General features: G+C 62.1%; 116 protein-coding genes, 6 pseudogenes and 1 riboswitch (1 of these 123 running past the window's edge). Of the genes and pseudogenes, 45 read left to right on the top strand and 77 right to left on the bottom strand.

Translation table 11 applies throughout. From position 1 onward, the window contains the following. The 18 genes from TC41_RS14310 to TC41_RS14395 form a co-directional block, all read right to left on the bottom strand. Positions 1-65: the beginning of a YwmB family TATA-box binding protein gene (locus TC41_RS14310; RefSeq protein ID WP_041695521.1), read on the bottom strand. The gene continues 790 nt to the left of window position 1, outside the view; the window shows 65 of its 855 coding nt (coding positions 1-65); the start codon lies at positions 63-65; the stop codon falls past the left edge of the window. Positions 66-204: 139 nt separating this feature from the next. Beyond that, the gene (locus TC41_RS14315; protein WP_041695522.1) at positions 205-456 is read right to left on the bottom strand and encodes a DUF1146 family protein; all 252 of its coding nucleotides are present in this window, start codon (positions 454-456) and stop codon (positions 205-207) included. Positions 457-565: 109 nt separating this feature from the next. Continuing rightward, positions 566-1,012 carry an ATP synthase F1 subunit epsilon gene (atpC, locus tag TC41_RS14320; protein WP_014465779.1) on the bottom strand — a complete coding sequence of 149 codons (447 nt, stop codon included), beginning with the start codon at positions 1,010-1,012 and terminating at the stop codon, positions 566-568. 27 nt (positions 1,013-1,039) lie between these two features. Continuing rightward, entirely contained in the window at positions 1,040-2,443 is a 1,404-nt protein-coding gene (atpD, locus tag TC41_RS14325; RefSeq protein ID WP_014465780.1) for a F0F1 ATP synthase subunit beta, read from the bottom strand. 30 nt (positions 2,444-2,473) lie between these two features. Further along, on the bottom strand, positions 2,474-3,337 hold the full coding sequence (atpG, locus tag TC41_RS14330; RefSeq protein ID WP_014465781.1) for an ATP synthase F1 subunit gamma: 864 nt from the start codon (positions 3,335-3,337) through the stop codon (positions 2,474-2,476). Between the two features lie 80 nt (positions 3,338-3,417). Next, the gene (gene atpA / locus TC41_RS14335; RefSeq protein ID WP_008339891.1) at positions 3,418-4,926 is read right to left on the bottom strand and encodes a F0F1 ATP synthase subunit alpha; all 1,509 of its coding nucleotides are present in this window, start codon (positions 4,924-4,926) and stop codon (positions 3,418-3,420) included. Beyond that, positions 4,923-5,486 carry an ATP synthase F1 subunit delta gene (atpH, locus tag TC41_RS14340; protein ID WP_014465782.1) on the bottom strand — a complete coding sequence of 188 codons (564 nt, stop codon included), beginning with the start codon at positions 5,484-5,486 and terminating at the stop codon, positions 4,923-4,925. Before atpH ends, atpA begins: the two co-directional genes overlap by 4 nt. Then, positions 5,480-5,983, bottom strand: a complete 504-nt coding sequence (gene atpF / locus TC41_RS14345; RefSeq protein WP_014465783.1) for a F0F1 ATP synthase subunit B — start codon at positions 5,981-5,983, stop codon at positions 5,480-5,482. The genes atpH and atpF overlap by 7 nt, the downstream gene beginning before the upstream one ends. Before the next feature lie 67 nt (positions 5,984-6,050). Continuing rightward, a complete protein-coding gene (gene atpE, locus TC41_RS14350; protein ID WP_008339894.1) occupies positions 6,051-6,299 on the bottom strand; it encodes an ATP synthase F0 subunit C in 249 nt (82 codons plus the stop codon). Between the two features lie 67 nt (positions 6,300-6,366). Continuing rightward, positions 6,367-7,131 carry a F0F1 ATP synthase subunit A gene (gene atpB, locus TC41_RS14355; protein WP_014465784.1) on the bottom strand — a complete coding sequence of 255 codons (765 nt, stop codon included), beginning with the start codon at positions 7,129-7,131 and terminating at the stop codon, positions 6,367-6,369. Between the two features lie 18 nt (positions 7,132-7,149). After that, complete coding sequence (locus TC41_RS14360) at positions 7,150-7,545, bottom strand: hypothetical protein (RefSeq protein WP_041695523.1); 396 nt, start codon at positions 7,543-7,545, stop codon at positions 7,150-7,152. Continuing rightward, positions 7,542-7,802 carry a hypothetical protein gene (locus TC41_RS14365; RefSeq protein ID WP_237699966.1) on the bottom strand — a complete coding sequence of 87 codons (261 nt, stop codon included), beginning with the start codon at positions 7,800-7,802 and terminating at the stop codon, positions 7,542-7,544. The genes TC41_RS14360 and TC41_RS14365 overlap by 4 nt, the downstream gene beginning before the upstream one ends. 385 nt (positions 7,803-8,187) lie before the next feature. After that, positions 8,188-9,303, bottom strand: a complete 1,116-nt coding sequence (wecB, locus tag TC41_RS14370; RefSeq protein WP_049784440.1) for a non-hydrolyzing UDP-N-acetylglucosamine 2-epimerase — start codon at positions 9,301-9,303, stop codon at positions 8,188-8,190. A 108-nt stretch (positions 9,304-9,411) separates the two neighbouring features. Further along, the gene (gene upp / locus TC41_RS14375; protein WP_008339900.1) at positions 9,412-10,041 is read right to left on the bottom strand and encodes a uracil phosphoribosyltransferase; all 630 of its coding nucleotides are present in this window, start codon (positions 10,039-10,041) and stop codon (positions 9,412-9,414) included. Positions 10,042-10,101: 60 nt separating this feature from the next. Then, positions 10,102-11,358 (bottom strand): serine hydroxymethyltransferase, encoded by a 1,257-nt coding sequence (gene glyA / locus TC41_RS14380; RefSeq protein WP_014465789.1) that lies wholly within the window; start codon positions 11,356-11,358, stop codon positions 10,102-10,104. 137 nt (positions 11,359-11,495) lie between these two features. Next, a complete protein-coding gene (locus TC41_RS14385) occupies positions 11,496-12,122 on the bottom strand; it encodes a TIGR01440 family protein (protein WP_014465790.1) in 627 nt (208 codons plus the stop codon). Continuing rightward, positions 12,097-12,630 (bottom strand): low molecular weight protein arginine phosphatase, encoded by a 534-nt coding sequence (locus tag TC41_RS14390; protein ID WP_308727031.1) that lies wholly within the window; start codon positions 12,628-12,630, stop codon positions 12,097-12,099. Before TC41_RS14390 ends, TC41_RS14385 begins: the two co-directional genes overlap by 26 nt. 92 nt (positions 12,631-12,722) lie before the next feature. Next, positions 12,723-13,277, bottom strand: coding sequence for a manganese efflux pump MntP (locus TC41_RS14395; RefSeq protein WP_014465792.1), 555 nt, complete (start codon positions 13,275-13,277; stop codon positions 12,723-12,725). 155 nt (positions 13,278-13,432) lie between these two features. Here TC41_RS14395 and TC41_RS14400 point away from each other — a divergent pair, with 155 nt between their 5' ends. Next, positions 13,433-14,203, top strand: a complete 771-nt coding sequence (locus tag TC41_RS14400; RefSeq protein ID WP_237699967.1) for a C40 family peptidase — start codon at positions 13,433-13,435, stop codon at positions 14,201-14,203. 8 nt (positions 14,204-14,211) lie between these two features. Here the strand turns inward: TC41_RS14400 and TC41_RS14405 are convergent, their stop codons facing one another. Further along, on the bottom strand, positions 14,212-14,979 hold the full coding sequence (locus tag TC41_RS14405) for a YoaK family protein (protein WP_041695526.1): 768 nt from the start codon (positions 14,977-14,979) through the stop codon (positions 14,212-14,214). 157 nt (positions 14,980-15,136) lie between these two features. Between TC41_RS14405 and TC41_RS16055 the strand changes: the two genes are divergently transcribed. Next, a complete protein-coding gene (locus tag TC41_RS16055; protein WP_148260224.1) occupies positions 15,137-15,991 on the top strand; it encodes a hypothetical protein in 855 nt (284 codons plus the stop codon). A gap of 163 nt (positions 15,992-16,154) precedes the next feature. Here TC41_RS16055 and TC41_RS14415 read toward each other — a convergent pair whose 3' ends face one another. From TC41_RS14415 to rpmE, 6 genes are all read right to left on the bottom strand, one after another. Further along, entirely contained in the window at positions 16,155-16,331 is a 177-nt protein-coding gene (locus tag TC41_RS14415) for a hypothetical protein (protein ID WP_237699968.1), read from the bottom strand. Positions 16,332-16,487: 156 nt separating this feature from the next. Next, positions 16,488-17,570, bottom strand: a complete 1,083-nt coding sequence (locus TC41_RS14420) for an L-threonylcarbamoyladenylate synthase (protein WP_014465799.1) — start codon at positions 17,568-17,570, stop codon at positions 16,488-16,490. Between the two features lie 22 nt (positions 17,571-17,592). After that, entirely contained in the window at positions 17,593-18,288 is a 696-nt protein-coding gene (spoIIR, locus tag TC41_RS14425; RefSeq protein ID WP_014465800.1) for a stage II sporulation protein R, read from the bottom strand. A 76-nt stretch (positions 18,289-18,364) separates the two neighbouring features. Further along, a complete protein-coding gene (prmC, locus tag TC41_RS14430) occupies positions 18,365-19,279 on the bottom strand; it encodes a peptide chain release factor N(5)-glutamine methyltransferase (protein WP_237699969.1) in 915 nt (304 codons plus the stop codon). A 29-nt stretch (positions 19,280-19,308) separates the two neighbouring features. Beyond that, positions 19,309-20,379, bottom strand: coding sequence for a peptide chain release factor 1 (prfA, locus tag TC41_RS14435; protein ID WP_014465802.1), 1,071 nt, complete (start codon positions 20,377-20,379; stop codon positions 19,309-19,311). A 146-nt stretch (positions 20,380-20,525) separates the two neighbouring features. Next, positions 20,526-20,741, bottom strand: coding sequence for a 50S ribosomal protein L31 (gene rpmE / locus TC41_RS14440; RefSeq protein ID WP_008338223.1), 216 nt, complete (start codon positions 20,739-20,741; stop codon positions 20,526-20,528). 247 nt (positions 20,742-20,988) lie between these two features. On the opposite strand from rpmE, the gene TC41_RS14445 reads away from it, so the two are divergent. After that, positions 20,989-21,204, top strand: coding sequence for a hypothetical protein (locus tag TC41_RS14445; RefSeq protein ID WP_014465804.1), 216 nt, complete (start codon positions 20,989-20,991; stop codon positions 21,202-21,204). Positions 21,205-21,316: 112 nt separating this feature from the next. On the opposite strand, the gene rho is transcribed toward TC41_RS14445, so the two are convergent. The 9 genes from rho to pxpB form a co-directional block, all read right to left on the bottom strand. Beyond that, positions 21,317-22,621 carry a transcription termination factor Rho gene (gene rho / locus TC41_RS14450; RefSeq protein WP_014465805.1) on the bottom strand — a complete coding sequence of 435 codons (1,305 nt, stop codon included), beginning with the start codon at positions 22,619-22,621 and terminating at the stop codon, positions 21,317-21,319. 383 nt (positions 22,622-23,004) lie between these two features. Next, positions 23,005-23,652, bottom strand: coding sequence for a fructose-6-phosphate aldolase (gene fsa, locus TC41_RS14455; protein ID WP_012811990.1), 648 nt, complete (start codon positions 23,650-23,652; stop codon positions 23,005-23,007). A 161-nt stretch (positions 23,653-23,813) separates the two neighbouring features. After that, the gene (locus TC41_RS14460; RefSeq protein ID WP_014465807.1) at positions 23,814-24,191 is read right to left on the bottom strand and encodes a response regulator; all 378 of its coding nucleotides are present in this window, start codon (positions 24,189-24,191) and stop codon (positions 23,814-23,816) included. Between the two features lie 83 nt (positions 24,192-24,274). Then, complete coding sequence (locus TC41_RS14465; protein ID WP_014465808.1) at positions 24,275-25,891, bottom strand: CTP synthase; 1,617 nt, start codon at positions 25,889-25,891, stop codon at positions 24,275-24,277. A gap of 90 nt (positions 25,892-25,981) precedes the next feature. Beyond that, the gene (rpoE, locus tag TC41_RS14470) at positions 25,982-26,482 is read right to left on the bottom strand and encodes a DNA-directed RNA polymerase subunit delta (protein ID WP_237699970.1); all 501 of its coding nucleotides are present in this window, start codon (positions 26,480-26,482) and stop codon (positions 25,982-25,984) included. A gap of 300 nt (positions 26,483-26,782) precedes the next feature. Continuing rightward, on the bottom strand, positions 26,783-27,568 hold the full coding sequence (locus tag TC41_RS14475) for an enoyl-CoA hydratase/isomerase family protein (RefSeq protein ID WP_014465810.1): 786 nt from the start codon (positions 27,566-27,568) through the stop codon (positions 26,783-26,785). 37 nt (positions 27,569-27,605) lie between these two features. Beyond that, entirely contained in the window at positions 27,606-28,361 is a 756-nt protein-coding gene (locus TC41_RS14480; protein ID WP_041695529.1) for a LamB/YcsF family protein, read from the bottom strand. A gap of 2 nt (positions 28,362-28,363) precedes the next feature. Then, entirely contained in the window at positions 28,364-29,401 is a 1,038-nt protein-coding gene (locus tag TC41_RS14485) for a 5-oxoprolinase subunit C family protein (protein WP_014465812.1), read from the bottom strand. Continuing rightward, positions 29,376-30,095, bottom strand: a complete 720-nt coding sequence (gene pxpB, locus TC41_RS14490) for a 5-oxoprolinase subunit PxpB (RefSeq protein WP_041695960.1) — start codon at positions 30,093-30,095, stop codon at positions 29,376-29,378. Before pxpB ends, TC41_RS14485 begins: the two co-directional genes overlap by 26 nt. Before the next feature lie 82 nt (positions 30,096-30,177). Between pxpB and TC41_RS14495 the strand changes: the two genes are divergently transcribed. Further along, positions 30,178-31,011, top strand: a complete 834-nt coding sequence (locus TC41_RS14495; RefSeq protein ID WP_014465814.1) for a glycosyltransferase family 2 protein — start codon at positions 30,178-30,180, stop codon at positions 31,009-31,011. Here TC41_RS14495 and TC41_RS14500 read toward each other — a convergent pair. The 5 genes from TC41_RS14500 to TC41_RS14520 all read right to left on the bottom strand — a co-directional run bounded on the left by TC41_RS14500 (position 30,990) and on the right by TC41_RS14520 (position 36,152). Beyond that, on the bottom strand, positions 30,990-31,427 hold the full coding sequence (locus TC41_RS14500) for a DUF1934 domain-containing protein (protein WP_237699971.1): 438 nt from the start codon (positions 31,425-31,427) through the stop codon (positions 30,990-30,992). The genes TC41_RS14495 and TC41_RS14500 overlap by 22 nt on opposite strands. A gap of 17 nt (positions 31,428-31,444) precedes the next feature. Continuing rightward, the gene (speB, locus tag TC41_RS14505; RefSeq protein ID WP_014465816.1) at positions 31,445-32,332 is read right to left on the bottom strand and encodes an agmatinase; all 888 of its coding nucleotides are present in this window, start codon (positions 32,330-32,332) and stop codon (positions 31,445-31,447) included. After that, positions 32,329-33,168: a polyamine aminopropyltransferase gene (speE, locus tag TC41_RS14510; protein WP_014465817.1), complete on the bottom strand. Its 840-nt coding sequence runs from the start codon at positions 33,166-33,168 to the stop codon at positions 32,329-32,331. The genes speB and speE overlap by 4 nt, the downstream gene beginning before the upstream one ends. Before the next feature lie 198 nt (positions 33,169-33,366). Then, positions 33,367-35,124 carry an acyl-CoA dehydrogenase family protein gene (locus tag TC41_RS14515; RefSeq protein WP_014465818.1) on the bottom strand — a complete coding sequence of 586 codons (1,758 nt, stop codon included), beginning with the start codon at positions 35,122-35,124 and terminating at the stop codon, positions 33,367-33,369. Positions 35,125-35,168: 44 nt separating this feature from the next. After that, a complete protein-coding gene (locus TC41_RS14520; RefSeq protein ID WP_014465819.1) occupies positions 35,169-36,152 on the bottom strand; it encodes an NADPH:quinone oxidoreductase family protein in 984 nt (327 codons plus the stop codon). Positions 36,153-36,355: 203 nt separating this feature from the next. On the opposite strand from TC41_RS14520, the gene TC41_RS14525 reads away from it, so the two are divergent. Next, entirely contained in the window at positions 36,356-38,389 is a 2,034-nt protein-coding gene (locus tag TC41_RS14525) for a transglycosylase domain-containing protein (RefSeq protein ID WP_041695531.1), read from the top strand. Between the two features lie 132 nt (positions 38,390-38,521). Further along, positions 38,522-39,712, top strand: a complete 1,191-nt coding sequence (locus tag TC41_RS14530; RefSeq protein WP_041695532.1) for a pyridoxal phosphate-dependent aminotransferase — start codon at positions 38,522-38,524, stop codon at positions 39,710-39,712. A 54-nt stretch (positions 39,713-39,766) separates the two neighbouring features. Here the strand turns inward: TC41_RS14530 and TC41_RS14535 are convergent, their stop codons facing one another. Beyond that, positions 39,767-40,009: a hypothetical protein gene (locus tag TC41_RS14535; RefSeq protein ID WP_014465822.1), complete on the bottom strand. Its 243-nt coding sequence runs from the start codon at positions 40,007-40,009 to the stop codon at positions 39,767-39,769. 143 nt (positions 40,010-40,152) lie between these two features. Here TC41_RS14535 and TC41_RS14540 point away from each other — a divergent pair, with 143 nt between their 5' ends. Both TC41_RS14540 and TC41_RS14545 read left to right on the top strand, forming a co-directional pair. Continuing rightward, on the top strand, positions 40,153-40,902 hold the full coding sequence (locus TC41_RS14540; protein ID WP_014465823.1) for a hypothetical protein: 750 nt from the start codon (positions 40,153-40,155) through the stop codon (positions 40,900-40,902). Between the two features lie 140 nt (positions 40,903-41,042). Then, positions 41,043-41,288 carry a hypothetical protein gene (locus TC41_RS14545; protein WP_014465824.1) on the top strand — a complete coding sequence of 82 codons (246 nt, stop codon included), beginning with the start codon at positions 41,043-41,045 and terminating at the stop codon, positions 41,286-41,288. Between the two features lie 99 nt (positions 41,289-41,387). Here TC41_RS14545 and TC41_RS14550 read toward each other — a convergent pair whose 3' ends face one another. The 3 genes from TC41_RS14550 to moaA form a co-directional block, all read right to left on the bottom strand. Then, positions 41,388-41,828 carry a hypothetical protein gene (locus TC41_RS14550; protein ID WP_012812009.1) on the bottom strand — a complete coding sequence of 147 codons (441 nt, stop codon included), beginning with the start codon at positions 41,826-41,828 and terminating at the stop codon, positions 41,388-41,390. A 110-nt stretch (positions 41,829-41,938) separates the two neighbouring features. After that, positions 41,939-42,145, bottom strand: coding sequence for a hypothetical protein (locus TC41_RS14555; protein WP_014465825.1), 207 nt, complete (start codon positions 42,143-42,145; stop codon positions 41,939-41,941). A gap of 63 nt (positions 42,146-42,208) precedes the next feature. Then, positions 42,209-43,234 carry a GTP 3',8-cyclase MoaA gene (gene moaA, locus TC41_RS14560; RefSeq protein WP_014465826.1) on the bottom strand — a complete coding sequence of 342 codons (1,026 nt, stop codon included), beginning with the start codon at positions 43,232-43,234 and terminating at the stop codon, positions 42,209-42,211. Between the two features lie 121 nt (positions 43,235-43,355). On the opposite strand from moaA, the gene TC41_RS14565 reads away from it, so the two are divergent. From TC41_RS14565 to TC41_RS14575, 3 genes and pseudogenes are all read left to right on the top strand, one after another. Continuing rightward, a complete protein-coding gene (locus tag TC41_RS14565) occupies positions 43,356-43,757 on the top strand; it encodes a methylglyoxal synthase (RefSeq protein ID WP_014465827.1) in 402 nt (133 codons plus the stop codon). Between the two features lie 61 nt (positions 43,758-43,818). Then, positions 43,819-45,068, top strand: a pseudogene (locus TC41_RS14570) (aminopeptidase P family protein). Between the two features lie 200 nt (positions 45,069-45,268). After that, positions 45,269-46,207 (top strand): alpha/beta hydrolase, encoded by a 939-nt coding sequence (locus TC41_RS14575; protein WP_041695533.1) that lies wholly within the window; start codon positions 45,269-45,271, stop codon positions 46,205-46,207. Positions 46,208-46,267: 60 nt separating this feature from the next. Here TC41_RS14575 and TC41_RS14580 read toward each other — a convergent pair whose 3' ends face one another. From TC41_RS14580 to TC41_RS17100, 4 genes are all read right to left on the bottom strand, one after another. Then, positions 46,268-46,666 carry a GNAT family N-acetyltransferase gene (locus TC41_RS14580; RefSeq protein WP_014465831.1) on the bottom strand — a complete coding sequence of 133 codons (399 nt, stop codon included), beginning with the start codon at positions 46,664-46,666 and terminating at the stop codon, positions 46,268-46,270. A 76-nt stretch (positions 46,667-46,742) separates the two neighbouring features. Next, entirely contained in the window at positions 46,743-47,162 is a 420-nt protein-coding gene (locus TC41_RS14585) for a GNAT family N-acetyltransferase (protein ID WP_041695534.1), read from the bottom strand. Positions 47,163-47,203: 41 nt separating this feature from the next. Next, a complete protein-coding gene (locus TC41_RS14590; RefSeq protein WP_014465833.1) occupies positions 47,204-47,530 on the bottom strand; it encodes an MTH1187 family thiamine-binding protein in 327 nt (108 codons plus the stop codon). A gap of 161 nt (positions 47,531-47,691) precedes the next feature. After that, the gene (locus tag TC41_RS17100) at positions 47,692-47,850 is read right to left on the bottom strand and encodes a putative holin-like toxin (protein WP_014465834.1); all 159 of its coding nucleotides are present in this window, start codon (positions 47,848-47,850) and stop codon (positions 47,692-47,694) included. 335 nt (positions 47,851-48,185) lie between these two features. Here TC41_RS17100 and TC41_RS14595 point away from each other — a divergent pair, with 335 nt between their 5' ends. Together TC41_RS14595 and TC41_RS14600 are read left to right on the top strand one after the other, a co-directional pair. Then, entirely contained in the window at positions 48,186-49,445 is a 1,260-nt protein-coding gene (locus TC41_RS14595) for an MFS transporter (protein ID WP_014465835.1), read from the top strand. Positions 49,446-49,450: 5 nt separating this feature from the next. After that, a complete protein-coding gene (locus TC41_RS14600) occupies positions 49,451-50,902 on the top strand; it encodes a gluconokinase (RefSeq protein ID WP_014465836.1) in 1,452 nt (483 codons plus the stop codon). A 136-nt stretch (positions 50,903-51,038) separates the two neighbouring features. Here the strand turns inward: TC41_RS14600 and TC41_RS14605 are convergent, their stop codons facing one another. Then, positions 51,039-51,575: a metallophosphoesterase family protein gene (locus TC41_RS14605; RefSeq protein WP_237699972.1), complete on the bottom strand. Its 537-nt coding sequence runs from the start codon at positions 51,573-51,575 to the stop codon at positions 51,039-51,041. Between TC41_RS14605 and TC41_RS16970 the strand changes: the two genes are divergently transcribed. Continuing rightward, on the top strand, positions 51,556-51,738 hold the full coding sequence (locus TC41_RS16970) for a hypothetical protein (protein WP_237699973.1): 183 nt from the start codon (positions 51,556-51,558) through the stop codon (positions 51,736-51,738). The two genes, TC41_RS14605 and TC41_RS16970, sit on opposite strands and share 20 nt — an antisense overlap. A gap of 109 nt (positions 51,739-51,847) precedes the next feature. After that, positions 51,848-52,540: pseudogene (locus tag TC41_RS14610) on the top strand (O-acetylhomoserine aminocarboxypropyltransferase/cysteine synthase family protein); the annotation flags it as partial. Positions 52,541-52,760: 220 nt separating this feature from the next. Here the strand turns inward: TC41_RS14610 and TC41_RS14615 are convergent. Continuing rightward, the gene (locus TC41_RS14615; RefSeq protein ID WP_014463112.1) at positions 52,761-54,113 is read right to left on the bottom strand and encodes an IS1380 family transposase; all 1,353 of its coding nucleotides are present in this window, start codon (positions 54,111-54,113) and stop codon (positions 52,761-52,763) included. 93 nt (positions 54,114-54,206) lie between these two features. Between TC41_RS14615 and TC41_RS14620 the strand changes: the two are divergent. The 13 genes and pseudogenes from TC41_RS14620 to TC41_RS14675 form a co-directional block, all read left to right on the top strand. Continuing rightward, positions 54,207-54,828: pseudogene (locus TC41_RS14620) on the top strand (PLP-dependent transferase); the annotation flags it as partial. A gap of 552 nt (positions 54,829-55,380) precedes the next feature. Beyond that, positions 55,381-56,019, top strand: a pseudogene (locus TC41_RS17335) (YeiH family protein); the annotation flags it as partial. A gap of 70 nt (positions 56,020-56,089) precedes the next feature. After that, on the top strand, positions 56,090-56,470 hold the full coding sequence (locus TC41_RS17340; protein WP_374952856.1) for a putative sulfate exporter family transporter: 381 nt from the start codon (positions 56,090-56,092) through the stop codon (positions 56,468-56,470). Positions 56,471-56,805: 335 nt separating this feature from the next. Beyond that, positions 56,806-57,315 carry an FAD-dependent oxidoreductase gene (locus tag TC41_RS14630; protein ID WP_041695535.1) on the top strand — a complete coding sequence of 170 codons (510 nt, stop codon included), beginning with the start codon at positions 56,806-56,808 and terminating at the stop codon, positions 57,313-57,315. Between the two features lie 75 nt (positions 57,316-57,390). Further along, positions 57,391-58,374 carry an FAD-dependent oxidoreductase gene (locus tag TC41_RS14635; protein ID WP_237700131.1) on the top strand — a complete coding sequence of 328 codons (984 nt, stop codon included), beginning with the start codon at positions 57,391-57,393 and terminating at the stop codon, positions 58,372-58,374. A 66-nt stretch (positions 58,375-58,440) separates the two neighbouring features. Continuing rightward, on the top strand, positions 58,441-59,061 hold the full coding sequence (folE, locus tag TC41_RS14640) for a GTP cyclohydrolase I FolE (RefSeq protein ID WP_014465842.1): 621 nt from the start codon (positions 58,441-58,443) through the stop codon (positions 59,059-59,061). 30 nt (positions 59,062-59,091) lie between these two features. Next, positions 59,092-60,105: a polyprenyl synthetase family protein gene (locus tag TC41_RS14645; protein ID WP_014465843.1), complete on the top strand. Its 1,014-nt coding sequence runs from the start codon at positions 59,092-59,094 to the stop codon at positions 60,103-60,105. Between the two features lie 6 nt (positions 60,106-60,111). Then, on the top strand, positions 60,112-61,119 hold the full coding sequence (locus tag TC41_RS14650; RefSeq protein WP_014465844.1) for a phytoene/squalene synthase family protein: 1,008 nt from the start codon (positions 60,112-60,114) through the stop codon (positions 61,117-61,119). Beyond that, the gene (gene crtI / locus TC41_RS14655) at positions 61,116-62,612 is read left to right on the top strand and encodes a phytoene desaturase family protein (RefSeq protein ID WP_014465845.1); all 1,497 of its coding nucleotides are present in this window, start codon (positions 61,116-61,118) and stop codon (positions 62,610-62,612) included. Before TC41_RS14650 ends, crtI begins: the two co-directional genes overlap by 4 nt. 70 nt (positions 62,613-62,682) lie before the next feature. Beyond that, the gene (locus TC41_RS14660; protein WP_014465846.1) at positions 62,683-63,885 is read left to right on the top strand and encodes a cytochrome P450; all 1,203 of its coding nucleotides are present in this window, start codon (positions 62,683-62,685) and stop codon (positions 63,883-63,885) included. After that, positions 63,882-64,685, top strand: a complete 804-nt coding sequence (locus TC41_RS14665) for a lycopene cyclase domain-containing protein (RefSeq protein WP_081462298.1) — start codon at positions 63,882-63,884, stop codon at positions 64,683-64,685. The genes TC41_RS14660 and TC41_RS14665 overlap by 4 nt, the downstream gene beginning before the upstream one ends. Positions 64,686-64,689: 4 nt before the next feature. Further along, the gene (locus TC41_RS14670; RefSeq protein WP_014465848.1) at positions 64,690-65,301 is read left to right on the top strand and encodes a glycerol-3-phosphate acyltransferase; all 612 of its coding nucleotides are present in this window, start codon (positions 64,690-64,692) and stop codon (positions 65,299-65,301) included. A gap of 4 nt (positions 65,302-65,305) precedes the next feature. Beyond that, positions 65,306-66,436, top strand: coding sequence for a glycosyltransferase (locus TC41_RS14675; protein ID WP_081462299.1), 1,131 nt, complete (start codon positions 65,306-65,308; stop codon positions 66,434-66,436). Positions 66,437-66,768: 332 nt separating this feature from the next. Here the strand turns inward: TC41_RS14675 and TC41_RS14680 are convergent, their stop codons facing one another. Next, entirely contained in the window at positions 66,769-67,959 is a 1,191-nt protein-coding gene (locus TC41_RS14680; protein ID WP_041695538.1) for a DUF4129 domain-containing protein, read from the bottom strand. Then, positions 67,934-68,356: a hypothetical protein gene (locus TC41_RS14685; protein ID WP_014465852.1), complete on the bottom strand. Its 423-nt coding sequence runs from the start codon at positions 68,354-68,356 to the stop codon at positions 67,934-67,936. Before TC41_RS14685 ends, TC41_RS14680 begins: the two co-directional genes overlap by 26 nt. A gap of 168 nt (positions 68,357-68,524) precedes the next feature. Here TC41_RS14685 and TC41_RS14690 point away from each other — a divergent pair, with 168 nt between their 5' ends. Continuing rightward, on the top strand, positions 68,525-69,034 hold the full coding sequence (locus TC41_RS14690) for a DinB family protein (protein ID WP_014465853.1): 510 nt from the start codon (positions 68,525-68,527) through the stop codon (positions 69,032-69,034). A gap of 97 nt (positions 69,035-69,131) precedes the next feature. On the opposite strand, the gene TC41_RS14695 is transcribed toward TC41_RS14690, so the two are convergent. From TC41_RS14695 to deoD, 6 genes and pseudogenes are all read right to left on the bottom strand, one after another. Continuing rightward, positions 69,132-70,061, bottom strand: a complete 930-nt coding sequence (locus TC41_RS14695) for a phosphotransferase (protein ID WP_374952876.1) — start codon at positions 70,059-70,061, stop codon at positions 69,132-69,134. 468 nt (positions 70,062-70,529) lie between these two features. After that, positions 70,530-70,923: pseudogene (locus TC41_RS14700) on the bottom strand (DinB family protein). A 44-nt stretch (positions 70,924-70,967) separates the two neighbouring features. Then, entirely contained in the window at positions 70,968-71,732 is a 765-nt protein-coding gene (locus TC41_RS14705) for an MFS transporter (protein ID WP_014465857.1), read from the bottom strand. A 380-nt stretch (positions 71,733-72,112) separates the two neighbouring features. Then, positions 72,113-73,057 (bottom strand): LacI family DNA-binding transcriptional regulator, encoded by a 945-nt coding sequence (locus TC41_RS14710; protein WP_014465859.1) that lies wholly within the window; start codon positions 73,055-73,057, stop codon positions 72,113-72,115. A 62-nt stretch (positions 73,058-73,119) separates the two neighbouring features. Continuing rightward, positions 73,120-74,016, bottom strand: coding sequence for a phosphogluconate dehydrogenase (NAD(+)-dependent, decarboxylating) (gnd, locus tag TC41_RS14715; protein WP_041695966.1), 897 nt, complete (start codon positions 74,014-74,016; stop codon positions 73,120-73,122). Between the two features lie 126 nt (positions 74,017-74,142). Next, the gene (deoD, locus tag TC41_RS14720) at positions 74,143-74,850 is read right to left on the bottom strand and encodes a purine-nucleoside phosphorylase (protein WP_014465861.1); all 708 of its coding nucleotides are present in this window, start codon (positions 74,848-74,850) and stop codon (positions 74,143-74,145) included. A gap of 97 nt (positions 74,851-74,947) precedes the next feature. Between deoD and dapD the strand changes: the two genes are divergently transcribed. Continuing rightward, positions 74,948-75,658 (top strand): 2,3,4,5-tetrahydropyridine-2,6-dicarboxylate N-acetyltransferase, encoded by a 711-nt coding sequence (dapD, locus tag TC41_RS14725; protein WP_014465862.1) that lies wholly within the window; start codon positions 74,948-74,950, stop codon positions 75,656-75,658. Next, the gene (locus TC41_RS14730; protein ID WP_014465863.1) at positions 75,658-76,785 is read left to right on the top strand and encodes an N-acetyldiaminopimelate deacetylase; all 1,128 of its coding nucleotides are present in this window, start codon (positions 75,658-75,660) and stop codon (positions 76,783-76,785) included. Before dapD ends, TC41_RS14730 begins: the two co-directional genes overlap by 1 nt. 263 nt (positions 76,786-77,048) lie before the next feature. Here the strand turns inward: TC41_RS14730 and TC41_RS14735 are convergent, their stop codons facing one another. Then, complete coding sequence (locus TC41_RS14735) at positions 77,049-78,212, bottom strand: aminotransferase class I/II-fold pyridoxal phosphate-dependent enzyme (RefSeq protein WP_041695540.1); 1,164 nt, start codon at positions 78,210-78,212, stop codon at positions 77,049-77,051. Between the two features lie 138 nt (positions 78,213-78,350). Here TC41_RS14735 and TC41_RS14740 point away from each other — a divergent pair, with 138 nt between their 5' ends. Beyond that, positions 78,351-78,881 carry a hypothetical protein gene (locus TC41_RS14740; RefSeq protein WP_041695541.1) on the top strand — a complete coding sequence of 177 codons (531 nt, stop codon included), beginning with the start codon at positions 78,351-78,353 and terminating at the stop codon, positions 78,879-78,881. Positions 78,882-79,001: 120 nt separating this feature from the next. Next, entirely contained in the window at positions 79,002-79,814 is an 813-nt protein-coding gene (locus TC41_RS14745; RefSeq protein WP_148260283.1) for a G1 family glutamic endopeptidase, read from the top strand. A 126-nt stretch (positions 79,815-79,940) separates the two neighbouring features. Here TC41_RS14745 and TC41_RS14750 read toward each other — a convergent pair whose 3' ends face one another. After that, the gene (locus tag TC41_RS14750) at positions 79,941-80,819 is read right to left on the bottom strand and encodes a hypothetical protein (RefSeq protein WP_374952877.1); all 879 of its coding nucleotides are present in this window, start codon (positions 80,817-80,819) and stop codon (positions 79,941-79,943) included. Positions 80,820-80,922: 103 nt separating this feature from the next. Next, positions 80,923-81,003: riboswitch (ZMP/ZTP riboswitch) on the top strand. A gap of 90 nt (positions 81,004-81,093) precedes the next feature. Here TC41_RS14750 and TC41_RS14755 point away from each other — a divergent pair. After that, entirely contained in the window at positions 81,094-81,951 is an 858-nt protein-coding gene (locus TC41_RS14755; protein WP_014465869.1) for a bifunctional 5,10-methylenetetrahydrofolate dehydrogenase/5,10-methenyltetrahydrofolate cyclohydrolase, read from the top strand. An 81-nt stretch (positions 81,952-82,032) separates the two neighbouring features. Here TC41_RS14755 and TC41_RS14760 read toward each other — a convergent pair whose 3' ends face one another. From TC41_RS14760 to TC41_RS14765, 3 genes are read right to left on the bottom strand one after another with little or no spacing between them, the layout of a single operon-like run. Beyond that, positions 82,033-82,704, bottom strand: coding sequence for an ABC transporter ATP-binding protein (locus TC41_RS14760; protein WP_237699974.1), 672 nt, complete (start codon positions 82,702-82,704; stop codon positions 82,033-82,035). 17 nt (positions 82,705-82,721) lie between these two features. Beyond that, positions 82,722-83,063 (bottom strand): ATP-binding cassette domain-containing protein, encoded by a 342-nt coding sequence (locus tag TC41_RS16975; protein WP_014465871.1) that lies wholly within the window; start codon positions 83,061-83,063, stop codon positions 82,722-82,724. Further along, the gene (locus tag TC41_RS14765) at positions 83,053-83,862 is read right to left on the bottom strand and encodes an ABC transporter permease subunit (RefSeq protein ID WP_041695542.1); all 810 of its coding nucleotides are present in this window, start codon (positions 83,860-83,862) and stop codon (positions 83,053-83,055) included. The genes TC41_RS16975 and TC41_RS14765 overlap by 11 nt, the downstream gene beginning before the upstream one ends. A gap of 101 nt (positions 83,863-83,963) precedes the next feature. Here TC41_RS14765 and TC41_RS14770 point away from each other — a divergent pair, with 101 nt between their 5' ends. From TC41_RS14770 to TC41_RS14780, 3 genes are read left to right on the top strand one after another with little or no spacing between them, the layout of a single operon-like run. Beyond that, positions 83,964-84,374, top strand: a complete 411-nt coding sequence (locus tag TC41_RS14770; RefSeq protein ID WP_041695543.1) for a MerR family transcriptional regulator — start codon at positions 83,964-83,966, stop codon at positions 84,372-84,374. After that, complete coding sequence (locus TC41_RS14775) at positions 84,374-85,966, top strand: acyl-CoA dehydrogenase family protein (protein WP_014465874.1); 1,593 nt, start codon at positions 84,374-84,376, stop codon at positions 85,964-85,966. The genes TC41_RS14770 and TC41_RS14775 overlap by 1 nt, the downstream gene beginning before the upstream one ends. 1 nt (position 85,967) lies before the next feature. After that, complete coding sequence (locus TC41_RS14780; RefSeq protein ID WP_014465875.1) at positions 85,968-87,548, top strand: AMP-binding protein; 1,581 nt, start codon at positions 85,968-85,970, stop codon at positions 87,546-87,548. 76 nt (positions 87,549-87,624) lie between these two features. Here TC41_RS14780 and bioB read toward each other — a convergent pair whose 3' ends face one another. The 4 genes from bioB to TC41_RS14800 form a co-directional block, all read right to left on the bottom strand. Then, entirely contained in the window at positions 87,625-88,653 is a 1,029-nt protein-coding gene (gene bioB / locus TC41_RS14785) for a biotin synthase BioB (RefSeq protein WP_374952857.1), read from the bottom strand. 115 nt (positions 88,654-88,768) lie between these two features. Then, positions 88,769-89,902: an FAD-dependent monooxygenase gene (locus TC41_RS14790; protein WP_014465877.1), complete on the bottom strand. Its 1,134-nt coding sequence runs from the start codon at positions 89,900-89,902 to the stop codon at positions 88,769-88,771. After that, positions 89,899-90,657: an ABC transporter permease gene (locus TC41_RS14795; protein ID WP_014465878.1), complete on the bottom strand. Its 759-nt coding sequence runs from the start codon at positions 90,655-90,657 to the stop codon at positions 89,899-89,901. Before TC41_RS14795 ends, TC41_RS14790 begins: the two co-directional genes overlap by 4 nt. Then, positions 90,654-91,382, bottom strand: coding sequence for an ABC transporter ATP-binding protein (locus TC41_RS14800; protein ID WP_014465879.1), 729 nt, complete (start codon positions 91,380-91,382; stop codon positions 90,654-90,656). Before TC41_RS14800 ends, TC41_RS14795 begins: the two co-directional genes overlap by 4 nt. Before the next feature lie 98 nt (positions 91,383-91,480). Here TC41_RS14800 and TC41_RS14805 point away from each other — a divergent pair, with 98 nt between their 5' ends. Continuing rightward, positions 91,481-92,485, top strand: a complete 1,005-nt coding sequence (locus TC41_RS14805) for an NADP-dependent oxidoreductase (protein WP_014465880.1) — start codon at positions 91,481-91,483, stop codon at positions 92,483-92,485. A 41-nt stretch (positions 92,486-92,526) separates the two neighbouring features. On the opposite strand, the gene TC41_RS14810 is transcribed toward TC41_RS14805, so the two are convergent. Next, positions 92,527-92,724 carry a hypothetical protein gene (locus tag TC41_RS14810; protein ID WP_237699975.1) on the bottom strand — a complete coding sequence of 66 codons (198 nt, stop codon included), beginning with the start codon at positions 92,722-92,724 and terminating at the stop codon, positions 92,527-92,529. A gap of 389 nt (positions 92,725-93,113) precedes the next feature. Between TC41_RS14810 and TC41_RS14815 the strand changes: the two genes are divergently transcribed. Both TC41_RS14815 and TC41_RS14820 read left to right on the top strand, forming a co-directional pair. After that, on the top strand, positions 93,114-94,133 hold the full coding sequence (locus TC41_RS14815) for a L,D-transpeptidase family protein (RefSeq protein WP_041695968.1): 1,020 nt from the start codon (positions 93,114-93,116) through the stop codon (positions 94,131-94,133). A 106-nt stretch (positions 94,134-94,239) separates the two neighbouring features. Next, complete coding sequence (locus TC41_RS14820; RefSeq protein ID WP_014465883.1) at positions 94,240-94,524, top strand: hypothetical protein; 285 nt, start codon at positions 94,240-94,242, stop codon at positions 94,522-94,524. A 58-nt stretch (positions 94,525-94,582) separates the two neighbouring features. On the opposite strand, the gene TC41_RS14825 is transcribed toward TC41_RS14820, so the two are convergent. Beyond that, a complete protein-coding gene (locus TC41_RS14825; protein ID WP_014465884.1) occupies positions 94,583-95,518 on the bottom strand; it encodes a ketopantoate reductase family protein in 936 nt (311 codons plus the stop codon). A gap of 139 nt (positions 95,519-95,657) precedes the next feature. Here TC41_RS14825 and TC41_RS14830 point away from each other — a divergent pair, with 139 nt between their 5' ends. Both TC41_RS14830 and TC41_RS14835 read left to right on the top strand, forming a co-directional pair. Beyond that, positions 95,658-96,656, top strand: a complete 999-nt coding sequence (locus TC41_RS14830; RefSeq protein ID WP_014465886.1) for an asparaginase — start codon at positions 95,658-95,660, stop codon at positions 96,654-96,656. Between the two features lie 74 nt (positions 96,657-96,730). Further along, complete coding sequence (locus TC41_RS14835; protein ID WP_148260284.1) at positions 96,731-97,861, top strand: GGDEF domain-containing protein; 1,131 nt, start codon at positions 96,731-96,733, stop codon at positions 97,859-97,861. 58 nt (positions 97,862-97,919) lie between these two features. On the opposite strand, the gene TC41_RS14840 is transcribed toward TC41_RS14835, so the two are convergent. From TC41_RS14840 to TC41_RS14870, 8 genes and pseudogenes are all read right to left on the bottom strand, one after another. Then, entirely contained in the window at positions 97,920-100,259 is a 2,340-nt protein-coding gene (locus TC41_RS14840) for a glycoside hydrolase family 31 protein (protein WP_014465888.1), read from the bottom strand. Next, positions 100,225-101,583, bottom strand: coding sequence for a glycoside hydrolase family 13 protein (locus tag TC41_RS14845; RefSeq protein WP_237699976.1), 1,359 nt, complete (start codon positions 101,581-101,583; stop codon positions 100,225-100,227). The genes TC41_RS14840 and TC41_RS14845 overlap by 35 nt, the downstream gene beginning before the upstream one ends. Before the next feature lie 97 nt (positions 101,584-101,680). Then, positions 101,681-101,962, bottom strand: a pseudogene (locus tag TC41_RS16980) (alpha amylase N-terminal ig-like domain-containing protein); the annotation flags it as partial. A gap of 25 nt (positions 101,963-101,987) precedes the next feature. Then, positions 101,988-103,016, bottom strand: a complete 1,029-nt coding sequence (locus TC41_RS14850) for a LacI family DNA-binding transcriptional regulator (protein WP_014465891.1) — start codon at positions 103,014-103,016, stop codon at positions 101,988-101,990. Positions 103,017-103,041: 25 nt separating this feature from the next. After that, on the bottom strand, positions 103,042-103,947 hold the full coding sequence (locus TC41_RS14855; protein ID WP_041695545.1) for a sugar ABC transporter permease: 906 nt from the start codon (positions 103,945-103,947) through the stop codon (positions 103,042-103,044). After that, complete coding sequence (locus TC41_RS14860) at positions 103,947-104,912, bottom strand: carbohydrate ABC transporter permease (RefSeq protein WP_014465893.1); 966 nt, start codon at positions 104,910-104,912, stop codon at positions 103,947-103,949. The genes TC41_RS14855 and TC41_RS14860 overlap by 1 nt, the downstream gene beginning before the upstream one ends. 66 nt (positions 104,913-104,978) lie before the next feature. Further along, positions 104,979-106,226, bottom strand: coding sequence for an extracellular solute-binding protein (locus TC41_RS14865; protein ID WP_237699977.1), 1,248 nt, complete (start codon positions 106,224-106,226; stop codon positions 104,979-104,981). 143 nt (positions 106,227-106,369) lie between these two features. Continuing rightward, positions 106,370-110,269: a glycoside hydrolase family 13 protein gene (locus TC41_RS14870; protein WP_014465895.1), complete on the bottom strand. Its 3,900-nt coding sequence runs from the start codon at positions 110,267-110,269 to the stop codon at positions 106,370-106,372. Between the two features lie 205 nt (positions 110,270-110,474). Between TC41_RS14870 and TC41_RS14875 the strand changes: the two genes are divergently transcribed. Both TC41_RS14875 and TC41_RS14880 read left to right on the top strand, forming a co-directional pair. After that, complete coding sequence (locus tag TC41_RS14875) at positions 110,475-111,407, top strand: alpha/beta hydrolase (protein ID WP_014465896.1); 933 nt, start codon at positions 110,475-110,477, stop codon at positions 111,405-111,407. Between the two features lie 42 nt (positions 111,408-111,449). Then, complete coding sequence (locus TC41_RS14880) at positions 111,450-112,193, top strand: pirin family protein (RefSeq protein WP_237700132.1); 744 nt, start codon at positions 111,450-111,452, stop codon at positions 112,191-112,193. A gap of 2 nt (positions 112,194-112,195) precedes the next feature. Here the strand turns inward: TC41_RS14880 and TC41_RS14885 are convergent, their stop codons facing one another. Then, positions 112,196-112,750, bottom strand: a complete 555-nt coding sequence (locus tag TC41_RS14885) for an NUDIX hydrolase (protein WP_237699978.1) — start codon at positions 112,748-112,750, stop codon at positions 112,196-112,198. Between the two features lie 150 nt (positions 112,751-112,900). Between TC41_RS14885 and TC41_RS14890 the strand changes: the two genes are divergently transcribed. Further along, on the top strand, positions 112,901-114,091 hold the full coding sequence (locus TC41_RS14890; protein WP_237700133.1) for an MFS transporter: 1,191 nt from the start codon (positions 112,901-112,903) through the stop codon (positions 114,089-114,091). Positions 114,092-114,099 lie beyond the last annotated feature (8 nt).

The following is a 114,099-nucleotide window of genomic DNA, read 5'->3' on the forward strand; positions in this document are numbered from 1 at the left end:
TTCAGGCTTTGTTTCCCGCGGCGGCGCACGAGACGAGCCCGCCGAATGACTCTAGGGTGTGCCATGGCGGATACCTCCATCCGATCCTGGAAATCAAGGCTCTCTAGGATTTCACCTGATTCCAGTCTCGACGGATCCCGCCCGGGCTATACCCTGTGCACGGAGGTCTCATAGATTTCGTAGAGCAAGACCCTCACCGCGACCTCAAAACGCACCATTGAGTAACTGCATCGCCCCCAGAAGAATAAGACCAACGACGACAGATAGCACGCCTCCGGCGAGGGCGAGGAAGAACCGCAAGAGCTGGGCCTGGCCCGCGAATGGGTGGTGCGTGAACTTGTCCCATTTGAGCGCGCCGAGCGCCCACCAACTCGCCACGACACCGAGGAAGAAAACCAAGAGCAGAACGATCCCGTCCGCCCCCAGGGTGGCACTGACGCGATAGACCAACTGCACCCAGTCACCTCCACTCGCCATCGCCGTCCCGGCGCTGAAACGACACTGGCCGCCTCCCAACCTGTTCGTGAAGAGACGGCCAGTTGACCAAAACCATCATACCACGGAATTAAGCGCTCGGAACACTTGCGTGGAGAAATCCGTTTAGGCGCTTATGCTCTTCCACCGCCTGGAGCCGCAGTTCCGCGCGCATGAGCGCCTGACGCGCGCGTTCCGCTTCCTCGTCATCCACGGCCGCTTGCAGCCGCTTCTCCGCGCGCTCCTTAGCGCGAAGGGCGCGATCGACGTCGATTTCCTCAGGCAACTCCGCGGTGTCCGCCAGAATGGTGATCTTCTCCGGCAGAACCTCGACAAACCCGCCCGAGACCGGTACGACGTCCTGGCGATCGTCCGCCAGTCGAATCCGCACCAGGCACGGCTTGACCGCTGTCGCGAGCGGCATATGGCGGGGCAAGATGCCGATTTCGCCATCGCCGCCCCGCAGGATCACCATGCGCACGTCCATCGACAGCACGATCCGCTCCGGCGTGACAATTTCGAGCGGCACGGTCAACATCTGCGCTCACCTCACTTCCGGATGGGATCAGGCGTAGCCGTCCTTGCGCGCTTTCTCGATCACGTCTTCAATCGCGCCGCAATAGCGGAAGTACGTCTCCGGGATGTCGTCGTGCTTGCCCTCTAGGATCTCCTTGAACGAGCGCACGGTATCCTTCACCGGCACGTACTTGCCCGGCGTCCCGGTGAACACCTCGGCCACGAAGAACGGCTGCGACAGGAAGTTCTGGATCTTGCGCGCGCGCGACACAATGAGGCGATCCTCGTCGGTCAGCTCATCCATGCCGAGGATGGCGATGATGTCCTGCAGCTCGCGATACCGCTGCAGCACGGCCTGGACACCGCGCGCCACCTGATAATGCTCTTCGCCCACGATGTCCGGCTGGAGCGCCCGCGACGTCGAAGCGAGCGGATCCACGGCCGGATACAGGCCCATGTCGGCGATCCGGCGCTCCAACACGGTCGTCGCATCGAGGTGGGTGAACGTGTTGGCCGGCGCTGGGTCGGTGTAGTCGTCCGCTGGCACGTACACCGCCTGGATGGACGTGATGGATCCGCGCACCGTCGAGGCAATGCGCTCCTGAAGCTGGCCCATTTCCGTCGCCAGAGTGGGCTGGTAACCCACGGCTGACGGCATGCGGCCGAGAAGCGCAGAAACCTCGGAACCTGCCTGAGTGAAGCGGAAGATGTTGTCGATGAAGAACAGGACGTCGCGCTGTTCGACGTCGCGGAAGTACTCAGCGAGCGTCAAGCCGGAAAGCGCCACGCGGAGGCGCGCACCGGGTGGCTCGTTCATCTGGCCGAACACCATGCACGTCTTGTCGAGGACGCCCGACTCCTTCATTTCATGGTAGAGGTCGTTACCCTCGCGCGTCCGCTCGCCGACGCCGGCAAACACCGAATAACCGCCGTGCTCCTTCGCGATGTTGTGAATGAGCTCCTGAATGAGCACCGTTTTGCCGACGCCCGCGCCGCCGAACAGACCGACCTTCCCGCCCTTGACGTATGGAGCGAGCAGATCCACAACCTTGATGCCGGTTTCGAAGATCTCCGTCTTCGTCGTCAGATCCCCGAACGCGGGCGCGGGACGGTGGATGGGCCAGCGCTCCGCAGCATCGACGGGTCCCTTCTCGTCGATGGTTTCGCCGAGCACATTGAAGATGCGCCCCAAGGTGCCCGGCCCTACCGGCATCGAGATGGGCTGTCCTGTATCGACGACTTCCACGCCACGGACGAGCCCGTCGGTCGACGACATGGCGATGGTGCGAACCACATTGTCTCCGAGGTGCAGTGCCACCTCGAGCGTCAGATGCACGGGCAGATCGCCCTCGTAGTCAATTCGGAGGGCATTGTTGATTGCCGGCAGTTGTCCCTCTGGAAAGCGGACATCGACCACCGGGCCCATGACCTGCACTACATACCCTTTGTTCACGAATGTCCCTCCTTGCGGCCGTTTCCTTTGTTATTTCAACGCTTCCGCGCCACCGACAATTTCTGCAATCTGGGTCGTGATCGCCGCCTGGCGCGCCCGGTTCAACGACAGGGTCAGTTTCTCGATCAGCTCAAGCGCGTTGTCGGTCGCGTTGCCCATGGCGTTCATGCGCGCAGCATGTTCGGAAGCCTTCGCGTCCAACACCGCCTGATAGACCAGCGTCTCGGCATACCGCGGAAGGAGAGCCGCGAGCACCGACTCCTCGTCAGGCTCAAACAGATAATTCCGCCGTGGCCCCTGTGCGTTCTCTGCAAGCGAGGCCAGAGGCAGCACTTTGCGCACCACCGGGCGCTGAACCGCTGCGTTGATGAACTCGTTGTAGATGAAATACAGCTCGTCGAACTCCTCGCGCTCGTACGCCGCGACGATGTTTTCCGCCAGATGGCGCACGGAGTGATACGTGGGCGTATCCGGGAGATCGACGACCTCGGCCGCGATGGGCAGCCCACGGCGCTGGAAGAAGTTCCGCCCTCGCTTGCCGACCGTGTAAATCGCGTACGAGGCCTTGTCTCGCTTGCCGAACTCCTGCATCGCGGCGCGCACGACTTGCGCGTTGTACGGCCCAGCCAGGCCGCGATCGGCCGTGATGACGAGGTAACCGATGCGCCGCACGGGCCTCACCGCGAGCAGCGGATGCTTGACGTGCCGCGCCGAGAGCGACAGGTTCGCGAGCATCTCCTGCATCTTCGAGAGATACGGTTTTGACTGTTGCACCGCATCCTGCACGCGGCGCAACTTGGCGGCCGCGACCATCTCCATCGCCTTCGTGATCTGCGCGGTATTGCGGACGCTTTTGATGCGCCGCCGGATATCGCGCATGCTATTTTGCGCCATCGCCCGTTCTCACCACCGGTTGGGGCCAAAGCCCCGATTCATGCGGCACGGCCCACGAAGGGCCGTGCATCACCCGTCCATCAGGGCACAAACGTCGGCTTGAACTTCGCCATCGCTTCTTTCATGAGCTCGATGGTATCGTCCTCAAGCGACTTGCGCTCCTGCATCTGTTGGAACACCTGCGGATACTCGCGATCCAGGAAGGCGAGCCACTCGCGCTCGAACTTTTGCACGGCCTCCACCGGGATGTCGTCCAGATAGCCGTTCACACCCGTCCAGAGCGACGCGACCTGCCGATCGAACGTCAGCGGATGATACTGCGGCTGCTTCAACAACTCTGTCATCCGCTCGCCGCGGCGCAAGGTGTCCTGCGTCGCCTTGTCCAGATCGCTGCCGAACTGGGTGAAGGCCTGGAGCTCGCGGTACTGGGCGAGATCCAGCTTCAGCGTTCCGGCGACCTTCTTCATGGCCTTCGTCTGCGCCGCCGATCCCACGCGGGACACCGACGATCCGACGTTAATCGCCGGCCGCACGCCCGCAAAGAACAGGTCCGACTCGAGGAAGATCTGGCCGTCCGTGATCGAGATGACGTTGGTCGGAATGTATGCAGAGATGTCGCCCGCCTGGGTCTCGATGAACGGCAGGGCCGTGAGTGAGCCGCCGCCGTGCTCGTCGTTAAGCTTTGCGGCGCGCTCGAGGAGGCGCGAGTGCAGATAAAACACGTCACCCGGATACGCCTCGCGACCTGGCGGACGCCGCAGCAAGAGCGACATCTCGCGATATGCGGCGGCCTGTTTCGACAGATCGTCGTACACCACGAGCGCGTGCTGCCCGTTGTACAGGTAGTACTCCGCCATCGCACACCCCGCGTAGGGAGCGAGGAACAAGAGCGGAGCAGGCTCCGACGCGCTCGCCACGACCACCGTGGTGTACTCCATGGCGCCGTAGCGGCGGAGCGTCTCCACAACTTGCGCCACCGTCGACTGCTTCTGCCCGATGGCGACGTAGATGCACTTCACGTCCTTGCCCTTTTGGTTAATGATGGTATCCAGCGCAATGGCCGTTTTTCCCGTCTGGCGGTCGCCAATGATGAGCTCGCGCTGACCACGTCCGATGGGCACCATCGAATCGATGGCCTTGATACCCGTTTCGAGCGGCTCATGCACGGAGCGGCGCACGATGACGCCCGGCGCTGGCGACTCGACGGGACGGTATTCCGTGGCCTCAATGGGGCCCTTGTTGTCAATGGGTTGACCCAGCGCGTTCACGACGCGCCCCAAGAGCTGCGGACCCACTGGCACCGTGACCAGGCGGCCCGTGCGGCGCACCTGTTCGCCTTCGCGGATGCCCTGCACGGAACCGAGCACCACGACGCCGACGTTGTCCTCCTCCAGGTTCAGCGCCATGCCGTACACGCCGCTTTCAAACTCGACCAGCTCGCCCGCCATGACGTTGTCTAAGCCGTAGAGGCGCGCAATCCCGTCGCCCACCGACAGCACCGTGCCCGTGTCGCGCACCTCGGCCTTGACCTCGAACTGCTCGATCTGTTGCTTGATGAGCGCGCTGATTTCATCCGGACGAATGCTCAACGTATTCCCTCCTTACGCACTGCGCGGGCTAGAAGGCTGTCGCGGAACTGGCGCAAGGCGTTTGCCGTCGTCGCGTCCAGCACGCGATGGCCCATGTGAATGCGGACGCCCGCGATGAGCGCCGGATTTTCAATGACCTTCGCCACTACCGTCTTGCCGCACGCCTCCGTGAGCCGGCGGACCAACTCGTCGAGATCCGCCTCCGTCAGCGGTTGCGCCGTCTCGATCTCGACGCGAACGCGGCCGTTCAAGGCGTCCGCGAGCTCCTGGTAGCGATCCGCCACGAGCGCTACGTACGACCCACGCCCTCGGTCCAGCAGGATCGCCAGAAACCGCGCGACGTCAGCGCGCAGCGGCTCCCCAAGCACGCCTTCGAGCGCCTTGATCTTAGATTCCGTGGCAACGACTGGACTCGCGAGAAATTGCGACAACTCCTTGGACGCCCCGAGGAACGCGCGGATCTTGCCGAGCTGTGCGCCGATGTCCTCCACTGCGCCATGCTCTTGTGCGTACGACACGAGCGCGCGCGCGTACCGATTCGCCACCGCGCCGGTCAGCATACGAGCTCACCCAACTTGCTCTCGGCCTCTTCCACGAGTTCCTTGTGCAACTCGGCCGTGACGTGATCGCGCAGCAACCTGGCGGTCAACTCGACAGACAACTCCGCCACGCGCTTCGTGACGGCGGCCAGGGCCTCGTCGCGCTCGCGGACAATGGCTTGGCGGCTCTCCTCGAGAATCCGAGCTGCCTCCTCTTCGGCCTTCTGCACAATCTCGCGCGCCTGCTCGTCCGCGCGGATGCGAGCTTGATCCAGCAGGTTCCGCGCTTCCTTGCGCGCCTCTTCCAACAAGCGCTGTTGTTCGGCCAACAGCCGCTCTGCTTCTTCGCGGCTCTTCTCGGCCTCGCTGATTTGGGTCTCGATATGAATTCTCCGCTGTTCCAACATTCGCGCCAGCGGCTTGAACGCAAACCGCTGAATGATGAAGAACACGATGAGGAACGAGATCACGGAGAAGATGAACGTTCCAACTTGAAAGATGCCGCCCACCTGGAACACTCCCTCCTCCTTGGATTGGCATCCGGCTTACACGAGCGCCCGGCGCGAGGAGCCGGGCGCCCAGGCATCAGAACGCGCCTTTCGTGAAGAGAATGATGATACCGAATGCCAGCGCGATGACCGGGAACGCCTCGACCAACGCGACACCAAGGAGCGCGCTGCCGAAGATGGAGCCGCGCGCTTCAGGCTGGCGAGCGACGCCTTCGACGTACTTGCTCATGACCATGCCGTCGCCGACGCCAGAGCCGACGGCCGCCAGGCCGAGCAGGAGCGCCACTGCAATGTCGTAAATCGCTTTGACCATGTCGAGTTGCATCAGTCTGTTCCTCCTTTTGTTGATGGACGTAAACTTCGTTCGCGCAAGCCCTTCCGGACGCCGAGCGTCAGTGCTGGCTGTCCGCTTCAAACGACTTCATGCCGATGTACAGGCACATCAGGATGCTGAAGACGTAAGCTTGAATCGTCGCCACAAAGCCACTGTACAGCAGCCAGGCGATGATGAACGGAAGCTGCCAAGGGATGAAGTGGAACGCAAACGGCGCGCGCAGCAGGAGCCCCAGCAGGATCTCGCCGGCGAAGATGTTGCCGAAAAGTCGCATGCCGTGCGTCAGAGGATTTGTGATTTCCTCCAACAGTCCGAACGGGGGATGGCGGAGCAAGTGGCGAAACCACTTGATTGGATGCCGCAGTCCCCTCGCGTGGCTGATGAGCCACACCAGAATGGCGAGCCCGAGCGCCATGCTCATGTTGGACGTCGGAGAATCAAAGAGTTCCACGTCCCCCTTCGCCGACTGAAGGTCGGACGGGCTCAAGCCCCAGACGTGAGCATGCGGATCGAAGTGCACTGTGATGGTCATGATGAGCCCGAGCCAGTTGGCGACGAACAGAAAGAGCAACATGATGAACGCGAGAGGTCGCACGAACCGCCGCGATTCCTCGCTCGGCATCACATCTTTCGCCATGCTCTCGGAGAAGTCGAAGGCCCATTCCACGAGGTTCTGCAATCCGCGAGGGTGACGCATGTCCATGCGCACCACGGCCAGACGCAGCAGAACGAAGACGATGAGCCCCGTGAGAAAGATGGTCGCAATCACGACGACGTTCGTCTGCCAGATGGTCCCCGGGAATAACGTCGGGAAGACCGGCACGTTTTCACCTTCTTTCCGTCATCCTTGTTGATCAGGCGGGTTCTTGGCATACCGATACATCCCAATGATGATGAACACAAAACTCAGGGCGTACCCGACCAAGGCTGCGTAGGGATTGAACAGCGCCCGGAACTTCAGCGCGATGACCATGATGACCACAATCAGCGCAAGCCGCGCGAACATGCCCACCATCCCAGAGGCGAACAGTACCTGCCCTTGAACGTTGTCGTTCAGATGCCCCTGGCGGATCATGCTGAAGATCACGAACAAGCCACCCATCTCACCCAACAGCAGACCACTGAAGACGGGCCGCGCCCCCCTAAAGACAGCGACACCAAGCGCGGTCAACAACATCAGGCCGAGCCACGACCATTGAATGGCTCGCAGTCGCTTCATGAGGGAATTGGCACTCATCGTCGGTCTCCTAGAACCTGTTTGACGAGGAACGTTAGGCCCGACACGCCGGCCATCACGCCGAGCACCACGCCCGCCACCGTCGGCCAGAGCCGATGGACATGCAAACTCACGACATGCCCCACAAACCCCAGGCCAACGATGCACCCAGCGAGTTGCAGCGTGGCTCCTGAGTAGACGGCAAACAACGTCCAGTCACTCGGCTGCTTGCGCGCAGAACGCGCCTCGTTGCGGTCTTCGTCTGCGAACGCACACACCACCTAGAACAGATTGAAGAGAGGGACAAGCTTGTGTGATGCAAGAGATTGAGTGGAGCTTTTGCAACATTCCACCACATACCTATAGGGTTTCCGCTTGCAAGCCAGGATAACCATAGCAAGGAAGGCGTTTCCAGAAATGGGCGCGCTAGCTCGCCCTTCTCGTAGGGCGAAACGCCTGTTTGTATGGTGAAATGCCAGAACCCTCGCCTATAGTACACTAGCCCAAAATTCGATGTCAACGCAGAAACCCTGCGGAATACCAGGGATTTTGCCCGGCTGTCCCGGTTTGTTCACAAAATCCTCGTCCCGGGTGCCTCGTTACCCGGATGCGCACTCTCCATCCACAAATGGAAGTGAAAGCGCAAGCACATACTGGAAATCCTCATCGATGTTGAAACGGCCCCTCGGACTCCAGATAGCGAAAAGGCTGGGGGCGCTCAGCCAGGCCAAAGTGATATAAGATGGCTTGCACGATGCGCTCCGAAGCGCGGCCGTCGCCATACGGATTCTTGCGCAACGCCATATCCCGGTATGCGGCTTCGTCCGTGAGCAGGCGTTTAGCCTCGGAGAAAATGGTTTCCTCGTCCGTCCCCACGAGCTTCAGCGTCCCCGCCTCAATGCCTTCCGGCCGCTCGGTGGTATCCCGCAGGACCAGCACAGGCACACCGAGCGACGGCGCCTCCTCCTGAATGCCGCCGGAATCCGTGAGGATCAGCGTTGCGCGCGCCATGAAGTTGTGGTTGTCGATCACGCCGAGCGGATCCAGCAGATGGATCCGCGGATGGCCGCCGAGGATGGAAAACACCGTGTCGCGGACGCGCGGATTCAGGTGGACGGGGTAGACCAAATGGAGATCTTCAGCAAGATCCACCACCCTGCGAGCCGCGCGGCAGATATTCTCGAGCTTCTCTCCCCAGTTCTCCCGACGGTGGCTGGTCATGTAAATGAGGCGAGCGCCATTGGGCATCCCGTCCAACACGGGATGCGTGTACGCTTTGCGGACGGTTGTGCGCATGGCATCGATAGCCGTGTTCCCCGTCACAAAGATGGCCTCCTCCGGCCGACCCTCCTGCCTGAGATGCGCTGCAGCGACGTCGGTCGGGGCGAAGAAGAGATCGCAGAGCACGTCGGTCAACTGGCGATTCATCTCTTCTGGAAACGGGCTGTATTTCTGGTACGTCCGAAGCCCCGCTTCCACATGGCCAATGGCAATTTGTTGATAAAACGCGGCCAGGCTCGCGGCGAAGGTCGTGGTCGTGTCGCCGTGCACCAGCACCAGGTCGGGCTTGCGCCGCTCGAGCACCCCCTCCAGTCCGGCGAGAGCCTTCACGGTGATGGTCGCCAGCGTCTGTTTCGGCTCCATGATGTCGAGATCGTCGTCCACGCGAATAGAGAAGACCTCCAACACCTGATCCAGCATCTCGCGGTGCTGCGCGGTGACGCACACGAGCGACTCAATCTGAGGATGCGCTTCGAGCGCCTTGACAAGCGGTGCCATCTTGATGGCCTCAGGCCGCGTTCCGAACACGGTGAGCACACGGACGGGCGTTGATTTCAACGATAGGACCCCCTCATTGTCTTTCGCCGGCTCGTCCGAGCGAAGCGTCTACTTCGTCCCGAAGAGGCGATCCCCCGCGTCGCCGAGGCCCGGGACGATGTAGCCGTGATCGTTCAGATGGTCATCCACAGCGGCGAGGTAGATGTCGACGTCCGGATGGTGTTCCTGAACGGCCCGAATACCTTCGGGAACGCCGACGAGGCACATGAGTTTCGGGCGCTGCGCCCCGCGCTCCTTCACCGCTCGGAGCGCTGCCACGGCGGATCCACCTGTGGCGAGCATCGGGTCGACCACGTACACGTCCCGCTCCTCCAGATGAGCCGGGAGTTTGCAGTAGTATTCGACGGGCATCAGCGTCTCGGGATCGCGATATAGCCCGATGTGACCGACCTTCGCCCCGGGGATTAAGTTCAAAATTCCTTCAACCATGCCGAGCCCCGCGCGCAGGACCGGCACGATGGCGAGCGTCTTGCCCGCGATGACCTTCGCCGAGGCGACGCCCACGGGCGTCTCCACCGTAACCTCTTGCAGAGGGAGATCGCGCGTGATCTCGTAGACCATGAGCATCGCAACTTCCTGGACGAGCGCGCGAAACTCCTTCGTCCCCGTGTTCTTGTCGCGAATGAGGGTCAACTTGTGCTGAATGAGGGGATGGTCAAGCACATGCACCTGTCCCAAGGAAAACGCTCCTTTGTCAAAATGGGGCCGCCCTCGTGGGCGGCGCTCAACCAAGGCATTTCATTCGACGTAGGACAAAGTCGGATAGAGCGGAAACCGTTCCGTCAAGCTGTCCACGCGAGCGCGCGCCTCGCGCTTCACCTCGTCGTTGAAGTCGCCGAGGAGGACGAGCTTGAAGATCTCAGCAATCTCCTGCATCGCGCCCTCGTCCATGCCGCGCGACGTCGCAGCTGGCGTGCCGACGCGGATGCCGCTCGTCACCATTGGACTTTCCGGATCGAACGGGATGGCGTTCTTGTTGACGGTGATGCCGATTTCGTCCAGCCTCCGCTCGGCTTCTTTGCCGGTCAGGCCCGCGCTGCGCACGTCGATGAGCATCAGGTGGTTGTCGGTGCCGCCGGACACAAGGCGGAACCCGTACCCTTTGAGCGCTTCGGCCAGCGCCTTCGCGTTCTTCACAATCTGCTCCTGGTACGCCTTGAACTCGGGTTTCAAGGCTTCGCCGAACGCGACGGCCTTCGCCGCAATCACGTGCATGAGGGGACCGCCCTGGACGCCGGGGAAGTTCGTCTTGTCGATAAGCTTGGCGACGTCCTTCTGACAGAGGATGAACCCGCCGCGCGGACCCCGGAGCGTCTTGTGCGTCGTGGACGTCACGAAGTGCGCGTGCGGCACGGGGGACGGGTGAAGCCCCGCGGCAATGAGGCCCGCAATGTGCGCCATGTCCACCATCAGATACGCGCCGACCTCGTCCGCAATCTCCCGCATGCGTTTGAAGTCGATTACGCGCGGGTACGCGCTCGCGCCGGCGACAATCATCTTCGGCCGATGTTCCTTCGCGACCTTGAGCACCTCGTCGTAGTCGATGAGATGGGTCTCCGGGTCGACGCCGTACGAGACGAACTTGTAAAGCTGCCCAGAAAAGTTCACGGGGCTGCCATGCGTCAAGTGGCCGCCGTGCGCGAGATTCATGCCGAGCACCGTGTCGCCCGGCTTGAGGACACTGAAGTAGACCGTCATGTTCGCCTGCGAGCCGCTGTGCGGCTGGACGTTCGCGTACTCGGCGCCGAACAGTTCCTTGACGCGATCGATGGCGATGCGCTCGACCACGTCGACGTACTCGCACCCGCCGTAATAACGCCGGCCTGGATAGCCTTCGGCGTATTTGTTCGTCAGGACGGATCCGAGGGCCTCGAGCACGGCCTCGCTGACGAAGTTTTCTGAAGCAATGAGTTCGATGTTCCGCTGCTGCCGACGGAGTTCGGCCTGCATCGCAGACGCGACATCCGGATCAACCTGCTGTAGAAGGGTGGTCAAACTGCGCAACTCCTTTCATCCAGCGCCGCATGCGAGAGGACGCCGCGATTCACATTCATCTTACGGTTCGAACACGCGGCGCACAAGCCCGGAACCGCGCACGGGCGCGGGATGACGGGGCAAGACACGCGCTTGGCTCACGCGTCTCTTCGAGGCGGCGTGTCGGCGGACATCCGCCGGCGCGCCTCTTCGGGGTCGTACACCGCGCGGGCGCCGCCGACGAGGGGCGGGCGCGATCGCGCCATGACCACGTGCGCGCGCCCGACTTCGCGCAGGGGGCCTCGAACGGGCACCGCGACGGGCCGCAGATGCATCCCGATGAGCGTGTCGCCGATGTCGATCCCCGCATCCGCGGCCACGGAGCTCACCAGGCAAGCATCCTCCATCGCCCAATACGCCGCGGCGGCCGCGGCGCCACCCGCGCCAGGCACGGGGATAGCCGTGACTTCCTGGAAGCCGCGCGATCTCGCCACGGCCCTCTCCACGACGAGCGCGCGATTCAGGTGCTCACAGCACTGGAAGGCCACGTTGCACCCCGCTTCCCGGGCAAATGCAAGCACGACGTCCGCGATGGCCTGTCCGATGGCGACGGACGTGGCGCTTCCGATGCGCTCCCCTGCCACCTCGCTGGTCGATGCGCCCACCACCAGGAGCTTGCCCGGACCCAGGTTCGCCTCGCGCGCGAGGTGCGCCAGGAGCACCGGCAAGTCACGCCGGACCGACGCAATCGATTCGGCCTCAATCTCCCTGCTCGGAGGCGCCATCGCCACCCTCCCCCTTCTCCACCGCGCCGCCCGCTGCATCCCGCACCAGGCGAGCAAACGCGCGTTGGACGAGATCGGCGAGATGTTCAGCGCACGCTTCGTATTCTTGCTCGCCACCGCCAAACGGGTCCACCACATCCTGCGACGCGTCCTCCGGCACCTCATGCGCGAACGCGTACAGCGTATGCACCTTCTCAGCGAGCTCGGGAAACACGTCCACCAACGCCTGCCTGTGCGATCGCGACATGGTGAGGACGAGATCGGCCTCGCGCAGCATCTCCCGAGTCAGGCGCTTGGCGGCGTGACCCTCTGCAGGGACCTGCCGGCGCGCGAGGGCCTGCGCTGCATGCTCCGTCATGGGGGCACCTTCCATGGCCATCAGGCCTGCCGAATCGACGTTCCAGTCGAGCGCGTGCTCCTCGACGAGCTTACGCAAGAAGGCCGCAGCCATCGGACTGCGGCAAGTGTTTCCAGTACAGACGAAGAGAATCTGCATTGTTTCCTCCATGCTTTTGGCTTTGGTTTGCTTCTACGTTTGCCTTCAGTATAGGAGGTTCCTAGGGCGCTCGCAAATCGAACGACGCCGTCGGATGCTCCTGATTACACGAGCCACATCAGCCCGCACAGGATGAGAATGGCGCTTCCCGCCATTTCGCCCACCCGGCCGATTGCCCGCCCGAACTGCCGGCCAATCAGGAGTCCCATCCCGCACATCAAGGTGCTTGCCACGCCGAACGCCAGGGCGGAGGTCACCCCGTACGCTACCGTCTTCAACCCAAGACCAAACCCGACCGAAAGGGCGTCCATGGAGACGCTGGCCGCGAAGGTCATGCGGGCCAATGCGTTTCCGAGCGGCCGCGGAGGGGGCTCCTCGGATGATCTCCACGTGTGATACGCCATGTGCAGTCCAAGCCCCAGCACCACCAACGCAGCGAACCAGCGCGCCACATGGCCCAGATAGTGGCCGACGAGATCGCCAAAGACGAGGCCGACGAGCGTGAGCATGACATGCCACACGCCGATGGTCAACGCGAGTTCGATCCCCTGCCTCCGCGTGATGGCACCGAGTCCCACGCCGATGCTCAGGGACAGCGCATCCATCCCGAGCGCCACAGCCATCATGGCGATCTCAATCGCCGCCTGCAGATTGGACAACGACGCCCCCTCCTTTACACCTCTCCATCTATATGCGCAGCCTGTCCGCGCCATGATGGAGGGGATAGGGAATTCCCCAAGGAGGAAATATATCCATAAACAACCACAAGGGTGGGATTGGGGTGCATCGCAGAGGGTGGGCCCTGGGGGCTGTGATGTTGGAAATTACGGCAACGGTGAGTTTCGCACCCCCAGCTCAGGCGAATCCGGCGCTTTGGAGAATTGAGGAAACCATAGAGGACAGGCGCATGCATGAGGTCACCATCGTGGTCCGGCCCGATCCGAAGGCGGTCGGCGACAGCGCGATAGTCCTCACCCCGACTGCGGTGGAGAACTACATCCGAGCTCACCCGGCGCTGGAGGATTTTCAGCGCGCCGTGTGCAGAACCGAGGACGGCCGACAACTGCTCGCGACCGTATGGAGCCGCAATCGGCATATCGAGCCCGCGGTCGACGGCGAACGCGCCGAGATGGCCGTCGGCCCCTCGCTCTCCGAGACGCCTCCCGGCGTGGCGCTCGATCCGTCCGCGTCGGCGAGGCGCTCGGCCCCAGAGCCGCTCAAGGTGGCGGCCGTCCTGCAGGCCGCCGAGGAGCTCGTGGGCATGCCGCTCGCGTGGGGCGCGGATCCTACAACGGGCTTTTGCGATCCGGCCACGTTCATCGCAGCCGTGTACCGCCGCGCTCTCGGGTACCGCCTCCCCACCACGCTCGACGGCCTGTGGGAGGCGACAGGTGTGAGCGTCCCGGTGTGGGACGTGCGGCCGGGCGATCTCGTCCTCCTCGACCGCGGCGAGCTCGTCGGCATTTACTTGGGCGCGGACGAGATTGCCGCGTGCGACCCGTCCGCCGGCGAGGTCGTGCGCCTCTCCGTCGGCCCAGGGAGCGGCCTGACAGCCCGCATCGCAGACGTCCGCCGGCTGTTCTGAGCTTATCGTCAGCGATCCACAGCCGGTCGGCTCGCCTGCGAGCTCTCGGCCTTCGGGCGCGTCTGATACAGCCCCCACGCGATGGTCATGACCACGAGCCCGACGGGAATGGCCATTTCGTTGTAGCCGGCGTGCGCAATGACGAGGCTCGCGAGGCCGGCCCCCACGCCGTAAATCACCACAGCCAACACCCACATCCACACGAGCCACGGCTTGGTCGAATCGAAAGGCTCCGAACGGTCGCGCCGCGACGGCGCAAGTCCCATCAGTTTCCAGACCAGTGTCTCCATGAGCCCCGTCGTGGTGCTCGTGATGACCGTCGTCGTGATGCCATTGACGCCAACGCGGCGCGCCATCGAGCCCTGGGCCCCCATGCCGAACGCGAGGACAAACAAGAGCAGAGCGGTGTGGCGCGCCACGCCTGCGGGCCCCAGCGCGTCCGCGGCGATCCAGAACGCGACAAGCGCCGCGAGCTCAAGCCACAGCGCGTGCGTCACGATGCGGCTCCATGCGGACCGCTTCCGCTCACTTGCCGCCACAAAGCTGGATGCAGCGGCACCGCACGCAAATCCGACGAGGGCGACGAGGTAGTGCACAGCATGTCGAAAATCTCCCGCGGCGACTGCGATCCCGCCGAGCACCGTGTTGCCCGTCATGGCCGCGGTGAATACCTGACCGAGCCGCATGAAGCTCATGGCGTCCACACAGCCCGAAACGGCCGTCAATACCAAAAGAAACACGCGAGCGGAGACGGCCGACATCTCTCGTCGCTCCAACCCCTATCTCCTCCCCAGGTTTCTTCGGAATGCATGCTTCTGGCGTATCTTCCTTCATCAATCATACCACGACTCGCCGCACACAAATCTCTCGCAAAATTCGACCAGGTGCGCGATAATGTTGTCGACTCTGGATGACCAATGGAGCGGATAGGCCGTGAACAAGAGCCGATGGCCCAGACGGCGGGTGGCGAAGTGGATAGCGGGTGGTGCGGGATGCGCGGTTCTCGCAAGCTACGCTTGGTTCATGATCTTCGGGATGAACACGCGCTGGCAGGCGTACGCCCTGGCCGCCGCCCATCCTGCAGTTGGATTGAACGGGACAAGCCACGTAGGGCCGACGTCGCGAGGTTCAGGTCAAGGTACCTCCGCGTCGTCGGCGGGATCGAACGAGATTGTGCCGACCAACGAGCCTGTGTGGTCGCCGAATGAACAGGTGGCAACGGTCGAGAATCCGCTGACGATGCCTCCCAAAACGCAGGGTGTGAGCACTTCGTCGGGCGCGAGCGGAGGCAGCGGATGGAGGTCAGGTGGCACATGGGTTACGCCCTCTCGCTCGACTTCAAGCAGCGAGACCCTGCCAGCGAGCCAAACCAACGCGAGTGGGGAAAGCGCATACGGTAACGGCGCAAGCGCGGGCCTTGGTGGCGAGCCCACAGGCGAACAGGGGAATACGAGTGTGACGTCCAATGGGACAAGCTTGAATTCGTCCATGGGAACAGGCGAGACGGGCGCGGGAATGGGCGGGAACCCAGTGGGCGGCAACGCGACTTCGCCCAGCGGGTCCAGCGGAAGCGCTCAGCCTCAGGCCGGCGGGCAATCCTCGCCCTCGAGCGGCAATGCTACCGGCGCGACGCCAGCGCCGCAGACGAACAGCACGTCAACGGGATCGAGCCTGGCGACCACGGAGTCGCCTCGCGCGAATCCGCCGAGTCCGGAAAACGCGACGCCAGGACCGTTTCCTTCCTCGGCGGTTGGCGGGCCCGGCGCCAACAACGCGACGGCGCACTGACGTGACGCGCACGGAGATGGCTTCTGCCGGTCTTTCGCGGCGGCGCAAACCATTCATCGCGCAGCAAAAAACGAGAGGGGCTGTCCCAAGCGTGCCACGCACGAGGGACTGCCCCTCTTGTCCGATGTATGGGAAGCGCTGGCCGAATGGCAAGATTACCCGCTCACGCCGAAGTGCGCTGCCGATTGCGAGCAGCCGCTGCGGCGAGGAGCGCCTCGGCCTCGCGCGAATCCTCATGAACCATCCGATCCACCACGCGGTTGCCGATCAGGAGCGCCGCACCCACAACCAAAATCAGCGCCATGGTGATGATGAACAAAGCCAGCTCCATATTGCTCATCTCCCGCTTTTCATCGTTCTTCCCTGTTGACACCGCCATTATATCCGGCGCTCGCTGCGGCATCCGCAGATGAAAGCGGCTTCAGGAGACTTGTCGCACTTTGTTCGAATTGGCGCCGAAGTTTCGCCATACATCAGGATCATTTTGGAAGACGAACTAGCCAACCCATCGCACGCGGCCAGCCGACGCCTTGTACAGTCGATTCATGACGGCTGCCCCCACGCCGTGCGTCGGGTCCACGCCGTGGACGAGCACGTCGGTCGCCCCAGCGCGGTCGAAGGCGCGCAGCAGGCGGTACAAGTGGCGCGCGAGCTCCTCCGCATACGTATCCGCGGGAAGGGCAGCCTGCCGCTCGTCCGCTAGCGCCCATCCAAAGCGCCGCACGAAGTCATCCGGCGCGATGAGCGCCGGCACCATCAGGTCGTCATCCTGCACGGCCTCGAGCAAAAAGGCGCGCATGGCCTCATCGATGGCCTCCGGCTCTCCCCACCACACGTGAACTCGGGCATCCGGCGCGTAGTGGCGGTACTTCATGCCGGGCGCCAGAGGCGCAGCCGCCACGTCAAACACGTCGGCCGCGTACAGCACCGGCCGATCGATCACGCTCGCAATCATCTCCTGCGTCACGCCGCCCGGCCGGAGAATGCGCGCGCAGTCCGGCTCGAGCAGCAGCACCGTCGACTCCACGCCGATAGGGCACGGCCCGCCGTCGACGAGCCAGTCCATCCGTTCGCCGAGATCGGCCGCCACATCGTCGGCCGTCGTGGGGCTCGGCCTGCCGGACCGGTTGGCGCTCGGCGCCGCCACCGGAACGCCCGCCTCGGCAATCAGCGCCCGAGCCACGGGATGATCCGGCATCCGCACGCCGACGAGCGGCTGACCCGGGTGAACGGATGGCGCGAGCCTTGTTCCGGCCGGCAAGAGCAGTGTGAGCGGCCCAGGCCAAAATGCGCGCATGAGGCGCACCGCATCCTCATGCAAGGGCTGGTTCTCGTCGATCACGTCCCGAAGCTGATGGTCCTCCGCGATGTGCACAATCAGCGGATTGTCGCGCGGCCGCTCCTTGGCGGCAAAAATGCGCCTCACCGCATCCTCCTGAAGTGCGTTGGCGCCGAGGCCGTACACCGTTTCGGTGGGAAACGCCACAAGCCCGCCGCGTCGAAGAGACTGGGCGGGCTCCTTCAACATCTCGCGCAGTTGCGCTTCCTGGCGTATCCCAGCCACCGTCAATCGTTGCATTCCATTCCTCTCCTCATGTTCCTCAGTGAAAGCGCGCCGCAATCGCGCGAATCCATTCTTCGGCGTGATCGAGCGTCCAAAGCCGCACCTGAACCTTCTGGGTCTGTCCGTCGCCCGTCGGGATGGACAGGGTCTCGAGCGGCGGCAGATCGGGAAATCCTCCGGTGTTGGGCACGGCATCGCCTTCCGTGATGTCAATGAAGCAAAGCGGCGGGTACAGGACGCACCACCAGTTGGCGCCCTGGCCTCGACCAAGCACGATGCGCAGCGCCTCGTACTCGCCCGCGGGATACACGAGGTTGCCGTACACCTTCGTCGGAAACGGCACCCGCGCTACTTCCACCTGGACCAGCTCGTCCACGTGCCACGCCGCCTCCACCGCCTGCGCCGTGGCGCGAATCTGCGGCACGTGCGCCTCCACGATGGCCCGCGCCTGCGCTTCGGAGTGGGCGCCCTGCAGCCAACGGCCTACCTGTTCGATCACGGCGTTGCGCACCGCGAGCTTCAACGCCTGATCCCGCGGGCTGTCGCTGTTCGCGATGATGCGAAGCCGCAGTGCATCCTCCGGAATCGCCGGCGCGTGAGGCGCCGCGATGCTCGCAAGCACGTCGCCGTCGCCCACACCGCGCACGTTGGCGTGCGCCATGGCCGCTCTCGACAGCGCCACGCCGACCAAGATGGCTGTGACGAATCCCGCAAACCGCTTCGCAAACCCCATCGTCCATCCCTCCTGCCGTTCTGGCAGTCAGTATGGACGGGAGTCGCGAATCTTAAACCACTAGCGGCGCGCTGCGCTAGATTGAGAGATTCTCCGGCTCCGGGGGAGATCCGGGTTCGCGCGTCACGGCAATGACGCGATCGACCCCCCGCAGGTCTTTCACCTTGCGCACGCGAAAACCGCGTTCCTTCCACGGCGCAAACAGGCGAGCCACCTCATCGGCCTGGTTGTGGCCCACCTCGAGGAATACGCCGGCACGGCCGCGGGCCAGCACGTACGGCGGCAATGCCGCCATCCGCCGGTAGAACTGCAGCCCGTCCTCACCGCCATCCAAGGCGAGCCGCGGTTCATAGTCGCGCACGGACGGTTCCAACTGGTCGATCTCGCCCGTGGGAATATATGGAGGATTGCTGACAATGGCGTGCCACGGCCGCCCGCGTTGGGCCCTTTCAATCAGCCACTCGATGCCGTCCGCCGCCGCCCAATCGACCACGGCGCCGAACCGCTCGGCGTTGCGGCGGGCCACCGCAAGCGCGTCCATGGAAAGATCCACGGCCGTGACCGACACGCCCGGACACGCGAGCGCGATGGAGACGGCTATGCACCCGGACCCCGTCCCGACGTCGATGACCCGCGTTCCGCTGGGCATGCGCTTCAGAAAACGAATGGCCTCCTCCACCAGCACCTCGGTGTCAGGGCGCGGAATCAGGCAATCCGGCCCGACTTCGAACGTCCGGCCGTAAAAATCCTGTTTCCCGAGAACGTACGCAAGCGGCTCCCCTTGGGCTCGCAGGGCAGCAAGCCGAGCGGCACGTTCCGCAACCTCGTCGGGCACCTCGTCGCCAAGCGACTGAAGGAGCTTCACGCGATCCCAGCCGAGCGCGTGCGCCACAATCTGCTCCGCCTCGCGTTCCGCGAGCCGCTTGCGCTCGTCGAGCGGCAACGCTCGGTACGCCGGTGACTGGGGAAGTTGTTCCGCGATTGCCTTCAACAATCTTGCAACAAAATATTTGGCCTCGCTCATGCTTCCCTGACCCTCAGCATCTCCGCCTGACTCTCGACGATGAGCGCCTGGATGATCTCATCCAGCTCACCGTCCAAGACGGCGTCAAGTTTGTGTAGCGTCAAGCCAATGCGATGATCCGTCACTCGGCTTTGCGGAAAGTTGTAGGTGCGTATCCGCTCGCTGCGGTCACCCGTGCCCACCTGGAGGCGCCGCTTGGCCGCAAGCTCCTCCTGTTGTTCGCGCTGAGCCTTCTCATACAGGCGCGCGCGCAGCACCCGCATCGCTTTTTCTTTATTCTTCAATTGCGACTTCTCGTCCTGACAAGACACCACAATTCCCGACGGAAGATGCGTGATCCGCACCGCCGACTGCGTGGTGTTTACGCTCTGCCCGCCAGGTCCCGTCGAGCAAAAGGTGTCGATGCGGAGGTCCTTTTCGTGGATCTCCACCTCGACCTCCTCGACTTCCGGGAGAACCGCGACGGTCGCCGTCGACGTGTGAATCCGGCCGCCCGACTCCGTGACCGGCACGCGCTGCACTCGGTGCGTTCCGCTCTCAAACTTCAGCTTGGCATACGCGCCCTTGCCGTGCACGGCCATCACGACTTCGCGGAATCCACCCATGTCCGTGTAGCTGGCGTCGATGATCTCGGTCTTCCAGCCGTGTTTCTCGGCGTAGCGCTGATACATGCGTAAAAGCTCGGCGGCAAAGAGCGCAGCCTCCTCGCCTCCGGCCGCAGCGCGAATTTCCACGAACACGTCCTTGTCGTCGTTCGGATCTTTGGGGAGGAGGAGAATCTTAAGCCGGTGCTCCAGACCCTCCCGCCGACGCTGCAGTTCCGCCAGTTCAGCCCGGACGAACTCGCGCATGTCGTCGTCGAGCTTATCCTGCAACATCGCCTTGGCCTCGTCGATGTTCTGAGAGACCTGCTTCCACTCGCGGTACACCTCGACCGTCTCCGCCAGCTCCGCCTGTTCCTTGGCGTATAACCGGAGCTTATCTGGATCCGATGACACATCCGGCCTGCAGAGCAGCTGGCTCAGGTGTTCGTACCGCTCTTCCATGCTTGCCAAACGATCGAACATCGACGCACCTCCCTCCAACCCCCAGCTGTTTCCCCTCTCTCAGAGGAGCCGGCCGGGAGAACGCCATGAACAGAAAAAGCCAAAGCAGGCCCACCCGCCTCCCATCGCGGCCGGTGAGCCAACCATGGCTTGAGTCCCCTTTGCGCTCAGCGCTCGCCCTGAGCCTGAAGCCCATACTTGCGGTTGAACCGGTCGACGCGGCCGCCCGAATCGACCAACTTCTGCTTACCGGTGAAGAACGGGTGGCACTTCGAGCAGATTTCGACGCGGATAGACTCCTTCGTCGATCCGGTTTCGAACGTCTCTCCGCAAGCGCACGTCACCGTGACTGTATGGTAGGGCGGATGAATGTCCGGCTTCATGGTTTCACCCCTATCTGCTTAAACACACTGCCGATGATTATAACAAATGGCTTCCCGATTGTCACGCACCATTCGCAGCCATACGACGCCTCGTCGGCGGAGCCTTCTTTACAAGATCATATCACATCCGTACGCGTGTGCATTGCGGCACACGGGCGGAAGCTTGTACGCTCAAAGTGCGCGCGAGATCCAAGAGCTCTTGGATGATCAAGAAAACGAGATGTTATGAAATGAACACCGGGAAAGGATGGTATTTGTGAGCACGTCGCGATGGATGGGTCTCATCTTGGCCGTGACCGCCGCAACCGCAGGTTCCGGCAGCTTGGTCTGGGCCAGCACCGCGTTTGCCAACACGGTTCCTCATCCGCATCACGCTTCGGCGCAGGCCACGGTCTCCGCGTCGCCCTCGTCCAACCAACCGAGCTTTGTCTTTCTTCCCCCTTGGCCGGACGAATGGGAGTAAGATCCTCGGACGGCGAGGCAGCGTCACGCTTGCATCATTGCGGCCGCACAACCTTGCACGGCGAAACCCACCCCCTCCCCGTCTCGGTCGGAGGGTTTTTGCGCTTACGCGCTCACGTCTCGCTCGCGACAGGTTGCGCCGCGGGCTTCTCTGAACTCGATGCGGGCTTTCGCTCGACCCGGTTGAGGCTCAGGCTGTCGAGAAACTCCCTGTTCGTCTTATAATGCCGGAACTTGCGCAGGAACATCTCGGTGAAGTCCTGGTTATCGCCCATGGATTTGCGAATCGCCCACACCTTTTCAAGCTCTTCCTTGGACATCAGTGCCTCCTCTCGGCGCGTCCCAGAACGGCGAATGTCAATGGAAGGAAACACGCGTTTCTCGGCAAGCCTGCGGTCGAGGTGCAGTTCCATGTTGCCCGTGCCCTTGAACTCCTCGTAGATCACGTCGTCCATGCGCGAGCCCGTATCGATGAGCGCCGTAGCGAGGATGGTCAGACTTCCGCCCTCCTCGACATTGCGCGCCGCTCCGAAGAAACGCTTCGGGCGGTGAAATGCGGCCGGATCGATGCCGCCGGAAAGCGTGCGGCCGGACGGGGGAACCACGAGGTTGTAAGCGCGCGTGAGCCGCGTCAGGCTGTCGAGAAGGATGACCACGTCCTGCTTGTGCTCGACAAGGCGCAGCGCCCGTTCCAAGACGAGTTCCGACACCTTGATGTGATTTTCAGGAACCTCGTCAAACGTGGACGCAATCACCTCTCCCTTGACCGAGCGCTGCATGTCGGTCACCTCTTCGGGGCGCTCGTCGATGAGCAGCACAAACAGATGCACATCGGGATAATTGGTGGCAATGCTGTGGGCAATCTCCTTCAAGAGTACCGTCTTGCCCGCCTTGGGTGGCGCCACAATCATACCGCGCTGCCCGAAGCCGATGGGCGCAAACAGGTCGATGAGGCGCGTGGCCAAGTTTTCAGGTGTGGTCTCAAGCACGATGCGTTTGGAAGGAAAGAGCGGAGTGAGCGCTGCGAAGTGAAGCCGTTCAGCAGCTACCTCGGGACTGTAACCGTTCACCGCCTCGACATGCAAGAGGCCGAAGTACCGCTCGTTCTCCTTGGGCGGTCGGACTTTTCCGCTGACGAGATCGCCCGTCCGGAGATCGAACCGCCGAATCTGGGATGCCGCGACGTAGATGTCCTCCTGACTCGGCAGATACCCCACGGGCCGGAGAAATCCGTACCCTTCCGGCATGATTTCGAGCACGCCTTCTGCGAACATCAGGCCGTCCCGCTCGGCCTGGGCTTTGAGAATGGCAAAAATCAGCTCTTTCTTTTTCATCGATCCGTAGTGCGGGATCTGAAATTCTCGAGCATATTTGTATAGCTCTGTTAATTTCTTTTCTTCTAGTTCTCGAATGTCCAAGCATCGTCCCTCACATTCGTGTCCCGGCGGCACACGCCGCGCCCGGGTAAATTCAGACGGCCTGAGGCGGGCTGCGTCATTCTATGCGCCTTGCGTCGTCGCGGCTTGTTCTCACACCACTCGGGGACCCAGATCACAGTCTAGAAAGAGGCGATTCAGCACAGTACGTGCCATCCAGGTGAAGGCCATTGGAGTCTTCAATGCGAGGAGAAGCGCTGCGCGCGAGGAGCGCGGAGAAGCGAATCCAACGGCTCAACCGGACGTTGTTGCGGCTATTCGTAGTATAAACACGCCCTTGAGATTCTACAAGGGCGAGTGTTGTCGAAATGAAGGCGGTTCGAATGAAAACGAGCCAGGGCCGGCAGTCCAGCCCTGGCCGCCGCTCACTTCTGGCTCATCTTATTCCAGTCGGCCAAAAACCGTTCGATGCCGCGGTCCGTCAGCGGATGCTTGATCATCTGGTCCAACACGCTAAACGGACACGTCGCGATGTGCGCGCCTGCCTTGGCCGCCGCGGTCACGTGCATCGGATGGCGAATGCTGGCCGCAATGATCTCCGTTTCGATGCCATGGATGTCGAAGATCTGCGCGATATCCGCAATCAGTTCGACGCCATCCATGCTGATATCGTCCAAGCGACCGATGAAGGGGCTGACGAACGACGCGCCGGCGCGCGCGGCGAGCAGCGCCTGGTTCGCGCTGAAAATCAGCGTCACGTTCGTCCGAATCCCTCGCTTCGCGAGCTGATGGACCGCCTTGAGGCCTTCCGCGGTCATCGGGATCTTGATGACGATGTTGGGGTGAATCTCCGAGAGAGGCAGCGCCTCCTTCACCATGCCCTCGGCGTCCAGGCTCACCACCTCGGCGCTGATGGGCCCATCGACGATCTCGACAATTTCCTTCAGCACCTGAACGAAGTCGCGACCCTCTTTGGCCACCAGGCTCGGGTTGGTCGTGACGCCGCTCAGAATCCCCATGTCCGCGGCCCGGCGAATTTCGTCGACATTGGCCGTATCGATGAACAGCTTCATGTTCCTCATCCTCTCCTGTCCCCAAAATCTCCGGTTCTCCGGTCGCCACCCTGTTTCTCTATGCTCGGCTCACCTGAGGGCTCGCGGGCGACCCGCGTACCACTTCTATGATACCATGCTTTCGGCGCGCAAACTCACGTTTCGCTCGGCTCGGGCATCCTTCACTCGGCCTGGGCGCGCGCTCCAAGGTGCTCACGCACCGCGCGCCGCAGCTCATCAATGTCAAACGGCTTGGTGAAGTGAGCCACCGCGCCCATCTCCATCGCCTCGTGAATCAGATCCAGTTCGCCGTACGCCGTCATCATGATGACCTTTGCGTCAACGCCCAGTTTGCGCAGATTCCGCAGGATTTCCAACCCATCCATTCCAGGTATCTTCATGTCCAAAAGGACGAGATCGGGCTGCTCACGTTCGACGATGCTAAGGGCGCTCGGCCCGTTCGAAGCCTGAAACACCTCGTATCCTTCCCGCTGCAGGACTTCGTGCAGCAATACGCGGATCCCGAATTGATCGTCGACCACGAGCACCTTGTATGCCATGCCCCCACCTCTTCGCTAGCTCAACTCGTCTCGAGGATCTTCGCCGGACAGGATCGAAATTCCTGTCTCTTGACCGGGTAGGGTCAGAAATGAGCGCGATGGCGCCTGTAGTCAAGGCTCGCCGCCACGAAGTCTCGGAAGAGCGCATGCGCGCGGTTCGGCCTCGACTTGAACTCAGGGTGAAACTGCACGCCGACAAACCACCGGTGCTCGGGAATCTCGACAATCTCGACGAGCCGGCCGTCCGGCGAAGTGCCCGTAATGGCCAAACCGTGCGCTTCCAATTGGTCCCGGAAGTCGTTGTTGAACTCGTAGCGGTGCCGATGGCGCTCGGAGATGAGATCCGAACCGTACGCCCGATGCGCGCGCGAACCCGGCTTCAGTCGGCACGGATACGCGCCGAGACGCATCGTGCCCCCCTTGTCCTCAATTTCCTTCTGCTCCGGCAGCAAATCGATCACGGGATAGGGCGTGCGCGGATCGATCTCGCTCGTGTGCGCGCCCGTGAGCCCGGCGACGTGCCGCGCGTACTCGATGACCGCAATCTGCATCCCGAGACAGATGCCGAAGTACGGGATGTTCCGCTCGCGAGCATAGCGACAGGCGACAATCTTGCCGTCGATGCCGCGATCGCCAAATCCACCCGGGACGAGAATACCGTCGACGCCGTCAAGTAGCTTGTCCACGTTCTTGTCAGTGACGTCCTCCGAATTGACCCAGCGGATGTGCACGCGGGCGTCGTTCTCGAAACCTCCATGCTGGAGCGCAGCCACGACGCTCGCGTACGCGTCCGGCAGGGCCACGTACTTGCCGACCACGGCGATCTCGACGTCTCGGTGCAGATTCTTGATCCGCTCCACCATGGCCTCCCACTCGCGCATGTCCGCGGGCGGGGCCGAGATGCCGAAGTGCCGGAGTACAATTTCGTCCAGCCCCTCGTCTCGCAGCCGGAGCGGCACCTCGTACAGCACCTCGGCGTCGCTCGCCTCAATCACGCTGTCCTCGTCCGTGTCACAGAAGAGTGCAATCTTGCGCTTCACTTCCTGCGAGAGAGGAACTTCGGTGCGGCACACGATAATGTTGGGACTGATGCCGATGCTGCGCAGCGTCGCGACGCTGTGCTGCGTCGGTTTCGTCTTCACCTCACTCGTCATCCGCAGGTACGGGATGAGCGTGACGTGGATGTACAGCACGTTGTTGCGCCCGACCTCGTTTTTCATCTCGCGGATGGCCTCAAGAAACGGCTGGCTCTCGATGTCGCCGACCGTGCCGCCGATTTCCGTGATGACAATGTCGGTGTCCGGCTTCGCGGCTTGCATCACGCGCTCCTTGATCTCGTTCGTCACGTGTGGAATGACCTGAACCGTCGCGCCGAGGTAGTCGCCGCGCCGCTCCTTTTGGATGACCGACCAATAAATCCGCCCGCTGGTGACGTTGTTGTCCTGGCTGAGATCGTTATCGATGAAGCGCTCGTAGTGGCCGAGATCGAGGTCCGTCTCCGCGCCATCTTCGGTGACGAACACTTCCCCATGCTGATAGGGGCTCATGGTCCCCGGATCGACGTTGATGTAGGGATCAAACTTCTGGATAGTGACGTTGAGCCCGCGGTTCTTCAAGAGGCGGCCCAAACTCGCGGCGGTGATGCCCTTACCAAGGCCAGACACCACGCCCCCCGTCACGAAGATGTACTTCGCCGTCATGACTCTGTCCTCCCTGCCAAACGCGCGACCTAAGCACACAAAAACCGCGTTCCGGAAGGTCCAGAACGCGTCTGAAAGGCGCGGAAGACTTTAGTCCTCCTCGTCTTCCTCGTCTTCCTCGACTTCCTCGTCTTCGTCGAACAGCGGCGCATCGTCGTATTCGTCTTCTGGGAGGATCTCGTCCTCGTCTTCCACGACCTCGACGTCGTCGAAGTCGGGCTCCTCGTCCATCGCCTCGACCTCGCCGTAGTCGAGCTCGTCGTCCTCGAGGACGTCCTCCTCCTCGTACTCTTCTTCGTCGTCCTCCTCATCGCCAAACGCGTCACCCGTCTTGCGGATGAACTTCTTCCCACCGGACAGGCGCTCGGCGTTGCGATCCGTCGGATACCAACGATTCAACCCCCACACATTGTGACCAATACAGACGAACCGGCCATCGACGTTGATCTCTGTGAATACCCGCGCAATGACCTCCGCCACCTGCTCGTCGGTCATGTGGCGAAGTTCCTGGATTTCCTTCATGATATCGCGGAAGTACATGGGCTCTTTTCGAGCTTTCAAGATCTCGTACACGAGCTCCACGAGAGGCATTTCCTGTATCTCGTGTTCCGTTCGTGCCAATGAGATGGCCATCTTGGAATCTTCCCTTCCAGCTCGGGATAGGCCGGTGGCCAACTTCGACCCATGAACACAGCTCGAATGACCGGCTTACATGTTATCTAAGTTTAGCACATGACGCAAAGAGTCCAAACGACATTTTTGCGGCATTGAAACCGCAAAAAGCGAAGGGCGCCAGTCGCGCATGTGCGCAACCAGCGCCGACCGACATGCTCAACCGAGTTGGCTCGTCGTGCTGGCGAGCCAGCTCACCATATCTCCGACACGCACGGCTCAGTCCTCGTGGAACCTGGCCTGGCGCTTCTCCTTGAACGCCGCCATCCCCTCGCGCGCGTCCCCCGAGGCAAAGCACAGGCCGAACTGCGCCGCCTCGTACGCCTGCGCGCGTGCCGAATCCTGCCCAAATCCGTGGTGAGCCGACCGCTTGATGGCCGCCATGGCGGCGCTCGACTGGCTCGCCAGTTTCCTCGCGAGATCCATGCCCCTCGCCTGGAGCTCGTCAGGCGCCACCACTTCGTTCACGAGCCCGTACTCCAACGCCTTCTCGACCGGGATCCGCTCCCCGAGAAGCATCATCGAGAGCGCGCGCGCAAACCCGATGGCGCGCGGCAACCGATACGTCCCGCCGAAACTCGGGTTGACCCCGAGCGTCACCTCGGGCAGCCCGACGACGGCCCCCGCGGCCGCAATCCGAAAGTCGCACGCGAGCGCGAGCTCAAGTCCCCCGCCAAACGCCCCGCCGTGAATCAGCGCCACGACGGGAATGGGCAGCTGTTCGATGGCCTGGAACACGCGCTGCCCCAGGCGCGCCATGCTCTCCGCCTCCACGGCGCTCATGTGCTGCATCTGGCCGATGTCCGCGCCCGCGCAGAACACTCGGCCCTCGCCGCGAATGACGAGAACGCGGACGTCCTGGAGATCCAACATCGCTAGATGTGCTCCGATTTCGGACAACACTTCTCGGGAAAGCGCGTTCAAAGCCTGCGGGCGATTGAGCGTCAAAACCGCCACATGATCCTCCACGCGATACGTGGTGAACGTCTCTGTCAAATCCCTCACTCCATTCGTTTAAGCTGCGACTCGCGCACGAGCGGCATCACGCCGGCCGGATTTGAACGCCCGCGCCGGTCAACCGCTCGTGTAGCGCCTTGGCGAGCTCTACGGCGTGCGGGCCATCGCCGTGAAGGCAGACGGTGTCCGCCGCCACCTCAACCCACTCACCTGTCCGCGACCGAACACGCCCTTCGCGCACCATCGTCAGCACCTGCTCGCAGGCCTCGTCGAGATCGCGGATCACCGCGTCCGGGTGCCGTCTCGGCGTCAACTGGCCGTCCGCCTCGTACCGCCTGTCCGCGAACACTTCGCAACAGGCACAAAGCCCCACGGCCTCCGCCTGCGCCGCGAGCTCGCTGCGGTAGGGGGCGTACACTTTGAGCGACGGATCGAACTCGGCGACGGCCCGGCAGACGGCCCGCGCGACGGCGCGATCCACCGCGGCGCGGTTGTAGAGGGCGCCGTGCGGCTTCACGTGGTGAAGGCGGACGCCCTGGGACCGGGCGAACGCGGCGAGCGCGCCCAGTTGATACAACACGAACGCGTAAATCTCGTCCTCGTCAAGCGCCATCTCCCGTCGACCGAACCCCTGCAGATCCGGGTAGCCCGGATGCGCGCCGACGGCCACGCCCCGCGCTTTGGCCAGGGCGACCGATCGCGCCATGACGACGGGATCGCCCGCATGCATGCCGCACGCGAGGTTCGCGGACGTCACATAGGCCAGAATTTCGCCGTCGTTCGCCAGGCGGTAAGCGCCGAAGTCCTCGCCGAGATCCGCGTTGAGATCCACACAAGCCACGCTCAGTCCCCTCCTTCGCTGCCCCACGCCTGCTGTGCCCGCTCCGCGACGCACCGGAGCCACACGCGGGCAAGTCGGTCATGCACGCGCCGCAGCCTGAAGGCTTCCTCGAAACTCACTTCCACAAAGCGCACCGAACTTCCTGGTCGAAGATGCGCCAATTTGTCGAGATCGGCCGAGATGACCGTCGCAAACTTGGGATAACCGCCCGTGGTCTGGCACTCCCGCATGAGCACAATGGGGAGGCCGTCCGGCGGCACCTGGACGCTGCCCGGCACGACGGGCTCGCTCGCGAGCTGACGGGTGGGCGCGCGAAGCGGCTCGCCGTGAAGCCTGAGCCCCATGCGATCCGACCGTGGCGCCACCCGCCACGTGCGGTCGAAGAAAGCCCGCCGCGCACCTTCGTCGAACCAATCCGCCTGCTCGCCGCGCACCACGCGCAGGATGACGATCTCGTCCTCGATCTGATCCAGCCACTCGCCGACCTGGAACGGCGCGACGGCCGCGCGGGGAGCAATGGCGCGGAAACCCGAGGGCGGCGTCGCAGCCCCAGACTGATAGGCCAACTCGTCTCCCGCAGCGAGGACCTTGCCAACACCGTAGCGGGGCAGCGCGCTCCTGCTGCCGAGCGCCTCTTCCGCGAGAAAGCCGCCGCGGATGGCCAAATAGCCGCGAAAACCGCGCCGCACCTGTCGAATCTCGAGTATCGCGCCGCCTCCGAGCCAGACCGGGCGCTGCACGGGCAGTGGCTCGCCATCCACATACGCCAGGAAGTCCGCTCCACAGAGCGCCACGGCGGCCGGCGCCTCAAAGAGCAGCTTCGGACCCGCGCCAGTCACCTCGATCACCGCGACGTCCTCGCCATTTCCCACTAGACGGTTGGCCGCGCGGAACGACAACACGTCGAGTGCACCCCCAAGCGGCACACCCAGGTGGCGGTGATGCGGGCGCCCGCCGTCCTGTATGGTCGTAAAGAGCCCCGGCGCCAACACGCGCACGCGCGCGATACCTGGCTCATGTGTACGCGCCAAAGCGGTCATGGTATTCCTCCTCCGTCACCGCTTGAAACCGCACCTCATCGCCTGGCGCAAGAAGGCTCGGCGAAGGACGGCGCACGTCGAACAGCGCGACCGGCGTGCGGCCGATGATCTGCCAACCCCCAGGCGTCGCGAACGAATACACTCCCGTCTGAAAGCCCGCAATCCCGACCGATCCCCGTTCCACCCGGCTTCGGGGCGTCTCGCGGCGCGGCACGTGGAGCGGTTCCGGCAAGCCGATGAGATAGGCGAACCCCGGCGCAAAGCCGATCATGGCCACGCGGTAGACCGCCTCCTGGTGCAGCCGGATCACGTCCTGCGGCGAAAGTCCGGCGCGTTCAGCCACCTCGTCGAGGTCCGGGCCGGAGGGACCGCCGTAGACCACGGGCAGCGTGACGACAGCGCCCGGCCTCGTCGAAGCCACGGGCGCGCCCCCTGACCCCTGAATCGCGCGGCGGGCGCGCGCCAGCAAGTCTTCGGGTGCCACGTCTTCGAAGCGCGCGTAAACTGCGACGGATCGGTAGCCGATGGTGATGTCTTCAATTCCATCTGCGCCTTCGAGCTCTCGCAAAAGCGCCGCTCGCAAAGACAGAAGCCTGTCGAGCGCCTCGCCCGTCTCGATAGGAACGTCCTCCGGCAAGCGCAGGAGAAGCGCCTGATCGCCCATGAACTCCAGTCGCACATTGTCTTCGATCACGGCCGATTCCCACGCCTTCCGCGATGATTTACACTCATTGTATCGAATCTTCGCGCCTTGTTCCGCGCAAAGGAGGTTGGCCATGCAGAGCGGGGGAGAGCCGCGCGTGACCGTGGTGCTCGCCGTGTACAACCGTGCGCGCGAACTGCCGCTGGCCATCGCCAGCGTGTTCGCCCAGACCATGCCGGCGTGGGAATTGCTCGTGGTCGACGATGGCTCGGCGGACGACTCGCTCGCAATTGCCCGGCGCTACCTTTCGGACCCTCGCGTGCGCGTGCTGGCGCTCGGCGAAAACGTGGGGCTGGGCAACGCGCTGCAGGCGGCCCTGCCGCACGTGCGTACGCCGTACTTCGTGACTCTAGACAGCGACGACTGGCTCGCGCCGACGGCCCTCGCCGACTTGATGGCCGCCATGGACGCAGGACCCGCAGATGCGGTGCTGGCGTCGGCCAACGCGCAGCACTGGCGAGAGGACCGCGGCCGCCTGGTGCGCGATCACGTCCTGCGCGGACGTCCATTTTCGGACAAGTTCGACTTCTTTCGCTACGGGCCGTATCTCGTTCCGCGCTTTTACCGCACGGAGGCCGTCCTGCGCGTCGGAGGTTTTGAGCGCGACCCGCACGGCCAAGGCCGCTTCTACGAGGACAAGCTCATCCTCCTCAAGCTCGCCGCCATCGGCCGATTCCTGCACGTGGATCGCCTGCTGTACCACGTCCGCCTGCACGCGGCGAATCTCACGCGGCCCGAGGAGCGGGCGCGACTCAACGCCATCAAGAAGGCGATGTACGAGCGGATCATGCGCGAATGGGGAGATCCGTACGAGATTGTGTGGGCAACGCATCCGGAGGGATGGCTGGACGTAGCCGATCTCGTCCCTCGCACGTCCGCCGGCGCTCAAGATCGGCGGACCCACTGAAAGACGAGATCGACCGACTGCTCCACGCGGTCTGCGTAGATCAGGTCGAACAACACGTGCGCTCGGCCGCCTGCCTCGCCCACCGACACCTCGACGGACCGCGTCTCGGCGCGGACCGGCAGCTCCTTCCCGTAGGCGTGAAGGACGAGGTCCTGCGATTTGCCGGCGGCGAAGACCTGCGTGAGCGAAACCTCGCCGCGGCGCACCATGAGGACGCGATCGCGCTCCATGCGCACGGCGTACGTCGCCTCGCCGTCCTGGAACGAGAGAAGGTGGCCACCCTTGGTCTGAAGCCAACGGGCGTCCTTTGCCTCGCCGCGGGTGGTTTGATACCGCGCCCGCCCGCCTTCATTCATGCGCGCGCGCCGGCGCCAGGTAACGTGGCAGCCCCAGGACACGCCTTCCTGCGGTTCCAACCAAGCCCTCACGGGCCTCACCGCACAAACGCGAGCAGGGCCTCGCGCACGATTTTCGCCGCGAGGATCTGCGTCTGCTCCGTCGGATCGATCTGAGGCGCCACCTCGACGAGATCGAAGCCGACGACGCGCAGAGCCTTCATGTACGTGATGGCGCGGAACGCCTCGGGCGCAAAGATGCCGCCGTGCTCCGCCGTGCCCGTGCCCGGAGCCGTGGCCGGATCGAACACGTCGATGTCCCAGGTGATGTACACCGGCTTCCCGTGCAACTCCGGCAGCACGGCGAGGAGCGGTTCGGCGAGCTCAAACGGCGCGAAGTGAGTGTGCTCGCGCGCCCAGCGGAACTCCTCGCGCGTGCCGCTGCGGATGCCGAACTGGTACACGCGATCCGGCCCGATGAGATCGCACACCTTCTTAATGACGGTGGCGTGAGAGAGCGGTTCGCCCTCGTAGTGATCGCGCAGATCGGTGTGTGCGTCGATGTGGATGACGCGCAGATCCGGGTAGCGCTCCGCCGCCGCGCGGATGGATCCCCACGAGACCAGGTGCTCACCGCCGAGGCCTATCGGCAGCTTGTCCGCGGCGTAGAGCGCCGACACGTACTGATAGATACGTTCCAGGCTCTCCTCCGGATTGCCGAACGGAAGCGGAATGTCCCCCGCGTCAAAATAGGCGATCTCGCTCAGGTCGCGATCGAGATACGGGCTGTACTCCTCGAGCCCGAGGCTCACTTCGCGGATGCGAGCGGGACCTAAGCGCGCCCCGGCCCGAAACGACACGGTCCAGTCCATGGGCATGCCGTAGATGACCGCCTTGGCGGCGGCGAAATCCTCCGTGGCGCCGATGAACACATTGCCGCTGTAGGCGAGCGGAAAAGGCTTCTCCACATCAAACGAGAACGTCATTCGCCGACGAGCTCCTTCACAAAGTTCGGCAGGACGAGCGACGCGTGGTGGATGTCGCGGTTGTAATACTTCGTGTCGTGCACCCGCACCTCGCGGACGTCTTGCGGGCGATACTTCTTGCTGCCGAGCGTGAAGCTCCACATGCCCGTCGGATACGTGGGCACGTACGCGAGGTACAGCTTCACGATGGGGAACGTCGCCCGCACGTCGCCGTACACCTGGCGGATGAGGTCCTGGTTGATGAACGGCGACTCGGTCTGCGCCGCCATGAGTCCGTCCTCCTTCAGCGCTCGGAACACGGACTCATAGAACGGGCGCTGGAAGAGCCCGACCGCTGGCCCCACCGGATCCGTGGAATCGATGAGGATGACGTCGAACTCGTTCGGATGCTCCTCCACGTAGCGGATGCCGTCCACAATCTGCACGTCGACGCGCGGATCCGAGAGGCCCGAGGCAATGTGCGGGAAGTATTTCTTGGATGCCTCCACCACGCGCCCGTCGATCTCGGCGAGCACCGCGCGCTCGACGGACGGGTGCTTGATGACCTCGCGGATGATGCCGCCGTCGCCTCCGCCCACGACAAGCACGCTCTTCGGATTCGGATGCGTGTTGAGCGGCACGTGCGCTAGCATCTCGTGGTACACAAACTCGTCCTTGTCCGTCGTCATGATGCAGCCGTCGAGCACGAGCAGATTGCCGTACTGGACCGTCTTGTACACGTCGAGCTGTTGGTACTCCGTCTTCTCGCTGTGAATGGTCTTCTCTATCCGCAAGCCAATCGTCAGGTTGTCGTTCTGAAGCTCGGTAAACCACAGATTGGTCTGTGCCACGCTCATCCATCCTTTCTCGGGCGGTATTATATCAAACTCGCCAAAAAGGCCCGAGGACAAGCGTACCCAATTCGACTCAGCGAATCCAGTTGGAGTGGCGGGTCACGGGCGCGCTGATCCATGAGAGCCCCTGTCTGCCCCCCAATGCGCGAACGAGGCAGCCCTGCCGCAGGGCTGCCTCGACCACCGGGACCTATCACCCATTCAATCGATGGGATACCCGCCTTGTTCCACCACTGTGCGCGCCAACTTGCGCCGTTTCGCGATCCCGTCCGGATCGCGCAGTCCCGTGAGATTGCGGATGGCGTCGAGCGCCCGCTCCCGCACACCCGCGTGATTGCCAATGGCGGCGAAGAGCGCGACCGCAGCCTGTACCGCCGCCTGGATCTCGTCGTCCACCGCGACGCTGGCCAGCGCGGCATGCACCTCGGCCTGTGCCCCAGACGCCGCCTTTTCCGCGCGCGCCAGCGCGCTCTCCGCGGCGTAGAGCGAAATGGCGAGATCGGCCAAATGCATCGCGACCTCTTGTTCTGCGTCGAGCCTGCCCGCGAACCGATCCGCCACCAGGGCGCAGCCGGCGAGGTACAGCGCGCGCATCTGCTCGATGGCCGCGCGCTCGTGGGCCGTCTGGCCACCGCCCACCTGCAGCGGCTTGCCCAGCGCGTCCACCGCCGCGGACAAGCGGGAGACCATCTCGGGTTGACGGCTCACGCGGCGCAGGAAGTGCGTCGGGATAAGCAGTCGGTTGATCTCGTTTGTTCCCTCGAAGATGCGCTGAATGCGCGCGTCGCGGAGCATCCGCTCGACGTGATATTCGCGAATGTAGCCGTATCCACCGTGGATCTGCACCGCCTCGTCGGCGGCCTTCCACAGCGTCTCGGAACCGTGCACCTTGCAGATGGCACACTCGATGGCGTGCTCGCGCAGCCGCGCTTCCTTCTCGCGCGTTGGCAGGTCGCCGTAGAGCGGCGCCAGCGCATCTTCGAGCATCGCCGCGGTTCGGTAGACGAGCGATTCGGCCGCGTAAATCCGCGCCGCCACGGACGCGAGCTTCGCCTGTGTCGAGGGAAACTCGGCGATGGCCCGGCCGAACTGGCGCCGTTCCGCCGCGTAGCGCGCCGCCACCGCCAGCGCCCGCTTCGCACCGCCCACGTTGCCCGCGCCCAGATTGAACCGGCCGAGATTCAACACGCCAAGCGCCACCGCGTGCCCTCGGCCCACTTCGCCAATCACGTTTTCCGCCGGCACCGGGCACTCGTCGAAGATCACCTGGCGCGTGGACGATCCGTGAATCCCCATCTTCTTTTCCTCGGGCCCCAGGGAAATGCCCGGGAACGATTTCTCCACGAGGAACGCGGTAAAATGTTCGCCATCGATCTTCGCGTACACGACGAACGTGTCCGCAAACCCCGCGTTCGTGATGAACTGTTTCGTTCCCGAAATGAGGTAGTGCGTGCCGTCTTCACGGAGCCGCGCCACCGTCTTCGCCGCGAGCGCGTCCGATCCGGCCGTGGGCTCGGTCAGGCAGTAGGCGCCGAGATATTCCCCGCTCGCCATCTTCGGCAGCACGCGCTGCTTAACGGCCTCACTGGCGAAGTACGTGATGGGCAGCGTCGCGATGCAGGTGTGGTTGGAGTGCGCCACACCGTACGCACCCGTCATGCCGACCACCTCGCCCACGATGCCCATGGAAATCTTGTCGAGCCCAAGGCCCCCGTACGCCTCCGGCACGCTGTGCGCGAGAAGGCCGAGATCGCCCGCCCGCTTCAAAAGCTGGACCACGAGGTCGAAATCCTCGGCCTCGATAGCATCCTGTTGAGGCCAGACCTCCCGCTCCACGAAGTCGCGCGCGGTTTTCCGAATCATGCGGTGCTCTTCGGTAAACTCCTCCGGCGTGTAGACGTCCGCCGGATCGGCCGAGTGCACCAAAAATTCCCCGCCTGGCACCTGAACCTGTTCCATCGTCGAATCTCCCTTCTCGATCGCGGCGCGAATTGCCCTGGATATCACGACACGGACACGATGACCTTGCCGACCGTCTGCCGCCCGCCGAGCGCGTCCATCGCGGAAATCACGTCCTCAAAGGGGTACACATGCCGCACCAGCGGACGAATGCGCCCCGCCTCATAAAGCTGGATGAGCTCCTCGTGCATCTCCCGGACCACGTCCGGATACAGGCGGTGAAACAGCCCCCAGTGCACACCCACGAGGCTGTAGTTCTTGACGAGCGCGTGGTTCATGGGTGCCTGCGGGATGCGCCCGCTCGCAAACCCAATGACGATCAGCCGCCCCTCGAACGCGATGCACCTGCGCGACTGGTCGAACACGTCTCCGCCCACCGGATCGAAGATCACGTCCGCGCCGCGGCCTGATGTGAACGCTTTCACCGCATCCACAAAATCTCCGCTGCGGTAGTCGACGGCCTCGTCCGCGCCAAGCTGGCGGCACGTCTCCACCTTTTCCGGCCCGCCCGCCGTCGCGATGACGCGCGCGCCTGCGGCTTTGCCGAGTTGAATCGCCGCCGATCCGACCCCGCCCGCACCCGCATGCACCAACAAGACCTCGCCGGCTTGGATCCGCGCCAGGCGATGGAGCGCGTAATACGCCGTGTGATAGGTGACAAACATCGCGGCGGCCTCCGCCGGAGTCGCTCCCTCAGGCACGCGGTGCACCTGCGCGAGCGGCACCACCACCTGCTCCGCCAGGCCGCCGTGCGGCAGCTGCGGCAGGGCAATGACGCGATCGCCCGCCTGAAACGCCGAGCCCGGTGCCACCTCCTCGATCACCCCGCACACCTCGACGCCGGGCGTGAAGGGCAGAGGCGGCTTCTCCTGATACTGCCCCTGGCAGACCAGCAGGTCCAGAAAGTTGAGCGCCGCCGCTTCGACGCGGATGCGCGCGCTCGCGGGCTGCATCGCGGGATTAGGAATCTCTTCAAGGCGCAGCACATCGCGGTGGTGCCCCAATTCTCGCACGACCCACGCTTTCACGGCTCCTCCTCCTTTCGAATGTGAAACGAAAGTTCAAAAAAGAAACAAACGAACGACCCCTCTCCTCTCTCTTCAAGTGTACGTGACCTCACTCTCTGTCGCAAGCATCCGCTTTCACGCATACGGGACTTGGCATATTTTTCTTGACCCTGTCCACACTACCGATATGCCCATCTTCATGACGTGTCCGGAGGTCGCGAGCCATGCCGAAACCGTTCCTTTCTGACGCCGATTCCCCGATTCCGCGCCGCGCACGGCGTTCCTTCGCCCGAGTCGCCGGCATGGCCTTTGGCGCCGCGTTTGGCGCCGGATTCATCGGCACTTCGCTCGTGCTCGTGAGCCTCAAACTGCTTCCTCTTCCGTCGACCGCAGACACCGCGCCGACCGAGCTGACGAGCGCGGACGGCCGCCCCATCGCGCTCTGGTCCCCAGCCGGACAAGCGCGCTCCATCCTGCCGCTCGGCGCCTTCCCTCGCTGGCTCGTCCAGGCCACGCTTGCCACGGAAGACGCCAATTTCTACCGCGATCACGCCATCAGCGTGCGCTCCACGCTCCGCGCCGTGGCGGTGAACGTGCGCCATGGCGAGATCGTCCAGGGCGGCTCCACCATCACGCAGCAACTCGCGAAAAACCTGTACCTCACCCAGGATCGCACGCTCGGCCGCAAGCTGCGCGAAGCCATGCTCGCCCTGCAGCTCGAGTTGCACGAGCCGAAGGACTGGATTCTGGACCGATACCTCAACGTCGTCTACTACGGGCACGGCGCGTACGGGGCCCCCGCGGCAAGCGAACTCTACTTTGGCAAACCCGTTCAATCGCTCGATCTCGCCGAGAGCGCCCTGCTCGCCGGCCTGCCCAAGGGCCCGACGCTGTACTCGCCGCTCGATCACCCCGAGCGCGCCAAGGCTCGCCAAAAGGTGGTGCTGGAGCGCATGGTGCAGACGGGTTACATCACCCAGGCCGAGGCCGACGCCGCGTACGCCGAGCCCTTGCACATCGCGCGCCACCAGCCGCCCACGCTTCAGGCGCCGTACTTCACCGACGTGGCGTTCCACGAGGCCAAGCGCATGGCCCGGCTCACGGACGGCGATCTCGACGCGGGCTACGTCCGCATTCACACGACGCTGGATCCGCTGCTGCAAAAGGCGGCGGAGCGCGCCATTCAGTCGACGCTGCCAAAGGGGAGCGAGCTCCAAGCCGCGCTCGTCGCCCTGGATCCGCAAACCGGCGCCATCCGCGCGCTGGTCGGCGGCCGAGACTACCGCGAGAGCCCGTACAACCGCGCGCTCGGCAAGCGGCAGCCGGGATCGACGTTCAAGGCGTTCGTCTACGGTGCTGCGCTCATGCGCGGTTGGACGCCCGCGCGCGAGGTGGACTCCAAGCTTACCACGTTCATCTACGGCCCGTCTCCCAAGGACGAGTACACGGTACACGACTACGGCGACATCTACGCCGGCCGCCCACTCACGCTGCGGGAAGCCATCGCCCGGTCAGACAACGTGTACGCCGTGCAGACGGAGCTCGCCATCGGAGCCCAAAACGTCGTGGATTTCGCCAAGAAGCTCGGGATTCAAGAGGAGATGAAGCCTTATCCCTCCCTTGCCCTCGGCGTGTTTCCCGTCACCCCGGTGGAATTGGCCGCAGCCTACGCGGCCTTCGCCAACGGCGGCTACAGGGTCACGCCACACACCGTCGAATCCGTCGACACGCCGTACGGCCGCACGGTCCATCCGCTCGAGAAGGCCCGCGTGATCTCGCCTGAGCTCGCGTTTCAGATGACCGATCTCATGCAAAGCGTGCTAGCACCCGGCGGAACGGGATATGGCGCTCGGCCGTACCTGCACGCCCCGGCCGCGGCGAAGACCGGGACAACGGATACAGACGCCTGGATGGTGGGTTACACGCCCCGGCTGGTGGTCGCGGTGTGGGTGGGTTACGACTCGGGCCGGCCGCTCACGGTGCAGGAGTCTCACCTCGCTGCGCCTATCTGGGGGAAGTTCATGGGGACGGCGCAGGCGCACCTGCCCGGGCCGTGGTACACGCCGCCGTCCGATCTCGAGGCCGTCCGGATCGACCCGCTGTCCGGCGCACTCGCTACGCCGCAGTGCGGCGCCGCGGAGACAGACTACTTCCTGCCTGGAACCGCCCCCACGGCCACGTGCCCGCTTCATCGGCCTCCGGTCGTGCCCGAACCCGCGCCGAGCCGATGGTGGAACTGGCTGCGGCGGCTCTTCTAGCCCCGCTATGGCCAACGCGTTCCGCGATGCCGCTCGAGCGCGGGCAACGCACGCTCCGGCGCGGAATCTTGCGACAAGTCGACCGCGGCCTGTGGTACAATGGCGGAGAGTAATCCATGGGGGCGTGAACGAGTGGAAGAGCGTCTGTCGAGACGAGTCAGAACCATCCGGCCGTCGGCGACCATGAGCGTCGACAGCAAGACCAAGCAACTCATCGCCAAGGGCCAGCCGGTGATCAACATGAGCGTCGGCGAACCGGACTTTCAAACACCGGTCCCCGCCGCCTTCGCGGGCATCCGCGCCATCACCAACGGGCAGACCCGCTACACCGAGGCCGCAGGCACACTGGCCCTGCGCAAGGCCATCGCGCATAAGCTTCAGGTCGAAAACGGCCTTCACTACGCGCCGGAGCAAATCGTGGTCTCGAACGGCGCGAAACACACGCTGTACAACATCTTCGTGACCATCCTCGACGAAGGGGACGAGGTGATTCTCCCCGCGCCGTACTGGACCTCGTATCCGGAGCAGATCCGCGTGGCGGGCGGAAAGCCCGTCGTGATCGAATGTGGGCCCGAGACGGGGTTCAAGCTCACGCCAGACCAACTCACTGCGGCCATCACGCCGCGCACGAAGGCGGTCCTGCTGAACAACCCGTGCAACCCCACCGGGTCCGTGTACCACGAGGAAGAGTTGAAAGCGCTCGGCGAAGTCCTCCGCCAGCACGACATCTACGTCGTCCTCGACGAGATTTACGAGCGCCTGGTCTACGGCGTGCATCACGTCAGCCTCGTGGCCGTCTGCCCCGATTTGTACGATCGCGCCCTCGTCGTGAACGGCTTTTCGAAGGCGTTCGCGATGACGGGGTGGCGCCTCGGCTACGTGGCCGCGCCGCTCGATCTCGCCAAGGCCATGGCGAGCTTCCAAAGCCACTCCACGGGCAGCCCGGCGACCATGTCGCAGATTGCGGGCGAAACGGCGCTTGCGCACTTCGATCCAGGCGTGATCGACGTGTTCCGCCGCCGACGTGATTCGCTCGTGGCGGGGCTCAACAGCCTCGAGGGCGTGCGCTGCCTCATGCCCGAAGGCGCGTTTTACGCGTTCCCCGATATCCGCGGCGTTTTCGGACGCCGCTATGAGGGCCAGGCCATCGAATCGAGCGCCGACTACTGCGAGCTGTTACTGGAGCACGCGCTCGTCGCGAGCGTGCCTGGCGAGGCGTTCGGTGCGCCGGGCTACGTCCGCTTCTCGTATGCGGTGCGCGATGAGGACGTGATCGAAGCCGTGAATCGCATGCGCGAATTTCACAGCAAGCTCACGAATTAAGTTGCCCATGACGCGAGGGCCCCGGCGCTTCGGGGCCCTCCGCTTGTGTCGGCCTCACTGCGGTTCACTCGAGGCGCCCGGATGCGCGGGATGGATCTCCCCATGCGCATCGAGGATTTGGTGATCTTCTTGTACCTCGATGAGGCCCGCGTTGTGCAACGCCTGCAACACTTCGAAGAGACTGTCGCGCTTGTCCTCCGGCAGGGATCGCACCAATTGATTGATGTCCTGCGCAGGGGCTAGTTGCACGAAGTGCACCCCGCCGTACTTGGCGTACAAGTCGCGCCTGTACGTCATCCGCTCCCCTCCTCGCTGTCCGCCAACAAGCGTATTGTCCTCCGAAGCCGCCGAGCCTATGCCACTTGGGCGCATGCCCCGCACGGCCCTCAGGCGATTGTCATACGCTTTAGGAGCAGGCTGGGGAAGCGAGGTGGACTGTGATGAATGCCAAGCCCCAGAAGGCCGAGCGCATCCCCGGCGTCGCGCTCGCGAAGGCGCAGGCGTCGCGCCCTGCGAATGGGCGGGGAACGCGAAGAGCCGCCGCGCGATCCGGCGGGCGGAACAGCGCCCCCGCACAGTCGAAGGCAGGCAGCAAGGCGCCTGCCCCTTCACAGCTCCTGACGCCCAAGAACATGCAGGACACGCTGAAGACGGTCGGTAACCTGCGAAACATGGTGAAAAACTGGCTGAACTATCTCCAGCAGGCCGACAAGATGCTGGATACCTTCTACGTGACGACCGGGGCCCTGAAGGAGAGCGGCGTGCTCGACAAGCTGATCAAGTTCAAGGGCCGCAACTTGACGACCGAAGATTTCACCAACATTCTCGCCGCGCTCTTGTCATCGCCCCTGGCCGAGGGATTCCTCAAGGGATCGGGCGGCAACAGCGGCAACAGCGGCGAGAGCGCATCGGCGCATGAGACGGCCGGATCTGCGCAAAGCGCGCAGTCCCAGCCGAGCGCACCCAATGCGGCGCCCATGCAGCAGCCGCCCCAAGCCCAACAGGCGCCAGGGCCCGCGTATGCGCCGCCGGCCTACGCGCCGTACGCCGCACCCATGCAGCCGTACGCAGCGCCGCAGCCGATGTACGGAGCGCCGCCACCGTATCCGTATTATGGACCGCCGCCCGCGCCTGTGCCGCCTCCGACAAGGCCCGCCACCGGGACGGACGGCGGTCGCGCGACCAACTGAACCCCGCGTCACAAGCCGCCTGGCCATTCACCCGGGCGGCTTCTTGTTCCTCTTCACGAAATTCGCGCATGTCCGAATCATCCCACACGCATGCCTCTGCGGTACAATGGAGACAGGATGAAGCCGTTCGGGGAGGCGTTATGGCCGTGCGCAACCGGTGGACCTCCTGGTTCACGAGGTACTTCAGTTTTGCCGTGAACATCGCCCTGACCGTGTATCTTCTCTTTTTCCCAGGCCCGGGCCCGCTTTGGATTCGCGTGCGCGATCACGCCTGGATGGTGGCCCTGTTGTGGCTCGTGAACCGCCGCTCCATCTACCGCGCGTTTCCGCAGCTCGTCGGTATTCGAGACGAGCCGGCTTCGGACTCGCGCGCAGGCCGGCCATGAGCCGCCCCAATTAAACGAGCCGCAGACGTAAAATCCCCCCAAACACGGCAAAAGGGCTGGTCCCTCGCCGCATCGGCGGGGATCAGCCCTCTTCTCGTTTCAGTCCTTCGTCTGCTTGGGAACGAACTTCTTAATTTCCTTCAGCGTCTTCTCGTCGACGGGCGGCCCATACTTTTTCACGATCTCGTCGACGTTCGTCGTCGGGCCGTTCTTCGTCGCGTCCGTGTACGCCTTCACAAACTGCTTGAACCGGCTCTCGGGCACGGGCAGGCCGAGCTTGTTCGCGAAGTTTTTCGCCAGCGACTCGACCTGGTTTGGATCCCGCCACGACTCCGGCGGAACGTTCTTGACGTCTTCGAGGATCTCAAAGATGGCCTTCCGCTTTCCGGCCAAGTTTTGCTTCAACACGTCGAGCGATCCCGCCGGCGGCTGCTGCGCTGCGACCGAAAGCGGTGGCTGATCCACCGGCGCCGCCGCCTGCTGCGGCCGCTTGGCCTTCGCCTGTGGCTTGCGCCCCTTCTTTCCGGATGAAGCCGCCATGGTTGCACCCTCCTCCTCGCATTGCCCCTACCGGAGCCTCTCCTCAGGGTATGCGAGCCGAAGAAAGGGTGTCTCGATTCACGCCGCCCAAAATGGCGCTGGCGGCGTACCTACGACTGCCTCACCTCGGGGCTTCGCAGCCGAATGTCGATGGCGGCGGCGAGAATCGCCGCGAGCACCATCAGCGCGGCGCCGATGGCGCCCCACCACTCGCGATGCGCCGCACACACGAGAAGCGCAAATCCTGTCATGAGCATCAGGCTCAGGCCGACAAACGCCACCACAAACATGTGAAGGACCTTGCGCACCACCTTCACGAGCCTTCCCTCCGCGTGCTTGGTGACAGCATCATACCAAGGGATGGGCGAAACGAAAACAGGTCAACCTCCGATGCGGGACATCTCCACTTTCGGCTTTCTCGCCGTCGCCTCGCTCCGCAGTTCCGAATATCGGTCCTGGCGCTTGCGCCACACATCCGCGACAAACGCCCCCATCTCCTCCTCCGACGCGCCGCGATCGAACAGCGGCCGAAGCGAGACGCCGCGCGCGCCAAACAAGCACGTGAAGAGCTCCCCTGCCGCCGTCACACGGAGCCTCGTGCAAAATCGACAAAACGGCCGGGAAACCGAGTGGATCACGCCAATCTCGCCCTGACCGTCCCGGTACCGGTACCGCGTCGCCACCTCGCCTTCGCGCCGCGGAGGCAGCGGCTCGAGCGGATACCGCGCCCCAATCCAGGCGAGGATCTCGTCCGCCGTCACCACGTCCTCCATGCGCCAGCCGTTGGTCGTCCCGACATCCATATATTCAATGAAGCGCACAATCACGCCTGTCCCTCGGAACCGCTCGGCGATGGCCACCACCTCGTCCTCGTTCCACCCGCGGCGGACCACCACGTTCACCTTCACCGGCGAAAGCCCCGCCTCCGCGGCGGCCTCGATGGCCGCGAGAACCCGGTGGACCGGAAACTGGACGCCGTTCATCCGCGCCGCCACGTCCGGGCGCAGGGCGTCGAGGCTCACCGTGACTCGCGTCAGCCCCGCCTTCTTCAGCGCCATCGCCTTCTCGCGCGTGAGCAAACTGCCGTTCGTCGTCATGGCAATCTCGTGGAGCCCGGGCACGGCAGCCACCTTTTCGACGATCTCGACGACCTCCCGGCGCAGAAGCGGCTCGCCGCCCGTCAACCGCACCTTCTCCAGCCCAAGCGGCACGAGCGCCCGCACCAGCTTCGCAATTTCGTCCGGCGACATGAGCGCATCAGGGCGCAAAAACGGATAATTCGGCCCGAACACGTCACTCGGCATGCAGTACGGACAGCGAAAGTTGCATCGATCCGTGAGCGACACGCGAAGATCCCGAAGCGGCCGCCCAAGCCTATCCGTCAGCGCCTCTTCCCCCGTCGCCATGGTGCATCCCCCATTTCTCGCACACCTTCAGTGTATCACGCGCGTCCCTCCGGTCCATCATTCCCCCAAAGCCACCTTTGCGCTACACTGGGGGCGTAAGATTTGCCGAGGAGGCACAGAGATGAACGTTGCCCTCATTGCGCACGACAACAAGAAGGACGACATGGTGAACCTGGCCATCGCGTATCAGAACATACTGAAGCACCACAACCTGTTCGCCACCGGCACGACCGGCCGCCGCATCCGGGAAGCCACGGGCCTCGAGGTCCATTGCTTTCAGTCCGGCCCGTACGGCGGAGACCAGCAAATCGGCGCCATGGTCGCGAACGACGAGATGGATCTCGTCATCTTCCTGCGCGACCCACTCACCGCCCAGCCGCACGATCCCGACATCACCGCGCTCCTGCGGATCTGCGACGTGCACAACGTGCCGCTTGCGACGAACCTAGCCGCGGCGGAGATCCTCGTCCGCGCCATTGAACACGGGCTGGCGGAGTTTCGACCGCGGGATCGCAAGCGTTAAAGGCCGGTCCACGTCCTCACCGGCCCCACCCGGTTAGCTCCATCTCGAGGAGGTCTCCTTCATGACGGAAACCATGAATCCGTACGCGAAGCGCCGGGAGGCGCTGTTTCGCCGCATCCCCGACGGCGCCATCGCGCTCTTCTTCGCCGGCCAGGCTCCCCACATGTCCGGCGATCACGCATACAGTCCCTTCCACGTGAACCGCAACTTCTTCTATCTGACCGGCATCACACAAGAACACTCGCGACTTCTGCTCGCGAAGCTCGGGGGCAGCGAACAGGCCATCCTCTTCACGGAACACGTCTCCGAAGTGGAGGAAAAGTGGACCGGCAAGCGGCTCCCGGACCACCTCGCGCGAGAGATATCCGGCATCGCGGAGGTGCAGGATCTCGCCCAATTTGAAACGACGATCGGGCGCATGCTGCGCACCGGCGAATACGAATGGCTGTATTTGGATGTCGAGCAGGACCGGTTTCACCAAACGGAGACTGAGGCGCACCGCTTCGCGCGCATCTTTCGGGAAAATACCCGGCCATCGTCATCCGCAACCCCTACGCCGAGGTGTGCCGGATGCGCACGGTGAAGGACGAGGCCGAGATCGACTGCATACGGCAGGCGATAGACATCACGCGCGAAGGCGTGTTGGCCATGATGAAAAACGCGCGGCCGGGCATGAGAGAATATGAACTCGAGGCGCACTTTGACTTCGCGCTTCGGTCCCGGGGCGTGCGGGAGCACGCGTTTCCGCCGATTGTGGCGGGCAGCGAGCGCGCGTGCGTTCTTCACTACGTGGACAACGACCAGGTCATTGAAGATGGCCAGCTCGTGCTCTGCGATCTCGGCGCGCAGTACGGCTGCTATTCGGCCGACATCACGCGCACGTTCCCCATCTCGGGGCGGTTCACGGCGCGCCAACGGGAGATCTACAACATCGTGCTGGCGGCGATGGAGGCGACCATTGAAGCCATTCGCCCGGGTGTGACGATGAGTGAATTGAACGACGTCACGAAATCCGTGTTGGCGCAGGAACTGAAGCGCATCGGACTCATTCAGGACGACAGCGAAGTCGCGCGCTACTACTACCACGGCGTCAGCCATCGGCTGGGGCTTGACACGCACGACGTCGGATCGCCCAAGTGGCCGCTCGAGGCGGGCGACGTCATCACGGTCGAGCCGGGGCTGTACATCGCGGAAGAGGGCATTGGCATTCGCATTGAAGACGACGTGCTGGTGACGGAGAACGGCGCGGTCAACCTTTCGCTGAATATCCCGAAGGACCCGGACGAGATCGAGCGCATCATGCGCGGGTGACAAAGCGCCCCGTGTCCGCCGGCGAGGCCGAGGGGGCTTTGTGTCGCCCCTCGGCCGGTCTCCCGGCTGTGCGCGACGATTGGCACGCGGCTGAGGAGGTTGGCGCACCTTTGAAAGCGAATTCATCAGGCAGCGGAGCGCGGCCCGCTCGATGGACCGGGCCGTGAATGGACGCGGCCACACGGAAAGGATGAGGCACCTTGACGAACGCAGGTCGCTGGGTGTTGCGAATAGTGGCAGGCGTGATCGTGCTCGCCATCCTTGCTTGGCTCGCCACGATGGCAATTGGGTACGTGGTTGCAGAAAAGTTGACGCATCCCGCGCGCAAACCCATCACCACGTCCCCTGCCGCGTATGGCCTCACATATGAGAACATCCACTTCCCGTCCCGCGTGGATCACCTGATGCTTTCCGGCTGGCTGATTCCCGCCGCAAAGCCGACGAATCGCATCGTGATTGAAGCGCACGGATATCGGCAGAACCGCGCCCTGGATCACCCGGCGCTGCCGGTGGCCAAAGCGCTGCACGACGCAGGTTTTGCCGTGCTCATGTTCGATTTCCGCGACGAAGGCGAATCGCCCGGCAGCGAGGTGACCGTCGGAGACTACGAGCTGCGGGACCTTCTCGGCGCCATCGACTACGCGCACAAACTTGGCTACGACGAGGTCGGGCTCATCGGCTACTCGATGGGCGCGTCGACCGCGCTCGAGGCCACGGCGGCTGATCCGTCTGTGGACGCGACCGTCGCCGACAGCCCGTTTGACGATCTCGAGACCTACCTGCAGCAAAATTTGAGCGTGTGGACCAACCTGCCCTCGTTCCCCTTTAACGGGGAGATTCTGTGGGAGGTCAAGCACCTGTTCGGCCTGGATCCGAACGCGGTCGATCCGCTGAAACAGCTCGCGTCGGCCAAGCCTCGCCCGATTCTCCTCATCGCGGGGACCGCCGACACCACCATTCCGCCGGCGAACAGCGAAGCGCTGTACGACGAGCTGCATAGGCGGGATCCGGAGGATACGCTGTGGCTGGTTCCGGGAGCGAAACACGTGGGCGCGTACGACGTAGAGCCAAAGGCGTATCTGCAGCGTGTCGTTGACTTCTTCGAAGCGTACATGCCGGTGAACGTAACGTCGTCGTGACGCGGCTGCCTGCACGGAATGGCCCTGTAAGGCACGGCGCTGTGTCAAAGGGTATGCTGTTCAGCGCTTTCGCGGGATCCGCCACGCGTTGTCGGCCTTGTCAAACCCGATATGCGGGTAATACGACATCGCCGTCGGAGCCGCCAACAGAAGCAACATGACTTCATCCGACAGCGCTTCGCGCGTCATCTCCACCAGCCGCTTGCCAATCCCCTGTCGTTGGTACGCGCGGTCCACGGCGAGATCGGACAAGTAGCAACAGAAGCAAAAATCTGTGAGCGATCTCGCCACACCCACCAGCCGTTCGCCATCCCACGCGGTGACCATCAGATCCGCCGCGTGGGCCATGCGCTCCATGCGAGCGAGATCGTCAACGGGGCGGCGGATGCCTGAGCGGCGAAACACGTCGGCCAATTGGGGGCCGGAGACGGGACGCGTGGTGGAGTATTCGATGCTCATCCTGTGGCTCCTTTCCCGGACAGCAAGCTCGGCAGGCGCCTCAATCCTGTCATGGCGTACGGTTGTCGCGCGTGCGTCAATCGATCTCGTAGAGGCTGGCGACGGGTGTGACCATCTCCATGTACTTGCCTGGGTCCTGAATGGGGCGGAAACCGAACTGTTCATAGAGACCATGCGCATCGCTCGTGACTAAGACGAAGCGACGTAAGCTCTGGAGATGGGGATGCTTCATGATCGAACGGATCAACGCCTTTCCAACACCGTGACCGCGATATTCTGGCAGGACGAACATATCGGTGAGATAGGCGAACGTCGCCAAATCCGAGACCACGCGGGCGAATGCAATCAATGTCTCACGCTGATACACGCCAAAACACAGGGAATTTTCGATGGCCTGTTCGACAAGCGATCTTGGAATACCGCGACTCCAATAGGCTTCGTCATGCAGAAAGCGATAGAGAACCTCTCGATCGATCCGATTTCGGTCTTTCGAAATTTCCTATTCTTCATCACATTCCGTCCAAACGTCGTAGGACATCATTCCCATTCACTCGCTCCTTCGCCGTTCAATTTCGCCAACACAGCCGCGACCTTTTCGTCCATCGAATGATGGACGTCGCGGCGATCGTCGATTTTGATCACGGTCGACAGCCGCTTGGCGCCCATGGCCACGAGCGCCTCGTGCATCTCCTGAATCGCCGCAAAGATGGTGCTCAAATCGCCCTCGATGGTCGTGAACATCGGATCCAGCCGATAGTTCAGTGCTGGATAGCGCGCGAGCACGCGCTCAGCTTCCGCGACGAAGTGGCTCACGCTCGTCTCGCCCGTGCCGATGGGCGAAATGCTGACAGCGACCATGGCCATGCACAATCCCTCCCATGCCCAACACGGCAATCCCCAAACACCAAGGCTAAACTGATGATATCAGAATGGTCGCGCGATGGGGGGTTCTCCTCATCTGAACGTCTCTGGAGCAACATCCCATCCGACGCACACGCGCCGTTCGAGTGACTCGCTCGTCCATCTTACCTAATATCCAATCCGTGGTGCAGCCTGGTGAAGGTCGGCCACACATTGACGAATATCCGCAATATGGTACAAACCAGAGCCACAACAAGCGACAAGAGCGCAATCACAAACGGCCCAAATTGGATCCCCAGTGACACCGCGTCCGCCACTGTCATGGCCTCACCCCCTCCCGTTCTCGCGAGCGGGCAGGGAGTGAGCCCCAAGGTGGTGCCCACCTGTAACCTGCCAAACTGGTTTCCATCCGTCACTGCACAAGTGAATCTATCATCGCACGGTTAGGAGATCTCCGCAGGTCTTCTGGTCCTGTCGCAACGCGAGAGTCCGCACCTGGACGCAAATTCCTACTTGCTCTGTGAAGCGCTTTCGTGTATGTTGTGTATATCGATTTCGTAAATCGTTTACGTTGTTTGCTGCTCCAGCACTGCGCTCCCGTGATGTTGTCGGGCATGCTGCGCGCTGGGGCCATCCTGACCTACAAGGGGGTTTGTCCGTGAAGCGCTGGTGGATTGGCCTGCTCATTGGCCTCGGCGTGCTCATCAACTACTTCGACCGAACCAATCTGTCGGTCGCAGCAACGCCCATCTCGAACTTATATCATCTGTCCGACGCCCAGATGGGCATCATCCTGTCGGCTTTCGGATGGTCGTACGCGGCCTTCCAGATTCCAGTCGGCGCCCTGCTCGACAAGATCGGCGTGAAGTGGCTAAATCGCCTCGCGACCATCCTTTGGTCCATCGCCACGTTCATGACGGCCGTCGTCAGCGGCATGGGACTCATCATGGTTTCGCGCGTGCTGCTCGGCATCGCGGAAGCGCCCGCCTTCCCTGCGGCATCCAAGGCGACAGGCTACTGGTTTCCCGTGCGCGAGCGCGGCGTGGCCACGTCGCTATTCGATGCGGCGGCGAAATTCTCCAACGTCGTCGGAACGCCACTCGTCGCGTGGGCGGTGACCACGTGGGGCTGGAAAGGGGGCTTTTGGCTCACCGGCGCGCTCAGCCTCGTGTACGCAGCCTTGTACTGGGCCTTTTATCGCGATCCGCACGAAACCCGGCTCTCCCAGGAAGAGGCCGAGCTGTTGCGCGAGGGCGGTGCGCAGCAGGCTGGCGAGGCGGAGGCCGGGATTGGCAAGAGCCTCGCATACCTGCTTCGCCAGCGCAAGGTCTGGGGGCTGACGCTCGGGTTTGCAGCATACGGCTACTCGTTTTACCTGTTCCTCACGTGGTTGCCGAGTTACCTCGTCAAAGAAATGCACATGACGGTGCTGAAATCGGGCTGGTACACCGCTGGGCCGTGGCTCGTGGCCACCATCACCGATCTCGTCATCGGCGGTTGGCTGGTAGATCGCCTGATTCAGCGTGGGCACGACGTCACGCGCGTCCGCAAGACCGTGCTCGTGGTCGGCATGATCTTCGGCCTTGCCGTCATTCCGGCCGCGTTCACGCACAACCCGAACACGGCGGTCATCTTCATCGCCATCGCGCTCGGAGGCCTCGCGTTTTCGGCGCCGGTCGGCTGGAGTATCCCGTCGCTCATTGCGCCGAAGGGCACCGTGGGGCTCGTGGGCAGCATTATGAACTTCGTCAACAACCTGATGAGCATCGTGGCGCCCATCGTCACGGGGTTTGTGGTGCAGAGGACGGGATCGTTCGAATCCGCGTTTGTCATCGCGGGCGTGGTGCTATTGCTTGGCATCTTGTTCTACGTGTTCATGCTCGGTAAGATTGAGCCGATTCCGGATCCGAAGGTGTGACTGCGGTGAACCGAGATATCTGTATCGTGGGCCTGGATTTGGGTACCACGTCCATCAAAGCGGTCGCGTATACACCGGCTGGCGAGCTTCTCGCCAGCCGTTCAGCTGTGGTGAAGACGGAGACCGGCCCGGACGGGCGCGCGGTGCAGAACCCGGACGACGTGGCGGATGCGGCGATTGCGGTGCTGAGCGGTCTGACGGCCGAGATCGCGCAGCAAGGTCGCCGCATTGCGGCGCTCGGCATGTCGGCTGCCATGCACAGCCTTGTGGCGCTGGACCCTCGCGACGAGCCGCTGATGCCGGCCATGACGTGGATGGACGCGCGGCCCGCCGAGGTGGCGCAAGCGCTCTGGGCGTCGCCGGACGGCCCGCGGCTCTATGCGCGCACAGGCACGCCGATTCACGCCATGGCGCCGGTTTGCAAACTGGCGTGGCTGCGCCGGGAGAGGCCGGACGTGTTTGCAAGAGCCCGGCGCTTCGTCTCCCTCAAGGAGTACGTGTGGCACCGCCTGTTTGCCGAGTGGGTGTGCGATCCGGCCATCGCCTCGGCCACGGGCTTGTTCGACGTGCAGAGGCTCGACTGGGATCCGGATGCACTCGAGTTCGCGGGCGTCCACGCCGACCAACTGAGCCGCGTGGTGCCCTCCGACTGGAGCCAGCCGCTTGCGTCCTGCCGCCTTGCCCCCCGCCTGCCGCTCGCAGAGGGCGCACAGGCGGTTGTCGGCGGATCGGACGGCGTATTGGCCACCTTGGCAGCGGGCGCCAAGGAGCGCGAGATGCTCGTGGCGACCGTCGGCACGAGCCTCGCCGTGCGCGCCGCAAGCCGCAGGCCGGTGACCAAGGCCAGCCTGCGCACGTTCTGCTATGCCCTCGGCGAGGGTGAATACGTGCTCGGCGCACCGAGCAACGCGGGTGGGATTGTCATCGATTGGCTCGTGCAGACCCTGTTGGGCCACCCGGGGGAGATTGAGCGACTGCTTGCTGCGGCAGGCGAGGTTCAGGTGGACCACCTCCTCGCACTGCCGTATGTGGCGGGCGAGCGCGCGCCGTTTTGGGACGAGGGCATGTCGGCGGCATGGGTGGGCCTGCGCCTGCACCACGGCCCGCCGCACATGGTGCGCGCGGCGGTCGAAGGAGTCTTGTTTCACACGCGCTGGCTCGTCGAGGAGATGCTCGGCTTCGTCCAGGGAGCGCGCGGCGTGATGCTCGCGGGCAGGCTGTTTGAACAGCCCTGGATTGCCGAGTCAGCCGCAGCGCTTATGCCCGTGCCCGTTTGGATGCAGTCGGACGCGGACGGCGCCGCCTACGGAGCAGCGATGATGGCGGGGAGGCGCGTAGGCGTGGACCTGCCGCCGCTCGCTGTGATGCCGGGGCCGCAGGCGCTGGCCGCTCGCCGCGCAGAACTGGAGCGGCGGTACGCGGCCTGGCGAGAACTCGTCGAGAAGCTTCGCGCGTGAGGGCAACGGATGGCCCGAGCGGTGCAAGCGGATGAGCGACACATGGCACCTGACATCACGGGGCCGACGTCTGCAAAACCTCGGTCGCCGCGTGGCAGGACAGAGTCTCAGGCCGTGCCATCGGCGGGCACAAAGATTAAGGCCCCGCGACGGGCGGATTCAAAATGTGATCCGCAAACTCCCCCGCCATGGGAACGCCCGACTTCCGGATTTCCGCTGCGGCATGCTCGAAGTCGTAGAGCGTCTCTCGGAGTTCGATCTCGGTGCCGATGAGCGCCCAGCACGCGCCCCGCGCTGCGCTCGGAAGGCCGACGCTGCCCGGGTTCACGATGCGCTTGCCCGCCACCATCCGGTCAAACTGGATGTGCGTGTGCCCACAGACGATGATGGGCTCGCACACATGGGCCACCATCGGCAAGATCTCCGCTTCTGGCGTGTCCCGCCGAATGGCCTCCTCGTCACTTCTCGGCGATCCGTGGACGAAGAGCACGTCGCCGAGCCCCTCCACATGAAGCGTCACATGACTCTTCTGACTGAGCAAGAACGCGCGTTGATCCGGCGTGAGCTGGTCATGACACCACGCGTTCACGTCCGCTATCCAGCCTCGCACGCCTTGCTCCACGCCGCGGCGCTCGGCGACCTCCCGGTCGGTGTTGCCGCGGACGAAAGACACGGGGGCCGTCGAGCGCCATCACCCGCTCCAGCACCTTCCGGGGCTGCGGGCCAAAGGCGAGATCGCCCCCAAACACCAACGCGTCCGCGCCGGCGCGCCCGACCTCTTGGAGCACCGCGTCCAAGGCAGCCAGGTTCCCGTGGATGTCATACAAAGCATTTGACGCATGCAACGCACCCCTGTTATGATGGAATAAATCTTATAAAACAAATCTTCATAGTTTGTTTTGCGCGACAGATTGGCGCCATTGAACACCGGGAGGGATCACGTCCGTGGAACAGGAGAACAACTGGTCGATCGAAACCATTGCGGTTCACGGAGGACAGCAGGTTGACCCTGCCACGCTGGCCCGCGCAGTGCCGCTGTACCAAACCACATCTTACGTCTTCCAGGACCCAGATCACGCCGCTCGCCTCTTTGCTCTGCAGGAATTCGGGAACATCTATACGCGTATCATGAACCCCACGACGGACGTCTTTGAGCAGCGCGTCGCACAACTGGAGGGAGGTGTGGGCGCGCTGGCCGTCTCTTCGGGGCAAGCGGCCATCACGTACAGCATCCTGAACATCGCCGAGGCAGGAGACGAGATCGTTTCGTCAACGAGCCTGTATGGCGGAACGTACAATCTCTTCGCGCACACTTTGCCAAAACTAGGTATCCACGTGCGGTTTGTGGCCCCGGACGATCTCGAGGACTTTCGACGGGCGCTGACACAGCGAACCAAGGCGATCTACGTGGAGACGATTGGCAACCCAAAGGGCGACATCCCCGACCTCGAGGCCATCGCAGACCTTGCCCATGAACACGGCCTTCCATTGATTGTCGACAACACCTTTGCAACGCCGTACCTCTGCCGGCCCATCGAGCACGGCGCGGACATTGTCATCCATTCTGCTACAAAGTTCATTGGCGGTCACGGGACCTCGATTGGGGGCGTGATGGTTGACAGCGGCAAATTCAACTGGACCTGAATCCGTGACAGGGCCGATGGAAAGAGGCTGATGTGTGTTCTCGCAAGCCCCTTCACTGCGATTTCACGGATGTACATTCAATTTTCTTAGGGATTGTGAATATCGGTTGGAGCCAGTGCGGCGAAAAGGCAGATGTCCCCCCTGGACTCGTGAATGGTTGGGTTCGGTTTCCATGTCAGGTCATATGCAGTGTCTTTGCTCGACACAGTTCACGTTACGCAAAGGCCAAGTACAATCGCCGAAATGCCGGGAGCCATCGATTCCCGTACCCCAATTTCAGCTTGGTCTGTCTGGCGTGTCGCACCATCTTCGCAGCCAGTGTCATCAGGTTCTGAATCACAGTCCGGATCCGGCGACGTTCTGCCTTTTTTCGTAGCGGCGCATCATTTCGCTTCAGACTCTCCTGGCCGATCACTCGCAGCAGATTGTACGCCACGCATACAAAGTGCAATACCAAGTTGTTCGTGGCGAATTTACCCGAGGGCAGCCGCTCGGCGTCCAGATCCGTCTTGATTTCGCTGTGGAACTGTTCCATCACGGCGTGGTCGTGATACAGGCGAATGATCACAGCCGGGTCATCCGGCAGTGAGGTCCAGTAGGCGCTGACCTCAATGTCCGGTACCAATAAGATTTGGCCGTCGGCCGTCATGGTCCGTTCGATAACTTCGAACACCATGCGAACTGGTTCGGATACACCCTTGACGGGACACATCAGCGAACCATGATATACCTTCTTGCCGGGACGAGGTTCATGACATGTCCCGTGTCGCTGGGCAATCACAAGCCAGGCCTCGGGGCTCTCCTTTCGCAAGTTGCGCTTGATGATGAACTCGGCCCTGCTGTCCTGGGAGCGACACACGGCGATGTTTTCTGCACTGTCATTGCCGGCATCCAGACGAACCAGAAGCGGGAGGTCCGTCACCTGCCTTGCATACTGAATACTCTCCCGCAGGAAAGTCGACGTGCCCTTTTGTACGTGGGTACTGCCTTCACGCAACTGGACATTGACCACGTAGCCCTCTTGGCCAAGGTAAGCAAAGATGGGAGCATATCCGTCGTGCCCCTTGTATGTACGGGACACGCCTTCCTTCTTCGTGCCGGAATTATCAAAGGGACTGACGTCGATATCCAGCGGGATGTAAGTTCGACGCTCTGCAGGCACGCCCAGTTCAATCGGATGCAGAGTTACATCGAGGGCTCTCAGGAGCCTTGCGGACTCTTCCCGGAGAATGGACTCCCAGCCGGATTTTCCGGCAACCATGTCCAAACGCTGGCGCAGCGTCGGGCTCGAAGGCACGTTGTCTACTTGCAGTGCGATCATGAAAAACTCGTCATCTCGAAACGCTTCGATGTGGTCGAAGTCGGTCTTGCCTTGGCAAAGCAGCCCGATGTATGAGTATGCCACGTCCCGGTTTGAAATATCCGGTTTGCCCATACCAGGCAGGCGGGTCTGATTCAACCGCTCGCCGATTCTGGTTTTATCAAGCAACACGCCGACAAGGGTCATTCCCGAATGCGTGACGATGACTTCATCGGATTCTTCAATGATGAAACGCAAGTGGTTCACCCCGATGGTGAAGAGGGATTGAATACAGCCGATATCCGAACTATCTCAATTCTACAGGACCAACCACGAGCGCTTCAGCAATTTTCGCACCTACTCGTCACGGATTCAGGATGGAGAGAAAGCGGAAGATTTCGGGGGGCTCACGGAGCCTGATCCGAGCTACCACGGCGTGGTCTACACGGAGGCATTCGGTGAATTGGCCTACATCCTGAAGGCTCGCGTTCAACTCCTGCGCGACATCGGGGCCTCACTGTCTCCGTTTAACGCATGGCTCTTTTTGCAAGGATTGGAGACCCTGCACCTCCGCATGGCCCGACACAGCGAGAACGCGTTGGCGGTGGCTCAGTTTTTGGAGCAACATCCAGTCGTCGAATCGGTGAGCTACCCAGGACTTGCGAGCCATCCTCATCATTCGCGTGCCCTGCGGTTCTTGCCCAAAGGGCAGGGCGCCATCCTAACGTTTGAAGTTCGGGGCGGCGTGGAGGCCGGGCGAAAGGTTATTCAATCGGTGCGCCTGTTCTCTCACCTCGCCAATGTCGGAGATTCCAAGTCTCTCATCATCCATCCCGCAAGCACGACGCACCAGCAATTGACGGAGGAAGAGCAGCGCGCAGCCGGTGTGACGCCTGGCATGATCCGGCTGTCGGTCGGTACCGAGCATATCGACGACATTCTGGAGGATCTGGATCACGCGCTGCGCCGCAGCCAAGCTTGAGTCCGAGGTGAAAGGCCCTGCAGTCGATGGCAGGGCCTTGTCGCGTTATCGCCAAACATTCGTTTGGGCGATCTTGCAGAAGATCATTGAAATCTGAGAGCTTGCCTTAACTACTGTCAAAGCCGCAACAGAGAGTCATCGAAATCAACAATGAATTGACATGCAGTCAGCCTAGTCATACAATTAAAAATAAGTAATAAAATCAGTAAACTTTGTTTTAGGGGGTGATGCAGATGTGTTCGTGTCCTTTTCATTACCATTTGAGAAGGAGGGGTCAACGTGTCCGTTCCACTGGACACCGAACAAAGAACGCTATTGCGAGCCACCCACGAGGATTGGTGGTCCGTCGCCCTCGGACTATTCCTTGTGATGATTGTGGCGCTCGCGTATTGGATTGGCGCACCGTTTGATGTACTTCAGACTTCGGTCCCCAAGTCCTGGCCCAGGGTGGATTTGGGATCTCAGTTTCATGAACACTGGCCGTCCTATGTTGTCACCTGGTTGATCCTACTCATTCTTACGTCGATCCCGGCTGTTCAAATGGGGGTATCGATGGGTCAATACGCAGCCGGCTTCACCGTGCTCTTCGCCGCCGCCACGTTCATTCTGATCCTTGGCAGTCAGCAGACCTTGAAGACCGATGGCTTGGAGTACCCTTTCTGGGCGCTCGTCATCGGAGTGGTGATTGGCAACTTAACCCGTCTCCCAAGTTTTGTGACGTCCGTCACCGCTCGGTCGGAGCTTTTCATCGAAACGTCCATTGTGCTGCTGGGAGCGAACTTACCATTTACAATCATCGCCAAGTCGGGGCTGAAGGGGTTCCTGGAGGCAGCCATCATCATCGCCGTTGGGTTCGCCGTTTCCCAAGTTCTTGGCTGTTGGATGAGGGTGGAAGACCGCTACCTGGCCGTGATCGGTGCGGGCGCCTCCGTGTGCGGCGTTTCCGCAGCGATTGCTGTGGGCAACAGTGTACGAGCGAAGCCGCGTCAAATTGGGTATGTGGTGTCACTCGTCGTTGTCTACGGTTTGATCCTCATCTTCGTTCTGCCCGCTCTTGTCCGAGGATTGCATCTTAACCCGACGGTTGGTGGAGCGTGGATTGGCGGTTCAGAACTCGCAGATGCTTCCGGTGCGGCAGCCGCACAGTTGGTCGGAGATGAGGCTGTTAAGAGCTTTTCTCTAGTCAAGCTAAGTCGCGACGTTCTGATTTCCCTCGTCTGCCTCGTGTTCGGAGCCATCGCATCCGCGGTCTGGGATCGGCGTGAAGGGTCTGCAACCAAACGGTCAAACCTCGCTGGGAAAAGTCGTTTGGGCCCGTTTTCCTCAATTCGTTCTGGCCTTCCTCTCTGCATCGCTATTGTCCACGTGGTGGCAAGCAACGTCGGGGAAATCGTTTGGCACGGACTTCACGAACAACTTAAACGCACTCCGCACGTGGCTTTTCACGCTCACGTTCCTCAGCATCGGGCTGAACACGCGCTTCCGCGACATGCGTGACGTAACAGGGAAGGCCGTTGCGGTATTCACCTGCACTGTGCTTGCCAACGTGATCGGTTGGTTACCTTCTGGCGACTCTGTTGTTCTAGCACCTGGGTTTGTTCGTCCATTTCGCCATGTTCCACTCCTCGATTCGGCAGGATGACGCGTCAACGCGAATCCTTTCACTTCTCCTTCCGAGTGAGCCCGGCCCCATGGGATCGAACAGGCTTTATCACGCACTTGTTGGCCCATTGTTCCCCATCAAATTGCACTTGACTTTCCCATACAACTGTGCGAATCTACAGACGGCAGGTAAAATGTTCATCTCCCACTGGCCGGAGCCCCATGCTCCGTTCCCCGAGCATCGGCACGGTGCTCACGTGAAGGTGGAACGTGCATGAAAAACCGGCATCGAATCCTCCATAGGACAACCTCGCATCCCAGTCTGCGCTTGTCGCGACGGGAGGGTGTTTGATGCGCTCTCGTCCGATACGCTCCGTGGCAGTTGTAGGCGCAGGCATGGGTGGCCTCACTGCGTCCCTTTATCTGGCTCAGCGCGGCCACGAAGTCTTTCTCCTCGAACGAGCGAAATACCCGGGCGGGACGGCCGGCTTCTACACAAAGCGCGGTATGGTGTATCCGACCGGCGCCACGCTGACATTCGGGCTTGAACCCGGAGGTCTGTTTGCGTCCATCCTGCAAGAGGTAGGCGTGCACCTTCCGCTCTACTCCGTGAACCACGTGATGGACGTCCGATTGCCGGATCGGAACGTTCCGGTGGTCGCGTCCAAAGCGGAATGGTTGGCAGCGCTGAAGACTTCTTTCCCCGAACGCGCCTCCCAAGTGGTCCGCTTCTGGCGCGCCGTGGAGAAGACGGCGCAAGCTGCCTATCTGTTTGCGAAGGCCCGAGCGGCACTGCCTGTTCAGGCTCGAGAAGACTTCCTGCACATTTTGGCCACGATGGCCGCGAACAAATCCATGCTCGGCTTCGGTGTCCAACGCCTGTGAGCGACCGTTGCCGACGCACTGCGAGAGTTCCATCTCGACGACTATGACCCGTTTCGCCTCTTCATCGATGCGCAGCTGTTCGACGCGGTCCAGACCACGAGCGAGTGGGCCGCATGGCTTCCGTCGTGTCTCGCGCTGGACATCTACCGATACGGCGTGTGGCTTCCTCAGGGCGGCGTGCCGGCCCTGGCGGCGGCCATGGCGGATCGGGCGCGCACGTTGGGTGTCCATGTGCTGTTTTCGAACACCGTGACCGACGCCACCTATTCCCACGCGTCGAAACAATGGTGCCTGAGGACGAATCGTGGACACGAATTATGTGTAGACGCCGTTGTCAACGCGACGGGAACGCGCGTGACGGCGCAGACCGACGAACCCGTGAGTGGGGACACCTCAGCATCGCAGGCGAGCGGAGCCCAGTGGGGCGCGGTTCGGGTCGACGCGCTGATGAGCGGACAGGGCGTTCAAGAAGTGTGGTTTCACCGGGATGACCTCCGTGCACCTTTCGCCATTCAAATCGCGGACGACGCTTGTGTGGACGCCCTTCATGAAGGGCCATGTGGTCCCCTTTACATCACGTTTCATCCGGGAGAGGCAGCGGAAGGCGACTCTGGCGCACCTACTGGCGATCACGCCATCCGCGTCACGGTCAGTGCCCATACAAGCCCTCATGACTGGCTGAACCTCCCGAAGGCGATGTATCACGAGCGCAAGCAGCGGTATTTGCAAGACATGTTCGAGCGCATCGACCGGCGTCTGCCTCACTTTTCGGAGCACATCGTCGCGTGCTCGATGGGCACGCCGCTCACGTACGCGCGCTATCTGAACAAGGCCTGGGTTGGCGGCGTTCCGCTCACCGTTGCCAACGCCATCAGCCGGCCGAGAGGTCCGAAGACACCTTGGCCGCGCTGGTACTTGGCGGGAGACACGGTGTTCCCAGGACCCGGTATGCTGTCCGCAGCCTTGAGCGGCTTTTTTGCCGCGCGCTCCATTGATCCGCGGATCGGTCAACGGGCGTACAAGATGGACGAATCACCCAGTTCGCTCGTCAGGCGCTGAGGACGCGATCGTCCATCGCGCGAGATGGGACACGTACCTTTCATACCCCAGCGAGGAGGAAGCCCTGTGGCGACGTTCCACGTCAATGCAAGGCAGGTGCAGCTTCAGCATCAGGCGAAATCCGTCGATACTGCACGGATTGAACAGGCGGTTCGGATGATTCTCGAAGCGATTGGAGAGGCGCCGGATCGAGAGGGCCTCGTCGACACGCCCGCGCGTGTCGCCCGAATGTACCAAGAAATCTTTTCGGGATTGCATCAAGACCCTCGGGACGAGTTGTCCGCTCGCTTTCACGTGGAACACGGCGAGGTCGTGCTGGTGCGGGACATCCCCTTCTATTCGATGTGCGAACACCACCTGCTCCCGTTCTTCGGAATCGCGCACATCGCATACCTCCCGCACAACCATGTGGTGACGGGCCTGTCCAAGCTGGCGCGGCTCGTCGACGTCGTGGCGAAGAAGCCGCAGGTCCAAGAGCGCATGACGAACGAGATCGCGGACGCGCTGGTGGAGGCACTCGAGGCCGAAGGCGTTCTGGTGGTCGTGGATGCCGAACACCTGTGCATGAGCATGCGCGGCATTCGCAAACCTGGGAGCCGCACAACCACCGTGGCGACCCGCGGCCGTTACCTGCATCATCCTCACGAGCGCGAGGAAGTGCTCCGGCTCATCCGTCTCGGGGGTTGACGCGCTCAAGTTCGAAACGGGGGAATCGCCATGCTCATCACGACCACGGCTCGCGACATGCTTCAGTCCATCGAGGAACACTTGGCCAGGGCGACCGCGTCCACCTCAGACTCGCAGGGCGAGATTGGGGCCATGATCCGCTATCACCTGGGGGTGCACGCGGCCCCGCCCTCTCGGCCCCTCGGGCACAGCAAGCGGGTTCGGCCGCTGCTTCTCCTCACGGCGCACGCCGCGCTCGGCGGAGACTGGCGAGCGGCCCTGCCGGCCGCCGTCGCGATTGAATACGTGCACGGATTTTCGCTGATCCACGACGACATCGAAGATCGGTCGCCTCTCCGGCGCGGGCGGGCAAGCCTGTGGGCCGTGTGGGGCGTGGACCGTGCCCTGAACGCAGGCGACGCGCTCTTCGCCCTTGCGTTTCGCGTCATGGGCGATCTCGCCGACCACTTCGACCCCCGATGGGTCGTCGAGGCCTATCAGGCCATGACGGACGCGTGCATCGCGCTGTCCGCAGGACAGGAGCTCGATCTCGCCTTCGAACAAGTTGAAAACGTCTCCATCGAACAGTATCTGGCCATGGCTGAGTTGAAGACGGGCGCCCTCTTCGGCGCGGCGCTTGAGGTTGCCGCCATTTTGGCCGGGCACCCTCCGTCCGTGCGTGACGACCTGCGAAACGCCGGGAGGAAGCTCGGTGTGCTCTTTCAGATTCTCGATGACTTCCATGACGTGTTCAGCTGTGAGGAGGATCTGGGAAAACCAACCGCGCAGGACGCCCTTCGCCGAAAGAAGACGCTTCCGGTCGTGCTCGGGCTCAGTCGCGATCGCGAATTTGCCGAGATGTGGCGGTGCCTGCGCGACAATCAGGAGATGTTGCCGCACCTGCGCGCGCGGCTTGTCACCGATTCGATTCTGGGCGAGGCCATCGCCATCGAGGAACGGGTGCGCGCCGAGCTCCAACACCGTATAGAGCGCGCGCCCTTCGTGGACGCTTGGAAGCCGGAGATACTGGAAACCATCCATCGCCTCGTGCAGCGGCGGAGGTGAACGCAGTTGGATGAACGGGTCCTTCGCTTTGTGGTGGAAGAAGGGAGCCGCGCCGCCCATGAACTGTCTGCTTCCCCCGCGACAGTCCGGACGCGCCTAGGGGATTTACCCCGCGTCGGACATATCATCCGCCAACACAGCAAGACGTTCAGTCTTGCCGCGCGGTGCCTTCCCAGGCGATCGCGCAAGGCGGTGGAAGCCTTCTACGCCTTCTGCCGATCCGCCGACGACTTCGCCGATCACCTCGGTGAAGAGGGCAAGCGACGCCTGGAAGCCTATCTCGCGGCCATTCGCGGCAGCGCGCCCGCACCGGACCCTATCCTGGCCAGTTGGCTCGCCATCGGCGATGCCATGCGTATTCCGCGCCGGTGGAGCGAGTCGCTTGTCGAGACGCTTTTGGCAGATACACAGCGCTCCGTGGTCCCTACGCTGGAGGACCTGCTTGGGTACGCGTACGGTGTCGCGTCCACCGTCGGCCTCGTCACGACGGTCATCGTCGGCTATCGGCGAACGAGTTCTCTCGAGGACGTCCTCGCGCGCGCCATCGCGCTGGGGATTGCGATGCAGTTGACCAACATCCTGCGGGATGTGGCGGAAGATCTCTCGCGGGGCCGCATCTATCTCCCCGTCGAAGATCTGCAGCGGTTTGGCGTCACGGCCGACCATCTCGCGTGCGGCCGCCTTCACGAAGGTTGGCAGCAACTCCTTCAACACTACATCGCGCTGGCGCGCCAGCTCTACGAGTACGCCATCCCTGGCATTCGCCATCTTGCGCCCGCCGCGCGCGTGCCGGTCGCCTTGGCCGCCGTGTGGTACCGGGCCATCTTGCGCGATATCGAACGCCACGGCGGAGACGTGTTCACCCGGCGAGCGCACGTACCGCTCCTCAGGAAACTCCGCATCACGTGCTCCCAAGGGTTGCCCGCCGCCTTCGGATGGAGTGTGAGGGCTCGCGCGCGCTCCACGGACTCGTCGTTCCACAGCATTCACTCGCAACAAGGAGGTGCACCATGACTGCAAAGCGCATCACGGTCATTGGTTCGGGTTTCGGCGGCCTCGCGGCTGCTGTGCGACTGCAGGCGCGTGGGTTTCAGGTGGATTTGTTCGAACGGCTCCCCGAACCCGGCGGCCGAGCGCGCACATTTCAGATGGGCGGCTACCAGTTCGATGGCGGGCCCACCGTCGTGACCGCGCCCTTTCTGTTTGAAGAGCTGTTTGAACTCGCAGGCCAGCGTTTTGACCGCGCGGTTGAGCTTCTTCCCGTCGATCCGTTCTACAAGCTATTTGGCCAGGGTGACAACGCCCTCACCTACAACGGCGATCCGGCGTTCGTCATGCCGCAAATGGAGGCCATCCACGCCCCGGATGCGCCCGGATACCTGCAATTCCTCCGAGCCTCCGAACCCTTGCTTCAGAAGGGCTTTGTCGAGCTCGGCGCTGAACCCTTTCTCCGCGCCACGGACATGGCGCGCGTCGCCCCGGATCTCGTGAGGCTTCGCGCGTACGAGTCCGTGTATCGTTTCGTCGGCAGGTACATCCAGCACCCCTTTCTCCGCCAGTGCTTCACGTTTCACCCGCTCTTTATCGGGGGTAATCCCCTCAAGGCGTCTGCCATCTACGCCATGATCCATCTCATCGAGCAGCGTTGGGGCGTTTGGTATCCCCGCGGCGGCATGCGCTCCCTCGTGGAGGCGCTCGTGGCGCTCTTCTGCGACCTCGGCGGCAGACTTCACCTAGGCACATCCGTGGATCGCATCCTCGTCTCCAATGGGCGAGTCGAGGGCGTGATCGCAGGGGGAGAGCGCGTCGAGGCGGACGCGGTCGTGTCGAACGCCGATGCCGCCACCACCTACCTCAACCTCGTTCAAGAAGTCCCCTCGTCCGTGCGGCGCGGACTGACGCGAGCGCGGTACAGCATGTCGCTTGTCGTGTGGTATTACGGCCTCGCAACGGGAGATGTTCCCGACACCTTGGCGCACCACAACATCGTGTTTGGCCCGCGCTACGAGGACCTCATCCGCGACATTTTTGAGCGGAAGGTCATCGCAGACGACTTTTCCCTCTACCTGCACGTGCCGACTCGGACCGATCCGTCCGCAGCGCCCCCGGGCAAAACCGCCATGTACGTACTCGTCCCCGTGCCCAATCTCGCCTCCACCATCGCGTGGGACGAGGAACTGGGGCGACTGGAAGAGCGCGTGCTGTCGTTCATCGAAGCGCGATTCTGGCCGGGATTTCGGCGCTTCATCGAAGTGTGGCACAGGATTGACCCGCTATACTTTGCCAACGATCTCAACACCTATCTCGGCACGGGCTTCTCGCTCGAACCGCGCCTGACCCAGTCGGCATGGTTTCGCCCGCACAACAAAAGCCCCTTCATTCGCGGGCTGTATCTCGTGGGCGCAGGGACCCATCCGGGCGCCGGGATCCCAGGGGTCCTGCTGTCGGCCAAAATCGCGGAGAAACTCATCGTGCGCGACATGAGGGAGGTGAAGGGGCGTGCGTGAAGACATCCATCGAGGCATACCCTCGACCCGGAATGTAAAGCCCGAGGAGGGTTGGCAAGCGCTTCGAAACATGCTCGCGCCTCCAGGCAGTCCGCTCATGGGCTTGCTTTCGCTCCACCGAACCTTTGCTTCAGATGAGTTCGAGCTTGCGGCTCCGAGGCTGCGCGTGCGCGTCGCGGCAGGGCCGGCATCGGTCAAACGCGTTCTGCACGAACAGGCCGACGCTTACTCGTCTCGCCTGGAAGGCGATCCCGTCGCCGCCCTCTTCGGCCAAGGACTGCTTGTGATCGATGGCCCAAGACACGGTGCTGTGAAGGACGTGATCGTCAGGTCCAGCACGCGCGGCGTCCTCGAGTCGCGCCTCCGGGACACCCTGCCCGCGCTCGACGAGGCGCTTCAGCGCACCCTCGGCCAGGGCACGATATCCCTGCCCGACATGCCGAGGCGCATGACGTGGCGCGCACTGGAGTCCGTGTACTTTCACCATCGCTTGACGCCCGAGGAAGAGCGCGCGTACCTGCCCGATCTCACCCGCCTCGTTTACTACATCGGCCCCGGATGGTGGCTCTTGCTCGGCAAAACGCCCCGGCTGCCCAAGGCGTATCACCGAATGCGCCTTCGCCTTACGGCGATGTACGAAAAAGCGCTGATCCGACGGGACAACGCGCCCATTCACGCCCTCGCTCGGGCGTACGGAGACGAGGAGATGTCGTTCGCCGTGGATCAGCTCATGACGCTTTTGGTGGCGGGGCACGACACCGCCACGTCGCTTCTGTCCTCGCTCCTCATCCTGCTCGCGCATCGTCCCGACCTCCAGGATGCGCTCTGGGGAGAGATTCACGGCGCCACGGGGCACGAGCGGCCGGAAGTCCGCGCGCTCGACCGGCTGCCCCTTCTGGATGCCGTCGTGAAGGAGACGCTGCGCCTCTATCCCCCCATCCATTCCGGATTGCGCTCCGAGGTGGAATCTGGCGATCGCGTCATGGTGAGCTACTTTCTCCTGCACCGCCACCAGGAGCTCTGGCCGGACGCGGACAGCTTCGTCCCCGAGCGGTGGCTGAGCGGCTTGGCCCCGGGCGCCTACACCTACCTGCCGTTTGGGGCGGGTCCGCGATATTGTCCTGGAGCGACCTTTGCGCGCTTGGAGGTCAAGTGGATGTTGGCCCGGCTCCTGCAACACGTGAGCCTTCAACCCACGTCACGCCCGCCGCGCATCGCCATGCGCGCCGCGCTGGAACATCGGCCAACCGTCATCGCGGTGAGGCGCCGATGACCTATTTCGGCTTTCTCCTTCGATTTATCGTCGCCGCCAACGCCGCGCTGTGGGTTGCGCGCGCTGCACGTCGCCGCGTTGGCCGCGAAGGTTGGGTCGCTCGCATGGTACGCCGGTCACCACTTCGCATAACAGGGTATTTCGCTGTCTTGGCTGCGGTGATTCTCCTGTACACGACGCCCTGGGACGGCGCGCTCATCCATCTCGGCGTCTGGGCGTATGCCCGGCAACGCGTGTGGGGGCTGACGCTCGACGGCGTTCCGTGGGAAGAGATTCTTTTCTACCTTCTGCAATCCGCGCTCGTCGCCCAATGCTTTGACCTGGCGACGGCTTTCCGCCCCCGCACCGCATGGGCGAGAAGGCAGCCCGTGGGAAAGCGAGGACATCTGCTTGTCTTCGCGCTTTGGTGGAGCCTTGGATTTGTTGCGCTCGGATCCGTCTTTGTTCTCCTGAATCGTTGGACGCACCTCACGTATCTGGCGATGCTTGTGCCGTGGATTTTGCTGCCACTCGCAGTCCAGTCCTCTTACGGGTTCGACGGAATTGCTGCACAGGCGGGTCCTGTCGCTGTCGCTACTCTCGCACCAGCGTTGTACCTGTCCATTTGCGACGGCATTGCCATCCATAGCGGCATTTGGTTCTTTCATCCCGAGCGCATCACGGACCTCAGACTGGGCGACGTCCCCATCGAAGAAATCCTCTTCTTCTCGGGTACCAGCCTGATTGTCGCGACATCGCTTGCCGTGATCGCGTCGAGGAGGAGTGAGCGGTGGCTCCGAGATAGGCGGGCAGGGAGGTAGGCACATGAATGCATGGATGGGATGGACGCTTGGGCTCGCGGCCGCGTTCATCGTCGGGGCTTGCCCGTTTGCCGTCTGGCTCACGCGCGCAATGGGTAGAGATCCGCGGTCGTTTGGAGACGGCAATCCGGGAGCCGCCAACGCGTTTCGAGCGGCCGGTTTTTGGCCCGGAGCCGCCGTGCTCGTGTTGGACGTCGCGAAGGGATTTGTGCCCGGGTATTTCGCCCTTCGTCACATCCCGACCCATTGGCCCCTCGCCGCGCTTGCCGCCGCCCTCCCGGTGTACGGTCATCGCTTCAGTCCGTTCCTGCGCGGCCGCGGCGGCATTGGCCTGGCGAGCTGGATTGGGTCAGTCGCTGGCTTCCTGGGCCCTCTGGCGGCGGGACTCCTCGGCTGCGGCTTCGCGTGCGGTCTTGCCATCCGGCGCCTGGATCGCGCCCGCACCGTCGCACTCGGGGCGGAGGTGCTGTTGATGGGCATCACGGTCTTGCCCGAGGTCCTCTGGCCGGTGTGGCGGGTTCACTCGCTTTGGTCCGCACGCTTGTTCTGGTTGTTGACAGCGCCGCTTGTGTGGTGGGGATACCGAGTTCGAAACGTTCGGCGGGAGGAGGTGTGAACACATGCACGGACTGATGCTATGCTACGATGGCCTGATTTGCCTCATAGCGCTGTTAAACCGCCTCCTGTGGCCCCGTTTGAAACGGGACAGGGAACACGTCGGGCACAAGGCGGAAACCTTCACGGGTGGACGTGCGAAAAACCTTGCCCGCGTCGCCCTCCTGATTCCGGCGCGGAATGAAGCTTATCAGATTCGGCGGTGCCTCGAGGCCATTTGTACGAGTATCGATTCATCGTTTCGCATCATCGCGCTGGACGATGAATCCACGGACGACACGTGGCGCGTGTTGAACGAGACGAAGGCCGACGTGAATCAGCGCCTGACCCTTCTTCGCGGAGCCACAAGGCCACAGGGATGGCGAGGGAAAAACTGGGCATGCGCTCAACTGGCCGATCACGCCGGAGACGCCGAGATCCTCATTTTCATCGACGCGGACACGCGTCTCGATGCGGCCGCCGTCGTCGAGAACATCCGATCCACCATGCTTGCGCGAGACATCCAACTTCTTTCCGTCTTGCCACGCCAAGAAGCACACGGCCTGGCCGCCTTGCTTGTATATTTGCTCCCTTGGAGCTTGATGGCCCACGTTCCCTTGTTTCTCGGCCGATGGCGCCGAAAAGCCCTCCCGATTGCCATCGGCCAGGTGCTCGCCTTCCAGCGCTCGGCCTATCAGACCCTTGGCGGCCACGCGGCTGTACGCAGCGCCATCGCCGAGGATCTCGCGCTCGCGCGGAAAGTAGCCAGGATGGGCATGAACGCAGCCTTTCTCGATGGGGCCGATATCGCCTCCTGCACCATGTACACGTCCTGGTCTCGGGCGTGGCGCGGCTTCCAGAAAAACTGGTGTTACACCGTCGGCCATCCCCTGCTTTCGTGTCTCGTCTGGGCTTGGCTCACGTATGCGTTCACATGGCTACCCATGTACGGCCTTGCGGAAGCCTGCCTGGGGCATGTCGATCTCGCCGTCCTCTCGCAGTGGCCCGCGCTGCTCTGGATAGGACTCTGCTCCAAAAGATACCTGCAGATGCCGATATGGGTGTTTGTCACGGCGCCCATCAGTGTTGCCCTCGGCTTTGTGCTCGCATGCGATTCGTGGATACACAATGCGCGCAACACGACCCTTTGGTCGTAGACCAGCACACGGCGCGGTAGCAGGTCGTTCCTCACACTGCGTAGTGTCTCAACTGCCACACGCACCGGGATCGTTTGCAGAGCGGGGTCCTTGGTTCATGGTTGTCGTACCAAACGAAATGATGCACGTCGATTTGCCGCGAACCGACGTAAAGATGACCGCATAATACGGAGGTTGAATAGATGTCTTCGCGAACATATTCATCTCTCCTTCGACAAGCACAGAAGTTCGAAATCGCTTCTTTCGCGACATCCACAGAGCAGGCGAGTCACCGCTTTGACGTCAGGTCCTCAACGCGACCCACACCATCCTCTTCCAAGCCGCTTCCGCCCTCACCCATCATCTCTTGTGTACCTCACCTGCTCATAGAGTTCCGTAAGCCTCTGCGCGTGACTGTCCCCATCATCTTGTGCGCGCGCCGCGAACCGCCTCGGCGTCTCGGCGTGCCGGATGGTCACCCCGCGCCGATGCATGGCGAGCAGCCAGCGCTGGTATCGCAAGCGAACCGGGTGATCCGTCGGAACGAAGCGCAGGCTGTCACGCAGGCGCTCGTGCACCGTCGCCACCTGAACCGTATCCCCCGCTTCCCGCGCCTCCTCCCCCGTGCCACCTCGCCAGAGCTTCCACGCCCAGACCGCGATCCCCGCCGCGCACAACGCGATGGCGATGCCCGTGAGCATCCACATGTCGCCTCGAGGAGAGCCTTGCACCCGCGCATTGGCCAAATGGGTGAGGACGCCGTTCCCGTGGGAAGTGGCCAACCATCGGATGTAGGCGTGAAAAGCAATGCCCAACACGTACCCGAGAAACGGATACACAAGCACCAATACCGCCGCTCCCACGCCCACGCCGAGCAGTGCGGCACCCAGGATGACGCCGAAGGGCCCAAGCGTCGCCCTGAGCGCCGCCAGCACCCAGCCCAAGGTGCTTCCCATCCGCTCCACTTCGCGCATGCGAGCGCGCTGAAGCCTCGCCATCCACGCCAAGTGTCCGACGATCACGGCTCCAGCCAGCCACGCCGCGAAACGAAGCGGCGCACGGTGAGCGGCGTGAAACGATTGATCCACCCACAGCATCAGCGCAGCAAGCGTGACGAGGCCGGAATACGCCACGAGCGCAAACTTCGCCGCAGTATCCGCATCTCGACTGGTGATGGCTAGCGTCCAAAGGGCGACGGCCCACGCGCCCGCCATCCCGCCCGACACCGCCATCGCCACAGACCCCACGTGCAAAGCGGCCAAGGCGACATCTGCGCCGAGATAACCCAGCGCCAGTCCGATCACGCGCCTTTGACCGCCGAATTTCCCAGAAGAAATCGCCATGGCGACACAGAGCGCCATCTCCAAGACGCACCAAGCAGCCATCCCCCACAGCGGACTCGGTGAATTCCAGTCGAAGGCCATGGTCACGAGCCAACTCGATAATCCCGCCGTGAGACTCGCCCAAAGGCGCAATGAGAGTGGAAGGTTCGTCCATGCCGCGCTGCGGCGCTCAGATTCAGTGGAACAGGTCGTGATGGCCATCACTCTCACCTCCTTGCTCGCGGAGCTTCGGCCGAACCACGTGGACAGCCTTGCCCATGCGCTCGAGCTGACGAAGAGCCGCCGCGTGGCGCGCGGACTCCCAGGAGCTGAAGAGAATGAGCTCGCCAGGATAAGCGTCTGGCGCGCGGAGCACCGGCAACAGGAGGACCTCCAGGCCATAGGCCGCATAGGGATACGCGTGGGCCAGGAGAGACCGGAGTGCACTGGGCGTGATGCGATCCGGCGCCGATTTGAGCCGTCTCAGGCTCACGGACGCATTGGTCGCGAAGAGGACTTCCGCGCCGCCTCGGTGCAGCCCATCCGCCCATGCGCTCAGCTCATCACAGAGCACTTCGAAGGCCTCGCGATGGTAGCGAAGCCAGTGCGGCTCGCTCACCTGCGCGTTGAGTTTGCCGGAAGGCTTGTGATAGCTTAAATGTTAATCCTAGAGAACGTCTGATTGTTCCGACGCCACGGGATGAGAACCCTTGCAACGCTGACGTGCGACAACCGAACGCGTGGTTCTATTCTTCCAACCGAATCTAAGGAGCTTGATACCGTGACCATGGACAGTTTTGCATTCGTCGAGTCGACGCACCGCGAGACGCTGGCCGTGATCGACAGCGCCACGGATGAGGAGTTCAACGCATCGCCAGGAGCCGGGCGCTGGAGCGTTGCACAAGTTCTGGAACACATTTGGAAAACCGACATGTCCATCATCCCCGTATTCCGGCGCGCCGCCAAGGATCGTCGCCCTTACACCGGGACGCCGAAGGGCGTCGAGCGAGCGGCGGATCGGTCAGTGAAGCTTGAGGCGCCGGAATTCATCCGCCCCTCGGACGAACCGAGGTCGCGCGATGCGCTGCGCCAAGCGCTGGAGGACGCGCGCCGGACGCTCATCGAATCCGCGAGAGCCTTGGGCGGCCCTGAAGAGTTGGCGCGCCTGGCAGCGCCTGTCCCTCATCCGGTGCTCGGGGAGTTATCGCTGCGCGAGTGGCTCGAGTTTGTCGGCTACCACGAGCGACGCCACGTGGCACAGGCTCGCGAAGCGCTTGAGGCTGTGCGCCGCGCGTGAATCATGCGTCGGGCGGCACGCGAGCGAAAGGACATGGGATGAGCATCGTGCCCCCAAGTTGAGCACAGCGCGGCGCAATTCTCGCGTTCACGAAGGTTCACCGGGGCGAGAAGGAGGCGCGAAACTTGGCCCGGATCTCGCGCATGCGGCGGGTGTGATGATGTTCCACCGCATGAAGAAGTTCTCGAAGCCCGACCCACAGGCCGAGATATTCGACGCGAGCGCGGAACGCGTGGACATCCCTCTTGCCCTGGCCAGCCGCATAGTGGTCGAGCACGTTCCGAACGAAGGCTGGCCCGTAATCCCAGTACAGCCCAGCGAAATCATAGGCCGGATCGCCAATCTGCACGTCGCCGAAGTCGATGATGCCAATGGCTTCGGTGACGCACGGGTCGTACAAGATGTGTGCATGCGTGAGATCGCCATGGAGTAACGCCCGCAGAAGGGTGCCGCTGAGGGCTTGGTCGAAAAAGTCCGCAAATCGAGCAAGAACCTCTCGACGCTCATCGTAATCCAGCAGGGGCAAGACGCGATCCTGGATCTCACGCCAATCCTGTTGCCAGAAGGATTCGGTTTGCAAGGCCGGTACACCCTGGGTCTGAAACGCGGAAACATCGGCGTCGTGCAAAATCGTCAAGAAGGAGCCGAGATGCTCGGCAATTCGGTCAGTCGTCGATGCGTCCACGCCGTCCAACAGCGCGGCGCGGAGAGGCTCCCCGGAAATGAATGGATAGCGACTCCCAATGACCCGCCCACGCGCGTCCCTCACGGGACTCGGCCTCGGTACGCGAACGCCCGCTTTTAGGACGCGATCGTCAATGTGGTTGAGCACACGCTGTTCGATGCAGAGCCGCTTTGCGACGCCTGGTCGGCGGGCAAATCGGAACACCCAAGCGCGGTTCACAACCACAACCCAGTGGTCCCACCCTTCGTCGCGAACGTCCAGCCGATCCACAGCGAGACCCGGGAGGTAAGCATGCACAATGTCCAGCCAGTCGCCGGGTACGCCAACCGTCAAGCCTGACACCACCTTGCCGCAGTCAAGCTGCGATATGCACCCGTCTCTGTACGGCCCTCAATGAAAACGGTCTTTAGGGTGTTCATGTCGATCTCTCCGCCGAGCCCAGCGCTCTGCCGAGCGAGACCACGTGAGCGCCTGCAACACATTGGCGAACAAGGATAGGAACCACTCCAACAAGGTGTTCACGAGAAGGACGCTCCTCTCCCGATTTCGGGCCTGCAGCCGAAGTCTAGCCACGAGCGCCAGGATGGAATCGCACAATCTCAAGCACTGAACAACTTTCTTCCATATTGTTTATTGAAGGGCACATGGAAATTGTATTCAATATGCTTCGAAAGGGCATGAAAATTGAAGACATCGCCGAGATGACGGGCCTTCCCAAGCAAGAAATCGAAGAACTTGCTCGAAAGCAGGCGCATTGACACAAATCGGTGCCGACAATCCTTCCCCGGCTCCGTGTAGCTCTGTCCTGTCCTATGGCAGCACCAAATCGGTGTCGGGGGGAACGTGGCCAAGGCGCCGCGCCATGGCGACGATTTGCCCCTTATGGTGGAACTCATGGGTCACTGCGTGTGTCAACAGCCATAGGGCGCTTCACATCTGAACCTATGATTTCTTCCTCCGATGCGAAGGCAAAGACGTTTTGGCCTAACCCAAAACGTCCAAACCAATACACATAACAGTCTGCCACGTGGATGTGCGTTCTGATGATGCTGCCGCTTCCGAAGCCAAGGAGGGCCGTATGAAGATGACGCGCTGGGATTTGCTCTAAAAACTCAAAAAGTGCTTCTCTGGTGGCACGAATCCATTCATATTGCTGCCAGAGCACATTCACGACCCTAGCCCCCTCTGTGTGCGATTCGTTCACAAACCGGCGCGCTTTCTGAGCACACCCGCCTGTCCTCACGCTCTTCACACATTCCTGGCCGTCGGACTTGTCACAAGTCCTCCCTTGATCCGAACGAACAGGGCTGGCGCGCTCACGAGCGTCAGAAGGCCAGCGGTGACAAACATCCATTGAACCGACAGAAACGAGGCGCAAACGGCGAGCACAGCACTTCCCACTGCCTGACTTCCGACTTCGACGGTGGAAAAGACGGACGCAACCCGCCCAATGACCTCGTGGGGAAACGACGCTAAGACATACGATGGAGCCAACACATTCTGCGCAGCTTGCAACACGCCCATGACAAACATGCTGAGCATCGGGATCCAAACGGAGTCAAACACGCCTATCGCCAGCACGCAGAGACCAAGCAAAACGAAGTCGATGAGAAAAACCAGGCTTACGCCATACCGTTGCGCAACTCTGCGAAACAGCTTTGTCCCCAGCATTCCCGCAACCATGGCCCCGACAGAAAGAAGATGAGCAACAGGCGCGTGGAAGCCCATCACGCTTGACTTTGTGCACGCCTTCGGCGAGATCGTGGAAGAAACCCCAAACCGTACGACGCCGCTCACCAGCCCTTTTCGCCAACATGGCAAAGGGAGAAAAAGATACAGGGCTCCTCCAATGACGAACGATAACCCGTCCAGCAGTGCGATCTCTCGAATGCTGAACCAAAGAATCGAGCTTGCCGCGAGCAAGCGCCCAGCCAGCCGAATGCCAGACACGACACCGTGAAGAATGCCGATGAACTGGGCCCGCTCCTCGGGCGTGATGATCCCAGCCACCACGTTGATGGCGCTCCCGCGGACGCCTGCGCCACGAAAATCCCTCCCGCTTCGCCACGACGAGGTATGCCTTTGCAGCGGCGCAGTCTGGCCTGTCTCGCAGGGTCGGACATTGCCATAAAGGATCAGGCGCGCCAGGCAAACTCGTCGAAATCGACAAAAGCGTATGACGATTCATCTCGCATCTTGCATGCCTGCAGCGCACAAATCTGCCATTCTGCATGCAACCATACCTCAAACTGAGCCAAGAGGCAATCCGCCATGGGTCGTCCATCGAGCGCGGCGCCACGCACGGCTGACCGGGCTCTCGCAACCGGGCACCTATCCCCGCCCCGTCGACCCCCTCATCAACACGGTAGACGGCACGACGAGGACCTCCGCAGTTACTTCTTCCCCCGCAGGCGAGCGATGATGATCCGCCCTGCCGCTTCGCCCATCTCCTCCACGGGCTGGCGGACGCAGGTCAAGGGTGGATCGACGAGATCGGCCCAGTCCGGCTGGTCGAAGGTTGCAATGCCGAGCTGAACCGGCACCTTGTGGCCGAGCGCCCGAAGCGGCCGGTAGCACTCCATCAGCACGAGGCCATTCGCGGTGTACACGGCGGTACGCGCCTTGCGCGCACACGCATCCACGCGGGCGAGCGCTTCGTGGAAGGAAGCCGGATCGCCGCGCCGCACGCGCATCACCACGGGCTCTCGCAGCGCCACGCGGCACGCGTCCAGATACCCTTCCAGGCGATCCGTCCGCGTGGGAATCCCGCGCTCGTCTTCCGTCAGGTACACCACGCAGTCGTAGCCGAGGTCGAACAGCTGCCACGCGATCTCGCGCGAAGCGTCGCGGTTGTTGGTGCCGATGGCGTACGCGTGTGGCAGGGCGAAGGCGCGATCGACCAGCACCACCGGCATCTCGCGCGCCAATTCCTCCAGGTAGTCGTTGTTGGCGCCACTCGTCTGCACCGCGATGGCCTCCACGCGGTTGGCGACCAACGACTCGATGAGCTGTCGCTCCCGCTTTGCGTCGCCCTCGGACTCGGCCACCATGAGATGGTACCCGGCGTCGCCGAGCGTCCGCGAGAACGCGCGCAGAAAGCCGACGCAAAACGGATAGCTCATGTTGACCACTATCGCGCCCACGGTCTCCGTCCGCTGCGCCTTCAGCCCCTTGGCAAGCGCGTTCGGCCGGTAGCCGAGTTCCTCGATGATCGCGGCAATCTTTTCTCGCGTTTTCTCGCTCATGGATTCGTAGCGCCCGTTCAAGTAGCGCGAGACCGTGGTGACGGACACCCCGGCCGCTCGCGCGACGTCCTGGATGGTGGCCCGCTTTGGCACGCTGTGCCTCCTCCCCCATGCAAAAGGCGGTGGCGCGCCGCCACCGCCGTCCTGACCTCCGATCACGCCCGCTCGACCGCGTGACCTCCGAACTCGTTGCGGAGCGCCGCCTGCACCTTGCCGCTGAACGAGTCGTCCTGCATCGAGCGGTAGCGCATCATGACCGAGGTGGCGATGACCGGCACGGCCGCCTGAACCTCGAGCGCCTCCTGCACCGTCCACTGCCCCTCGCCGGAGGCGTGCACCACTCCTTTGATCTTCTCCAGCCGCGGATCCTCACGGAAGGATTTTTCTGCCAGTTCCATGAGCCAGCCGCGAATGACCGATCCGTTCGACCAGCAGCGCGCGATCTCGGCGAAATCGTAGTCAAACGGCCCCTTCTCCAGCACTTCGAACCCTTCGCCGATGGCCGCCATCATGCCGTATTCAATGCCGTTGTGCACCATCTTCGCGAAGTGGCCGCTCCCGGCGCGCCCCGTGTACACGTAGCCGTTCGGAACGGCCGTGTCGCGGAACAGCGGCTCGATGGTCTTGAACACCTCCGGGTCTCCCCCAATCATGTAGCAGGCGCCGTGACGCGCGCCTTCCATGCCGCCCGAGGTGCCGACGTCGAAGAAGTGAATGCCAAGCTTCTTCAAGTCCTCCGCATGCCGAATGCTGTCCTTGTAGTGGGAGTTCCCGCCCTCGATGATGATGTCGCCCGACTGCAGAAGCGGCTTCAGCTGATCGATGAGGTTGTCCACCGGCTTGCCGTGCGGGACCATGAGCCAGACAATCCGCGGCGGTGTGAGTTTCGACACGAGGTCGGAAACAGAAGTGGCCGGCGTCGCGCCCTCTTTGGCGACGGCGTCGACCGCCGGCTTGTGCAAATCGTACGCCACCACCTGGTGCCCGTGGTCCATCATGTTGAGCGCCAGATTGTGGCCCATCTTGCCGAGACCAATGAGGCCGACCTGCATCATAGAACACCCTTTCCTGCTCCACACGTGAGATCTATTTCTCTTGCCCCCACTCAGTGTTCCGGCTGAGCCGGCCATGTATGCGAGCCGGGGGCCCTACGGAGATGGTGTTCTCAAGTGCGCGGCCTAGAACCGAATGGCCGTCTCCAGCGCGATCTCGACCATGTCCCCGAAGGATCGCTCTCGTTCTTCCGCAGACGTCTCCTCGCCGGTGAGGACGTGATCGCTCACCGTCAGAATCGACAAGGCCCGCGCGCCAAACTGGACGGCCAGGGTGAATAGTTCTGCACTCTCCATCTCCACCGCTAGCATACCGAATTTCGCCCAGCGCTCCAAATCCGCCGTCCCATCGGCGTAAAATAGATCCGTTGTCATGACGGAGCCGACGTGGATGGATGTTCCTTTCTCCCGGGCGATCTCGTACGCGGTCCGCAGCAGATCGAAGTTCGCCGTGGGCGCATACTGCACGTGGCCAAACCGGAGACGATTGGGCGCACTGTTGGTGGAGGCGCTCATCGCGAGGATGACGTCGCGGACGCGGACCTCGGGTCGGATGGCGCCGCAGGTACCGACGCGGATGAGCGTCTTCACGCCGTAGTCCGCGAGGAGTTCGTGCGCGTAGATACTGATGGACGGCACGCCCATGCCTGTGCCCTGCACGGAGACAGGCACGCCCTTATAGCGGCCCGTGTAGCCGAACATGCCGCGCACCTCGTTGTAGCAGACGCTACCCTCGAGGTAGGTGTTCGCGATATACTTGGCCCGAAGCGGATCGCCCGGAAGCAGGATACGCTCGGCGATCTCGCCCGGCTTCGCGCCAATGTGCGTGCTCATGGAACATCCTCCCTTTCTTCTGATGCCATCATATCACGCGGGCCATCGGGGCGCATGCTGGATCGCGTGAAGCAAAATTCGAACGTGGAGAGGAATCATGACGATGCAGACGGCTGAAGAGATCATTCGCTATATTTCGGAAAGCAAGAAGAAGACGCCTGTGAAGGTGTATCTGCGCGGCAAGCTGGACCAAATCGCGTTTCCCGAGGGCCTGCGTCCGTTTGTCGGGCCCACGTCCGGCGTGGTATTCGGCGAGTGGAGCGACGTGCAGGCGTTCCTGCAGCAAAACCGCGAGCTCATCGAGGACTATGAGGTCGAGGCGGATCGCCGCAACAGCGCCATTCCGCTCTTGGATCTGAAGGACATCCCGGCGCGCATCGAGCCGGGCGCCATCATTCGCGACAAGGTGAAAATCGGTGAAAACGCCGTCATCATGATGGGCGCCATCATCAACATCGGCGCGGAGATTGGGCCTGGCACGATGATCGACATGGGCGCCGTGCTCGGCGGGCGCGCCACGGTGGGCGCTAACTGCCACATCGGCGCGGGCGCTGTGTTGGCCGGCGTCATTGAGCCGCCGTCCGCGAAGCCGGTGGTCATCGAGGACAACGTGCTCGTCGGCGCCAACGCGGTCATCCTCGAGGGCGTGCGCGTGGGCAAGGGCGCGGTCGTGGCCGCGGGCGCGGTGGTCATCGAGGACGTGCCGCCGGGAACCGTGGTGGCGGGCGTGCCCGCCAAGATCATCAAGCGGATTGAGGACGTGGAGGCGAGCAAGATCGAAATCAAGGAAGAGCTGAGGCGCCTGTGATGACGTGGGACGTGTATGAAGCGAGGCGCGCCCTGCACCAGATACCAGAGCCCGGGTTTCGTGAGTTTGAGACGCAGAAGCTTGTGCTCTCGTATCTGCAGGCGCTGCCGCAGGATCACCTGGAGATCCGCACGTGGGAGACGGGCGTGATCGCGCTCGTGAAGGGACACAGTCCGAAGCGGCGCGTGGGCTGGCGCGCGGACATGGACGGGCTGCCCGTGGCGGAGGAGACGGGCGTCCCGTACGCGTCGCGCCATGAGGGCATGATGCACGCCTGCGGGCACGACGTACACATGGCCGTCGCGCTCGGCCTCGCCCAGCACTTCGCCCATAACCCTCCGCCGGACGATCTCGTCCTGGTGTTTCAGCCCGCTGAGGAGGGCCCGGGCGGCGCGCAGCCGATGCTCGCGAGCGAGGCGTTTCAGGCCGTGCGGCCGGAGATGATCTTCGCCCTGCACGTGCAGCCCGACATGGCTGTAGGCGAGATTGGAATCCGACCCGGCGTCCTGTTTGCCAACACGTCCGAGCTGTTCATCGATCTCGTCGGCCAAGGCGGCCACGCGGCCTATCCGCACCGGGCCAACGACATGGTGGTGGCAGGTGCACACCTTGTGACGGCGCTGCAGACCATCGTGGCGCGAAACGTGGATCCGCTGGACAGCGCGGTCATCACCGTGGGGCGGCTGGAATCGGGCACGAAGATGAATATCATCGCGGAGCGCGCGCGCCTCGAGGGCACCATCCGGGCACTCAACGCGGCCACCATGCCCCACCTCAAGAACCGAATTGAGGCGGTGGCAGCGGGGATTGAGCGGATGTTTAACTGCCAGGCCGAGATCGACTACGGCGCGAATTACTACCAGGTGTACAACGACGAGCGCCTCACCCGCGGCTTCATGCGGTTTGTCGAGGAGGCCGGGCTCGCCCAGGTGCAAGAAGTGCCGCCCGCCATGACAGGCGAGGATTTCGGCTACTTTCTGCGCGAAATCCCGGGCTTCCTGTTCTGGCTCGGCGCGGCCACGCCGTACGGCCTGCACCACGCCAAGATGCTCCCGGACGAGCGATGCATCGACGTGGCGCTGCGCGTGCTCATCCCGTACTTCGCCGAGCGGCGGTACGAGGGTTGACGTTGTTACAGCCAGTGCAGGACTACGTATCTGTACAGGTCAAAGAACAGCAGAATGACCGCAATCAGCGCAAACAGCACGGCGCCGACGGCGACTCGGGTTCGCCTCGATTTGGTACGCATGCCATCGCCTCCAGCGGACGGGTTCGCCCATAATGTGGGCTGCACGCGCCCTTTTCATGCGATCCCGCCCGCCGCGGCCATCTCGTGCGCCCAAGCCCCATCCTACCGGCGCTGCCCCATGCCCGTCCGCTTCGAGCAGCCTCACCCTTGCCGGCGCCGCTCCACGAACCGCGCGATGCGGCCGAGCGCTTCCTGCAACGCCTCCGGAGGACACGCGAGCGAAATGCGCACATATCCCTCGCCGCAATGCGTGAAGCACGTCCCGGAGACGAGCGCCACGTGCGCCTCCCGCGCCAGCGCCTCGCAGAAGGCGTCAGATGTCATGTGGAGCGCCCTCGGCAACTCTGGAAAGACGTAAAAGGCCCCCGCTGGTTCCACCACCGGCACGCCCATGGCCCGAAGTGCCTGCACGGCGAGAGCGAGATTCATGCGATACACCTCTCGCATCGGCCGACTGTCCTCGTGGCCGCGGGTCAGCGCTTCAAGCGCCGCCATCTGACTGATGCTCGACGGGCAGCTCACGCTGAACTGCGCGGCTTTCGCCATTTCCGCAGTGATGGAAGCCGGCGCGAACGCAAACCCAATCCGCCACCCCGTCATGCTGTGGGACTTCGACAGCCCGTGAATGACGAGGGTTCGATCCCGCATCCCCGGCATGCGCGAGATGCTGGCAGGCGAGCCGTCAAACTGAAGCTCGGCGTAAATTTCGTCCGACAACACGTACAGATCCCGCTCCACGCAGATCCGAGCGAGCTTGGAAAGCTCGTCCTCGCTGTAGACGGTGCCGGTCGGATTGGCGGGCGAAGCGAGAATGAGCAGTTTCGTGCGCGGCGTGACGGCCTGCAGAAGGGCGTCCGGCGTCAGGAGAAAGCCCGTGGCCCGCGTGTCGACGAAGACGGGGTTTCCCCCTGCCAAACGCACGGCGCCCTCATAGCCCGGGTAGGCAGGTGCAGGAATGATCACCTCGTCGCCTGGCGCGAGGAGCGCCCGCATGGCGATGTCAATGGCGTGCGTGGTCCCCACGGTGACGAGCACCTCGCGGTCCGGATCATATCGGTGTCCGGTGAAGCGCTCGTAGTAGGCAGAGGCGGCTTCGCGCAGCGGGCGGATGCCGCGGTTTGGGGTGTACGACGTGAAGCCCTCGTCAATGGCCCGCTTGGCCGCCTCCGCAATGTGCGCAGGTGTGGGAAAGTGCGGCTGGCCAATGGTGAGGATGATGGCGTCCGGTTCGTCCGCGACGAGATCGGCAAATCGGCGCATGCTGGCGAACACCAGTTGGCGCGTGCGACCTGAGAGTTCCTGCATGGATGTGGCCTCCTTGATGGACACGTTGCCAGCTCCATCATACCCCACCGACCCCGTTTGCGACGCCCCTACACTGCGTTGACCCATCTGCTGTCATATGGTAAAGAGAAAGCAACGAATGGTTGAGGAGGTAGAACCATGTCCTCCGTGGTGCGCAGAACGCCCTGGGCAGCGATGGCGGCCTTTTTCGCAGCTCAAAGCGCCATCACGCTCGCCCTTTACCTTGTGTGCGGCGTTCTGTCGATTCTGACGATTCCACTGACAGGATCCTACGGCTACGCCATCTCGGGCCCTGTCACCTTTGCGCTGTACGCCCCCATCTGGGGTATCATTTGGTGCGCCTCCTACCAGAACAGCGGCATGCAACACTTCACAGCCAAGCTCGCGGCCGCCACGCTTCCACTCGTCGGCCTGACCGCACTGTACCTTGCATTCCACCCAAGGCCCGATGATCGCCTGATGATCCCCATTCTCCCGCAGGACATCCATTTTCAATTTGCGGCTCTCATGACGCTCACGCTGCTCTTCCCCTGGTACGCGGTGGTGTGGAGGAAGAGCCTGGCCAGCCTCCGCCGCGCCTCGCGGTTTACAGTGCTCATGATGCCGACCGCCATCGCAGGCGCGCTCATCTATGCCGCAAGTTACACCATGCTACCCGCGAACTGGTGACCGGCGTGGAAGCCCCACCCAGAGGGTTTTCGCCAAACTGTTTTGAATACGGGTTAGATAGCGAGCTTTGCAAGACTCGCTCGTTCCACACCGCACCATCAAAAGGGGGATCTGTGCGTGATGAACACCAAGGCATGGAAAGCGCCAGCTTTGGCAACCGCATCGCTTCTCGCGGCTGGAGCACTGGCGGTATGGCCGCACATCTCGGCAGCACCTGTAGCACCCGCCATCTATCACGCGCCGCGGCAAGCGCTGTCACCGAACACGGCGCCGAAGCCCAACAGTATCCAGGCGTCCAGTTTCGGCTGGTCCGCCTCGAACTGGTCCGGGTATGCGGTCACCGGCAGCACGTACAACGACATCACGGGCAACTGGATTGTGCCCGCGGTGAGCCCCTCCAAGAAAAATACGTACTCATCCAGTTGGATTGGTATTGATGGTTTCAACAACAGCGATCTCATCCAGACCGGCACCGAGCAGGACTATGTGAACGGCCACGCGCAATACGACGCCTGGTGGGAGATCCTCCCCGCGCCTGAGACCGTCATCTCCTCCATGACCATCGCACCGGGAGATCACATGAGCGCTCACATTCACAACAACGGCAACGGGACCTGGACCATCACCCTGACCGACGTCACGCGAAACGAGACGTTTTCGACCACGCAGTCGTACTCGGGCCCCGGCTCCTCCGCCGAGTGGATCCAGGAGGCGCCTGAGATTGGCGGCCGGATCGCCACCCTCGCGAACTACGGCGAGACCACGTTCGATCCCGGCACCGTGAACGGCGGCAACCCGGGCGTGACGATGTCCGACGGCGGCTACATGGTGCAAAACAACGCGGTGGTTTCGGTGCCATCCGCGCCCGACTCCGACACCGACGGGTTCAACGTCGCGTACGGTTCCAACCAACCGAGCCCGCCCGTATCTTGATGGCCTCGTCGAGATGAGATTCTGCTCCGACAAGCATGTCGCGCCCCGGTCGGTCTGCAACCCGACCGGGGCAGTGCCATCCGGATGAACCACGTTCCCCACAAGCACACCGTCATCCCGCGCGCCTCATGCCACCTCCGACGCCTTTGCCTGCTGAGGGATCCACGTCGGCCTCACCAGGATGCAAATCAGCGCCGCCGTCACCACGATTGCAATGAGGCAAGCGGATGCGACGAACAGCACCTGGATGGATAGCCACTTCAGGAGTGCCCCATCGACCGCGTATGAAACGAGCCCGAGCACGATGGCTGCGGTCCATAAAATGGACATCACGGACGCGAGCGAAGACCCGCGAAACCAAATCTGGATGAGCGAGATGGACTGAATGTTGACCCAGACGAAGGCCGCCATGCTGAGGGCCATCAGGCAGGCACACCATGCGACGTGCGGATAGAGCGGGATGAGGAGCCAAAACAACGTGCCCAAGTACAGGCCGCCCAACAACAGATGCACCGACACGCGAAATCGGCTTGTGAACGTCAGCAGCAACATGCCCGCGAGCGATCCGGCCGCAGCCTGACGAGGCCGGGATGTGGGAAGAACCAGGCTCGTGAACAGATACAGTGCCGCGACGATGGGGCAGGATGCCCAATAGGCGACCTTGGTGACGACGGGCGCCAACACAAAACTCGCGACCATGCGCCCCACCTGGCTTGTTCCCTGGATCAGCGCGTTGGCCTGCTGCCAGGACTCCTCAGGAAGAAGTTGAGGGACCGCCGTACCCACGGCGGGGAAATACACGCCCTCCGTGAACGCCATTACGATGATGAAAGGCATCACGATCCAAAGGTCCGTGCGTGGAAACGAGACGGCCAAGGCGACGCCGGCAGCCATGAGGGCAGCCACCGGAGAAGCGCGGCGCATCACGGCCACGGCAGGACTGCGCTTGTTCCACCACGCGGACGACGCTGAACCGACGACCCGCGGGATGGAGGTCAACGTCATCAAGAAGCCCGCGCCCTTGCGCTCCATGTTTCAGCTTGCTATATTCTCAGTGGAACCTTTCGAAATGGTGGGTTCTGTTTGCCATGCCTTCACAATCGAAGATGTTCCGCTGTGCGACTGGCGGCTTAGCGTGGAGCACCACGAGGGAGCACAGCGATATCTGCCGACCGCCTGGGCCCGACGCACCCAGGCGGTCGTTTGCATTTTCGCGAGAGGCCAACGCCGGCTAACCGACCCGCTCGTTACCAATGCTAATCCCAGGAGGTTGTCCGCCATGCCGAAACCGTTGCTTGGCCGTCCCGTCGCCAAAGCGTTGTCCCACGATGTCAGGAAGACCGTGGAGACCTGGAAGTCGCGCGGCGTGCAGCCGAAACTCGTGACCCTGCTCGCCAATGACGATCACGCCGCGAGCGTGTACGCCAACCAAAAGAAGCGCATCGCGGAGCGGCTCGGCATCCAGTGCGACGTGATCGAGCTGCCGCAACAGTGCGAGACGGAGGCGATTGTGCGCGAAATTCAGGCGCTGAACGACGATCCGTCCGTCCACGGCATCATGATTGAGATGCCGCTCGCGCCTTCGGTCGACGTGCAGCGCGTGGTGGGCGCGATTCACGCCTTGAAGGATGTGGACGGACTGTCGCCGTGCCACTCCTTCGCCAAGCCGACGCCGGAAGCCGCACTCTACCCCGCGACGCCGCTCGCGTGCATCCGCCTGCTCAAACACTATGGCTACGAGCTCAAAGGTGCCGACGTCACGCTCGTCGGCTGCGGTCAGACCGTCGGCATGCCGCTCTTGCACCTGCTCATCGCCGAAGGCGCGACCGTGGCCGCGTGCCACGAGCACACGCGCGATGTCCGCGCCCATTTGCGCGACAGCGAAATTGCCATCGTTGCAGTGGGAAAAGGCGGCCTGCTCGGCCCTGACATGGTGCACGAGGGCCTGACCGTCGTCGATGTGGGTATCTCGCAAGGGGAAAACGGAGACGTGCAGGGCGATCTCGCGCCGGAAGCCGCGGCGAAGACGAAGGCCTACACGCCAACGCCCGGCGGCGTGGGCGCCGTCACCACGGTGCAAATCTTCGCCAACCTCATGCACGCCATGGAGCTCCAGGAAGCCGCAGGCATGGTGTAATCGCCTCGGTGCCAGGTGCAGGGCCAACGCGGCCCTGAGAGCGACCTGCCGATCTCGCCTGACACTTGGAAGCCTGGAAGCTCAGCGCGGAAAGATAAACCACCTCGTCACGTTCATGTGCACCCACGCGCCCGGGGACCAGCGATGGCGATCCGCGTTCGGGACGTGAACTTCCCACACTTCGCCATCGTTCGTGCGAATCCAGCACGCGCTGTACGAGCCTTTGAAGGCGGATCGCACCACCTGCGCGTGCGCTTCGCGTTCGCTCGCAGGCTGAAGCTCGACATCCTTGGGGCGCACCACCACGGCCACCTCCGAACCATCAGACACGGCGGGATCGACGGGCAGAGCCGCGCCCGCCACCTCGATTCGGCCGTTTTGCACGGCGCGCGTCAACACGTTGGACTCCCCGATAAAGGAGGCCACGAAAAGCGTCCCAGGCTTTTCATAAACCTCTTCCGGCGTCCCGAACTGTTCGACGTTCCCCTCGTGCAGGACGAGCACCCGGTCCGCCACTTCCAGCGCCTCCTCCTGATCGTGTGTGACAAATACGCTCGTCACGCCCATTTCATCGTGGACCTGGCGGACAAACGTCCTCAGTTCACGCCGAATCTGGGTGTCAATGGCGGCGAACGGTTCGTCAAAGAGGAGCACCTGCGGGCGAGGAGCCAGTGCCCGCGCCAAGGCCACGCGCTGCTGCTGCCCTCCCGAAAGCTCGTGCGGAAAGCGATTCGCATACGACTCCAGCCGCATGAACCGAAGGAGTTCCCTTACGCGCGCGTCCATCTCGTCCTTCGGAACCGGTTTTCCCTGAGGCCAAAGGATACGTTGTCATAAACGGTCATGTGCTGAAACAGCGCGTAGTTCTGAAACACGAGCCCCACATTTCGCTTTTGAGGGGGCAGATCCGTGACCCGCTTGCCCCCAATCCACACATCGCCCTTGGTTGGACGTTCGAGTCCCGCGATGATGCGCAGGATGGTGGTCTTTCCGCTTCCGCTCGGACCCAGCAGTCCCACCATCTCTCCCTCGCGAATTTGGAAGGAGACCCCTCGGACGGATCGCGCGCCGCCTGGGTAGATTTTTTCAACGCCGACGAACTCAATGGTCACGCAGGTTCCTCCCCCCTGCACGCTTCAGGAATTGCAACAACAGGATGAGTGCAAACGAGGCCAGCGCCAAAAGGGCGGACACCGCATAGGCAGCCTGCATTTCGTTGTTGACGGAGGCCTGATACACGAACAGCGTCGCGGTCTCGGTCACCATGACGATGCTGCCAGACACCACGAGCACCGCCCCAAATTGACCCAATGAACGGGCCGTGGTGAGGGCCAATCCGTACAAGATGCTCCACTTCAATTGGGGCAGCCACACGCGCCACAACGTCCGCCACGGCGATGCGCCGAGCACGTACGCAGCCTGTTCTTGCGTATCACCGATGGCGCAAATGGCTGGCACGGTTTCATGCACGATGAAGGGAAGCGTCACGAAGATGGTCGCGAGCACCATACCCGGAAAGGCAAATGCAACCTTCACATGGATGTGCAACAGGAATGCCCCGACGAGCGCGTTCGGCCCATACACGACGATGAGTGCCAACCCCGCGACGACCGGAGATACGGACAGCGGTAGTTCCACCAGCCACTGCACCATCCACCAACCTGGTGCGCGTCTGGCAATCCAAAACGCCATAGGAAGGCCGAGCACCAGGTTGGCAAGCAGAGTCACCCCGGTGATTTCACCCGTCATTCGAAGCGCGAAGAGCGCCTCCTGCGAGGTCACGCTCTGCCAAAATGGGCCCCAGCCTCCGGCCAAGGCGCCTACGAGGACCGCGGCGAACGGAACCCCCACCAGGAGCAACAGCCACACATACGCTATCGAAGTCCCGACAACCGTCCAAACCTTAGACATGTCATTATGATGACATCATGACAAGTTGCGCATTGACGCTCACGTAATTTTTCAGTATATTAAGCTCGAATTCGCGTCATCTCGCGGCGAGGTGCATGCTCATGCGCCGCCAGTACTACACCATTCGCGATCTCGCCGACATGTTCGACATCACGCCGCGCACCCTGCGCCATTACGAGGACGTGGGCCTGCTGAATCCCGTGCGCCGAGGCGCAAAGCGCCTCTACAGCGAGCGGGATCGCGTCCGCCTGCAACTCATCCTGCGCGGGCGCCGCCTGGGATTTAGCCTGCCCGAGATCGCCGAGATGCTGGACCTGTACGACGCCGATCCGACCGAAATCACGCAGCTGCGCGAAGTCATTCGGCGAGGCGACGAAAAACTGCGCCAAGTGGAACTCCAGATCTCCGAACTGGAGGCCCTTCGCGACGAGCTCGTCGCGATGCGGAGCCGCCTCCAACAAGCGCTGGACGAAAAGTTGAGACAGGCTCATCAGAAAGGGTGTGACGATTGATGCGCGCGCTGTCGTACGCCTACGGCACCAACCACTTCTCCCAGGATATTGTGCTCCAGGACATACTGCGCCACTTCTGGCCGCAATTCGAGGCGCACGAGGCCGATCTCACCCGTTTCGGCGCCATCGCCGGCCGCGAAGTGTACGAGACGGTGTACCACGTCGATCACGACGCCCCACCCGTCCTCGTCCAGCACAATCTCGACGGCAAGCGGATCGACCGCGCCCGCCTCTCCCCCTCCCACCTCGCCTTACTGAAAGCGCTTGCCTTCATCAACCGTCCGCCCTACGAAGGCGATTCCTGGCATCACCATTTCGCGTACGGCTACCTCATCGGCGATCCCGGCCTGTATTGCGTCCTGACCATCACGAACCAGGTGGCGTATGCGATTCACAAGTATGCGCCGGAATTCGCGGAGTGGAAGGAAGCGCTCCTCTCCGGCCGGGCGTTTGGCGCCACGTGGATGACCGAAGTCCAGGGCGGGAGCGATCTCGGCGCCAATCAGACCACGGCCCGCTTCGACGGCGAGGTGTGGCGGCTCTCGGGAGACAAGTACTTCGCGAGCGGGGCCGGCCTCACCGACTACGCCATCGCGACGGCGAGGCCCGAGGGCGCGCCGAGCGGCCCCAAAGGGCTCGCCCTTTTTCTCGTGCCGCGGCTGCGCAAGGATGGGAACCTCAATTTCCACGTGCGCCGACTCAAAGACAAGAGCGCAACGCGCGCCGTGCCCTCCGGCGAAGTGGAATTCGCCGACACCGAGGCCTTTCTCATCGGCGACAAACATCTCGGCATTTATTACACGCTCGAAAACCTGACCGTCTCCCGGCTGGCCAATGCCGCTGGTGCCATGGGCATCGTGCAGAAGGCCCTGCTCGAAGTCATGCAGCGCGTCCGCCACCGTCGCAGCTTCGGCCATGCCCTGCGCGATCACGCCCTCATCCGGCGCGATCTCACCGACTTTGCCGTCCGCCACGCCGGCGGGCTCGCGCTCACCTTTCAGGCCATTGACCTGTTTGATCAGGCGTGGCAGGAGCGCCCGCCGTACAGCCCGAAGTACCATCTTGCGCGGCTGTACACCCATCTGGCCAAAACGCGCACGGCGGATCACGCGGCTCACCTCACCGCGATGGCCATGGAGCTGTTTGGCGGCCTCGGTTTTCTGGAGGAGTACGCCATCGCCCGCTGGCACCGCGAAGCCCTCATCACGCCGATTTGGGAAGGGCCGAGCAACATTCAGGCACTGGATTTCCTGGAGACTTTAATGAAACTCGGCAGTGTGGACGACGTGATCGACCGCATCGCGGCACCACTTTTGGGCCGCGGCGTACCGGGAGGGAACGATGCCGTGAAGCGCGTGCGCCAGGAGGTCGCGGCGTTGCGCGCGCTGCCCCGCCCTGAGGCGGAGTGGCAATCGAAGTCGGTTCTGCGCACCGTGGCAGATCTCGCGCAGGCGGCGAGCCTGTACCGGCTGGCCGAAACCGCAGGGGAACGGTACGAGAAGCTGGGACAGCTGTACCTGTCTCACTTCCTGGATGGCCAGGAGTATCCGTCCTGGGCGTTCTATGATTCGTCCGTTTGGGGGTGGATGTGAGATGCGCCGGGGTGTCATTCACGAAATCCTGTTCGACGCCGCGTGGCACCACGGCAACAAGGAGATCGTGAGCGGGGACGTGAGACTCACTTATGCAGAGTCCTGGGAGCGAGTGGTGAAGGCGGCACGCGCCTTGCGCCGAATGGGCATCAGGCGCGGAGAGGTATTGGGCATTCTTGATGTCAATTCGCATCAGGCGTTTGAACTGCAGTACGCAGCAAGCTTGCTGGGCGCCATCGCTCACCCGCTCAACTTTCGCTTGCCTCTCCATCACCTTGTGCACACAGTGCGGCAAGGACAAGACCGCATCCTCTTCGCCGGTCGCGCATTGCGTCCGACAGCCGAAGCGCTGCGACCACACGTATGTCATATCGTATGGCTTGGCACCGCCGATGCAAGCGATTCCACAGATTCGCACGCCGATTTCCACTACGAAGATCTGTTATCTGGAGAGGAAGCAACTTCGACCCCTGATCCAGGCGTGACCGACGCAGATCCGTATTCGCTGCTTCACACCACGGGCACCACCGGCCGCCCGAAGGCCATGCGCTACCGCCACCGCGACATCGTTCAGGCGCCGTTGCAAATTGCGCACCATCTCGCCGTGCATGAGACGGGCGCGAAACTCACGGCAGACGACGTGGTGATGCCTCTCATCCCATTCTTCCACATCCACGCCTGGGGCACGCCCATCTTCGCGCCCTACCTCGGCCTGAAACTGGTCCTGCCGGGCAAAGCGACGCCCGCAGAACAGATCCGACTCGTTCAATCGGAAGGCGTCACCTGGTCGAACATGGTGCCGACCCAACTCCTGATGTTGCTCGACGCCATGCGCAATGAGGGCGAAAACGCGCTTCGGCTCAAGGTCTTGACCGGCGGATCGCAGTTGCCCATGGGCCTTGCCTCGCGGGCTTACGAAGCGGGCGTCCGCTACTCCGTGATCTACGGCGGATCGGACCAGCTCTGCGCAGCCATGACGGTGAGCGCGCACGTCCCGGGCTCACGGGAGAATCTCGAGGCGCTCTCGAGTCGGCTCGCCCCGATTCCCATGGTGCGGATGTCCATCCGCGGCCAAGACGGCGGCGCGCTGCCCGCGGACGGCCACTCGGTGGGCGAACTGTGGGTAGAAAGCCCCTGGCTTCCGGATGGCTATGTGGACGACGAGGCCGCGACACAACAGGCCTACGTGGATGGCTGGTTTCGCACGGGCGATCTCGCTGTCGCACACCCGGATTGCACCTTCTCGGTCGTCGATCGCGTCAAGGATGCCGTCAAGAGCGGCGGCGAATGGATCATTCCAAGCGTGATTGAATCGGTGATCTCAGAAATCCACGGCGTGCGGATGGCTGCCATGATCGGGCGCCCGGACGAGCGCTGGGGAGAGCGGCCCGTGGCCATCCTTGCCGCAGATGAGCAGCTCGACGCATCGGCGGTCGAGGCGCACCTGGCGAAGGCGGTGGAGGACGGGCGCCTAGCGCGCTTCTGGCTCCCGGACGCGATTCACATCGTGCAGGATCTCCCGCTCACGAGCGCGGGCAAGGTCGATAAAGTGGCGCTCCGCGCGATGTTCGCCCCCACCTGAACCCTTGCGGGTCCGGGCTTGCCGAGCGCTAGCCCGGGCCCCGTGTTCGCGTGGAACGCGCACAACGTCCTCCGACCTACAACGCGCATTCTTCAATCTCAAACCCGAGGTCTTCAATCATCGCCCAGTCCTCCGTCGGCGCCTGCCCGGGCGTCGTCAGATAGTCCCCGACGAAGATGGAGTTGGCCGGGTACAGGCCAAGCACCTGCAGGCTGCGCAGGTTGCGTTCGCGCCCGCCCGCGATGCGGATCTCCTTCGACGGATTCACGAAGCGCATCATGCAGAGAAGCTTCAGGCACCGCCGCGGATTCAGGGTCTCCATGCCTTCGAGCGGCGTGCCCGGGATGGGATTCAGGAAGTTGCACGGGATAGAGTCGGCGTCCAACTCCTTCAGCGCAAACGCCATGTCCACTGCCTCTTCATCCGATTCGCCCATGCCGAAGATGACCCCCGAACACGGCGAGATGCCCGCCTCTTTCACGCGCTCCAGGGTCTGGACGCGATCGTCATAGGTGTGGGTGGTGCAGATGTCGGCATATCGATCTCGGCTCGTGTTCAAGTTGTGATTGTAGCGGTGCACCCCGGCCCGGGCGAGCCTCTCCGCCTGGCCGGGCGTCAGGAGCCCGAGGCAGCAGCAGATCTTGAGTCTCGTGGTGGCCCGGATTTCCTCCACGGCCTCGGCGATGCGCTCAACCTCCCGATCCGACGGCCGCCTGCCGCTGATGACAATGCAATAGGTGCCGGCCTTGCGGCGCTCGGCTTCGCGCGCGCCAGCGATGATGTCCTCTTTCGAGACCAGCGGATACTTGGCCACTGGGGCCTTGGAGATGGCGGACTGAGAGCAGTACGCGCAGTCCTCGGGGCACATCTTCGACTTGGCGTTGATAATCATGTTGAGCTTGACCTTCCTGCCGAAGTAGCGCATGCGGATCAGGAAGGCGGCGGCGAGGAGATCCAGGAGTTCGTCGTCGCTCGAGCGCAGAATGTCGAGGGCTTCTTGGCGCGTCACGGCTCGACCGTCGAGGACGCGCTGGGCGAGAGACGCCCATCGGCTGGGATACACGCGCAGATCGATCACGGCCATCGCTCCCATCGTCAACCTCATGATGATACTAGGTTAACATAAAGCGCCGGCCGCGGATACCGTGATGTGCGGACGGTGCTCCGAATCTACTTCGGCTGCCGCACAGCGGAGGCCCGGCCGCCGGGCCCTTGACGCGTCACCCACCCAACATCCACGTCCACACCAGCCTGTCGCCGAGCGGCGCCATCCAGCGAAACAGGGTGTCCCGCGCGTACGCGGCCTTCCCTTCCCACTGCATGACATCGCCGAGCCAGCGGGTGACCTGCGCCATCCGCGCTACGCGCCGTCTCCGCACTTCAGCGTAAGCCTGAAACGCCGCCGCCAGCGCGCCAGGCTCCTCCGCGACCCGGTGGGCGACAAGCGCCCGCATGAGCGCCGCGCCGTCCTCGAGTGCAAGCCCGCCCCCAAAGCCGAGGTTTGGCGTGATGGCGTGCGCGGTGTCCCCGAGAAGGGCAATCCGGCCCACGGCGAGGGGCAGGCCGGGGACGAGATCGTCGATAGCGTGCGCGTAGACCCCCTCCGTCGGCGTAGCCGCCATCAACCTCGCCACCTCCGGCGGGCTTTGAGCGGCAAGAGCGGTGAGGATGCGCCACGCCTCGGGCGCACCGCCCGCGCGCCCCAGTTGTCTGCGATTGACGGTCGAAAACCAGTACACGTCCCCCGCGCCCATCGCGGCGTAACCAAACCGAAAGCCGCGCCCCCAGATCTCCCGCATCCTGCGCCCAACATCCACGCCATGCGCGATGCCGCGCCAGGCCACGTAGTGGGTCGCGCGCGTGCGCGCCTGCACGATCGAGTTCCGAGCGGTGCCCCGAATGCCATCCGCGAGAAGCAGGCCGTCGTAGGACCGGATCCCCGCATCCGTTTCCACGCCTACCCGCCCTTCGGCGGCCGCGACGCGGCGCACCTCGCACCGCTCGATGCGCGGGCTCCCCGCCGCACTGTGCATCTGCCGAAGCAGATCTGAGCGGCGCACGCACACGGGCAAAAAGCCAAACCGCGCCTCCATCCACGAGAGCGGCAGCCGATACAGCGCGCGCCCGCGCATGTCGGCAATGTCGCCCTCCTCGATTGCCGCCCACCCCGCGCCGCGCACGTCCACGCCGAGATCGCGCAGAGCCCGAAGCGCGTTCGGCCACAGCGTCAGCGCCACCCCGCCCTCGAGCGGCTGTGTGGCGCGATCGAGCAGGTCATACGCGACGCCCGCGCGGGTGCAAGCCAGAGCGGCGGCGAGCCCCGCAACCCCCGCGCCCACGATGCCGAGCTTCACGTCAACACGTCCTCCCGCAGCTGCTGATACCGGTTGAACAGCGTCGGGTACGTCAGAAACCCAATCACAATGCTTGTCACGGCCGATCCCGCCAGGATGCAGAACAAAATCATGAGCTGGTACCTGACCGCCTGTACGGGATCCTGGCCCGCGATGATCTGGCCGGTCATCATGCCGGGCAGCTGCACGAGTCCCGTCGTCTTCGTGGAGTCGATGGTCGGGATCATGCCGGCGCGGATGGCCTGCACGAGCCGCGGGTACATCGCCTGCCGGGGCGTTCCGCCGAGCGCCAGAATGGCCATGATCTCGCCGCGGCCGCTCTCCACCTCACGCCGCAGCCGATTCATCAAGAGGCCCGCCGCGACCATGGAGTTCCCGACAATCATCCCGGACGTCGTGATGACGTAGCGCGCCTGGAACGGGATCACGCCGAAGCCCACGAGCACCGCCTGGGTGAGGATCTCCGTGACGACGAGCCCGAGCGCAATTCGCCAGAAAGCGCCCGGGATGCCCTTGGCTCGCCCGCGCGCGTTCCAGGCGGCGACCGCGATGATGAGGGCTACCATGAGGAGGATGAAGATCAGCCGGTGGGATGCAAACACGAGTTTTAGAATGTAGCCAATGACAATGAGTTGCACCGCGGCGCGCACCGCGGCTATCACGATGTCGCGCGCCACGCCGAGGCGAAGCCACAGCGACAGCGCGATGGAAAGCGCCACAAACAATACAGTGAACGAGAGCGATACGTAACTCATGACCTCACCTCGCCGCCCTCTGCCAAAAACGACCTCAGCGCTTCGCTTTGCGGCTCACTGAAGAGCTGATCTGGCGATCCGCGCTCCACAAGCCTTCCGCCGGCGACGAACCACACCTCGTCCGCCACGCGGCGGGCCTGGTCGAGATCGTGCGTGACCCACAGCATGGTCTTGCCTAGCTCCCGCTTTAAGCGAAGGAGAGTCGATTCCACCTCGCGCTTCGCGTGGACGTCGAGCGCTGCGGTCACCTCATCGAGCAACAGGATGTCGGGCTGCATGGCGAGCGTGCGCGCAAGCGCGACGCGGCTCTTCTGGCCGCCCGAGAGGTCTTCCGCGGCGTGGTCCGCGAGATGGGCAGGAAGATCCACCATGTGGAGGAGTTCCGCAACATCCCGGGGAGGGCGGCGATGGAGCTCAAGCCCGAACAGCACGTTGTCCCGCACGCTGCCTGGAAAGATGACGGGTGACTGAAACACCATGCCCACCCGCTGCCGGAGTTCGCGCACCGGCCACGCGCGCACTTCCCGCCCGAGCACCCAAATTTCGCCCTCGGTCGGCGTGCGCATTAGATTGATCAGCGAAATGAGCGTGCTCTTCCCAGCGCCCGACGGACCGATGATGGCGACGGTTTTTCCGGCGTCCACCTCGGCCGATACCTCGCGAAGCAGCCACAGGCCGCCTGTTTCGAAGCCGACGTTCTTCAGTTCGACTGCGGGCGATGCCACCAGCTTTCGCCTCCGCTCTGTGCATGGTGTATACTGAGGTCCGGGCATGCGTATTGTGCCCCAATGGTTGGTGTGTCGAATTGGACGGAGGTGCTCCCATGACTGTCACCGCCAAGCGCATCGTGCTCGCCAAGCGGCCTCAGGGCACGCCTACGCTCGACTGTTTTCGATTTGAGACGGTCGAACTCCCGCCGCTAGATGAGGGCCAAGTGCTTGTCAAAACGTTGTATTTGTCGGTGGATCCGTACATGCGCGGGCGCATGAACGACGTGAAGTCGTACGTGCCTCCCTATCGCCTCAATGAGCCCATCACGGGCGGCGCCGTGTGCGAAATCGTCGAATCCAAGACCGAACATCTCCACCCGGGGGACGTCGTTCTCACCCAGACGGGCTGGCAGACGCACGCCGTCGTGCCTGGCGCCAAGGTTCAGAAGCTCGATCCGCCGCCCGAACCCCTGACGCTGGCGCTCGGACTCCTGGGCATGACCGGTCTGACCGCCTACTTTGGCCTCATTGACGTGTGTGACCCGAAGCCGGGTGAAACCGTCGTCGTGTCCGGAGCTGCTGGCGCGGTCGGCATGGTGGTAGGCCAAATCGCGAAGATCCTGGGATGTCGCGCGGTCGGAATTGCCGGGTCCGACGAGAAAGCCCGCTTTTTGACCGAGGAACTCGGCTTCGACGCGGCGGTCAATTACAAGTCGCCCACGTTCGCAGAGGATCTGAAACAGGCTTGTCCAGACGGCGTTGACGTGTATTTTGACAACGTCGGGGGCACAGTCTCGGACGAGGTGCTCAAACGCATCAACGACTTCGCGCGCATTTCCTTGTGCGGACAGATTGCGCTCTACAACCTCGACAAACCGGACGTGGGTCCGCGCCCAGGGCCACTGCTCCTCACGCGAAAGGCGAAGATGCAGGGGTTCATTGTCGGCGACTACGCCCCTCGCTTCCCGGAAGGACTCCAAAAGCTCCAGACCTGGTTCAACGAAGGCCGGTTGAAATCCCGCGAAACCGTGATCGAGGGCTTCGACCGGACCATCGAGGCATTCCTCGGCCTGTTCACAGGCATCAATACGGGCAAGCTCGTGGTCAAGGTATCGTGAAACCGCCTGAAAAAGGGGCAAGCCTCGCGGCTTGCCCCTTCTTATGCGCGCCAAAGATGGTCGTGGAAAAATTGACGGTACATCCAAGCGGCCAGCACAGCGGACAAAAGCACATGAAGAACAAGCGCGATGTCATGTCCCATGGCGCCGTGCGGGATATACAGATAGCGGAACGCCACGATGCCGACCAATTCGAAACTGAACGCGAACAAGATCCCTGTGGTCACGATGGTCAACACGCTTCTCGCGAACGTCGTGAATGCGCGCAACACACTAGGCCCCCGCATTCCGCACAAACTTGGTATTCCCGATTATACCATGGAACAGAAGTGATCAACATCAAACATTCGGCCGATGAAAGGCACCTGGTCCGCGTCACCGGAACTGGTCCTCGATCGTCTTCTCGTTGGAGCGCATGACAAGGCGCGATCGCGTGAAGATTTCGTGAAGGCTGCGTGTAAAAGGCATGTTGCCGGTTGAGCCGCATACACCATGATCGCAGTCCGATTACAGCGTTCGACAGCTTGTGACGCTGGCAATCGGTAGAGTATATATGGATGGAAGAAGATTCTGTCGACGACAGTGGGTTGTGCCCAGGTGTTCGCCGGAAGAAGACGGAGAGATGGTCATGCGCACACGGTGGATTCGTTGGATCGCTTGGGTGTTGGCGTTTTGCGTGTGGCTGAGTCCACTGCCCTTTTCGCTCGGTGCGACGAGCGTTGAAACCACACTCCCATCGCCGAACGTCCCGCCGTCCTCGTGGAGTTCGCTGCAGCAGGATTGGAAGAGCCTTCAGAACCTCGCGCAGAAGGACGTTTTGTCCCCCTCCAACGCTAAGCACGGACCCGCCACATCTGGACATGGGGCCAAGCTATCGACCCCAACGAAACAGGGCGTAGTCATTGGCGTAGGCGATGTCGGCCCGAGGGCCATGTGGCTCAACGAATCTCTCGCGATGTTAGGGTACCTGCCTGCGACGTTCTCGCCGTCCTCGCCAAAGTCCGCTCAGGCCGCGCGGCTCGCCCTGTCCGCCAGCGCTCGCGCGCAAACCTTCAAACCCTTACAAGGAAATTGGAAACTTTGGTATCACCAGCCGAACGCGTGGGTCTCCCTCTGGTCGTCCGACGAAGACACGCCCATCACCGAAGGCGCGGTGATGGCCTTTGAAGCCGAGCATCACCTCGGGGTCGATGGAATTGCAGGGCCGGATGTCATCCACGCATTATCCCAAGCTCTGGCCATTGGCGAACTGGCCCCTGCGGAGCCCTACAGCTATATCCTCGTCTCCACCTCATTGCCTGAGAAGCTGGAACTCTGGGTCAACGGCAAACTCGTCCTGACATCGCTGTGCAACACGGGCATTCCCCAGGCGCCTACGCCATACGGGACCTATGGGGTGTACGTGCAGTACGCTTCTCAGGAGATGAAGGGCAAAGATCCGAACGGCAAGCCGTACGACGATCCCGGCGTGCCCTACGTGAGTTACTTTGACCAGGGATGCGCGATACACGGGTTCATCCGCCAGAAGTACGGCTTCCCGCAGAGCCTTGGCTGCGTGGAACTTCCCTACGCGGCTGCCGCGAAGGTGTTTGCGTATACGCACATCGGCACGCTCGTCACCATCACCTCCGCGCCCCTGTCCACGTGACTGTGTCGGTTGTGCGAACTTCCCGCCTGGGCGGGATCGCACGACGTGAGACGAGGTAAACTTATTGAAGAGAGCGTGATGTCGTGCGTTCAGGAGGCGTGTAACGATGAAGTTCGTGTACTGGCTGATCTCCGCCGTCATTGTGCTCGGCGGATGTTACTTCTTGTACCTTTACATCCGCAAGCAGGACTCCGCGGAAACCAGATACTATCGTCTATTGAAACAATTGCCGAATCACCCGGATGACGAGGCATTGCGCCAGGAGATCTACGCCGTCGGCCGGAAGTTTTACCGCAACCGCATGTCCGGGATCGATGATGCCATCCGAATGGATATCGAGCAGGCACTCGACGGCACGCTGAAGACGCCGGAGGACTACCAACTCCGGTGACAAGCGGATTTTCGGCGCGGATGCTCGGCGGTGACGCCTGTAGCATCCGACGCCATCCCTAGACACTTACGGGACGCATGGTCTCGTGTGGCGCGAGGGTGCGGATGGCGTGATACAACAGGCGGTTGATGGGCGTCGGCACGCCCAGTTGCTCGCCGAGACGGATTACCATGCCCGCGAACTGCTCCACCTCAGTCGGGCGACCGGCTTCGACGTCCTGAAGCATGGACGTCTTGCCGCTTGGCGACATGGCGTTCAGAATCTCGTCGAAGCCCCGCACATCGTCTTCCGTGAGTGAGATGCCTCGCTTCTGCGCAATCGCCACGACTTCGCGCATCGCCATGCGCATCACCTCGCGCGCGTCCTCCGACTGCTGAAACACCCCGTACGGCGCGCGCAGCACCGCGGACGCCTGGTTTACCCCCACGTTGATCATAAATTTCCACCAGACCGTGCGAAGAATATCATCGGGCGTCTCACAGGCGATTCCAGCGCGATTGAACACGTCGCAGACCGCGCGCACGGCGTCGGCATGGCGCCCCGTAGCGTCTCCAAAGGAGATGTAGCCCAGTGTCGAATATGTGACGTCGCGCCCCTCGCGCACCGCGTCGATGGCGACGCTGATGGCGTGGAGGACGACGTGGTGAGGGAACGCCGCCTGGATATCCTCCTCGCTCGCAATTCCGTTCAACAGCGACATGAAAATCGTGTTGGGGCCTACGTGGCCTCGCACCGCCTCGATGGCCCCGGCGAGATCGTCATATTTGACGCAAAAGAGCACCAGATCTGCCGGTTCTACGGCATGCGCGGGCACGTAAAGCGGAAAGTCGATCCGCCGCCCGTTCACGCGAACGCCCACTTGTTCATAACGGCGCTTGCGCGCCTCGTCCACGAGCACCCTCAGATCCACACCCGGCGCCGCGAGCAGCCGCTCTCCATAACTCGCTCCGATGGCGCCGAGCCCCACCAGCGTGACGCGTTGCACGCTTGTCATCTCCCATTCCCCCTCATATGCCGGAGCTCGCAGCTACTCTCATCTTGATGGAATCCGCCGCGACCGTAAAGACCATCTCCGTCGCGTGTGATACACTCTTGCTGCACACCGGCGTCAACGCGAGAAAGGAAGACCGTACATGAAACCATTTGTCCGTGTCACCCGCGGCCCGGTCGACGAAAGCTGGCACGCGGGCGCGATAGCCATCGCGAATGCGGAGGGCGAGATCGCCTTTCATTACGGCGATCTCGACTTCTTCACGTTCGCCCGCAGTTCCTGCAAGCCGATTCAAGCCATCCCGGTGGTCGAGTCAGGTGCGCTCGAGGCGTTTGGGCTTGACGACCGCCACCTGGCCTTGATGTGTGCCTCGCATAGCTCAGAGCCCATGCACATCGAAAAGGCGAGCGAAATCCTTCAAAGCATCGGTCTTGGGCCTGAGCACCTCGTCTGCGGGATCCACGTCCCGCACAGCCGAGAGGCGTACGAAGAGATAGTGCGTCGCGGAGAAGCGCTGTCCGCCATTCACAACAACTGCTCCGGCAAGCACGCGGGCATGCTCGCGTACTGCAGGGCCACGGGAGCCGATCCATCGACGTACGCCGAACTTGCTCACCCGCTGCAACAGGCCATCCTTCGCACGCTGAGCGAACTCGCGGACGTGCCGCTGGAGGACATCCGCGTCGGCGTGGACGGATGCGGCGTTCCGGTGCATGCGGTGCCGCTCAGGGCCTGGGCGCGCGCGTTTGCCTCGTTCGTCAGCGATCACGCCCCGCACGCCGCCGCAATGCAGCGCATTCTAGCCGCCATGGGCCATCACCCCGAGCTCGTGGGCGGAAGCCGGGATCGATTCGACACGGACCTTATGCGCGCGACCAACGGCCGCATCGTGGCCAAGGGCGGCGCGGAAGGATTTTTGGCCGTGATCGACACGGGACTCCGCCTCGCGATGGTGATCAAGGTGCTAGACGGAAACGCGCGCGCGATTCCCCCCGTGGCCGTGAAGGCGCTGACCGATCTCGGTGCCATCTCAGCCGCGGAGCGCGAATTGCTGGGTGCGTACATCGAACCTGCGGTAGTCAACACGCAGGGGCGTGAGGTGGGCCGCATCATCGCAGAATTCACCCTCAGCCGAGCTTGATGCGCACGCGGCACGAACAGCAGGAAGGCGGGAAGCAGGATCTTGGAGGCGCTTGTCGAACATGGACAGTGGTGATGGCCGTGGCTTTACCGGAAGATGTTCGCGAGTTCCGCAACGGTGCACAGCGCGCCATTCAAATTCATCGGCTGTTTGTCGCGCTCTTCCTCGTCGGAGACCTGCTGTCTGTGCCTGGCGAGTGGTGGCTCCATCGCGCCCATCTGCTGCCACTCGCCGTGCGGGCTTGGCTGTTTGCGCCGCTTGCCATGGTCTGCATCCAGGGGGCTGCGGAATGGGCGGTGCGCAAGTATCCTAAGTCCAGGGAAAACACGCTGATTGCGTCCGGCACCTTGCTCGCGCTCGTGGCCATCGCCGCGTATCCAGGCGCCGAGTCCTTGTGCGCCTCGCTCCTGTTGCCCATTGTGACGTCCATTCTCCACCTTCGGGTTGAGAAAGTTTGGCTCGCCGGCGCCGCGGCGTTCGCAGCCGAATTGGCGCTGACGTTGATGCAGGTGTCCAGCAGTGCAAGTGCCCAGGCCATTCTCCAGTCTCTGGGCCAGCTGACACTTTGGAGCCTGGTTCTGCTGTGGACGACGGCAGCATCACACGTTGTGTTGCGCTTTGGCCTCCGCATCTGGGACGAACTGCGCGTGCAGACGCGCACGCAAACGGAACTTTGGGTTCGGCAAATTTTGTCTGAGAAAGAGGCGAAGACCGACGCACTGACTGGCCTGTACAACCGCAAATCCTTCGATGAATATCTCGACTTCGCGCTTCAGATCAGCGATGGCACGAATACCCCGCTGCACCTCGCCGTGATCGACATCGACAACTTCAAACAAATCAACGATCAATACGGCCACCTGGTCGGCGACGAGATCCTTCGCCGCACAGCGCAGGCCATCCAGCAGCACCTCGCAGCCGGCGACTTCCTTGCGCGCTACGGCGGGGAGGAGTTCGCGGTCATCATTCCTGAGGTGACCCATGAGCAGGCTGTTCAGAATATGGAGAAGATCCGGGAGTACATTGCCAACGTGCATCACGTGGAACTCGACGGTAATCGTGCCACGGTGAGCATCGGCTTGTCGACGCATCGCCCAGGAGAAACGCGGGACGAACTGTTTGAGCGAGCGGATCAATGCCTCTACCGCGCCAAACAGACGGGCAAGAACAAGATTGTGGCCTGGGAATCGGCGGTGTCGGGGTGAATGCACCCAAATTGAAAGGGCTGGAAAGGAGTACTCTCGAATCCAGCCCTTGAGTCCATCAAACTTGAATAGAAAACGATATCCCCTGCGCACGAGCCTCACGAACGTTATCTGGTGTGAATACACGAACAACGCTCTCGAGACTTCCACCATCTCCTGATCCTTGAACAAGATGACACTCGATAAGTGTTCCTTCTGAGGTGGTGAGGGCCTGTAACACGCGATCGCAATAGGCACCGTCTTCATAGCTGAACGTCTCCCCGTCGTCCTCATAGCATCGGCCCGAGGCTCGACCGTTGGCGTCCACGAAGACCTCCCATCCAAGATGAGTCTCGCCTGACCGCTCCAAGAGGTTCACGGGGATAGCGCTCCCCGCGCGCACGTACAGAGGGATACGATCGAGAGGCGCATTCGTCAAGATGTACTGACGCCCGCGGTATCGCTCACGCGTCTCATAATCAATCCATTCTCCATCGGGCAAATAGACCATTCGATGGGTCATGCCCGGCTTGAGGATGGGTGCCACGAGAAGATCGGAACCGACGAGGAACTGATCATCGACGTGGTGCGTGTTTGGATCGTCGGGATACTCTAACACCAAGGGCCGCATCATGGGTAAACCTGTCTCATGGGCTTCCCGTGCGAGCGTGTAAAGATAAGGCAGGAAACGATAACGGAGCCGGATGGCACGTCGAATGATGGCTTCGAACGTAGGGCCGAATGCCCAAGGTTCCTGTCGATGCGTTCCCATGGCACTGTGATTTCGAAAGAACGGAAAGAACGCCCCCATTTGCGTCCATCGTGCAAGCAATTCACCTGAAGCGTGATGAGCGAAACCGCCCACATCTGGGCCCCCGAGCGGAATACCGGACATCCCCATGTTGAGCACCATCGGGATGGCCATGGCCATATGTTCCCAAAAGCTTCGGTTGTCGCCCGTCCACACCGCCGCATACCGTTGAATTCCGCTGTAGCCAGCGCGCGTGAGCACAAAAGGCCGCTTGCCAGCCAACTGCGCTTTCAGTCCGCGATACGTGGCTTCAGCCATCCAGAATCCATAGAGGTTGTGGACCTCTCCGTGCGTGTACAATCGTCCGTTGCCTCGGTGGACCACGTTCACGTCCATGGTCTTCGTCTCATTGAACACAGCCGGCTCGTTCATATCATTCCATATGCCCTCAATTCCCATCTGGGAGTACACCCGATGCCACTTGCCCCACCACGCCCTCACTTCCTCCGACGCGAAATCAGGAAAGGCACTCAATCCGGGCCATACCTCACCAAGATACACTTGACCCTCGGCGGTTTGGCAGAAGTGGTTGTGGGCCAGCCCATCCATGTAAACTGGATATTCAGGATCCTGCTTCACCCCCGGATCCACGATGGGGACAACGCGCACCCCAAGCTTCCGCAACTCGTCGCACATGCGTGCCGGATCGGGAAATCGCTTCTCATCAAAGGTGAACACCCGATATCCATCCATGTAGTGAATATCCAGATACAAGGCATCCACGGGAATGTCGCGTTCGACAAACGTTTGCGCGACTGACAGGACCTCGCCCTGGGTCTCGTACGAATACCGAGACTGATGATAGCCGAGCGCCCACTTGGGAGGCATCGGCATTCGCCCCGTGAGCTTTGTGTAACGTCGAATGACATCTTTGAGCGAAGCCCCGAAGATGAAATAAACATCCAATCCGCCTCGTTCTGTCGATATTTCCACGTCAGGGTATCTGCTCCTGAAGTCAAAGCGGGATCGCCCTGGATTATCCACGAAGATGCCAAGGGCCGTTTGGTCTTGCAGTCGCAAAAAGAACGGGATTGACAGATAGAGGGCCTCCATCTCTGGCACATGAGGCGCGTAAACGTCCGAATTCCACATGGTGTACGCCTCGTGCCGCTTGTCAAGGGGCCCCGGCTTTTCGCCAAGTCCATAGAACCGGGCATTCTCGAGCGAAGTAAACGTCAATGCGCCGCCTTTTTTGCGCTTGTACCACGTGATGGCCTCGACGGCTGTCCCAAAGCCGGGATGGCGTATACTCCATGTTCCGTCGTCCCGGTTGATTTGAATCTGCCATCCAGTAACACATTCCAGTTGCACGCGTCGCTCTTCCTCAACGAGCCGCCAGGAGTGCCGCTGCGACATCTGTTCCATAATGGCAGGCGTGCTCGTCGGCCACTCCCCAGAAGACCTGCAGTAGGCTACGCGTAGCACGGTGTCGTCGAGTGCGGCGACACCGACCATGACTCCAGCGTCATACTGAACCGCCGCCCAGCCATCGTGATCCACATCAAACCGGCTGGGTCGCCCGAGAAAAGTCCAGTCGTCTGGCGGCGAGATCAGCGTATCCGGTCGAATCGCCTCACTGGTTGAGAAATCCGTCTGCTCGTGAATCATGTCCACACCCCTCAGTTGAATCGCATTCCCATATCAGGATCTTCCGTTCCTCGCCCGATGTGCGAGATGGCACATCCCACGCGAATAGTGGGGAGTCCACTTCCGCGCCGAAGTCTCGACGTTTGCAAACAGCAATGTGAAGATGTGGACCTGTGCCGTTTAGCCGTACATAATGCAGCATGCCAGGCTTCGCATCGCGAATCTCCATGGTATCTCCTGCAAGCGCAGGATGGGTTCGTTTGAGCCATGCGAGTTGCCGCACGGCTTCGCGAAGATCGAGCTGCCATAAGTTCGCGTCCCAGATCATGCCCCGACGGCAATCCGGATCGGTTCCACCTTCCATGCCGATCTCGTCCCCGTAATACACCATGGGAATTCCGGGTAGCGTGAAAAGCATTGCAAACGCCAGCACAACATAGGGAACATGACCGCGTGCGCGCGTAAGCGCGCGTTCAGTATCATGGCTGCCCAACAGATTCCACATCGCGCGCCATGCCGGACGCGGATACTGCAGATACAGGCGTACCCACGCTTCTGCGAAAGCAGGTTCATCTATGGATTCGTCCATGGCATAGCGCATGACAAGCTCTCGAAGCGGATAATTCATCACGCCATCGAAGGCATCGCCCATCAGCCAAGGGAGGCTGTCATGCCATATTTCTCCTATCAACAGGATATCAGGTTTCAAGGCGCGCAGTTCGGACCGCAACCGTGGCCAAAATTGGGGATCGATTTCGTTGGCGACGTCAAAACGCCATCCGTCGATATCGCACTCGAGAACATAGTGTTTGGCCACATGCAGAAAGTATTCTTCGGCAGCAGGCTCTGCCAAGTTCAGTTTTGGCATATGTCGAAGGCGCGTCGCGAAAGTCTCATAATTCACGGATTCGACGTCAACGCGGTCCCCATGCACGAAGAACCAAGACCAATAGGGAGACGCCGTACCGCGCGCAATGACGTCCTGAAAGGGGGCAAATTGAAAGCCCGAGTGGTTGAAAACTGCGTCGAGAACCACGCGAATCCCGAGGCGATGAGCTTCTCGTACGAGCATTTGCAGATCGGCCAAGGTACCGAATGCGGGATCTACGGCAAAATAGTCTTGCGTGTCGTATTTGTGGTTCGATGGAGCCTGGAAGATGGGCGTGAGGTAGATCAGATTCACGCCGAGATCGCTCAGGTATGGAAGTTTTGTCCACAATACCTCGCATATTCCCACCAAATACACTATCAGGGTTTGGGCGCCCGTTCCAAGGAGCCGTTGGACGTGCCAATGGATGTCCACCCACTGCAAACCGGTCGGGAAATATTTGATAAGCCACCGCATGCCCCACCCAATCTGGGACAGCGAGAACCCGAGATGGATGAATGTACGGATATTGAAAGGGCTGGACAGCATCCAAGGTATCCGCGAGCCCGCCCTCACCCAGGTACACAACCCGTCCAGTTGAGGATAACACTTCAAATGCATACTTCAGTCTTCGCGTTGGTGTGGCAACTTGACACGTAAACCAGTCAAATGTTCCGTCTGATCCGTATCTTCGAGCCTCACTTGAATCCTGATAGTCAGGTTCGTAACGATCTCCGAAGTGTACCCGCACCCGCTGTGCGGGTGTGCATCGCGCAACGCGCAACACAAGAACCATGGTTGACAAGTCAAGCGGGTAAGCGTCTGCCGCCCAACGATGCTGCCACACAAGTTCCATGGACAACCCCCGGGACCGCCATTCTTCAGGTCGTCAACGTGCCGATGGGTTTTGCACCACAGGAATATCGAATCACCAGTTCATGCTTGACAATGACATGCCGTTGCAGAGGTTTGCCTTGGTCAATCTCCTCAAGCAAAAGTTCGGCAGATCGGACACCCAGCTCATGCATGTGAACCCGCACACTTGTCAGCGCCGGATGGGCGAGCTCTGCCAAGCGAATATCGTTAAATCCGACGATGGCGAGATCGCCAGGTACCTCGAATCCTAGTTCATGAGCCGCACGCATGCCGCCAAACGCCAGCACATCGTCTGCACACAGGACCGCGGTGGGCCTATCGGGGATCGCAAGCAAGCGCATCATGCCGAGATAGCCTCCTTGCTCAAGAAAGAAACTTGAAACCTCGAGCCGAGAATCAGGTTCCACACCGTGGTCCATTAGGGCTTGTCGATAGCCGGCGACGCGATCCATCGTCACAACCAAGTCGGAAGCGCCTCCTAAAAATCCAATGCGGCGGTGCCCCAGGTTCAACAAGTGAACTGTCGCATCGTAAGCAGCTCGCTGATTGTCGTTATTCACCCAACTGATGGGTGCTGGATCAGCGGGTCGGCCGAGAAGAACAGCGGGACAGTGCAACTTCGCGACCTCCTGCAGGACGGGATCGCCTTGGCGCGCGCCGATGAGGAGAACGCCGTCCACACGCCTCCCCCGTATCATGTGATCCAGGGTCTCGATCTCGCCCCGAGCCGAGGTGGAAAGCACGGTGTCAACCCCATGCTGCCGGGCCACCTCGGCCACGCCCGCCATCCACTCGGCGAAGAATGGATTCACAAAGAACTCCTGCGCCGAGGGAGGGATCAGAATGCCGATGGCCCCGGTCGAATTCGTCACCAGGCCGCGCGCAAAGGCGTTCGGGTGGTAGTTCAGTTGTTCAAGCGCGGCCCGAACCCTTCGCTTGGTCTCCTCCGAAATGCGGGGCGAGTTGGCCAGCACCCGTGACACGGTGGACGGCGACACATTGGCAAGGCGCGCAACGTCTTTGATTGTGGCCACGGTGTACCCTCCTTAACAGCCAGCATCATCCCTTCACCGAGCCTGCCACCAACCCTTTCGTCAGATATCGTTGCGCAACGGCAAATACGATGGCAAGCGGCACGGCCGACAAGAGCGCAGCTGCGGCGAATTCTCCCCAGTTCTTGGCGAACTGCCCGCTAATCAGATTGTACATTCCAACACCGAGTGTGTAATTCCAAGGCGATTGAAGAATCGTACCGGCGAACATGTACTCGCTGAAGATGCCAACAAGGGTCAGAAAGAAAATCACGACCATCATCGGAGTGGACAAGGGCAATGTAACATGCATGAATCTTTGCCAGGTTGTTGCACCATCAATGACGGCTGCCTCGTCCAATTCTCGCGGAATCGAGTCCATGTATCCCTTCAAAAGCCAGATGTTGAAGGCGCTTGTTCCAAGCATAACAAGGATGTAAGAACCCAGCATGTCTATCATGTTCAACTTCGCAAGTGCAGTGTAGAATGCTGCGATTGCCAAGATATTGGGAAACATCTGAAGAAGTAATAGGGTCATTAAACCGTACTTCCGCCCGTAAAACCTCAGCTTGGAAAAGGCGAAAGCGGACATCGCTGTGATGAACGATTGCGCCACCGCGACGACAACGCCGACCACTAAACTGTTGCGAACCCACGTCCAAAACTGGCCACCTTGAAACAGGGCTTTGTAGTTCGCCAAGGAGGCATTCGACGGGAACAACGAAAACGAAATGTACGAGTTCGACGGATTGAATGACGCAATCACGACAAACCACATGGGGAGCAGAACCATGACGATGACGCACCAAATGACGATGCGCGACACCCAGAGGGCGACTCGCTCTCCTGGTCGCATGGAACGACGCCGGCGCGAACGAGATGCGATCGGGTGCTGGGACTTTAGCGTTGAGAAACTCTGACTCGAGATGGCCATCACGCGTCGACCTCCTTAAAGGCTCCGGTATAGCGCATCTGTACCCAGCTGATCAGAGCCACGAGAATGAACAATAACACAGAAATGGTCGCTCCTAGGTCATAGCGGTTGAACGTGAGTGTCATTTTGTAGGCTGCTGTTGCCAAAATATCCGTTTGACCCAGAAATGGGTTGTTCGAATTGGGCGGTCCTCCGCCAGTCAATAGATATGATGCGTTAAAGTTATTGAAGTTGTAGGAAAAAGACGGTATCAAAAGCGGCAAGGAGATCCTCCATACCGATGGCATGGTCACGTACCGGAACACTTGCCACCAGTTGGCTCCGTCAATTTCCGCGGCCTCATATTGGTCGGTCGGGATCGACTGCAGAGCACCTAAACAAACGGTCATCATGTAAGGGAAACCGGCCCAAACATTCACCATGATCACCGCAATCCGAGCCCATAGAGCGCTCGTGAGCCAGGGAATACGCGGCAGGCCAAACACGCCATGCAAAAGTGCATTGATTTGCCCGTACTGATCGTTTAACAGGCCCTGCCATGCGAGCATTGAAATGAGGTTCGGAACCGCCCAAGGCACGATGAGCAGCATTCGATAGAGAGTGCGCTCCCGCATGTGCTTGTTATTAAGTAGAACGGCGAGGAACAATCCGACAAGATACGCGAGCGCTGTGGTACATAGCGCATACACCAAGGTCCAGATGAACGTCGGTAAAAATAGATTCGACAATGGATCATGCGGATTTAAGAGTTCCTCATAGTTCTTCAAACCTACGAATTGGTAAGAAAGAAAATGCATTTGATTAAAATCGGTAAATGAGATGTAGATGGTGTAAAAGATAGGAAGAATACTGAGAACACAGATCGTGACGAGCGCTGGAGAAAGGTACCCATAGGCAATCCAATCCACGCGCCGCTTTGCGCGCTCCCGGCCGTGAGACCTTCTCATCTCCATGACGGTGGCCATAGGCTTACCCCCTCGTAAGGAAAGGAGCCAGCCACAGGCCGGCTCCCACCTGCGTAGCCGATGATATCAGGATCCTTGTGCCATGATGCCCTTTTGAATATTTTGCACAAAGTCCTTGGCGCCTTGCGCTGGCGACACCTTGCCCGCAATGATATTCTGCAAGATGCTCATAGCCTGCCACACTGCTTGCATTTGCGGAATATTAGGCATCGGCACCGCATAGCGCAACTGCTCGACAAACGCCTTGAATGTCGGGCTCGACTGGACGGCACTCGACCGCTGCACAGACAAGAGCGCAGGAATCTGTTGCGAATCTCGGAAATACATTTGCTGCGCCTGCGCACTGGTCAACGCTTGAACAAGGCTCCAGTCAGCTGCCTGGGTCTTGGACTCCTTGTTCACAAATGCCGTGATAACGCCTAAGAAGGGCGTGGCATGCTTGCCGTTTGGCAAGGTTGGCCATGGTGTGACACCAAAGTCAATTTTGGCCTTCTCAATATCCGCCGTGTCCCACGGACCACTCACGTACATGCCAATCTTGCCTGCTAAGAACTCAGCCTTCGCGATAGAGCCATTCGTGCTTGGGGTCATCCAATGATACTTGGAGACCATGTCCCGCATGAGGGTGTAGGCCTGAACGGCTCCCGGTGTATCAAGGCCAATGTTATTCGGATCGAGCGTCCCGTTGTTATCTTTGAACACGTACCCGCCGTATCCGCCTATGATTGCATAATCGAAGTAAAGATTTGCTTGGTCATACATGAAGCCATGTGCATTTGCGTCTTTCACGAACTCAGCCCATGTCTTCGGCGGCTGCGGCACGAGCTTTTTGTTGTAGTAGACTGCTGCAGTCTGAACGGACACTGGCACCGAATACATCGTGCCGTTGACCTTGACGGCATCAATCGTGTTGGGGGCGTAGAGACTCGTGTTGATCACGCCCGCCGGAACCGGCGCCATCAGTCCTTCTTCTGCGAAAACACCATTGTTGTCGTGCGGCATTCCAAACACGACATCAGGCCCCTTGCCTGTACGAGCCGCCGTGGCGTAAAACTGAAATCCCTTCGGATTGGAGCTTTGGTCGACAACGACGACCTTGTCGCCATGCGCCTCTGCCCACTGCGCGGCAATTTGCTTCACGTCTTGCAACTCGGGACCGGTCTGCCACGACCAAACCGTGATGGTCTGGCCCTTTGGGAGAGCACTCGCTTCACCTTTGGCGCTCGACGAACCCGTCGCAGGAGATGCGTTTTGCCCACTGCTCGAGGTTCCACAGCCAGCAATCGCTCCGCCTGCCAACACCAACGCGGCCACACCTGTCGATACGACTCTCCATCTTCTCACCGCCATAACCCCCTCTGTGCCCAAATTGCGCAAACGTTTGCGCGTCAGTATAACGCTTTCACCCCGGCGCGATCAAGGCCTAATCTCGAAATTCAGGTAGTTCTTTTGCAACCTCACTTCGTCGAGATTGATAGGGTCAACGGATCTGTCACAGCTTGCCCATCTTCGTTCTGCGCAGCCACGCGGTAGGTCACCGACGAGAAACCTGCAGGTACGGGTACTGTCACGCGAATCGTCGCGTGAGGCGAGGTGGCCGGACCTTGCGCAGGAACTTCCCCTACAGCTGCGGAACCGCCACTTGTGGAGACCGTTGCGACCGGAGCATACGATCCGTCCCCCTGTCTCTGGTAGATCACATACTGCGTCGCGCCTGAAACCGGCGCGATCGAGAGCATCGCACGATCTCCGGCAACACGACCACTAACGATCGGCTGACTCAGGCGTACCGCGGGCACATCGACGGGAAGCGATACCGTGTTGGGTGCCGACACCGGAGACTGGGCGTGATCAGCCGGCGAAAACAGTGCCTGCACAGCAAACGTTTGCGCATATGCATTGCGTTCCACTGTGACACTCAAATCCGTGGCAGGAAGCATCGGTCCGAAGGGCACCCATTGTCCATCCGGATTCTTCCTCCAGACGCGATAACCGATAGCCCCTTGCACAGGCGTCCACGCAATCTCGTTCTGAGAATCCTCCTCTTGCAGATAAGCCACCGGCGCGTCGCTCGGCGTCACCAAAATGGCACCTTGATACGGCTGCAGCGTGAGTGTAATGCCACCATTCTGCACCTTGTACCACTGGTTGTTCAGTTCATCGAGCATCGTGGTCCCGTCCGCAACCGTCCCATCCGTCGGAATGGTCACGGTGATAGCTTGGTTCTGATTGTTGATCGCCACAATGGCCGTGGCATCCTCCGCTGGCACACCGAAGACATCTCGCCCATTCCGAATGGTCCTTGCAAATGCGTACACCATGCCCTGTGCGTACAACGGCGTGAAATCCCCCGTCTGAAGCACAGGATTGGCGTTTCGAATGGCCCCGAGCTTGCGGTAGTGGTTCAGGAGATCGATATTCTGGTTGTCCCACGAATAGGTCCGACGATTGAGGGGATCCGAGTAGCCGGTGAGCCCTGCCTCGTCGCCGTAGAAGATCGTCGGATCGCCCGGGAAGCTGAATTGAAGGTCCGATACAAGCTTCAGCCTCTCGATCCCCAACTGTTCATCCGCAGGAGACGGCTTGTACTCATCCTGCTGGAGCGCGGATAGATCGCTGGGCTGCGGCGCGTTCTCCAGGATGGTCAGGATCCGCATCGTATCCTGCGAATCGACAAGGTTCATCATCGCGTAGAACGACTGCAGTGGATATTCGCTGTAGAGCCTCATCAACTCTTGGTTAAAACCTTCAGCGTCGACGGCGTGGTGCTGCACGTTTCCGTCGTTGTACGTGCCGCGGAAGAAGTCGATCACGGCATTCCGGAACTGGTAGTTCATCACACTGTCGAAGGTCGATCCTGTCAACCAATCCGTTCCATTGTCGTTCGTCGCGTTGTTCCAGATCTCTCCGATGATCGCTGCGTTCGGATCGATCGATTTCACCGCGTCGCGAAAGCCACTCCACCATGAGGTGTTAAAGTTGCCGTTGTCCGCCGAGTCCAAACGCCATCCGTCCGCCCCTTCGCGGATCCAATGACGCGCGACTGAGTTGGCGCCCCCGTAGACGAATTGCTGATAGGCCGGGTTCGACGTGTCCGTAAGGGGCAGCGTGTCGATCTGAAACCACGAATTGTATGGGTTCGAAGCGTTCCCTGTCCACTCGTACCACGAGTAGTAGGGCGACAGTGATGGCTGATTCTTCAGGTACGCCTGCCACGCACCGTTGGAGTTGAAATTCCCGAACTTGTTGAAGTAGACGCTGTCACTTCCGGTATCTTCGAACACCCCATCGAGGATGATGTGAAAGCCCTTTGCATGCGCGGCCCTTACGAGATTCAGCCAGTCCTGCTGCGTTCCAAATCCAGGATCGATCTTGAAGTAGTCGGCTGTATCGTATTTGTGATTGGACTCCGCCTCGAACACCGGCATTAGGTAGAGCGTGTTAACCCCCAAGCTCTTCAAGTAGTCCAACTTGTCCTCGATGCCCTGCAAATCACCTCCGAAAAAGTCAATGTTCCATTGGCCATTGCCTCGGAGACTGGAAATTTTGGGATCAGATGACGGAGGAATATTCGGATCATAGGGCGGCGAGTCCCAGTTCTCGTGGAACTGGATGGGGCCTAATGACTCCGTGCCGTCTGCCCCTACATAAATCCCCTTTTGAGTATTCGGATTCTCTTCCGTAGCAATATTTCCGTTGTAGAACCGATCCGGCATAATCTCGTAGATCACCGCATGCTTCAACCAATCCGGCGTTTGAAATCCCCGTTCGTACACTGTGATCTGGTAGCTCGGTCCGTCGGAAGACAACCCAACCTGGCCAAGCCCTTCAAGCTGAGCCCCATTGTCATCGTAGTAGACCACCTGGCCAGTGTCCGTCTCCGTCATGAACTGATACCACATCGTGCCGGGTGTGGTCACATCCGCCGCAGGGATGGTCACTGTCCACCACGTGTAGTTGTTGATGTCCTGCACGCCGGTTTGTTGCGCCAACTCGTCTCCAGGCATTTGGAGCTTCTGCATCGGCAGGTCGATCTCGCCTGACTGACCCGCTGCCCCCCAGAGGCGAAGCGTCGCACTCTTCACGCTGAGCGGAGCCCGCAGGCGAAGCGTGATGGGGGTTCCTGTGGGCACGGCTCCGAAAGGCGATCGGTAGAACGCCTGAAACGAATCATGTGCATACGCTTGCATCCACGCGGGCAGAGGCCCTACAATGAGCTCCGCACTCCTGTCCCATTCGACATTGACCGCCCCATCCGCGTCCTTTGCGACCGTGTCGATCTCGACGCGATACAAGCCGTTTGGAAGGCTCTGTGGGACCGTGAACTGCACGCTGTTCCAGCTCGCGTTCGTCCCATCGACTGTGGCGGCCGTTTCGCCCGACGAGTTGACAAACCGTATAACCGTCTGATTGGGTTGGTCCTGGCTTCCGGCGAAGTCACCTACTGGGTCCGAGACCGTCACGGTATCACCGGGATTCGCCTGAAGTGTCGAAAGCGTGACCGTCCCCACGGGCAATGGGAAATTGTTGTTGATGTCGTCAGACGTGTGCAGTCCGTCACCCGAGAGACACGCAAAACTGGTGCCATCGTAGATGTCAAAGCGATAATAGATCGTTCCGCCGTTTGAAGCGGGGATCGTGGCAGACCAGAGCTGATACGGTCCAAACGTTCTGCCTGGAGACATCTCGACCTGGAAACCCTTGTTTTGTGCGGTGTCCCAGCAATTCAGGATTACCTTCGTCAGGTTCCCGCTGTACGCCCGAAGGCTGATAGTCACCTCTTGTCCAGGGGAGGGATTCGGGTTTGACACGTACATCGGGTCGTCCGATGTATAGATTCCATCCCACTGTACGGTATCGGCCGTGGTATAGGGCATGACCTGAAGCCCTTGTCCCGCAGGCGTCGAGACCGAAAGACCGCCGCTTTCGACCGTCACCGTGTACGTGCCGGCCCCCAGCCCATCATCACCGCCAGGAAGGCGCAACGTGATGGAATTCAGCCCAGTCAGCGCAGCATCATTTGTTACATCGATCACGCCGTTGGTACTGTTCGATACCTCGACCTTGAAATTTGAGGCATCCAAGGTCAGACCGTTCACAGCCAGAACCACAGTGGCCGCACTCCCGGCGCGAAAGCCGTTACCGCTCACAATCTGCACGGCATTCGAGTAGGTCTCTGCTGCTGTGCCGCCCCCTCCGGCCGCCCCCGCGGCGGACGAGGAGTTGGAACTGTCCATGGCGGTGACCGATAGCGAGCGTTGCGTGCTAGCAAATCGAGCGTCTCCAAACGCCACAAACGGAAGCGCTGCGGACATGACGATGGTCGTCGCAAGACTCACGGTGCCCTTCCACTTCACGCGTATCAACCCCCTTGTGCAAACGTTTGCATAACCGCGGTCATTTCGGATTATACGCGCCGCTTACCCGCCGTCAATGGTCCTCCACGGCTGTTCGTTGTCCGAATTTCCCTTGTTTTCTCACGACAATCCTCGCTTCCTCCCCCGCCGTCACACTGTTAAAATGTAAGTGCCATGTCCCACAACCGTTGAGGAGGCGATCCCGATGCCGCTCGATCCCGTCATTCAACAGGTGCTCGATCAACTCAATCGCATGCCCGCCCCTGATTACCAACATCTCTCTGCCCAGCAATTTCGCTCCCAACAGTCGCTGTTTCCACCCGTCAAAAAGGAGCCCGTCGCCGAGGTCCGAGAGTTTGACATGGACCTTCCCGGCCGCACGCTCAAGGTCCGCATGTACCGCCCGGAGGGCGTCGAAGCGCCGTACCCAGCACTCGTGTATTATCACGGCGGCGGTTGGGTCGTCGGAGACCTCGAGACGCACGATCCCGTCTGCCGCGTCCTCGCGAAGGACGGCCGCGCTGTCGTCTTCTCCATCGACTACCGCCTTGCGCCCGAACACAAGTTTCCTGCCGCTGTGGAAGACGCTTACGACGCGCTTCAGTGGATTGCGGAGCGCGCGGCGGACTTTCAGCTCGATCCGTCCCGCATCGCCGTCGGGGGCGACAGCGCTGGAGGCAACCTGGCAGCTGTAACGAGCATCCTGGCCAAGGAGCGCGGCGGCCCGGCCATCGCGTTCCAGCTGCTCATCTACCCTTCCACGGGGTACGATCCGGCCCATCCTCCCGCATCTATCGAGGAAAATGCGGAAGGCTATCTCCTGACCGGCGGCATGATGCTCTGGTTCCGGGATCAATACCTGAACAGCCTGGAGGAACTCACGCATCCGTGGTTCTCACCCGTCCTCTACCCCGATTTGAGCGGCTTGCCGCCGGCGTACATCGCAACGGCGCAGTACGATCCGCTGCGCGACGTCGGCAAGCTTTACGCGGAAGCGCTGCAAAAGGCGGGCGTCAAGGTCGAGATTGAGAACTTTGAAGATCTGATCCACGGATTCGCTCAGTTTTACAGCCTCTCGCCCGGCGCGACGAAGGCACTCCTCCGCATTGCGGAAAAACTTCGAGAGGCGCTGGCGTGATCGAGATGGAGGCACCCGAGAGGAGGCTCTCACGTGGCATGGATGAAGTTCCCGGGCGCGCATCGCGCGCCCCTCATGTTCTATGAGCACGCGCGGATTTTCCCTTCGCGCACAACGCCGTACATCGACCCGTTTCTCCTGCTGGATCACTTCTCTATCCAGCACCCGGATGGCTTTCCGGATCACCCGCACCGGGGCTTTGAGATCATCACGTACGTGCTGAAAGGCGCCGTCGCGCACGCGGACAGCGCGGGCCACCAGAGCGTCATTCCGGAGGGCGGGGCCCAGCACGTGACGGCGGGGCGCGGGATTGTGCACTCCGAAATGCCAGGCACGGACGGGATCGACAGCGGGCTGCAGCTCTGGATCAACATCCCGAGGAGCGACAAGGGCATGGACCCGGGCTACGAGGATATCCCGCCCGACGCCCTGCCCGTGGATGAACCTGCCCAGGGCGTGCGGCGGAAGTGGATTGTGGGCGGTGGATCCCCGCTTAGGACGCACCGGCCCATGACGTACCAGGACGTCGAAATGGCCGCGGGCGCGTCGTACACCCTCGAGGCGCCAGCGCATCATCAAGGCTTCATCTTTGTGCTCGACGGCGCGGGTCACCTTGGCGAGGAAGAAATTCCGATGCAAAAGGGCGATCTCTTCATCTGGCACCGAGCCGACGGCGAGGCATTCATGCCCACGCCCGTGCGGGCGGAGGAGTCGCTTCGCGCCGTGATGGTGTTCGGCGAGCCCGTGGGAGAGCGCCCCATCTTCAACGGCCCGTTCGTGGACTGAGATCAACCTTTGCCCAAAAAGAAATCCTGCAGCAGCTCAAGGTAGGCGCGCGATCGCGGCACAAAGTCCGTCCACCGCGCGGTGCGCGCGTCTTTCTGCAAATGGCCAGGAAGCACGCGATAACCGGTGAGCACGGCTTCCTCCCGGCGGCCGAAGGCGAGATCGAGGAAGTCGCGGACGGAGAGTTCGTAAATCCCTGCGACCTCGTCCACCGCTGGGCGCAGCGCCTCGAGCGACAGTTCCGGGACGATGGCGACATACACGTGGTTGAATTCGCGGTCCCACACTGACCCGAGCCGCGCCTCGTGCGCCACCACCCCGAGCTTGTGCAGGCTTCCCGGAGCGGCGTGAAGCCCAAGCTCCTCCTCAATCTCCCTCACGCCCTCTTCAGGTGATTCGCCGGCCTCGAGGTGCCCCGCGGCGCTCACGTCGAAGCGAAGCGGATTCGTGTCCTTGCGGGCGCCGCGCAGTTGGATGACGAGGCGCCCTGCGGGCCCTTTTCCCGTCGCGATCCACGCGTGAAACGTCTGGTGCCACAACCCGCGCTCATGTACCATGGACCTGGGCGCTTTGCCGCAGGGAATCATTTCGTGTGTAAAAATATCAAGCCACTCTTCGCGTTCGTCCTTGCCCATTGGCCCCACCTCGGGTTCACCGTACCACAATCACGGCCTGCGCGGAACGGCCGAAGGAGGATGCCCGTGCCGATGTACGTCTGGCTCGCATGCGGCTTGTATTGGATGAACGGGATGGCGACTGTCGCCCTCGGCAGCGTGATGCCGCTCGCCATACAACACCTGCACGCCACCTACGTGTTCGGGAGCGATCTCGTCCTGCTCCAGTTTGTCGGCTACTGGATTGGCGTCCCCCTCTCTTCCCTCGCGGTGCGCCGCGTGGGGTATCGGGGCACCATCGTCGGATCGAGCCTGATCACCGCCGCCGCATCGGCGGGCTTCACGGCGTGGCCGGAGCCCCTGGCATACCTCGTGTGCTCGCTCGCCAACGGAATTGGGATGGCGCTGATGCAAGCGACAGTCTCCACCTCGCTCATCGAATGGTTCCCGGCCCGCCGAGCGGTCATCATGAGCCGAACGGAGGCTGCGTTTGGCCTGGGCTGCGTGCTCGGCCCCGCCTTTGCCAGCGCATGCATGGCCGCAGGCGAGTGGCGGATCGCCTTCGTCCTCGTGGCCGCCGCGGCTACGGCGCTCGCAATAGGGGCCATCTTCACGCCGATGGCAGTCCAGGACAGCGGCGAGGGCCCGCGCGATGCCCACACCGATGCCATTCACCTCGCCAACCGGCGGGATCGCGCCCTCGTACTTGCGCTCTTCATGCTCTGCGTCCTCGTCTACGTCGGGGTGGAGTCGTGCGTGAACAACTTCCTTCCGGCCATGTTCGTCGAGCACTTCGGCCTGCCCGCTACCACCGCGTCCGTCGCCGTGAGCACGTTCTGGGCGGCGATGGTCGCTGGGCGCATGGCGACAGGATGGATTGCGAGGAAGCTGCCGTATCGGCCGTACTTGATCCTTGCGGCCTTGGGAACGCTGAGCACGACAGCGGCCATGGCCGCGACGGGAGATGCCATCTTGGGTTATGTCGAATGTGTGTTTCTCGGCCTCTTCATGTCGGGCATTTACGTCGTGACGCTGGTGTTTGCGAATCACGCGTTTCCGGATCTCACCGGGTTCGTGACGCGGTTCGTGACGTTCTTCGCGGGGTTGGGCGGCGCGACGCTCCCGTACGCGTTTGGATGGACACTGGCGAAGACGGGATCGCAGTGGGCGAACGTGGTCTTGGCTCTATTTGCAGCGATGCTGTTCGGCGTGGTGGCCTGGACCGGTTGGGTCACGAAGCGAAAGTCGAGATCGCGCGCCGAGCGGGTGCACGCGGCGGGGTGAACGGCTCC

This window comes from Alicyclobacillus acidocaldarius subsp. acidocaldarius Tc-4-1, assembly GCF_000219875.1.
Lineage (GTDB): Bacteria > Bacillota > Bacilli > Alicyclobacillales > Alicyclobacillaceae > Alicyclobacillus > Alicyclobacillus acidocaldarius_A.

Excerpts from the sequence above, each read along its gene's own strand:
- crtI (WP_014465845.1), top strand. The coding sequence starts at position 61,116 with ATGACTGCAAAGCGCATCACGGTCATTGGTTCGGGTTTCGGCGGCCTC.
- TC41_RS14835 (WP_148260284.1), top strand. The coding sequence starts at position 96,731 with ATGGCCGTGGCTTTACCGGAAGATGTTCGCGAGTTCCGCAACGGTGCA.
- TC41_RS14420 (WP_014465799.1), bottom strand. The coding sequence starts at position 17,570 with ATGCAACGATTGACGGTGGCTGGGATACGCCAGGAAGCGCAACTGCGC.
- TC41_RS14465 (WP_014465808.1), bottom strand. The coding sequence starts at position 25,891 with ATGACGGCGAAGTACATCTTCGTGACGGGGGGCGTGGTGTCTGGCCTT.
- TC41_RS14445 (WP_014465804.1), top strand. The coding sequence starts at position 20,989 with ATGGTATTTGTGAGCACGTCGCGATGGATGGGTCTCATCTTGGCCGTG.
- TC41_RS14535 (WP_014465822.1), bottom strand. The coding sequence starts at position 40,009 with ATGACGTACAGGCGCGACTTGTACGCCAAGTACGGCGGGGTGCACTTC.
- TC41_RS14795 (WP_014465878.1), bottom strand. The coding sequence starts at position 90,657 with ATGAGTTACGTATCGCTCTCGTTCACTGTATTGTTTGTGGCGCTTTCC.
- TC41_RS14675 (WP_081462299.1), top strand. The coding sequence starts at position 65,306 with ATGCACGGACTGATGCTATGCTACGATGGCCTGATTTGCCTCATAGCG.
- TC41_RS14765 (WP_041695542.1), bottom strand. The coding sequence starts at position 83,862 with ATGTCTAAGGTTTGGACGGTTGTCGGGACTTCGATAGCGTATGTGTGG.
- TC41_RS14745 (WP_148260283.1), top strand. The coding sequence starts at position 79,002 with ATGAACACCAAGGCATGGAAAGCGCCAGCTTTGGCAACCGCATCGCTT.
- TC41_RS14665 (WP_081462298.1), top strand. The coding sequence starts at position 63,882 with ATGACCTATTTCGGCTTTCTCCTTCGATTTATCGTCGCCGCCAACGCC.
- TC41_RS14360 (WP_041695523.1), bottom strand. The coding sequence starts at position 7,545 with ATGAGTGCCAATTCCCTCATGAAGCGACTGCGAGCCATTCAATGGTCG.
- TC41_RS14875 (WP_014465896.1), top strand. The coding sequence starts at position 110,475 with ATGCCGCTCGATCCCGTCATTCAACAGGTGCTCGATCAACTCAATCGC.
- atpG (WP_014465781.1), bottom strand. The coding sequence starts at position 3,337 with ATGGCGCAAAATAGCATGCGCGATATCCGGCGGCGCATCAAAAGCGTC.
- rpoE (WP_237699970.1), bottom strand. The coding sequence starts at position 26,482 with ATGCCTCTCGTGGAGCTCGTGTACGAGATCTTGAAAGCTCGAAAAGAG.
- TC41_RS14735 (WP_041695540.1), bottom strand. The coding sequence starts at position 78,212 with ATGCAGGAACTCTCAGGTCGCACGCGCCAACTGGTGTTCGCCAGCATG.
- TC41_RS14540 (WP_014465823.1), top strand. The coding sequence starts at position 40,153 with ATGAATGCCAAGCCCCAGAAGGCCGAGCGCATCCCCGGCGTCGCGCTC.
- TC41_RS14515 (WP_014465818.1), bottom strand. The coding sequence starts at position 35,124 with ATGGAACAGGTTCAGGTGCCAGGCGGGGAATTTTTGGTGCACTCGGCC.
- TC41_RS14495 (WP_014465814.1), top strand. The coding sequence starts at position 30,178 with ATGCAGAGCGGGGGAGAGCCGCGCGTGACCGTGGTGCTCGCCGTGTAC.
- TC41_RS14645 (WP_014465843.1), top strand. The coding sequence starts at position 59,092 with ATGCTCATCACGACCACGGCTCGCGACATGCTTCAGTCCATCGAGGAA.
- atpC (WP_014465779.1), bottom strand. The coding sequence starts at position 1,012 with ATGTTGACCGTGCCGCTCGAAATTGTCACGCCGGAGCGGATCGTGCTG.
- TC41_RS14775 (WP_014465874.1), top strand. The coding sequence starts at position 84,374 with ATGCGCGCGCTGTCGTACGCCTACGGCACCAACCACTTCTCCCAGGAT.
- TC41_RS14890 (WP_237700133.1), top strand. The coding sequence starts at position 112,901 with ATGTACGTCTGGCTCGCATGCGGCTTGTATTGGATGAACGGGATGGCG.
- TC41_RS14670 (WP_014465848.1), top strand. The coding sequence starts at position 64,690 with ATGAATGCATGGATGGGATGGACGCTTGGGCTCGCGGCCGCGTTCATC.
- TC41_RS14830 (WP_014465886.1), top strand. The coding sequence starts at position 95,658 with ATGAAACCATTTGTCCGTGTCACCCGCGGCCCGGTCGACGAAAGCTGG.
- wecB (WP_049784440.1), bottom strand. The coding sequence starts at position 9,303 with ATGGCACCGCTTGTCAAGGCGCTCGAAGCGCATCCTCAGATTGAGTCG.
- bioB (WP_374952857.1), bottom strand. The coding sequence starts at position 88,653 with ATGAGGTTGACGATGGGAGCGATGGCCGTGATCGATCTGCGCGTGTAT.
- speB (WP_014465816.1), bottom strand. The coding sequence starts at position 32,332 with ATGACGTTCTCGTTTGATGTGGAGAAGCCTTTTCCGCTCGCCTACAGC.
- TC41_RS14825 (WP_014465884.1), bottom strand. The coding sequence starts at position 95,518 with ATGACAAGCGTGCAACGCGTCACGCTGGTGGGGCTCGGCGCCATCGGA.
- TC41_RS14760 (WP_237699974.1), bottom strand. The coding sequence starts at position 82,704 with ATGCGGCTGGAGTCGTATGCGAATCGCTTTCCGCACGAGCTTTCGGGA.
- TC41_RS14805 (WP_014465880.1), top strand. The coding sequence starts at position 91,481 with ATGACTGTCACCGCCAAGCGCATCGTGCTCGCCAAGCGGCCTCAGGGC.
- prfA (WP_014465802.1), bottom strand. The coding sequence starts at position 20,379 with ATGTTCGATCGTTTGGCAAGCATGGAAGAGCGGTACGAACACCTGAGC.
- spoIIR (WP_014465800.1), bottom strand. The coding sequence starts at position 18,288 with ATGGGGTTTGCGAAGCGGTTTGCGGGATTCGTCACAGCCATCTTGGTC.
- TC41_RS14485 (WP_014465812.1), bottom strand. The coding sequence starts at position 29,401 with ATGACCGCTTTGGCGCGTACACATGAGCCAGGTATCGCGCGCGTGCGC.
- TC41_RS14415 (WP_237699968.1), bottom strand. The coding sequence starts at position 16,331 with ATGAGCAATATGGAGCTGGCTTTGTTCATCATCACCATGGCGCTGATT.
- TC41_RS14400 (WP_237699967.1), top strand. The coding sequence starts at position 13,433 with ATGTTGGAAATTACGGCAACGGTGAGTTTCGCACCCCCAGCTCAGGCG.
- TC41_RS14820 (WP_014465883.1), top strand. The coding sequence starts at position 94,240 with ATGAAGTTCGTGTACTGGCTGATCTCCGCCGTCATTGTGCTCGGCGGA.
- TC41_RS14525 (WP_041695531.1), top strand. The coding sequence starts at position 36,356 with ATGCCGAAACCGTTCCTTTCTGACGCCGATTCCCCGATTCCGCGCCGC.
- TC41_RS14755 (WP_014465869.1), top strand. The coding sequence starts at position 81,094 with ATGCCGAAACCGTTGCTTGGCCGTCCCGTCGCCAAAGCGTTGTCCCAC.
- atpH (WP_014465782.1), bottom strand. The coding sequence starts at position 5,486 with ATGCTGACCGGCGCGGTGGCGAATCGGTACGCGCGCGCGCTCGTGTCG.
- TC41_RS14730 (WP_014465863.1), top strand. The coding sequence starts at position 75,658 with ATGACGTGGGACGTGTATGAAGCGAGGCGCGCCCTGCACCAGATACCA.
- TC41_RS14855 (WP_041695545.1), bottom strand. The coding sequence starts at position 103,947 with ATGGCCATCTCGAGTCAGAGTTTCTCAACGCTAAAGTCCCAGCACCCG.
- TC41_RS14815 (WP_041695968.1), top strand. The coding sequence starts at position 93,114 with ATGCGCACACGGTGGATTCGTTGGATCGCTTGGGTGTTGGCGTTTTGC.
- TC41_RS14840 (WP_014465888.1), bottom strand. The coding sequence starts at position 100,259 with ATGATTCACGAGCAGACGGATTTCTCAACCAGTGAGGCGATTCGACCG.
- TC41_RS14580 (WP_014465831.1), bottom strand. The coding sequence starts at position 46,666 with ATGAGCATCGAATACTCCACCACGCGTCCCGTCTCCGGCCCCCAATTG.
- speE (WP_014465817.1), bottom strand. The coding sequence starts at position 33,168 with ATGAGCGTGGCACAGACCAATCTGTGGTTTACCGAGCTTCAGAACGAC.
- TC41_RS14780 (WP_014465875.1), top strand. The coding sequence starts at position 85,968 with ATGCGCCGGGGTGTCATTCACGAAATCCTGTTCGACGCCGCGTGGCAC.
- deoD (WP_014465861.1), bottom strand. The coding sequence starts at position 74,850 with ATGAGCACGCACATTGGCGCGAAGCCGGGCGAGATCGCCGAGCGTATC.
- TC41_RS14750 (WP_374952877.1), bottom strand. The coding sequence starts at position 80,819 with ATGACGTTGACCTCCATCCCGCGGGTCGTCGGTTCAGCGTCGTCCGCG.
- TC41_RS14740 (WP_041695541.1), top strand. The coding sequence starts at position 78,351 with ATGTCCTCCGTGGTGCGCAGAACGCCCTGGGCAGCGATGGCGGCCTTT.
- TC41_RS14690 (WP_014465853.1), top strand. The coding sequence starts at position 68,525 with ATGGACAGTTTTGCATTCGTCGAGTCGACGCACCGCGAGACGCTGGCC.
- TC41_RS14390 (WP_308727031.1), bottom strand. The coding sequence starts at position 12,630 with ATGGAGGAAACAATGCAGATTCTCTTCGTCTGTACTGGAAACACTTGC.
- rpmE (WP_008338223.1), bottom strand. The coding sequence starts at position 20,741 with ATGAAGCCGGACATTCATCCGCCCTACCATACAGTCACGGTGACGTGC.
- TC41_RS14885 (WP_237699978.1), bottom strand. The coding sequence starts at position 112,750 with ATGGTACATGAGCGCGGGTTGTGGCACCAGACGTTTCACGCGTGGATC.
- fsa (WP_012811990.1), bottom strand. The coding sequence starts at position 23,652 with ATGAAGCTGTTCATCGATACGGCCAATGTCGACGAAATTCGCCGGGCC.
- TC41_RS14845 (WP_237699976.1), bottom strand. The coding sequence starts at position 101,583 with ATGCGGTGGCTTATCAAATATTTCCCGACCGGTTTGCAGTGGGTGGAC.
- TC41_RS14770 (WP_041695543.1), top strand. The coding sequence starts at position 83,964 with ATGCGCCGCCAGTACTACACCATTCGCGATCTCGCCGACATGTTCGAC.
- TC41_RS14385 (WP_014465790.1), bottom strand. The coding sequence starts at position 12,122 with ATGGCGCCTCCGAGCAGGGAGATTGAGGCCGAATCGATTGCGTCGGTC.
- TC41_RS14860 (WP_014465893.1), bottom strand. The coding sequence starts at position 104,912 with ATGGCCACCGTCATGGAGATGAGAAGGTCTCACGGCCGGGAGCGCGCA.
- dapD (WP_014465862.1), top strand. The coding sequence starts at position 74,948 with ATGACGATGCAGACGGCTGAAGAGATCATTCGCTATATTTCGGAAAGC.
- TC41_RS17100 (WP_014465834.1), bottom strand. The coding sequence starts at position 47,850 with ATGACAGTGGCGGACGCGGTGTCACTGGGGATCCAATTTGGGCCGTTT.
- TC41_RS14660 (WP_014465846.1), top strand. The coding sequence starts at position 62,683 with ATGCTCGCGCCTCCAGGCAGTCCGCTCATGGGCTTGCTTTCGCTCCAC.
- TC41_RS14880 (WP_237700132.1), top strand. The coding sequence starts at position 111,450 with ATGAAGTTCCCGGGCGCGCATCGCGCGCCCCTCATGTTCTATGAGCAC.
- TC41_RS14545 (WP_014465824.1), top strand. The coding sequence starts at position 41,043 with ATGGCCGTGCGCAACCGGTGGACCTCCTGGTTCACGAGGTACTTCAGT.
- TC41_RS14680 (WP_041695538.1), bottom strand. The coding sequence starts at position 67,959 with ATGGCCATCACGACCTGTTCCACTGAATCTGAGCGCCGCAGCGCGGCA.
- TC41_RS14565 (WP_014465827.1), top strand. The coding sequence starts at position 43,356 with ATGAACGTTGCCCTCATTGCGCACGACAACAAGAAGGACGACATGGTG.
- gnd (WP_041695966.1), bottom strand. The coding sequence starts at position 74,016 with ATGCAGGTCGGCCTCATTGGTCTCGGCAAGATGGGCCACAATCTGGCG.
- moaA (WP_014465826.1), bottom strand. The coding sequence starts at position 43,234 with ATGGCGACGGGGGAAGAGGCGCTGACGGATAGGCTTGGGCGGCCGCTT.
- atpE (WP_008339894.1), bottom strand. The coding sequence starts at position 6,299 with ATGCAACTCGACATGGTCAAAGCGATTTACGACATTGCAGTGGCGCTC.
- TC41_RS14590 (WP_014465833.1), bottom strand. The coding sequence starts at position 47,530 with ATGGCCATGGTCGCTGTCAGCATTTCGCCCATCGGCACGGGCGAGACG.
- TC41_RS14460 (WP_014465807.1), bottom strand. The coding sequence starts at position 24,191 with ATGGCATACAAGGTGCTCGTGGTCGACGATCAATTCGGGATCCGCGTA.
- TC41_RS14550 (WP_012812009.1), bottom strand. The coding sequence starts at position 41,828 with ATGGCGGCTTCATCCGGAAAGAAGGGGCGCAAGCCACAGGCGAAGGCC.